The following is a 113,434-nucleotide window of genomic DNA, read 5'->3' as shown; positions in this document are numbered from 1 at the left end:
CTGGGGCCGGAGGCCGCGGTCATCCGGATCCGGCGCATCCGTTCGCTCGGGGGCCGCCCGTCGGTCCTCGAAACCGTGAGCCTGCCGGCACAGCGTTTCCCGGGACTGGCCGACGGGCCGGTGCCGAACAATCTCTACAGCCTGTTCGCGACCCGCTACGGCGTCACCATCGCCCATGCGCGCGAGCGGCTGAAGGCGGTCGCGCTCTCGGCCGAGGAGGCGCGCCATCTCGGCGCCGCCGCGGGAACGCCGGCCCTCGCGATCGACCGGATCGCGCTGTCGCTCGAGGGCTCGCCCGTCGAGCGCCGGTTCAGCCTGTGTCTGACGGAGGAGGCTCACTACCTGTCAGATCTGCGCTGAAGCGTTCGCGGTCCCTGAACTTCCCCCCCAAGCCGCCACAGAGCGGCCGTTCATCACGACCCATGGAGGATACGCATGAGCATGACCAAGAGGGCGGCCCTGGCCGCATTGCTGTCACTGGGGCTGGCTGCGCCGGCGCTGGCGCAGAGTTTTCCGACGAAGCCGATCACGGTGATCGTCTCCTTCGCCGCGGGCGGACCGAGCGACGTCATCGCCCGGCTGCTGGGCGAGCAGATGAGCAAGACGCTGGGCCAGTCGGTCGTGGTCGAAAACGTCGCCGGCGCCGGCGGGACGGCGGGCGCCAAGCGCGTGGCTGCGGCCGAGCCGGACGGGCACACCATCCTGATCCACCATCTCGCGCTGGCTGCGGCGCCGTCGCTCTACAACAATCTCGGCTATGAAACGAAGACGGCCTTCGCGCCGATCGGGCTGGTCAACACCGGGCCGATGGTGATCGCGAGCAAGCTCGCCCTGCCGCCGACGGATGCGAAGTCGTTCTTCCCCTACATCAAGGCGAATGCCGATAAGCTGACGGTGGCGCATGCCGGCGTCGGCTCCAACTCGCATCTCTGCGCCGTCCTGATGTCCCAGCAACTCGGCGCCAAGTTCAACCAGGTCGCCTATCGCGGCACGGGCCCCGCGATGAACGACCTCGTCGGCGGCCAGATCGACATCCTCTGCGACCAGTCAACCTCGGCGATCCCGCAGATCACCGGCAAGAGCATCCGCGCCTATGCGGTGACCTCGGCCCAGCGGCTCGACGTGCTGCCCGACGTCCCGACCATGGCGGAAGCGGGCGCGAAGCTCGACATGACGATCTGGCACGGTCTCTACGCGCCCAAGGGCACCCCCGTCCCGGTGCTGGACAGGCTCAACGCCGCACTGCGGACGGCGCTGAAGGAGCCGTCCGTGCTCGAGAAGTTCAAGGCTTTCGGCACCAGCACCTTCCCCGAGAGCGAGATGACCCGCGAGGCCCATGCCAAGCTGTTCGCGGCCGAGGTCGACAAATGGGCGACCTCGCTGGCGGCCGCCGGCGTCAAGCCGCAGGGCTGAGGCCATCGCTCCCGCGCCGGCCCCGCCTGCCTGCGCCGCTCGCCTCGCGCGGCGGCGCATGCTAGGGGCCGGCCATGTCCAGCAATGTCGTGCCGATCGAGACCTTCGCCGCCCTGCCCGATCATGCGCGGCTGCTCGGCCTCGATATCGGCACCAAGACCATCGGGCTGGCGCTCTCCGACGTGGAGCGCCGGATCGCGACGCCGCTGGAAACAATCAGGCGGATCAAGTTCACGCAGGACGCCGCCGCGCTGCTGCAGATCGCGGCGAAACATGGCGTCGCCGGGCTGGTCGTCGGCCTGCCGCTCAACATGGATGGCACGGAGGGGCCGCGCGTCCAGTCGACGCGGGCCTTCGTGCGCCATCTCGTGCCGCTGACGCCGCTGCCGATCCTGTTCTGGGACGAGCGCATGTCGACGCTGGCGGTCACCCGTACCCTGCTCGACGCCGACGCCTCGCGGGCCAAGCGGGCCAGCGTCGTCGACAAGATGGCGGCCGCCTACATTCTCCAGGGCGCGCTCGACCGGCTCACCCGGATGGAAGCCGCGGCCGCGGACGCGGCCGATCCCGACCAGCCCTGACGGGCCGCCTCTCCGGACAAGGAAAAGCCCGCGCGTTCGCACGCGCGGGCTTCCGAAGTGCTCGTCCTCGACGCTCAGCGATGGTCGCGGAAGTCGTAGGGCTGGTGGTAGTAGCGGCGGTAGACCGGCGCCGGCGCATAGACCGGCGCAGGCGCATAATAGCCGTCGTCGTAATAGGGATCGGCATAGGCGTTGCGGCTCGCCGCGATGGCGGCCGCGCCGAGGATGCCCAGCCCGACGCCGGCTGCGACGGCGGCGCCGCGGTTGCTGCGATGCCAGCCGCCGCGATAGCCGCGGTAGCGGTACTGGCTGTACTCGGCCTGGGCCTTGTCCAGCCGGGCCGGATCAAAGCCCGCTGGCGCCCCCGCGGCGAAGGCCGGCGCAGCGAAGCCGGCGGATACGACGCTCAGCGAGGCGAGCGCGACGATGGCGGTCTTCCTCAGCGACATCATGGTGGATCTCCTGTCTGCGGGGACGCCCCCGACGTGCGGGCAATGTCGTCCCCGGCGGTTGAATGCGGCGTGAACCGATCGCGGCCGGATTGCGGCAGACGCAACGCCGCCCTGGGGCTGCGTCCTTGCTCGACGCCGGCGGCCATGAAATGGGAAGCGGGTCGTCCGCTCCGGATGCCATGGCCGCCTGCTTCCACAACGGCCGACGGGCGCGCCGGTTCCCCATGGGCATCGATCCCCACCGGCTCCCCGCAGGCGCCCCCGCCCCTCCTCTCCCCCCTGAGACCATGCTGACCAGCCTGATCGCCGTCTTTCTCGTCATTGCCACCGGCTGGTTCCTGAAGGCACGCGGCATCGTTGCGCCGAACCATTGGCTCGGCGTCGAGCGGCTGACCTATCAGGTGCTGTTTCCGGCGGTCGTGATCCACACCCTCGCCGTGGCCGATCTCAGCCGCCTGCCCGTTCTGGCGATGGGGCTGAGCCTGGTCCTGGCCATCCTGATCGTCGCCGCCCTTCTGCTGCTGGCGCGCCCGCTGCTGGCGCGCGCGGGCGTCGACGGGCCGGCCTTCACCTCGATCTTCCAGGGCTCCGTGCGCTGGAACACCTTCGTCGCGCTCGCGCTGGCGGCAGGCCTGCAGGGGCGCGACGGGACGACGCTGATGGCGATCGCGGTCGCCGCGATGATCCCGCTGCTCAACGTGATGTGCGTGCTGGTGCTGTCGCGCTTCGCCCATGGCCGTCCGATGAGCCCGCTGGCGACGATCCGATCGATCGCCTTCAACCCGTTCATCTGGTCGTCCGCCGTCGGCCTGCTGCTCAACCAGCTGCAATGGATGCTGCCGGCCGCGATCGTGAGCTATCTCGACGTGATGGGACGCGCGGCTCTGGGGGTCGGGCTGCTGGCGGTCGGCGCCGGGCTTGACCTGCGCAGCCTGGCGCGGCCCCGCATCGCCCATGTCGTCGCGGTCGTGACCAAGCTCGTGGTGATGCCGCTGCTGGCCTGGACGATCGCGCGCCATCTCGGCCTTTCGGGCCCTGCCCTGACCATGACCGTCGTCGCGGCGTCCGTTCCCACGGCGACGGCGGCCTATTTCCTCGCCCGCGATCTCGGCGGCGATGCGCCCCTGATGGCCGAGATCACGACGCTGCAGACCCTGCTCGCCCTGGCGACGCTGCCGCTGGCCGTTCTTTTCCTCGTGTAGACCCATACATTCGCTTGAGATTTTATCTGGATACACGTTAAAATTGCAGTCGCCCCTCTCGGTTCGGAGGGACGCCATGGCTGGGATTGGGCCCAGACTGCTCGGGGATACGTCAGAGATGACGGCGCATGGACGAAACCCGCCGGTTCCGGCGGACGACACCGACAGGGACGGACAGGTCGCGACACCGGCGCCTAGGCAGCCGCATGCGGCGACGAGGGTGCCGCGAAGTCCCCCTGCGCATGCGGCCCCGTGGGAAGTGGCGGGCTATATCGAGGTTCTCGTCGCCGAGATGCGATGGATGGCGCATTCGGCCGCCCTCGACAGCCTGGCCTATTTCCTCGAAATGGCGCGGCTGGAAGCCGCGATCCAGGCACAGCGCCCGACCCGGCGCTGCCCCGATCACAGTCGCTGACGTCGCGGCGACGCCCTGCCCTTGACTACCTCCGGTTGTAACGGGCCCCGAGGGGGCGTCACCCCTCGACGCGGGACAGGGCGCCGCCGGGGTGGCGCCGGATTGCGCCCTCCAACTCGAGATCGAGAACGGTGCGGCTGACCTCGCGGGCGCTGCAGCCGCTGGCGCGCACGAGGTCGTCGAGCGACACCGCCGCACCGCCGAGCAGGGCCAGCACGCGCCGCCGGATCGAACCGGCGTCGTCGGCGGCATCGACGGAGCCCTCCGTCACGGGCGACGGCTCCGGCCAGCGCGCCATCGGGGCGGGCTCGATGCCGGGGAGGTCGAGTTCGTCCCAGAGCGGCTGCGTCGGCGTTTCTCCCGCCCCCTCCCGCATCGTCGTCGCCGGGGGCATCAGCGCCGCGACATCGCCGACCAGCGGCGCCAGCGCCTCGACGACATGGGCCGCCTCGGCACAGAGCGTCGCGCCCTCGCGGATCAGGTGGTTGCCGCCCTCGGCGCGCGGATCGAGCGGCGAGCCCGGCACCGCGAAGACGAGCCGGCCCTGCTCGTTGGCGAAGCGGGCCGTGATCAGCGAACCGGATTTGCGGGCCGCCTCGACCACGACCGTGCCGAGCGAGAGCCCCGAGACCAGGCGGTTGCGGCGCGGAAAGTCCCGCCCCCGGGGCGCGAGACCGAGCGGCATCTCGCTGATCGCGGCGCCTTCGGCCACAAGGCGCTGCAGCAGCGGCAGGTTCTGCGGCGGGTAGACCTCGTCGAGACCACCGGCGAGGACCGCCACGGTGCCCGTCCCGAGGCTCGCGTCATGAGCCGCGGTGTCGATGCCACGCGCCAGGCCCGAGACCACGACGAATCCCGCCTCGCCGAGATCGCGCGCGAGCCTTGCGGTGAATTTCAGCCCGGCGGCGGAGGCGTTGCGCGAGCCGACGATGGCAACGCAGGGCCGCAGCAGCACATCGACCCGGCCGAGAACGGCGATCAGCGGCGGGGCGGTGTCGATCGCCTGAAGCGCGGGCGGATAAGCGCCCTCGCCGAGGGCGAGCAGACGCCCGCCGAGCCGGTCCAGCGCCGCAATCTCGCGCTCGGCCTCGGCCTGCGGACAGATCCGAATGGTCCTGCCGGCCTGGCGCGCGAGATCCGGCAAGGCCTCCAGCGCCGCCGCGGCGCCGCCATAGCGGTTCATCAGCGAGCGGAAGGTGCGCGGGCCGACGCTTTCGCTGCGGATCAACCGCAGCCAGTCGAGACGCTGGCGATCGTTGAGGACGATCCCAGCCATGGGCGCCTCAGCCCTTCTGTCCGATCTTGCCCTCGCTGCCGGCGAGCAGGCGGGCGATGTTGGCGCGGTGCATGAACCAGAGCAGCGCAGCGAGCACCGCCATCAGAGCGGCCGCCTTGGCGTCCCGCACCCAGAACAGCAGGAGCAGCGGCGTCAGCAGGCTCGCAATCAGGGCCGACAGCGACGAATAGCGCGTGAGATAGGCGATGCTGAGCCAGAGCGCCGCGAAGACGAGCGCGATCGAGCCCTTCAGCGCGATCAGGATCCCGAGGAAGGTGGCGACGCCCTTGCCACCCTTGAAGCGCAGCCAGACCGGGAAGAGATGGCCGAGGAAGGCGCCGAGCCCCGCGACGAGCCCCGCCTCGCGCCCGCCCAGGAGCGCCGCCGCCAGCAGGACCGCCGCCGTGCCCTTGAGCATGTCGCCGAGCAGGGTCAGCGCCGCCAGCTTCTTGTTGCCGGTGCGCAGCACATTGGTCGCGCCGATATTGCCCGAGCCGATGCTGCGCAGGTCGGGCCCGCCGCTCAGGCGCGTGAGGATGATGCCGAAGGGAATCGAGCCGAGCAGATAGCCGAGCGCAAGCGCCGAGGCCGCGACCGCCCAGGACAGCCCCCAGTTCAAGATCTCCGGCATGTGCCATCCCTGCTTCGCTTCGGCGCCTAGATGTAGAGCAGGAGCCGCGTCGAGGGAAACGCCTGTTTGTGACGCCGGCGACAACGCCCGACCGGCCTCCCGCGAAGCCTGGGGAAAACCGCCGACGCCACCGCCGCGATCTCGACATAGCCCCCTCCGACATGCCAACCGAAGCACGAAGAAACCGAGGCAAAGGCATCTAAACTATGAGACTTTTTCTGACTGTTGCTGTCGCGCTCAGCGTGAGCGCCTGCGGGACCGTGACGCGCGGATCGAACGAGGACGTGACCTTCAACTCGGAGCCGGCCGGCGCCAAGGTGACGACCTCGACGGGTCTCGTCTGCCCGGCGACGCCCTGCACCTTCCCGATCAGCCGCAAGCAGGAATTCATCGCGACCTTCGAGATGCCGGGCCACCATCCCCAGCAGATCGAGGTCAAGACCGAGGTCAGCGGCGGCGGCGCGGCCGGCATGGCCGGCAACGTGGTGGCCGGCGGCCTCATCGGAGTCGCGGTCGACGCCAGCACGGGCGCCTCCTACGACCATACGCCCAACCCGGTCTTCGCACGGATGGTGCCGATCCGGCCCGAGCGGCAGCCGGTCGTCCCGAGCCGCCAGCGCCGCAGCGGCACGCCGGGCGTCTGAGCGCAGTATCCCGACACGCCGCCGGCCGGGTGCTCTGCGCTCAGCCGGCGGCGTTCTCGTAGACCACGCGGCCGCCGACGACGGTCGCCTGGACGATGCCTTCGAGGCGCGCCTCGTCGAAGGGCGAATTCTTGGCGCGCGACTTGAGCTTGCGCTTGTCGACGACATAGGGCGCGTCAAGGTCGAGCCACATCAGATCGGCGGGCGCGCCGGGCGCGAGCCGGCCGCAGCGCAGGCCGAGAAGATCGGCCGGCTTGGTCGAGAGTGCCGCCAGCAGGTCCGGCAAGGCGATCTGGCCGGCCTGGACCAGGCGCAGTGAGGCCGAGAGCAGCGTCTCGATGCCGAGAGCGCCGTCGGCGGCCTCGGCGAAGGGCTGGCGCTTGGTCTCAACATCCTGTGGATCGTGATCGGAGACGACGACGTCGATGACGCCCTCGGCCAGCGCAGCGGCCAGGGCCAAGCGCTCGGGCTCGTCACGCAAGGGCGGCGAGACCTTGCAGAAGGTGCGGTAGTCGCCGACGTCGTTCTCGTTCAGCGTCAAATTGTTGATCGAGGCCCCGCAGGTCACGCGAAGCCCGTCGGCCTTGGCCCGGCGGATGAGCTCGACCGAATCCGAGCAGGAGATCATCGCGGCGTGGTAGCGCCCGCCGGTGGCGCGGGCGAGGCGCAGATCGCGCTCCAGCATCACGGTCTCGGCCTCGCGCGGAATGCCCGGCAGGCCCTTGCGGCTGGCGAACTCGCCCTCGGCCATCACGCCTGAGCCGCGCAGATCGGGATCCTCGACATGGTTCATGATCAGCGCGTCGAAGTCGCGGGCATAGATCAGGGCGCGGCGCATGATCTGCGGGTTGCGCAGGGCCTTCGCTCCATCCCCGAAGGCGACCGCGCCGGCCTCGAGCAGCAAACCGAACTCGGTGATCTCCTTGCCGAGCAGCCCCTTGGTCAGGGCCGCGCAGGGCAGGACGTTGACGATCGCCTTGTCGCGGGCGCGGCGCTTGATGAAGTCGATGATCGCGGGGTCGTCGATCGGCGGGTCGGTGTCGGGCCGGCAGACGACAGTGGTGACGCCACCGGCCGCGGCGGCCTGCGATCCCGTGCCGAGCGTCTCGCGGAATTCGGCGCCGGGCTCGCCGAGGAAGGCGCGCAGATCGACCAGGCCGGGCGCGACGACGAGGCCACGCGCGTCGATGCGGCGCGCTCCCTCGGGCGAGGCTGGCTCCGAGCCCCAGGCGACGTCGGCGATCCTGCCGTCCCGGAGCAGGAGTGCACCCCTGCCCTGCCGGCGTGCCGCCGGATCGACCAGCTCGGCATTGGCGATGACGGTGGTCGGCGAGTCAGCCATTGCGGTCTCCCAGACCCTTGAAGATCGCCAGCCAGAACCAGAGGATGCCGACGAAGAGAACGATGATGAAGCCGCCGCCGAGAATGAGGGCCCAGGTCCAGCCCGAGCCCGCATCGTCATGAAGCAGCATCGCCGCCAGAGCGACATAGGCGAACAGCAGGAGCCAGAGCGCGCCCTTCGCCCTGGCCGCCAGAACGCCCGTCGCGAGCCTCAGCATCGCGTCACAGATTGGGCAGGTGCTGCGCCAGCGCGTCGAGCACCGCCATCCGGACCGCGACGCCCATCTCGACCTGCTCGCGGATCAGCGACTGGGCGCCGTCGGCGACCTCGGAGGAGATCTCGACCCCGCGGTTCATCGGACCTGGATGCATGACCAGCGCATCGGGCTGGGCCCGCTGCAGCTTCTCACGATCGAGACCGAAATAGCGGAAATACTCCTTCGAGGAGGGCACGAAGGCGCCATGCATGCGCTCGAGCTGGAGGCGCAGCATCATCACGATGTCAGCGCCTTCCAGGCCCTTGTTCATGTCGGTGAAGACCTCGACGCCCATGCGCTCGATGCCGGCGGGCAAAAGCGTCGAGGGGGCGATCAGGCGGACCTTGGCGCCGAGCGCATTGAGCAGGATGATGTTCGAGCGGGCGACGCGCGAATGCAGGATATCGCCGCAGATCGCGACCGTCAGCCCCATGATCCGCCCCTTGTTGCGGCGGATGGTCAGGGCGTCGAGCAGGGCCTGGGTCGGGTGCTCATGGGCGCCGTCGCCGGCATTCACCACCGAGCAGCCGACCTTGCGGGCCAGCAGATGGACCGCGCCGGCCGCATGATGGCGCACGACAATGATGTCGGGCCGCATCGCGTTCAGCGTCGCGGCGGTGTCGATCAGCGTCTCGCCCTTCTTCACCGAGGAGGACGCGACCGACATGTTCATGACGTCGGCGCCCAGCCGCTTGCCGGCCAGCTCGAAGGAGGCTTGCGTCCGGGTCGAGGGCTCGAAGAACAGGTTGATCTGGGTGCGGCCGCGCAGGGTGGCCGTCTTCTTCTCGACCTGGCGGGAGAGCGCGACATAGGCGTCGGCCCGGTCCAGCAGCGCCTCGATGTCCAAATGGTTCAACCCCTCGATCCCGAGGAGATGCCGGTGCGGATAGAGCGGGGCTGGCGATGTCATTTGAAGAGGGGTGTTTAGGCGCGAGTCGGCTTTGGCGCAAGCCGCCTGCCGCTGTTGTCACCATGCGGTTGACCCGATGGCGGCGCCGGCAAAACGCCGCTACGCCTTGGGTTCGGCGACCATGCCGCCCCCTGCCCGCCGTGAGGAGCCCGCCCATGTCCCCCGCCGCCGTTCCCGCCGCCCATGGCGCGACCTGGAGCACGATCGCGCCGGCCGAGGCCGGGTTCGACGAGGCCCGGCTGGCGGAGGCGGTCGCCTTCGCGCAGGCCCATGAGAGCCCCTGGCCGAAGAGCCTGTTCTACCCCGATGGAAGTTATGTCGGGAATCGAGAATGGAACGAGAGCGGACCGTGGACCGAGATCGTCGGGCCCGTGCGCGGGCGCGGCGGCCCGGCCGGTCTGGTGCTGAAGGGCGGGCGGATCGTCGCCGAATGGGGCGACACAGGCCGCGCCGACATGACCTTCTCGATCGCCAAGAGCTATCTGTCCGTGCTGGCGGGGCTCGCCGTCGCGGACGGGCTGATCGGCGATCTCGACGAGCCGGTGGCCAAGAGCGTGCCCGGACCCGTCTTCGAGAGCGCCCACAACGCGAAGGTCACCTGGCGGCATCTGCTGCAGCAGTCCAGCGAATGGCAGGGCGAGATCTTCGGCAAGTCGGACCAGGTCGACCACAACCGCCAGATCGGGCCGGGCGCCGACAACAGCCGCAAGGGCCAGAAGCGGGAGTTCCACGCGCCGGGCAGCTTCTACGAATACAACGACGTGCGGGTGAACGTGCTGGGTTATGCGCTGCTGCAGCGCTTCCGCCGGCCTCTGCCCGACGTGCTGTGCGAGCGCATCATGGACCCGATCGGTGCCTCCCCCGACTGGGAATGGCAGGGCTATGAGAATTCCTTCGTCGAGATCGACGGGCAGCGCATGCAGTCGGTGCCGGGCGGCGGCCACTGGGGCGGCGGCCTGTTCATCGGCGCGCGCGACCATGCCCGCTTTGGCCTGCTGATGGCGCGGGGCGGCGATTGGGGCGGGCGCAGCCTGGTCCCGGCCGACTGGATCAAGCAGATGGTGGCGCCCTCCCCGACGCTTTCGAATTACGGCTTCCTGTGGTGGCTGAACCGCGGCCCCACGGCCCGCCCGGCACTGCCTGCCAGCGCCTATTGGGCGCTGGGCGCGGGCACCAACGTCATCCTGGTCGATCCGGAGAACGACCTCGTCGCGGTGCTGCGCTGGATCGACGGGGCGGCCTATGACGGCTTCCTGGGCCAGCTCTACGGCGCGATGGCCTGAAGCCGGCCCCGGTCGGGAGCGACCAGCGAGTTCGATCGCCGAGGATGCATGCCCCCTGACCGGCCAGCGCCGGGCATTGTGGCCAAAACGACGCCGAACGTCACAATCGGCATTCGGCGTTTGACACGGCCTGCTCGCTGAACCACTTTCGCGCGCAATTCCAAACGCCCTCGTCCGTCACCGGTCGCGAGATCGCCCCAGGGCCATTTCGCGCTCCGATGAGGCTGTTACCGAGACACGCCATCATGAAGCTCCTCGTCGTCGAGTCGCCGGCCAAGGCCAAGACGATCAACAAATATCTCGGTTCGGACTACGAGGTGATCGCCTCCTTCGGGCATATCCGCGACCTGCCGGCCAAGGACGGCTCGGTCGATCCCGAGCACGACTTCGCGATGAAGTGGGAGATCGAGGGGCGCGGGGCCAAGCAGGTCGCCGAGATCGTCAAGGCGCTCAAGGGCGCCGACAAGCTGATCCTCGCGACCGACCCCGACCGCGAGGGCGAGGCGATCTCCTGGCACGTGCTGGAGGCGCTCAATGCCAAGAAGGCGCTGAAGGGCATTCCCGTCGAGCGCGTGACCTTCAACGCGGTGACCAAGGATGCCGTGCAGACCGCGCTCGCCAATCCGCGCCAGGTCGACCAGGCGCTGGTGGATGCCTATCTGGCGCGGCGCGCGCTCGACTATCTCGTCGGCTTCACCCTCTCTCCAGTGCTCTGGCGCAAGCTGCCGGGCGCCCGCTCCGCGGGGCGCGTGCAGTCGGTGGCGCTGCGCATCGTCTGCGACCGCGAGCGCGAGATCGAAGCCTTCCGGGCCCGCGAGTACTGGTCGCTGGTGGCGACGCTGGCGACCGCGGCCGGCGGCGTCTTCGACGCCCGCCTCGTCGGCGCCGACGGCAAGAAGATCACCCGGCTCGACATCGGCACCGGCGACGAGGCCCGCGCCTTCAAGGAGGCGCTGGAGAGCGCCGCCTTCAACGTCGCCAATGTCGAGGCCAAGCCGGTCAAGCGCCACCCCTACCCGCCCTTTCAGACCTCGACCCTTCAGCAGGAAGCCTCCCGCAAGCTCGGGCTGGCTCCGGCGCGGACGATGCAGCTGGCCCAGCGGCTTTATGAGGGCGTCGACATCGGCGGCGAGACGGTCGGTCTCATCACCTATATGCGAACCGACGGCGTCGACATGGACGGCTCGGCCATCGCCGCGGCGCGCCGCGTCATCGGCAAGGAGTTCGGCGACGCCTATGTGCCGGACGTGCCGCGCAAGTACACCGTCAAGGCGAAGAACGCGCAGGAGGCCCACGAGGCGATCCGCCCGACCGATCTCGGCCGGCTGCCGGCCATGGTCGCGCGCCATCTCGAGCCCGAACAGGCCAGGCTCTACGAGCTGATCTGGAAGCGCACCATCGCCAGCCAGATGGAATCGGCCTCGCTCGAGCGCACCACGGTCGACATCGCGGCGACCGTCGCCGGTCGCGACCTCGAGCTGCGGGCCACCGGCCAGGTCACGCTCTTCGACGGCTTCCTGACGCTCTACCAGGAGAGCCGCGACGACGAGGAGGACGAGGACTCCAAGAAGCTTCCGGTGATGAAGACGGGCGAGTCCCTCGAGAAGCGCGCCATCGCGGCCGACCAGCACTTCACCGAGCCGCCGCCGCGCTACTCGGAGGCCAGCCTCGTCAAGCGCATGGAAGAGCTCGGCATCGGCCGGCCTTCCACCTATGCCGCGACGCTGTCGACGCTGCGCGACCGCGAATATGTCCGCATCGAGAAGAAGCGCCTCGTGCCCGAGGACAAGGGCATGCTGGTGACGGCGTTCCTCGAGAGCTTCTTCAACCGCTATGTCGCCTTCGACTTCACCGCCCTGCTCGAGGAGAAGCTCGACCGCGTCTCGAATGCCGAGATCGACTGGAAGGTACTGCTGCGCGAATTCTGGGAGGAATTCACCAAGTCGATCGGCGACACCAAGGATCTGCGCGTCACCGAGGTGCTGGAGGCGCTGAACGGCGTGCTCGGTCCCCATGTCTTCCCGCAGCGGGAGGATGGCGGCGATCCGCGCTCCTGCCAGGTCTGCGGCACCGGCACGCTGTCGCTGAAGCTCGGCAAGTTCGGCGCCTTCGTCGGCTGCTCGAACTACCCCGAATGCCGCTACACCCGCCCTCTGACCGTCTCCGCCGCCGATGGCGAGGCCACCGCCGAGGGCGGCACCGGCGCGCCGGGCGTGCGAATTCTCGGCAAGGACCCGGTGACAGAGGCCGAGGTCACGGTCCGCGACGGGCGCTTCGGCCCCTATATCCAGCTCGGCGAGGGCGAGAAGCCCAAGCGCTCCAGCCTGCCCAAGGGCATGAGCCCGGGCAGCGTCGACCTTGCGACGGCGCTCGCTTTGCTCTCGCTGCCGAAGGAGGTCGCGAGGCATCCCGAGAGCGGCGAGCCGATTCTGGCCGGCATCGGCCGCTACGGGCCTTACGTCCAGCACGGCAAGACCTACGCCAATATCGACAAGGACGACGACATCCTGCAGATCGGCGGCAACCGCGCCATCGACCTCATCGTCGCCAAGGAGACAGGGGGGCCGGGCGCTCGCTTCGGGCGTGGCGCCGCGGTTCCCGGCCGCGATCTGGGCGAGCACCCCACCGGCGGCAAGCTCGTGGTGCGGGCGGGCAAGTACGGGCCTTACGTCAACTGGGGCAAGGTCAACGCGACGCTGCCGAAGTCGTTGACGCAGGAGGCGATCACGCTCGAGCAGGCGGTGGAGCTGGTCAACGCCAAGGCCGAGTCGAGCGGCGTCAAGGGGCCCGGCAAGGCGAAGGCCGCCAAGGCGCCGGCGAAGAAGCCCGCGGCCAAGTCTGCAGCCAAACCCGCAGCGGCGAAAGCAGGCGCCAAGGCCGGGGCGAAGACTGCCACCGCCAAGCCGAAGGCCGCCGCGACCAAGACCAAGGCCGCCGCCAAGGGCTGAGGCCTCCGGGGCCGGCGGCCGCTTCAGAGAAAGCCGATCCAGCGTCCCGCCAGCAGCACGCTGAGCCAGAGCGTGACCGAAGCGGTTGCGCGCCAGCGCACCGCCGCGGTGATGTCACCCGCGAGCGCGCGGACATAGGCCGCGCTGCGGTGCTGCAGGGCAATGTTGGCGAGCGCCAGGGCGAGCAGGCCGAGCTTCCAGAGGAAGGCGGCATTGCGGGCATATTCGACCGGGCGCACCGTGAAGAGCCAGGCGCCGGTGACGAGCGCGAGGCCAAGCCCGATTCCCGCCATGCGCGACAGCACGGGCGCGAGGGCGGCGACCGGGACGCTGCGGAAGACGCCAAGCAGCCGGAGGTCGAGCGGCAGGATCGCGCCGATCAGCAGGGCGAGGCCGAGGATGTGGCTGGCGTTGACGAGGAGATAGGCCGTGCCGCTCTGCTTGAGCAGCACGGCTCCGGGCCATGTCCCGAGACCGGCGAGAAGCTCCATGCGGCCTCAGTTGGTGCGGATACGCTCCGGATACATGTCGTAGTTCTGCCCGGCGATGACGATGCGCACGGCCTTCATGTGGGCCTTGCTCTTGTCGAGATGGCGGTTGCCGAGCGCGGTGATGGCGTCGCCGGGCTTGGCCGTCTCGCCGGTGAAGCCGGAGCGCGCGGTCTGGTTGGGATTGCCGAGGTCGACCTGCCACTCCCTGCCGTCGGCGGCGGTCACCATCAGCATCGGATGCGGCGGGGCCATCGAGATCGTGCGGATCGTGCCCTTGAGCTCCATCTGCTCGCCCTCAGCCCAGGCCCAGCCGTGATGGGCCAGAGCAGGCAGGGCCATCGTGGCGGCGAGAAAGGTGGCGCCTGCCAGGAGGCGGCGCGCGGCGGGGGTGAAGGTCGCGGATCGGGTCATCGGCTGGCTCCCTGTGGGTCGACGGAGCCGAACGCCCCGGCTCGGCCCATCGTTTCCCAACCGATGATCACGCGCCGCTCACCTGCGCGTCAACGCGAGGCGATCAGCGAGGTCGGCGCATCACGCATGCTGGCGACGACGACGATGCGCTTCACCTCGCCGCGCAGATAGGCCTGCAGGAAGCGGTCATAGTCCTTGAAGGAGATGCAGCCATTGGACTGGCCGTTGGGTCCGAGCAGATAGGGGTGGGTCAGAAGGCCGGCGCGGCCATAGATCGCGCTGCTGCCTCCGACCGGATGCATCCGCAGGGCGCGGTGGCCATGGAAGAGCGCTTCACGCTCGACGAGATTGTAGGTGTGGGGCGGCGTCGCGCCATGCATCCGGACATGGACGTAGCGGGGATCGTCCATTTTGTCGCCAAAACCGGAATGGGCCTCCAGCTTTTCGCCGTTGGGCATGTGCACGGTCTTGGCGCTGATGTCGTAGATCGCCGTGGCCTGTGCGGCTCCGGGCGCGGGCCCGAAGGACGGGCTGAGGCGGCGGCCGCGCGAGCGATCGACCGCGTCGTCCTCCGGCGCGGCATAGGCCATGGCCGGCCCCTTGGGCTGGGGCGCCGCGCCGAAGAGCTTCTCGAGGAAGGAGCGGTTGTCCTCGGCCGGCGGGGCCGGCGTCGCGGCGGCGACGCTGGCGGCGCGGCGGGTCGGCTGGCGCAGCGCGATGGCGGGCGGTTCGGCCGACTGCGGCCCCTTGAGGTCGGCCGGGCGCGGCGCCGGCAGCGGCGCGTCCTTGACGATGCGGGTGATGGCCTGCGGCTCGACCGATGGCGCCGCGACGGACGCGACCGCGGCAGGGGCCGGCTGGACGGCAGGCGCCGATGGGGCCGCCGCAGATGAAGGCGGCAGGGCGGCGACGGCGGAAGGCTCGGCTGAGAGCGGGAGGCGAGCGGGCGGGACCGACGCCTCGCTGCGCTGGAGCCCGGCCTGCAGCGGAGCATGCACGCCGAAGGCCGACGGCGTGGTCCCGAGCGCGAAGCCGGGCTTCAGCAGATCGCGATAGCCCGTCGACGAGGAGGCGAGCGAGCCCGTGACCATGACGTCGCGCTGGGCAGCCACTGGGGTGGGACGCTGCACCTCATGACCGGGATCGAGCGCGACATAGCCGATGCCGCAGGCGACGACGATGGCGGCGATCTGGACGAAGACGTTATGGCCGACCCGATAGCGGGTTCGCGGCGCCTTGCGCAGCCTGTAGCCTTGACCCGACATCCCGAACGCTCTCGACCCGACGCAACACACCGACGCCGTCGCAACGGGACGGCGCGAGCCGGCAAAGCGGCCTGCTTCGAGTAGAAGCGGTCTTGGTTAAGGCGGGGTGAAGGCCACCCGGCGATTGCGACAAAAACCAGCGGGGCGGACCGGCTGCCCGGTCCGCCCCGCGATGCTGTCGAGCTCCGCGGCCGAGGCCGCCGGTCACAGCGGCTTGAGGCCGGCCTCGATCGCGGCGCGGCGGCCTTCGAGGAAGGGCGGCAGCGACAGCGCCTCGCCCATCGTCTCGGCCGGCTCGTCGGTGGCGAAGCCCGGCTGGTCGGTCGCGATCTCGATCAGGATTCCATTGGGCTCGCGCAGATAGAGCGAGCGGAAATAGAAGCGATCGACCGGCCCGCTGTTGGGATAGCCGGCCGCGCGCAGGCGCTCGGCCCAGGCGTCGTAATCGGCGAAGGTCGGCGTGCGTAAAGCGAGATGGTGGACACCGCCCGCGCCTTCGCGCGCCTGCTGCAGATCCGGCTCGACCGCGACATGCAGTTCCGCGTCCGGGCCGCCCTCCCCAATCCTGAAGACGTGAATCTCGCCAGTGGCATGGGCGGCGTCGCGATAGCGGCCGATGCGCTCCAGCCCCAGCAACTGCGTCAGCACGACCTCGGTACGCTCCAGCTTCGGCACGGAGATGGTGACCGGGCCGAGCCCGCGGATCTGGTGCTCCGGCGGGACCGGGCTGTTCTCCCACACGACGAAGGGAATCGCGCCGCCATCGGCGAGCAGCGTCAAACGCTGGCCCTCCGGGTCCTCGAAATCGACAGCCGAGCGGCCGTTGATGGTGCGGATCGGCGAGACTGTGACGCCGGCGGCCGTCAGGCGCTGGCGCCACCAATCGAGCGAGGCCTCGTCGGCGACGCGCAGCGAGGTGCGGACGATCGAATGGGTGCCGCGGCGGGCGGGCGGGGCCGGCCAGTCGAAGAAGGTCAGGTCGGTGCCCGGCGAGCCGGCGCCATCGGCATAGAACAGGTGATAGGCCGAGGTGTCGTCCTGGTTCACCGTCTTCTTGACCAGGCGCATGCCCAGCGTCTCGACATAGAAGCGGCGATTGCCCGGCGCGTCGGCCGAGATCGCGGTGACGTGGTGGATTCCGGTGAGCTTCATCTGATGGCCCCTTCACCAATCTCACCGAGCCTGAACAGGCTCGGCTGTTGGGCCAGAGATAGCGCGCGCGGCGGGCAATGGAATGGATGCGCCGGCAATGAGGAGGTTGCAGCCACGCAATCGGGAGCGGCCGCTCAGGGCTTCGACGTCTGCGGCGCGGCGGAGGTGTCGGGCAGGTCGGCCTTGTCACCCGGGTTGACGGGCGTCGTGCAGTCCTGCGGCCTTTTCGTGCAGTCGTAGACCATGGTCGGAGCCGCCGATTCGCCTGAACGCCCGGCATTCGGCAAAATCATGTTCTGGCCCTTGTCGATCTCCGTCGTATTCGTGGTCCTGGGACCGAGGCCGCCACTGGCCTTGGCCTCGGCCGGCGACGAGGGGGCCGTCGTGGTCTGGCCCTGCGGCTGGGCCAGGGCGGCGGAGGTCAGGGCCGCGAGAGCGGTGGCGAGCGCGAGGCCCGGAAGCGAGCGGAGCATCGGATAACCCTTTCCTGGCCCGCGCAGCGTGCGGGCATCGGATCAGGCAACCCTGCGGCAGGCAGGATGTTCCGGAGGCGGCGGCGGCAGCCCCCGTGGCATCACGGGCTCAGCGCATGCCGGCTCGGCTTGGCCTTGAGCTTGAGCGCCTCCAGGTCCTGCCGCTCGCGCGGGGTGTTGCGCAGGAGCTGGTCCTTGCCCGGCCCATATTGAACCGGCTGCATCAGATCGACGCCGTACCAGGCGGCCGAACGCAGCACGAAGGACGGGTCCGACAGATGCGGGCGCCCGAGCGCGACGAGATCGGCCCGGCCGGAGGCCACGATGGTGTTGGCCTGGTCGGCGGTCGTGATGTTGCCGACGCACATGGTGGCGACCCGGGCCTCGTTGCGGATCTGGTCCGAGAACGGGGTCTGGAACATGCGGCCATAGACCGGCCGCGATTCGCGCACGGTCTGGCCGGTCGAGACGTCGACGAGATCGCAGCCCTCGGCGGCGAAGGCCTCGGCGATGGCCACCGAATCCTCCGCCGAGAGGCCACCTTGCGCCCAGTCGGTCGCGGAGATGCGCACCGACATCGGCCTCTCGCGCGGCCAGATCTCGCGCAGCGCCCGGAATACCTCGAGCGGATAGCGCAGGCGGTTCTCGACCGAGCCGCCGTAGTCGTCGCCGCGGCGGTTGGTCAGCGGCGAGAGGAAGCTCGCCAGCAGATAGCCATGGGCGCAGTGGAGCTCGAGCATGTCGAAGCCGGCGCGCGCGCCGCGTTCGGCCGCCGCCACGAACTCCGCCTTCACGCGGTCCATGTCGGCGCGCGTCATCTCGCGGGGCACCTGGCTCTCCGGGTAATAGGGCAAGGGCGAGGCCGAGATGATCGGCCAGGCGCCCTCCGCCAGCGGGCGGTCCATGCCCTCCCACATCAGTCTGGTGGCGCCCTTTCGCCCGGCATGGCCGAGCTGGAGGCAGAGCTTGGCGGCGGAATTGGCGTGGACGAAAGCGACGATGCGGGCCCAGGCGGCCTCCTGCGCATCGGTGTAGAGACCGGCGCAGCCGGGCGTGATCCGCGCATCGGCGGCGACGCAGGTCATCTCGGTGAAGATCAGGCCGGGCCCGCCGATCGCGCGCGAGCCGTAATGCATCAGGTGCCAGTCGCCGGGCACGCCCTCTTCAGCCGAATACTGGCACATCGGCGCCAGAACGAGGCGGTTTTCCAGCGTGAGATCGCGCAGCTTCAGCGGCTGGAAGGCCGGCGGCACGGCGCTGCCGTCCTTGCGGCGGCGGGCGAGCGGGCCGAGTTCGCCCGCGACCATCTCGTCGACGGCGGCGACCATGTCGGGCGCGCGCAGCGCGAGATTGTCATAGGTGATCGCCTTGGAGCGGGTCATCAGGCCGAAGGCGAAGCGCAGCGGATCGAAATCCCAGAAGCGGCCGAGCTGCTCGAACCAGACCAGCGAGACATCCGCCGCATGCTGGGTCTTCTCGACCTCCTCGCGGCGGGTGCGCTCGAACAGGGCGAGTGCGTCGGCGACCTGGAGGCCGGCCTTGTGGAAGGCCTTGTGCAGGCCGATCGCATCCTCCATCGCGAGCTTGGTGCCCGAGCCGATCGAGAAATGCGCGGTGGCCTTGGCGTCACCCAGCAGAACGACGTTCTCGACCACCCAGTTGCGGCAGCGGATCATCGGGAAGTTGCGCCAGAGCGAGCGGTTGGTGATCAGCCGGTGGCCCTGCAGTTCCTCGGCGAAGACGCCTTCGAGGAAGACGGCCGACGCCGCCTCGTCCATCGCGCCGAGGCCGGCCTTCCGGAAGGTGTCGGGGTCGGTCTCCAGCACCCAGGTCGAGCGGCCGGCCTCATACTGGTAGCAATGGGCGATGAAGACGCCATGCTGCGTCTCCTTGAAGAAGAAGGTGAAGGCGTCGAAGGGCCGCGTCGAGCCCATCCAGGTGAAGTGGTTCGGCCGCAGATCGACCTCCGGCTGGAAGCGATCGCGCCAGCCCTCGCGGATGCGGCTGTTGATGCCGTCGCAGCCGACGACGAGGTCGTACTGCGTCTTGAGCGTCTCGATGTCGGCCGCCTCCTCGCCGAAGCGCAGGGAGACGCCGAGTTCCCGGGCCCGCGCCTGGACGAGCAGCAGGAGCGAGCGGCGCGAGCAGCCGCAGAAGCCGTTGCCGGAGACGCGGTGGACGCTGTCCTTGAAGTGGACCTCGATGTCGTCCCAATATGCGAAATTGTCGCGGATCGCGGCGTAGCTCGCCTCGTCGGCGGCCTTGAAGATGTCGAGCGTCTGGTCGGAGAAGACGACACCGAATCCGAAGGTGTCGTCGGGCTGGTTGCGCTCGAAGACCGTGATGTCGAGATCCGGCCAGTCCCGCTTCATCAGGAGCGCGAAATAGAGCCCCGCAGGCCCGCCGCCGACCACCGCGATACGCATCTGAAGCCCCTCTCCCCGAACCGACTGCAAAATTATTTTAGGCCTAAAATAATTTTCACTCAAGCGACGCCCTCATCGCCTTGACCGAGATCAAACGACGCAGGCCCCGCACCAGTAACATGCATTGTGCTGGTGGCTTTCGGCCTTTTTGGAGAACCTTTGCCCCGGCCGTCGCAGCCGCTTGCAAAATGCTTTAGACCTAAAATAGATTTGTGCATCGGGAGGCGGATCGGATGCTCCTTTCAGGGCGGCACGCGGTGGTGACGGGTGGAGGGCGCGGGATCGGCCGCGCCGTCGCCGCGCGCTTGCGCCGCGAGGGGGCACACGTCTCCATCATCGGCCGCGATGCGGCGGCGCTGTCCGCGGCCTGTGCTGCCGGCGACGCCGACGCCCAGGCCGCCTGCGACGTCACCGATGCGGCCGCGATGGCGCAGGTGCTGGCGCGGCTGTCCGCCGATCAGCCGATCGACATCGCCGTCGCCAATGCCGGCGCCGTCGAGACCGGCCCTTTCCTGCGCAGCCCGGCCGAGCGCTTCCGCCGGATGACCGAGATCAACCTGATCGGCACCGTGAACCTGTTCCACGGCACCCTGCCCGGCATGGTCGAGCGCGGGCACGGGCGCCTCATCGCGATCGGCTCGACCGCCGGCCATCGCGGCTATGCTTATGTCTCGGCCTATGTCGCGGCCAAGCATGCGGTGATCGGGCTGGTGAAGTCGCTGGCGCTGGAGACGGCGCGCAGCGGCGTGACCGTCAACGCGGTCAGCCCGGGCTATGCCGACACGGACATGGTGGCGAGCGGGCTCGACGCCATCGTCGCCAAGACCGGTGTCAGCCGCGAGCAGGCGCTGACGGACATGGTCAAGGCCAATCCGCAAGGGCGGCTGATTGCGCCCGACGAGATCTCGCAGGCGGTGCTCTATCTCTGCGGACCGGCCAGCGGCTCGGTCACCGGCCAATCCCTGACGATCAATGGCGGGGAGTTCTAGGCGATGGAGAGCATCCTGCCGGGCCTGATGCTCGACCGCGAGACCAAGGCGAGCGAGCGCCCCGGCGACCACAAGGACGAGTTGCGGCTCTGGCTGCGGCTGTTGACCTGCTCGACGCTGATCGAGACGGAGATCCGCAACCGGCTGCGCGAGGAGTTCAAGACGACGCTGCCGCGCTTCGACCTGATGGCGCAGCTCGACAAGTCGAGCACCGGCATGACCGTCGGCGAGGTGTCGCAGCGGCTGATGGTCTCGAACGGCAACGTCACCGCGGTCGTCGCCGGGCTTCTGGCCGACGGGCTCGTCGACAAGCGCGCCGCCACGCAGGACCGGCGCGTGCAGGTGCTGACGCTGACGGCGCAGGGCCGCAAGGCCTTCAAGGCGATGGCCGAACGCCATGAGGGCTGGATCGCAGAGCTCTTCGCGGGGCTCGACCAGCCGGAGCGGGCGCAGCTCTTCCGCCTGCTCGGGCAGACCAAGACCTCGCTGCACCGCGCGATCGCGGCCCGCGCGCAGGACGCCAGCAAGCCGGACGACGCCGGCAAGGGAGATGCCTCGTGACCATGCCGGCCAACGCCACGACCCTGCCGCTCGCGGCCTTCCAGCCGCAGCATTTCGCGCTGACCGTCGCCGGCAAGGTCGCGACGGTGACGCTGAACCGGCCTGAGAAAAAGAATCCGCTGACCTTCGCAAGCTACCGCGAACTCACCGATTTCTTCCTCGCCGCGCAGAAGGAAGAGGACGTCAAGGCGATCGTGGTGACGGGCGCTGGCGGCAATTTCTCCTCTGGCGGTGACGTCTTCGAGATCATCGGCCCGCTGGTCGCGATGGAGACCAAGGAGCTGCTGAAGTTCACCCGGATGACGGGCGATCTGGTCAAGGCGATCCGCGCCTGCCCGCAGCCGGTGATCGCCGCCATCGACGGCGTCTGCGCCGGGGCGGGCGCGATCATCGCCATGGCGTCCGACCTGCGGCTCGGCACCACCGAGAGCAAGATCGCCTTCCTGTTCAACCGCGTCGGGCTCGCCGGCTGCGACATGGGCGCCTGCGCGATGCTGCCCCGGATCATCGGCCAGGGCCGCGCGGCGGAACTGCTCTACACCGGCCGGACCCTGCGCGGTGAAGAGGCCGAGCGCTGGGGCTTCCTCAACCGGCTCGTCGCGAAGGAGCAGGTTCTCGCCGAGGCGCAGGCGCTGGCCGCGGAACTGGCGGACGGACCGACCTTCGCCAACGCCATGACCAAGCGCATGCTCGAGATGGAATGGGCGATGTCGGTCGAGAGCGCGATCGAGGCGGAAGCCGTGGCGCAGGCGCTGTGCATGCAGACCGAGGACTTCGCCCGCGCCTACCACGCCTTCGCCAACAAGCAGAAGCCGGTCTTCGAGGGCAACTGAGATGGCTGCGACCAAGCTCGACGGACCTCATCTCCCGGGCATTCTCGGCGACACGCTCGACTGGCCGTTCTTCGAGGACCGGCACCGTCGCTTCGCCGCCGAGCTGTCGGCCTGGGCCGACGCCACCCTGCCGGGCCTGCCGCATGACGACGTCGACGCCGCCTGCCGGGCGCGAGTCACGGCTCTCGGCGAAGGCGGATTTCTGCGGGCGGTGGTGCCGGAGGCCTATGGCGGGCTGAACCCGACGCTCGACGTGCGCACGCTCTGCCTCGCCCGCGAAATCCTGGCGGCGCGTGACGGGCTGGCGGATTTTTCCTTCGCGATGCAGGGGCTCGGCACCGGCGCGATCACGGTCGCGGGCTCGGACGCGCTGAAGCAGCGCATCCTGCCCGGCGTCTGCGAGGGGGCGCGGATCGCGGCCTTCGCGCTGTCGGAGAAGGAGGCCGGCTCCGATGTCGCCGCGATGGCGACCACCGCCACGCCCGACGGCAACGGCCATGTCCGGATCGACGGCGAGAAGAGCTGGATCTCTAATGGCGGCATCGCCGACCATTACGTCGTCTTCGCCCGCACCGGCGAGGCGCCGGGCGCACGCGGGCTGTCGGCCTTTTTGGTCGAGGCGGACACACCGGGCCTGAGCGTCACCGAGCGCATCGAGGTGATCGCGCCGCATCCGCTGGCGACGCTGCGTTTCGAGGCCTGCCGCGTGCCGGTCGAGAACCGGATCGGCGGCCCCGGCGACGGCTTCAAGGTCGCGATGGCGACGCTCGACATCTTCCGCTCGACGGTGGGCGCCGCGGCGTTGGGCTTCGCGCGGCGGGCGCTGCACGAGACGATCTCCCATGCGAACGCGCGCAAGCTCTTCGGCGGCACGCTGGGCGATCTGCAGCTCTCCCAGGCCGCCATCGCCGACAGCGCGGCCGAGGTCGACGCCGCCGCCCTGCTCGTCTACCGCGCCGCCTGGACCAAGGATCGCGGGGCGGCGCGCGTCACCCGCGAGGCCGCGCTCGCCAAACTCGTCGCGACGGAGAACGCCCAGAGGGTGATCGACCGGGCCGTCCAGATCCATGGGGGCTTAGGCGTCACCAAGGGCGTCAAGGTGGAGGAACTGTACCGGGAAATCCGGGCGCTGCGGATCTACGAAGGCGCCTCGGAAGTCCAGAAGGTCGTGATCGCGCGCGACCTCCTCAAGGCCAAGAGCTGATACGACGAGGGTGACGGCCATGACATTCCTGCGCTCCGGCCATATCGACAGTTTCGCCCGCGACAACCTGCCACCGCCCGAGCAATGGCCGGCGATCGACCTCTCCGGGGCCGGGCTGAGCTATCCGGAGCGGTTGAACACGGTCAGCGTTCTGGTCGACGAGCATGTCGCGCAGGGGCGCGGCGACCGGCCGGCGATCATCGGCGACCATGTCACCTGGAGCTATCGCGACCTCGCGGAGCGGATCGACCGCATCGCCCATGTGCTGACGCGCGATCTGGGCCTCGTGCCGGGCCATCGCGTGCTGCTGCGCGCGGCCAACACGCCGATGATGGTCGCGGCCTATCTCGCCGTGATCAAGGCCGGTGGCGTCGTGGTCGCGACGATGCCGATGCTGCGGGCGGGCGAGCTGGTCTATCCGCTGCGCAAGGCGAGGATCGCGCTGGCGCTGTGCGACCACCGCCTGATGGCCGAGCTGGAAGGCGCCCAGCGCCAGGTGCCGGAGCTCGCGCGCATCGTCGCCTTCGGCGCGGAGGGCTGCGAGCTCGAAACGCTGATGGCGCAGCCCGGATACGACCGCTTCGAGGCGGTCGACACCGCCAGCGACGATGTCTGCCTGATCGGCTTCACCTCGGGTACCACCGGCGAGCCGAAAGGCACGATGCATTTCCAGCGCGACCTGCTGGTGATCTGCGACACCTATGCCGCGAAGGTGCTGAAGGCCTCGCCGGAGGACCGCTTCATCGGCTCGGCACCGCTCGCCTTCACCTTCGGGCTCGGCGGCATCGTGCTGTTCCCCTTCCGGATCGGCGCGGCGGCCGTGCTGCCCGACAGGACGGCGCCGGCGGATCTGCTCGACGCCATCGAGCGGCACAGGGCGAGCGTCATCTTTACCGCGCCGACGGCCTATCGGGCCGTGCTCGACAAGCTCGACGGGCGCGACATCTCATCTCTGCGCATCTGCGTCTCGGCCGGCGAGACCCTGCCCAAGCCCGTCTTCGACGCCTGGCAGGCCAAGACCGGCCTGATGCTGATGGATGGCATCGGCGCCACCGAGATGCTGCACATCTTCATCGCGGCGCCGCTGGAGGCCATCCGCCCGGGTTCGACCGGGCTTCCGGTGCCGGGCTACGAGGCGAAGATCATCGATCCCGACGGCCGCGACGTGCCCGACGGCACGCCGGGCCGGCTCGCCGTGCGCGGGCCGATCGGCTGCCGCTATCTCGCCGATGCGCGCCAGAAGGCCTACGTCCAGGACGGCTGGAACGTCACCGGCGACACCTATATCCGCGATGCGGACGGCTATTTCTGGTACCAGGCGCGTTCCGACGACATGATCGTCTCGTCGGGCTACAACATCGCCGGGCCGGAGGTGGAGGCCTGTCTGCTCGCCCATCCCGACGTGATGGAGTGCGGTGTGGTCGGCGCGCCCTGCCCCGAGCGCGGCCACATCGTGAAGGCTTATGTCGTGCTGCGCGAGGGCGTCACCGGCGATGCGGCGATGCTCAAGACCTTGCAGGACCATGTGAAGGCCGCTATCGCGCCCTACAAATATCCCCGCGCCATCGACTTCGTCACGGCCCTGCCCAAGACTGCCAGCGGCAAGCTGCAGCGCTTCGCGCTGCGCCAGATGGCACAGGGCGAGGCCTGAACCACCCCCACAGACGAGCCGGAACGGCCCCGAACCGAGGCGACGCCCATGTCGAGTGAAACCCTGTCCCGCGCCATCCTGCCGGAGGGCTGGCCGCTGCCGCGCGGCTATGCCAACGGCATGGTCGCGGAAGGCCGCGTCCTGGTGACCGGCGGGCTCGTCGGCTGGGACGAGAACGGCGTCTTCGCGAGGGGATTCCTGCCGCAGCTCGAACGCACCTTCCTCAACATCAAGGCCGTGGTCGAGGCCGGCGGCGGGCGGATCGAGGACATCGTGCGGATGACCTGGTACGTCACCGACATCGAGGCCTATCGCGCCAGCCTGAAAGAGCTCGGGCCGGTCTATCGCGGCGTGCTGGGCCGTCATTTTCCGGCGATGGCGGTGGTGCAGGTGGTCTCGCTCGTCGAGCCCGAGGCGCTGGTCGAGATCGAGGCCACCGCCGTCATCGCCTGAGCGCCTCCCGGCGCGATTGTGTTTCGCTCTGTTGCCGCATGATCCAAGCGAAACACCGGCTTACCAATTGCCGTGCGGAGGGCCCCTTCCCCTTAGGCTTCCGCAATGGGCTCGCGCCGGACAATCGCAGGCGCCGCCATCCGGCGGTGACGCGATGGAGTCCAGTCATGTCCAGCATCAGTGGCGTCAGCGGCGGATTTCGCCCGCCTCCGCCCAAGCCTCCGAGCTTCGAGTCGGTCGATACCGACAGCAGCGGCGGGTTGAGCATCGAGGAGTTCAAGGCCGGGGCCCCGAAGGGCGCCGACAGCAGCAAGAGCGAAGAGCTCTTCAAGGCGATCGACAGCGACAGCAACGGGTCGGTCACCAAGGAGGAGCAGGACGCCTTCAAGACCAAGGCCGAGCAGGCCCAGCAGCAGCTCCAGTCCTTCCTGTTCGGGCTCCAGTCCGGCGGGCAGAGCCAGAGCAGCACCGGCGAGAGCGAGGAGGAGACAGACATCTTCGCCCAGCTCGACGCCAACTCCGATGGCAGCGTCGCCAAGGACGAGTTCCTCTCGGCCTTTTCCTCCGGCACGAGTTCGTCGAGCGACCTGCTGAGCAAGCTGTTCGACGCGATCGACACGAGTGCGGACGGATCGGTCTCGAAGGACGAGCAGAGTTCCTTCCAGGCGGCGCTCGAACAGCGCGGCCGGCCGTCGGGTCCGCCGCCCGGACCGCCGCCGAGCAGCGCCTCGCAGGCCTATGGCAGCACCTACCAGCTCGGCGCGGCGAACGCGTCCGGCTCCACCTATTCGCAGGCGGCCTGAGCCAGCCCGCGACGATGACGCCGGCCGCCAGAAGGCAGGCCGGCGCCTCGTGTTCCGTTGACCCTCAGATGCTGCGCGTGGCGCCGCCGTCGATGCGGATCTTGGCGCCGGTGACATAGCTCGCCCGCTCGCTGGCGAGGAAGGTCACGACATCGGCGAACTCCTGCGGCGTGCCGTAGCGGCCGGCGGGAATCGTCGCACGCGAAGCCTTGGCCGCCTGCTCGGGCGTGGTGCCGGTGCGGTCGGCGGCGGCCTGGTCGAGCTGGTCGACACGCTCGGTGTGGATGCGGCCGGGCAGCACGACATTCACCGTCACGCCCTGCGAGGCGACCTCCGCGGCCAGCGTCTTCGACCAGCCGACGACTGCCGAGCGGATGCCGTTCGACAGCGCCAGCCGCGGGATCGGCTGCTCGACGCCCGAGGAGGCGATGGTGATGATGCGGCCGTAGCCGCGCTCGACCATGCCCGGCAGCATACCCTGCGCCAGATGGAAGAGATTGGCGGCCATCGCCTCGAAATGCTTGAGCCAGTCGTCGCGGCCGGCCTCGCGCGCCTCGGCCGGGGGCGGACCGCCGGAGTTGCCGATCAGGATGTCGATGCCACCGGCATCGCGCAGCACGGTCATCAGCGATTCGACCGAGGCGAGATCCGAGAGGTCGAGGCTGGCGGCGAAGATGCGGCTGCGCACCTCCTCGGGGCATTCGCTGACCCAGGCGTCGGTCGCGGCGACATTGCGGGCGGCGGCGATGACCGAGGCGCCTTCGCTGGCGAGCGTGCGGGCGATGGCGGCGCCCAGCCCCGGCTCGCACCCAGCACCAGCGCGCGCTTGTCGTGAAGGCCGAGATCCATGGCAGGCTCCGTCAGTTTGGCGCGGCAGGGTCGCGGCGCGTCATCGCCTGCTGATAGCGGGTCGAGGCTTGCGAGGAAATGGCCGGCGCGGAATGGGCGGCGTGCTCATGCCGCCGCGGTCATTGCCTGTTCCGCCAGGATGCAGCGCACCACCCGGCCCTCGCCGAGCTGGACGACGGGCGGCAGCGCCGCGCGGCAGCGATCCTGCGCGTGCTTGCAGCGCGGTGCGAAGGAGCAGGCCGAGGGCGGCTCGGTCAGTGCCGGCGGCGCGCCGGGAATGGCCTCGAGCCGCTCGCCCTTCTTGGCGCCGTGCAGGTTCGCGGCGAGGAGCCCCCGCGTATAGGGGTGCTGGGGATCGCGCAGCAGCTCGCGCACGGTGCCGGTCTCGACGATCTGGCCGGCATACATCACCGCCAGCCGGTCCGAGACCTCGACCGCGACGCCGATGTCATGGGTGACGAAGAGCATGCCCATGCCGAGGTCGCGCTGGAGCTGCCGCAGCAGCAGCAGGATCTGGATCTGCACGGTGGCGTCGAGCGCGGTCGTCGGCTCGTCGGCGAGCAGGAGCTTCGGACGGGCTGCGAGCGCGAGCGCGATCATGGCGCGCTGGCGCATGCCGCCCGACATCTCATGCGGATAGGCCTTGAGCCGGCGCTCCGGCGACGGGATGCGGACCAGTTCGAGCAGTTCGAGCGCGCGCGCCATCGCCGCCTTCGCCGAGATGCTCTCGTGCCGGATGATCGCCTCGGCGATCTGCTGGCCGACGGTGTAGACCGGATCGAGCGCGAGCGCGGGATCCTGGAAGATCATCGAGGTGACGGCGCCGCGGTAGTCCGCCAGATCCTGCGGGTTCAGCGCCAGCACGTCGCGCCCGTCGACGCGGACGCCGCCGCCGATATCGGTGCGGCTCTCGGGCAGCAGGCGCAGCAGCGTCTTCAGCGTCACGCTCTTGCCGGAGCCGGATTCGCCGAGGATGCCGAGCACCTGGCCCGGCTCCAGGGTCAGCGAGACACCGTTGACGGCGTGGACCGTCTGGGCGCCGCGGAAGCGCACCGTCAGGTTCTCGATCTCGACGAGAGGCGTGCTCATTCCCGTATTTTTGCCCGTGTTCATGCCCGTGCTCATGCCGCGACCTCCAGGGCGGGTGCGTGGCTGTGGCCGGAGCCGGGCACCTGCATGTGGCAGGCGACCTGACGGGCGCCCTCGCCCACCGTGGCCAGGACCGGCTTCACCTTGGCGCAGACGGTCTGCGCATGCGGGCAGCGCGGATGGAAGCGGCAGCCCTCGGGCGGGTTGATCGGGTTCGGCGGATCGCCGGCGAGCGGGGCTTCCATCGTCCGATTGTCGGGATCCATCGAGGGCATCGCCGAGAGCAGCGCGCGGGTATAGGGGTGGCGCGGATCGCCATAGAGCTCCTCGACCGGGCCGATCTCCACGACCTCGCCGAGATACATCACCATGACGCGGTCGCTGATGAAGCGGACGACGTTGAGGTCATGGCTGATGAAGATGTAAGTCAGGCCGAACTCCTCGCGCAGATCGGCGAGCAGGTTGAGCACCTGCGCCTCGACCGATTTGTCGAGCGCCGAGACCGCCTCGTCGAGGATCACCAGTCGCGGGCCGAGCGCGAGCGCACGGGCGATGTTGACGCGCTGGCGCTGGCCGCCGGAGAGCTCATGCGGATAGCGCGCGGCGAAGCGGGCCGGATCGAGCCCAACGCGCTCCAGCAGGTCGCGCGCCTTGAGGATGGCGTTGGCCTTGGAGACGCCGTGCACCGTCGGCCCGAAGGCGATCGAATCCTCGATGGTCAGGCGCGGGTTGAGCGAGGCGTAACTGTCCTGGAAGACCATCTGGGCCTGGCGGCGGTACTCCTTGAGCGTCAGCGCCTGGCCGCCGACGATCTCGCCGTCGAACAGCATCTCGCCCTTGTCCTGCGGGATGAGCTGCATGACGACGCGCGCCGTCGTCGACTTGCCGCAGCCGGATTCGCCGACGACACCGAGCGTCTCGCCCTTCATCACGGCGAAATCGACGCCGTCGACGGCGCGGACGACAGCGCCGCCGCCGAGCGGGAAATGCTTGGTCAGCGTCTTCGCCTGCAGCAGCGGGGTGCCGGCGCCGCCGCGGTCGGGGTGGGTCTGGTGATGGGTCGCGTCGACCTTGTCATGCGCCATGGTCAGCCCTTCACGTCCATCGCCGAGCGCAGACCGTCGGAAAGCAGGTTGAACGAGATCGAGGTGATGAAGATCGCCGCGCCGGGGAGCGCCGCCACCCAGGGCTGCACATAGATCGCCGTGCGCAGCGTGTTCAGCATCAGCCCCCATTCCGGCGTCGGCGGCTTGGTGCCGAGCCCGAGGAAGGACAGGCCCGACGCCAGGATCATCGAGACCGAGATCAGGCTCGTCGCATAGACGAAGATCGGACCGAGCACATTGCCGAGCACATGGACGCGGATGATCGTGATCGCGTTGGCGCCGCTGGCACGCGCCGCCTCGACATAGTCCATCGACCGGACCTGGGTCGTCACGCTCTCGGCGATGCGCGCGATCGGCGGGATGAAGACGATGGTCAGCGACAGAAGCGAATTGGTGATGCCGGCGCCGAGCGCCCCCGAGAGCGCGATCGCCAGCAGCACGGAGGGGAAGGCATAGAACACATCGACGGTGCGCATCACGACGGTGTTGAACTTGCCACCGAAGAAACCGGCGGCGACGCCGATCACCGAGCCGATGATGAAGGCGATGAAGACCGGCACCACGCCCATGAAGAGCGAGAGCCGCGCGCCGAAGATCAGCCGCGAGAGCATGTCGCGGCCGAGCTCGTCGGCGCCAAGCGGATAGCCCGGCGTCCCGATCGGCCGCAGGCGCCGCAGCATCGACGAGCGGGTCGGGTCGGCCGGGGCGAGGTAATCGGCGAAGATCGCCATCAGGATGATCGCGAGCACGACGAGGCCGGCGCAGACCGCGACCTTGTCCTTCTTGAAGCGGCGCCAGACGCCCGACCAGTAGCCGGGCGACTTCGCCAGGGGCGGCACGATGACGGCGGCCTTGCCTTGCGCGATGGCGGACATCTCAGCGCCTCCGGACGCGCGGGTCGAGCAGACCCTGCAGGATATCGACGAGGACGTTGAGCCCGACGAAGAACATGGCGAGCACGAGGATGGTGCCCTGGAGCAGCGGCAGGTCGCGCTGGAAGATGGCGTTACCGAGCAGGAAGCCGGTGCCCGGCCAAGAGAAGACCGTCTCGATCAGGATCGATCCGCCCAGAAGATAGCCGAGCTGCAGGCCCATCACGGCCAGCGCGGTGGGCGCCGCGTTCTTCACGACATGGCGGAAGACACCGAAGTCGAGCAGGCCCTTGGCCCGCAGCGCCGGCACGAATTCCTGGTTGAGGATGTCGGCGACCAGCGCACGCACGGTGCGCGCGATGATGCCCATCGGGATGACCGACATCGTGATGGCGGGCAGGATCATGTAGCTGACATGCTCCCAGTCCCATTTCCACGCCGCCGAGCCGCCCGGCCCCGCCCCGCCCGGCGGCAGCCAGCCGAGCTGCACCGAGAACACGATGACCATCACCATGCCCAGCCAGTAATGCGGCACGGAGACGCCGAGCACCGCCAGCATGGAGGCGAACTTGTCGAGGAAGGAGCCGCGGAAATAGCCGGCGACGAAGCCGAAGAAGCAGCCGAAGACGAAGCCGATGACGGTCGCGAGACCGGCGATCAGCAGCGTGTTGCCCACCGCGCGCCAGACCTCGGCCGCGACGGGACGGCCCGTCGCGATCGAGGTTCCGAGATCGCCCTGCAGGGCCTTCAGCAGCCAGAGGCCGAACTGCACCGGCAGCGGCCGGTCGAAGCCGTAGATCTTGCGCAGCTCGTCCTGCATCGCCTGGGAGGCGTCGGGCGGCAGCACCGAGGTCAGCGGGTCGCCCGGCGCGATATGCACCAGCAGGAAGCAGAACAGGCTGACGCCGAAGGCGACAGGCAGCACGTAGAGGATGCGCTTGGCGAGGTATTTCAGCATGGGGCCGCCATCTCAGCAGTCGTCTCGACCTCGACCGTCATCCTGGCCGGAGCGAAGCGGAGCGCCGGGATCCATCGGAGAGCGTTGCACCCTCCGATGGATCCCGGGACGACCTTCGGTCGCCCGGGATGACGCGCAGAGGTTGGGACGGACTGCCGAGCCAAGAACAACCTCACTTCGCCATGGTGATCGGCGAGAAGTCCTGGAACCAGTTCTGCGCCTGGACGAAGCCCTTGACCTTGGGGCTCATGGCGCGCGGGTTGACGTCGTGCGTCACCATCAGGAACAGGGCCTCGTCGACATATTTTTCGTGGATCTTCTGGAGAACGGCGGTCTGCGCCGTCGCGTCGAAGGTGTTGCGGACCTGGTCGAAGAGCTTGTCCATCTCCGGATCACAGTACATACCCCAGTTCGTGCCGGCCGGCGGCTGCAGGTTGCACTGCAGGTGACGGATCAGGCCCGTGAAGGGGTCCTGGATGAAGTAGGTGTAGTTCATCCCCGTCGCCTTGCGCGAGGATTCATGGTTGGCGCCGGCGCGCCAGATGTTGATCAGCGTGTTCCACTCGACGACCTCGAAGTCGATCTTGATGCCGACCTCGGCGAGGTTCTGCTGCACGAACTCGTTCATCGGCAGCGGCTGCATCTGGCCCGAGCCCGAGGGCGCGATCAGGATCTTGGTCTGGACCGGCTTGGCCGGCGAGAAACCGGCCTCGGCGAGGAGCTTCTTGGCCTCAGCCTGGTCGAGCTTGAGCTTGAACTTCGGGTTGCCGAACCACTGGTGGCCGGGCGGGTAGAAGCCCTCGGCCGGGATCATCAGGCCGCCGAGCAGTTCCTTCAGCCCCTGCCGGTCGACGGCGAGATTGGCGGCCTTGCGGACGCGGATGTCGTTCCAGGGCGAGCCCTCGGCGCGCGAGAGATGCCAGGTCCAGTTGTGCGGGTAGGCGTTGGTGATGATCTGGAAGCCGGCCGTCTTGAGCGAGGGGATCAGGTCCGGGGACGGCGCCTCGATCCAGTCCACCTGCCCGGCCCGCAGCGCCGCGGCGCGCGCATTGGCCTCCGGCAGCGGCAGCAGAACGAGTTTGTCGAGCTTGGGCACGCGGGCCTTGTCCCAATAGCCGGGGAAGGGCGAGAGTTCGGCGCGCTCGCGCGGCTGGAAGGCGGTGAGCTGCCACGGGCCGGTGCCGGACGGGGTCTTGGCGAAGGCCTCCCAGCTCTTGCCGAGCTTCTCCCACTGCGCCGGCGAGGACATCATCACCCAGGCGATCTGGTAGGGCAGCGTGGCGTCGGGCGCCTTGGTGGTGATCTCGACCTTGTATTTGTCGATCAACTTGTAGGAGGCGACGGCGGGAATGCGCGAGCGGCCCTGCGCCGCCTGGCGCTGATCGAACTGCGGCGAGTCGTTCTTCAGGAGCTTGTCGAGGTTCCAGACCACGGCGTCGGCGGTGAACTCCGAGCCGTCGTGGAACTTGACGCCTTCGCGCAGGACGAAGGTCCACTTGGTCTTGTCGGTCGCATCGACCGACCAACTCGAGGCCAGGCCCGGCGTCAAGTCGGAGGCCTTGTCGGCCTTGCTGAGGTCCCAGTTGATGAGCGCGTCATAGAGCGTGTAGCCCATGAAGCGCATGCCCTCGCCGCCCTGGTCGGTCTGGCCGGTCGTCAGCGGGATGTCGGAGGCGGTCATGCCGATCCGCAGCGTGCCCTGGGCTTGAGCCGATGCGGCGAAGAGGGAGACGCCAGCGGCGAGGGTCAGGGCTAGGGCACTGCGGATCATGGGTGGCTCCGGTTTGGATGGGTTCCAGGCTGGCTTCGCAAGGGCTGTGCCAGCCGCACGCGGCACCCTCCCCAACGTCATGCTCGCCCAGGTGGCGAGCATCCACGTCTCGCCCATCGTCACCGACGACGAAGCCGTGGATGGTCGGGACGAGCCCGACCATGACGACAGAGGCAGGCTGCCGCGGGGCGGAAGCGATCAGTCCATCGACATCGGAGCGAGATCGATGAACCAGCTCTTCGGCTGGACGACGCCCTTGACCTTGGCGCTCATCGCGCGCGGGCCGACGTCATGGGCCACCCAGACGAAGGGCGCTTCCTCAACGATGCGGGCATGGAGCTTGGCGAGCGCCGCATCGCGCGCCGTCCCGTCGAAGCTGGTGCGGGCGTCGGCGATGAGCTTGTCGAACTCGTCATTGCCGAAATAGCCCCAGTTGTTGGAGACCGGCGGGAAGGTCTTGGTCGAGGTGAAGCGCACCATGGCGAAGAACGGGTCCATCGCCGCGAAGGTGACGTTGGTGGCGTTGGCGCCGCGGGCGTTGGCGTGCTTGGCGCCCTCGCGCCAGTTGGTGAAGACGGCGTTCCATTCGCCGACCTCGAGCGCGACGTCGAAGAAGCACTCCTTCAGCGCCTGCTGCATGAACTCGTTCATCGGCAGCGGCTGCATCTGGCCGGAGCCCGAGGCCGAGGTCAGGACCTTCACCTTCGCCGGCTTCGAGGCCGAATAGCCGGCTTCCGTCATCAGCTTCTTGGCCGCCGCGAGATCGTACTTGATGTCGAAGCTGGGGTTGCCCCACCAGGGATGGCCCGGGGGAACGGTGCCCTTCGGGATCTCCATCAGCCCGCCGAGCAGCGTCTTCAGCTCCTCGCGGTTGATGCAGAGATTGGCGGCGTGGCGGACGCGCTTGTCGACCCAGGGCGAGCCCTCGACGAAGGAGAGCTGCCAGGGCCAGACATGCGGCTGGGCGTTGGTGTAGACGGTGAAACCGCGCTGCTTGATCTGCGGCACGGCATCCGGCGAGGGCGACTCGATCCAGTCGACCTGGCCCGAGAGCAGGGCCGCGGTGCGGGCATTGGCCTCCGGCAGCGGCAGCAGCACGACGCGGTCGATCTTCGGCACGCGCTTGGGGTCCCAATAGGCCTTGTTGGCGACCATCTCGAAACGCTCGCGCGGCGACAGCCTGACGCCCTTGAACGGGCCGGTGCCGGACGGATCGGCCGAGAAGGCCGCCCAGGCCTGCTTGGCGCGCTCGGCCGGATCGGTGACCGAGGCCGGGACGGCGGCAAGCTTGGCAGCCCAGTGCGCCGGCGACGCCATGAACAGATTGGTCAGGTTGATCGGCAGGAAGGCGTCGGGCTCGCTCGTGGTCAGTTCGACGGTGAGCGGGTCGATCGCGCGGGCGCTCCGCAGCGTCGGCATGCGCGAGACGGTGACGCCGATCTGGTCCGGCGCGAAATGCGCGGCTTCCTTGTTGAGGACCTTGTCGACGTTCCAGACGACGGCGGCGGCGGTGAAATCGGAGCCGTCCTGGAACTTGACGCCCGGACGCAGCTTGAAGGTCCATTTCGTCTTATCGGTGGCGTCGACCGCCCATTCGGTGGCCAGGCCGGGGATGACGACGCTCGCCTTCTCGGCGGAGGAGAGATCCCAATGGGTCAGCGCGTCATACATCGGGATGCCGGTGAAGCGGTTGCCCTCGAAGCCCTGGTCGGGCTGGCCGTGGGTCCGCGGAATGTCCGCTGCCGTCATGCCGATGCGCAGGACCTTCTCCTGGGCGAGCGCTCCGGTGACGAGCGCCGTCGAAAGGCCGAGGCCGAGAAGGGCCGAGCGGGTGAAGCTGGATACGGACACGTTTTTCTCCCCTGTGGTTGGCCGCTCGCTCCTGCGAGCGGCGGCACGAGGTTAGCAACGGGCATGCCAGAGGGCCGCCCCCGGTTTGGCCGGCGCCGGCCCCTCGTCCCTGCGTTAGGATTGGACAGAAGGCGGGGGCGCGCATACGCAGCGTCCTATTTTGCTCATGAAACAGGCGAATTGACTACCATTGCGGCAGTCAGTGGAAATCCCGGGATTTCGGCAGGATCCGGACGTCGCGGGGGTGACGGCCACGCGGAGCCTGGGGATGCTTGAACTCGTCGGCGCGCGTCAGCGTGATCGTGGCGCTGTGGCTCTCCGACAGGCTCGACAGATCGGCCGTGCGGTCGACGACGCGCTGGGCCATGAGATGGACCACGCCCTCGGGGCTCTTCTGCACCCGGCCCTCGATCTGCAGCAGGCGCCCGCTCATCACCTCGCGCCGGAAGCGCTCGAACAGGCGCGCCCAGAGCAGGATGTTGGCGATGCCGGTCTCGTCCTCCAGCGTGATGAAGATCGCCTTGCCGTTGCCGGGGCGCTGGCGCACCAGCACGACGCCGGCCGTCGTCGTCCAACTGCCGTCGGGCCGGCCTTCGAGCTCGGCGCAGCTCAGCACGCGGTCGCGCCGGAACAGCGGCCGCAGCATGCCCATCGGGTGCCCCTTCAGCGAGAGCCTGACCGTCTGGTAGTCGGCGACGATCTGCTGCGGCAGCGGCATGAGGGGCAGAGGGACGGCCGGCTCCTCGCCCAGTTCGCGGGCCTGGGCAGCGGCGAAGAGCGGCAGGGCCTCGTCATCCGGCAGGCGGCGCACGGCCCAGAGCGCCTCGCGGCGGTCGAGCCCGAGCGAGCGGAAGGCGTCGGCATCGGCGAGCAGCCGCATCGCACGGCCCGGCAGATCGGCCCGGCGCATCAGCTCCTCGACATCGGAAAAGCCCCCGCCCCGCCGCGCCGCGATGCGCAGGCCCCATTCCTCGCGGAAGCCGTCGATCTGGCGGAAGCCGAGGCGCAGGGCGAAACGAGGATGGACAGTCGGCTCCAACCCATTGTCCCAGAAGCTGGAATTCACATCGATCGCGCGTGGCTCGACGCCGCCGACCTCCTGCGCCTCGCGCACGATCTGGGCGGGTGCGTAGAAGCCCATGGGCTGCGCGTTCAAAAGCGCGCAGGCGAAGGCAGCCGGGTGATGGCATTTCAGCCAGGAGGAGATGTAGACCAGCTTGGCGAAGGAGGCGGCGTGGCTTTCCGGGAAGCCGTAGCTGCCGAAGCCCTTGATCTGGTCGAAGCAGCGCTGGGCGAAATCGCGCTCATAGCCGCGCGCCACCATCCGCTCCACCATCATGTCCTGATAGTTGCCGATGCTGCCGTCGCTGCGGAAGGTCGCCATCGCCTTGCGCAGGCCGTTGGCCTCGCTGTCTGAGAATTTCGCGGCGACCATGGCGAGCTTCATCGCCTGCTCCTGGAAGAGCGGCACGCCCTTGGTCTTGTTCAGCACCTGGAAGAGCTCGTCAGCCGGCCCGTGCTCCGGGGCCGGCGCGGGATAATGTACTGGCTCAAGCCCCGCCCGCCGCCGCAGATAGGGGTGGACCATGTCGCCCTGAATCGGCCCGGGCCGGACGATCGCGACCTGGATGACGAGGTCGTAGAGGATGCGCGGCTTCAGGCGCGGCAGCATGTTCATCTGCGCCCGGCTCTCGACCTGGAAGACGCCGAGCGACTGGCCCCGGCAGAGCATGTCATAGGTCGGCCCGTCGTCCTTGGGCACGTCGGCCAGGCCCATCTCGAGGCCCTGATGCTCCCGCAGCAGGTCGAAGGCCTTGCGGATGCAGGTCAGCATGCCCAGTGCGAGCACATCGACCTTCATCAGGCGGAGTTCATCGATGTCGTCCTTGTCCCATTCGATGAAGGTGCGGTCCGCCATCGCGGCATTGCCGACCGGCACCATCTCGTCGAGGTGCCCGCGCGCCAGCACGAAGCCGCCGACATGCTGCGAGAGATGGCGCGGAAAGCCGAGCAGGCGGATGGCGAAGTCGACGGCGCGGCGGATCGTGGGGTTGGCGGGGTCGAGCCCGGCCTGGCGGACGCGGTCGTCGCCGATCTCGGTGCCCCAGCTGCCCCATTGCGTGCTGGCGATGCGCGCGGTGACGTCCTCGGTCAGCCCCAGCGCCTTGCCGACATCGCGGATGGCGCTGCGCGGGCGGTAGCGGATCACGGTCGCGACGATGCCGGCGCGGTGGCGGCCATAGCGCTCATAGATCCACTGGATCACCTCCTCGCGCCGCTCATGCTCGAAATCGACATCGATATCGGGCGGCTCGCGGCGCTGCGTCGAGATGAAGCGCTCGAACAGCACGTCGCTCTCGGCGGGGTCGACGGCGGTGATGCCCAGCACATAGCAGACGGCGGAATTGGCGGCCGAGCCGCGGCCCTGGCAGAGGATGCCGCGGCTGACGGCGAATTCGACGATCTGGTGGATGGTGAGGAAATAGCGGGCGTAGTTCAGCCCCGCGATCAGATCGAGCTCCTTGCGCAGCAGGGCCTCGACCTTCGCCGGTACCCCGTCGGGATAGCGGATGTCGCTGCAGCGGCGCACCAGTTCCACGAGCCAGGCCTGGTCGCTCCAGCCGGGCGGGACGGGCTCGTCGGGATATTCGTATTCGAGCTGGCCGAGATCGAAGTCGATGCGGGCGAGGAGATGGCGCGTCTCGGCGATCGCCTCGGGGGCATCGCGGAAGAGCCGGATCATCTCCTGGGGCGTCTTGAGATGGCGCTCGGCATTGGCCTCGAGCAGGCGCCCCGCCCGCTCGATCGAGACGCCCTCGCGGATGCAGGTCAGCACGTCCTGCAGGTCGCGCTGCTCGGGGGCATCGTAGAGCACGTCGTTGGTCGCCAGCAGCGGGGTGCGGGTCGCGGCGGCGATCGCCTTCAGCCGCGCCAGCCGGCGGCGGTCGTCGCCGCGCCGGTGCATGCTGGCGCCGAGCCAGAGCGAGCCGGGCGCGGCCTCGTCCAGCCGGGCGAGCAGCGCAGGCAGACCGGCGAGATCGCGCGGCGGCATCAGGATCAGCAGGAGATCGCGGGTATCGCTGAGGAGGTCGTCGAGGTTCAGGATGCACTCGCCCTTGCCGGCGCGCCGGTTGCCCTCGCTGAGCAGGCGGCAGAGCCTGCCCCAGCCGCTGCGGTTGGCGGGATAGACGACGATGTCGGGCGTGCCGTCGGCAAAGACGAGCCGGCTGCCGAGGACAAGCCGGAAATCCTGCGCCATCGCCCGCAGCTGCGCCGCGGTGAAGGGCAGGTCGGCGAAGGCGGGGTTTTCGATCCAGACATGCTCGCCGGGGCTATCGCCCTCCTTCAGCTTCTCGGCCGGGGGCAGCCCGTCCTCGCGCAGCTGCCGCAGCGCGCTCCAGGCCCGCACCACGCCCGCCACCGTGTTGCGATCGGCGAGGCCGAGCCCCGCATGGCCGAGCAGCAGCGCGGTGAGCACCAGATTGGGCCCCGGCGAGGCGCCGCGCAGGAAGGAAAAATTCGTCGCGGCAACGAGTTCGGCGAAGGGGCTGAGGACCTGATTCATGCAAACAGCCCATGCAGGAACCAGCGCGGCGGCGCCTGCTCCGGCTCGTGGAAGCCGACGCGGAAGAGCCAGAAGCGGCGGCCTGCCGAGTCCTCGACGCGGTAATAATCGCGCATCGGCTCGCTGGAGCCGTCGCGCCACCATTCCGGCGCGATGCGTTCGGGACCCTCGGCACGGGCGACGTCATGGATAAGCCGGCGCCAGCGGAAGCGGATCGGCGGGCCGTCGGGCACCTCGGCGATGGCCTCCACCGGCTGGGGCGGCTCGAAGAGCTGGAGCGGGCGTGTCGGCGGTTCATGCGGAATGGGGGCCGGCCAGGCGATGCCGGCCGGCGGCAGCGCGGCCGAGCGGGCCTTCGCCGCTCGCACGGGATGGTGGCTGTCCTGCGCCACGAAGCGCAGCACCCGGTCGCGGCCGAAGCGCACGACCAGCCGGTCGACGAGATCGGCCACGGCCTCGTCCTCGACGGCGCGGCGGTCGAGGCTCGGCTGGGTTTCGCTCAGCGGCTCGCAGACCGGCACGGCAAGGCGCACCGCATCGAAACCGAAACCGGGATCGAGCGGGTCGGCCAGGCTCTCGACGCGCTCGCGCCAGAGCCGCAGGATGGCCTTGCCGTCGCGCGTCGGGCGCCCGGTCTCGATCACCAGCCGCCGCACCGCCCCGTCGCTGCGATGGAAGCCGAGTTCGAAGACGCGCCCGCCCTCGCCGCGCTGTTCCAGCACCCGCGCGGCCTCCGCGATCAGCCGGGCGACCACCTCCTGCAGCCCGTCGAGATCGAGCATGGGTTCGGCGAAATGGCGCTCGACCAGGCAGGCCGGCGGCGGGCGCAGCGGCGTAAGCCGGGCATCCTCATGGCCGAGCGTGCGCCGCAACCGCGTCACCAGATCCTCACCGAAGCGGGCCGACAGCCCCTTGGAGGGGCGCTCGGCGAGATCGGCCAGCGTCCTCAGGCCCGCCCGGGTCAAGGCGAGCGCGGTCTCAGGAGGAAGCTCGAGTGCCGCGACCGGCAGCGGACGCAGCCAGGCCTCGTCCTGCCCGGGCGGCACGATCCCGCCCCGGCCGAAGCGCGCCAGCGCATGGGCGGCTTCCGGCGTGCCCGCGACGGCCGAGCGGAGCGCGAGGCCGCCGCGCTGCATCCAGCGGCCGAGCGTCGCCAGCAGCGCGCCCTCCCCGCCGAAGAGATGGGCGCAGCCGGTGATGTCGAGCAGCAGGCCCTGGGGGCGATCGAGCGCGACCAGCGGGGTGAAGCGGTCGCAGAAGGCGGCGAGCCGCATCAGCAGGGCCTCGTCGGCCTCAGGCTCGGCCTCGATCGCGATCAGACCGGGAATGCGGGCCCTGGCGTCGGCCAGGGTGAGGTCCCGCGCCAGCCCCAGCGCCAGAGCCCGGTCGTCCCCCGCGACGAGGCGAAGCGCATTGCCACGATGGGCATAGACGACCAGCGGGGCGTCAGCCGGTACGCCGGATGTCGGGACCCGGCCCTCCCGCCGCAGCCGGTCGGTCGGCAGGAAAGGGAACCACAAAGCGAGATAGCGGCGCGGCATCGGGGCTGGCTCTGGGCTGCAGGATGGTCTCGTCGCGGCCGGCAGCGGCCTGACGGTTTCGGACGTCGCTCTGGACAGGGCTCTCCTGGAAAGATTGTCGGTCACGGCTCCACTCCACACGCCACTCAGTCTCACCCAGCCCCCCGCGATGCCGCAGCAATCGGAGGCTGAAGGCAGGCGCTCCCGGTGCATTCGCCTCCAGCGTCCGCGACGGCAGGGACGCGACCTGCCAGCGGGTCGAGGCCGCGCTCGGCTGCGGCGCCACGGCGGCGCGCAGCAGAAGCGTCGTCGCGCCCGAGCCTTCCGCCGCCAGGGCCAGGCGCCGGCTGGCGGTCAGATCGAGGCGGCGCGGCGCGCCCCAGGGCTCGATCAGCACCGCCCCCAGCGCCGGGCAGCGGGCGGCCTCGGCGCCGGCGCGCAGCACGCCCTCGGCATCGCGCGCCCGCACCAGCAGCACGCGAGCGGGATCGAGCCCGAGTTCGGTCAGCCCCGGCGGATGCAGCCGGCCGGTCTCGGCATCGACGACATCCTGCCGCACCCAGAGGATCGGGCGCTCCTGCGCGGCCCGGATGGCGAGGCCGACGGCGAATCCCGTTGCCGCCGCGAGATCGGCCGTGGCGGGCGCATAGACCTCGTGCAGGGCCGCGCGGGCGATGCCGCCGCCCAGCGCCGCATCGAGGGCGGGCGCGCCGAAACTCACCTGCCCCACTGCCGCAGGCGCGCCGCGCAGCGCCATCTCGGCGAGATGGCGGCGCAGATCGGTCAGGGAAGCGGGGTCCGGGCGGGGCTGCATGAGGGCTCATGTTCTATCTTTGTTCTTTTATAGAACGAGCCCTGGCGGAAAGGCGAGTCGGAGTTGCCTCAAAGGGAAGCCAGGCAGCCGGCTGTACCCCGTGCCTAAAGTCGCACCCAGTCCAGGTGTCGCGCGCCATGCAGGATGCGCTCGATGACGAGAGCGTCGTCACGGATCGCATGGAAAATCAGATAGCGGCCGTCGACGGTGATCCGGACGCCCACGCCGTACTCCTCGCGCAGCGGATAGGCTTCCGGCTGATCGGCGATGCGGGCGCAATGGGCCCGCAATTCCCAGACGAAGGACAGGGCGCGCCGGGGGCTGTCCGAGGCGATGAACAGCGCGATCTCTTCGAGATCCTTCTCCGCGGACAGCGCGAAGCGGCAGGTCCGGGACACCTACTCGACCATCGCCTTCAGCCGGGCTTCGAGCCGGTCAAACACCGCATCGGCGGAGCTGGTCGCTGCGCTCTCCCGGCTTTCGGCAATGGACCGACGAATATCCTCGACTGAAAGCCGGCGCGCCTGCTCCTGGTCATGGCGGATGAGGTCGCGCACGTAATCGCTCGCGCTGGCGTAGTGACCGTCGTCGATGCGACGCTGGACCCAGTCCCGCATCGGGTCGGGCAGAGAGATATTCATCGATGCCATCATCTGTCCTCCGCGGAAGAGAATGGCATCAAATGGCATCAAATGGCATCAACTGCCATCCTCGAAGAGGACACCGGATCGGCAGGGCAACCCGGTGTCCTGTCCGTGCGATCAATTCGCCGTATAGACCAGCTCGCGCTCGGCCTTGGGCGGCAGGAAGGCGCGGGAGAAGATCTCCTCGGGCTTGGGCGTGCGGGCGAGCTGATAGCCCTCGGCGATGATGCCGATGGCGCTGGCCATGCGGGCGTCCTTGGTGTCGCCGACGCCGATCTCCTTCATCTCCGGCGAGACGATGAGCTCGCTGAAGGAGTATTGCAGGCGCTTCTTCTCGATCGCCTCGTTGACGAGGGCGTCATAGGCCATCACCGCCTTCATGCCGACGGCCTGGTCCTTGGCAATCTCGAGCATCGCCTTGTTGGTGGCGCGCACGAGGCCGGCGACGGCCTTGGGATTCTCCTTGATCAGCTTCTGCGAGACCATCAGCCCGTTGGAATAGAGATCGAGCCCGAAATCGCCGAAGGTGAGCCAGTTGAAGTCCTTCTCCGGGTCCTGGCGGTTGAGCAGCAGGTTGAAATAGCTGGTGATGTTGAACACCAGCGCGCCGTCGATGTCGCCCTTGATCAGCAGCGGCTCCTGCAGGTTGGGCGCCATGCTGGTGAGCTTGATCTTGCCCATGTCGAGCCCGTTCTTGCGGGCGAAGACCTCGAGCAGGCGGGTCGTCGGCGTGCCCGGCGCCCCGCCCAGCGTCCTGCCCTCGAGATCCTTCGGCTTGGTGATGCCGGTCGCCTTCTTGCTGGAGATCGCGAAGGGCGGGCGGTTCCAGATCATATAGACCATGACCGGGTTCTCGCCCGGCTTGGTCGCGGCGTTCTGGATGATGGCGTTGACGTCGCCGAAGCCGGCATCATAGGCGCCGCCCATGATGCGGGTGACGGTCGCGCCCGAGCCCTCGCCCTGGTCGATGACGACATTCAGCCCCTCGGCCTTGTAGTAGCCCTTGTCGCGGGCGACGAAGAAAGCGGCGTCCGAGCCCTGCGTCTTCCAGCCCAGGGTGAACTTGATCGTGGTCTCCTGCGCCCGGGCGGCGCCGGTGAAGGCCAGCCCGGCCATGGCGAGGCCTGCTGCGGCACCGAAGCAGAGTCTTTTCAGCATCTTGTTCCCCTTTTCTGAGACGATGATTCAAGCATTTCGGCGCCGGCCGCCCACTGGCTCCCCTCGCCGACGATGACGGCGACCCGCGACGGCGCGATCGCGGGCACCGGCGCAGCCCGGGCGGCCAAGGGCGTCGCAGCCGAGGGAGCGCCCCTACGACTGCATGCCTGTCTTCTGAAAAGTGCATGCAATAGCGATGCCATGCCTATCTCACCGTCGCCGCCCATCCCTTGCCTCCTTTCGCGCGGCGCCAACCGGCGATTGCAGCCGCGGATTGCGGCCACCCCAGCCTCGGGGCTAAGACGGAGGCTCACGCATTCGGATTTCGGTGATGACGCGCGAGGACAACCGCAGCCGCCCTGCGACGGACCGGGTCGGAACGATCTGCCGCGCATTGCGCCGCGCCATCATCGAGCAGGCGCTGGAACCCGGAGCCAAGCTGCCGGAGGACGCGCTCGGCGAGCGTTTCGGCGTCAGCCGCACGATCGCGCGTCATGCGCTGGGTCAGCTCGCCGCCGAGGGGCTGGTCGAGCTGCGCCGCAACCGCATCGCCGTGGTGGCAACGCCGAGCTGGCAGGAGGCGCGGGACGCCTTCGACATCCGCATCGAGCTCGAGCGGCTGGTCGTGCGGCAACTGGCGGGACGACTGACCAAGACGCAGATCGCCGAGCTCCATGCCCATGTCGATGCCGAGGACGAGGCGCGCAACGGCCCCGACGCGATCTCGATCCGGCTCGCGACCGAGTTCCACATCCTGCTCGCCAGCATGACGGAGAGCCCGATCCTGATCCGCTATGTCAGCGAGATCGCCTATCGCTGTTGCCTGACGCTGTCGCTGTTCAGCCGCCCGCATTCCTCCGAATGCGCCATCAACGAGCACCGTCTGCTGATCGACGCGCTCGCCAAGGGCGATGCGGACGCCGTGATGTCGCTGATGCACCACCATCTCGATTCGGTGGCGAGCCGTGCGCTGGTCGCCCAGACGCGGCCGCGCGGGCGCGATATCATGGACATCCTGGCGCCCTATGCCGAGCCGCCGCGAGCGGCGCGCGCGAAAGCCGCCGGCTGACGACCTCCCCGCCCGGGCTCCTGCGCGCGATCGCCGCCTTCACAGGCGGCAACCGGCATGTAAAGTGCATACAGTTTAGCCTCCGTTGAATCCCCGCCCCGACAGCTCCGTGCCGATGCCCGACGACAGCGCCTTCGACCTCATCTTCCGGCAGGCGACTCTTCCCGGCGGGACGAGGCCCGTCGATATCGGCGTCCGGCGGGGGCGCTTCGCCGCCATCGCGCCGGTCATCGTGGCGGATGCCCCCGAGGTGGTGCTGGGCGGGCGCGCCGTGCTGCCGGGTTTCGTCGACAGCCATGTCCATCTCGACAAGGCCTGCCTGCTCGGGCGCTGCGGCCATCTGCAGGGCGGGCTGAAGGCGGCAATCGCTGCCGTCTCAGCGATGAAGCGCGATTTCACCGTGGCGGATGTCCATGAGCGCGGCGCGCAGGTTCTGGAGCGGGCGATCGCCAAGGGCACGACGCGCATGCGCAGCCATGTCGAGGTCGATCCACGCGTGGGCCTGCGCAGCTTCGAGGCGCTGAAGGCGATGAAGCGCGACTTTGCCTGGGCGATCGACCTGTCGCTGTGCGTCTTTCCGCAGGAGGGGCTGACCAACGATCCCGGCACCGAGGAACTGCTGGTCCGGGCCCTGCAGGACGGGGCGGATGCGCTCGGCGGCTGCCCCTATACCGATACTGACCCGCACGCGCAGATCGCCCGGCTGTTTGCGCTAGCGACACGCTTCGACGTCGATCTCGACTTCCATCTCGATTTCGATCTCGATGCGAGCTGGATGCATCTCGACGAGGTCTGCCGCCAGACAACGGTCCATGGCTATGGCGGGCGCGTCGCGATCGGTCATGTCACGAAGCTGTCCTCGCTGCCGCCTGAGGCCTTCGCGCGAGCCGCCGAGCGGCTGGCGCAGGCCGGTGTCGCGGTGACGGTTCTGCCTGCGACCGACGTCTATCTGCTCGGCCGGGAGGCGACCCATGACGTGCCGCGCGGCCTGACGCCGGCGCACCGGCTGCTGGCGCAGGGGGTCACCTGCTCGGTGGCGACCAACAATGTCCTCAACCCGTTCACGCCCTTCGGCGATGCCTCGCTGCTGCGAATGGCAAATTTCTATGCCAATGTCGCGCAGGTCGGCCCGGAGGGCTTCGATGCCTGCATCGACCTCGTGACGGCGCTGCCGGCGCGGCTGATGAACCTGAGGGATTACGGCATCGCCATCGGCAACCCGGCCGATCTCGTCGTGCTCGATGCGCCGACGCAGGCCGAGGCGCTGGCGGGCCTGGCCGAGCCGATCATGGGCTTCAAGAACGGGCGGCAGAGCTTTTCGCGGCCGGCGGCGCAGCTGCACGCCCCGAGCCAGCCGCGCGCCGCGTTGCGGGCCGTCGCGGGCTGAGGCGGCGCTCGGCTAGCGGACGACCACGCCCCGACCCCGGCCGCGGCAGGAACAGGGCTGGCCGAGCAGGGCCGTGCGCCCGAGCCGGCAGGTCGTGCGCGGGGTTTCGCAGAACCGCCCGACGGCCTGCAGCCGGGTGCGAACGCCGAGGCTGGAACCGCTCGCGCCCGAGGATGGAGGCCTTCCATAATCGATCGGCGGGCCGGCGCCGGGGATTCCGCTGCCACTCGATCGAAGGCGGAGATCCGGCACCGAATCCGACAGCGAGGGTGGGCCCAGCCCCTGGCGCGGACCGCCGGGCACGAGCGGCCCGGTGCCGGGCGTACCCACGCCCTGCGCCAGACCGAGGGTCGGACCGAACAGCAGGGTCAACAGCGCCAGGGCGGCGGTTCCGGCACGCGGCATGTCGATGGTCTCCCGAGCCTGGCTGGCCATCTCGGCCGCTCCGTCCTGGCTCAACCCCACCTTGCCAGACAGGTTCCGTGCGTCAGCGCCGATGACGACCATCGCGACGATGGCCGTTGCCTACTCGGCCGCCGTTCCCATCGCCTGCCGCAGCGGCGCGACCTGCGCCTCGTGCAGCGCCCGGTAGGGACCGTCGGCCCGCAGCAGCTCGTCATGGCGGCCCTGCTCGGCGATGCCGGCCTGCGTCACGACGACGATGCGGTCGGCATGGCGGATCGTGGCGAGGCGATGGGCGATGACCAGCGTGGTGCGCCCCTCGGAGAGTTCGGTCAGGGATTGCTGGATCGCGGCTTCCGTCTCGGTATCGAGCGCCGAGGTCGCCTCGTCGAGGATCAGGATCGGCGGGTTCTTCAGGAAGATGCGGGCGATGGCGAGGCGCTGCTTCTGGCCGCCGGAGAGCTTGACGCCGCGCTCGCCGATCACCGTGTCGAGCCCGGCCGGCAGGTCCGCGATCATCGTCTCGAGCCGCGCGCGGCGGGCAGCCTCTGTAATCTCCTCCTCGCTCGCATCGAGGCGGCCATAGGCGATGTTCTCGCGGATGGTGCCGGCGAAGAGAAAGACATCCTGCTGGACGATGCCGATCTGGCGGCGCAGCGAGGCGAGCGTCAGCGCGCGGATGTCGTGGCCGTCGACGGTGATGCGACCGGCATCGACCTCGTAGAAGCGCGGCAGCAGCGAGAGCAGCGTGGTCTTGCCGGCGCCGGAGGGGCCGACGAAGGCGACCGTCTCGCCGGCCGCGACCGACAGCGCGATGCCCGAGAGGACCGGGCGCTCGCTGGCATAGCCGAAGCCGACGCCCTCGAAGCGGATGTCGCCCCTCAGCGCCGGGGCCTCGATCGCGTCGGGCGCATCGGCGATGTCGGGCTCGGTCGCGAGCAGTTCCTGGTAGCGCTGGAAACCGGCGATGCCCTTGGGATATGTCTCGATGACGTTGGCGATCTTGTCGAGCGGGCGATAGAACACGCCCACCAGCAGCAGGAAGCCGACGAAGCCGCCGACACTGAGGCTGCCCTGCACGACGTAATAGGTGCCGGCCAGCATCACCGCGAGCTGGACCAGGCGCATGCCCAAATAATTGATCGCCTGGCTCGCGGCCATGATGCGGTAGGCCTCGAGCTTGGTGGTGCGGTAGCGCTGGTTGTCACCGGCGAAGAGCGCGCGCTCATGGGCCTCGTTGGCGAAGGCCTGGACGACGCGCATGCCGCCGATGTTCTCCTCCAGCCGCGCATTGAAGGCGCCGACGCGGCCGAATTGCCGGCGCCAGTTCTGCGCCATCAGCGCGCCGTAGCGCGCCACGACGAAGCCGGCGAGCGGGACGATCAGCGCCGTGATCAGCGCGAGCTGCGGATGCACATAGAGCATCAGCAGGAAGGCGCCGATGAAGGTCATGATCGCAATGAAGAGGTCTTCCGGCCCGTGATGGGCGACCTCGCCGATCTCCTCGAGATCCTTGGTGACGCGCGCGACGAGGTGGCCGGTCTTCTGCTCGTCATAGAAGCGGAAGGAGAGCTTCTGGAGATGGTCGAAGGCGCGCCGGCGCATCTCCGTCTCGATGTTGATGCCGAGCCTGTGGCCCCAATAGGTGACGATCGCCATGAGGCCGGAGTTGACCGCGTAGATCACCAGCAGCGCAGCGCCGGCCAGCATGATCAGCGGCCAGTCGCCGCGTGGCAGCAGCAGGTCGACGAAGGCCTTCACCGCCATGGGGAAGCCGAGTTCCAGCAGGCCCGACAGCACGGCGCAGCCGAAATCGACCAGGAACAGCGCCCGGTGCGGCCGGTAATAGGCGAAGAACTCCTTCAGCATGGCGCGCTCATAGCAGATCGGGCGCGGGGCGCCTCCGTCGCCCGACGCGAGGCGGTCATGCCGCGGGCGGGAGCCCGGCGGTCACCTCACCGCCAGCGCGCCGATCGCCATCGTCACGGCGGCCTGGGTCGGGTCGATCACGGGGATGCCGAGTTCCTCCTCGAGCGGGCGGCGGTGGCGGGCCATGCCGGCGCAGCCCATGACGATCGCGCCGGCGCCGTCGATCTCCTTCAGCTCGCGGCCGATCGCGATCATGCGCTCCAGCGTGCGGTCGCCCGAGGCGGTCTCGGCGACCGACATCTCCAGCGGGCGCTCGCCGGCGAGGCGGTCCATCAGCCCCATCTGGCGGAGATAGCGGATATGGCGCGGGATCGAGCGCGACTTGATCGCGATCACGCCGAAGCGATCGGCCCGGGCGAGCGCGGTCAGCACGCCGCTCTCGGCGATGCCGAAGACCGGGCTGGTCGTGCCCTCGCGGGCGACATGCAGGCCGGGGTCGGAATAGCAGGCGATGACGAAGGCATCGACGTCGTTTGCGGCCTCAACCTTGCGGCGCAGCGGGATCGTCACGCTCTCGGCGTGCTCCTGCGTCTCGACGCCGAAGGGGCCCTCCGTCAGCGTCTCGCAAAGGATTTCGGGGCCTTCGGCATAGCTCAGCGGCAGCACCGCCTGGCGCAGCCCCTCCGTCACGGCCTCGTTCGAGTTGGGGTTGATCACGAGGATGCGGGCGCGGCGGGTCATGGGGCTGGATCCGGGAGGGAGTCTGCGGCCGGGCGGCCAGCGGTCACCGTATCGCCGTCGGCGCGCGCCGGCTACCCGCGCCGCCGACGCCCCCTCCATGCCGGATCGCCGCGACGAGCAGCCCATACAGCACCAGCGCGTTCAGCAGATGCCAGAGCCAGTGCGTTCCGAGCGGGAGGTTGTCGCAGAGCGGGCCGTCGAGAGTCCGGAAGGTCAGGGAAAGGGCGAAGACGAGACCCGCGAGCGCGATGATCCGGGCCGTCTCCCGGCTGCCGTCGCGACGCCACAGGACGCCGGCCATGCCGCCCAGCCCGAGCAGGAAGGCCGCGTAGCCGGCGGAGCCCCACAGCCCCGGCGGAAGGAATGAGGCCGCTCCCCAGCCCAGGGACAGTGCGAAAACGAAGAAGGCCCCGGTCCCGAGCGCGGTCGCGGCCGGCCCGAGACCGACGAAGCGGACCAGCGCCAGGGCGAAATAGGAGAAGGCGAAGAGCTGGATCGGCACGACGTCGGCGGCCAGCGTCCAGGGCTGCGGCGCGGTGTGGAACAGGAAGGAGCCGATCCCGATCGCGCCGACGAGCAGGATCAGCATGAGCAGCGGACGGTCGTGTCCGCCGGCCCGCCGCCAGAGGCGGTAGGCCGCGAAGGCGGCGAGCAGGAAGGCCCCGTTGGTGACGGCGTTCCAGGGCTCGTCCCAGACCTGGCCGCCGATCCGTTCGCAGTACCCATAGGCCCGCATGGCTTCGTCCTTCCCGGAGCAGGCTATCGCCCTCCGACGACGCTCGCGCGACGCGCCGGGGCGTCGGGCGAACCGGGCCGACGGCTTGCCGCTCACCGCCGCCTCGCCCAGACTGCCAGCGGGGTCGCTGGGGCCTGGGAGGATCGAGCATGCGCGCGCTGACGATGGGACTGGCGGTGCTCGGGCCGCTGCTTGTGATGACGGCCATGCCGCTCCCCGCCCGGGCCGAGAGCTGCGACGACCTCTGGTATGCGCGCAACGAGATCTACAAGGCGCAGGGCTACTGCTTCCGCACGCGCCGCGGCATCGAGGCTTTCGGCAATGCGGGCTGCCGCTACGACAATGCCGACGAGGTGCCGCTCTCGGCCGCGCAGCGCCGCACCATCGCCGACATCCAGCGCGAGGAACGGGCGCGGCGCTGCCCGCGCTGATGCGCGCCGGCGGGACCTAGAGCCCGATGCGTCGCTTGACGCCTGCCGTGGCCCGCCGCAGCCACAACGCGCTCAGGTCTCGAAACGGCAGGCCCTCGGCACCGGCGCCATAAGCGACGAGAAACCCCGGAGCCATCCTCACGGCATCGTCCTGCTGCACGTCGCTCAGTCCCGGATCGACCGAGAGCGAGGTGCTGATCTCCATCGGCACCTTGAACACCTCGGGGCTGGAGCGACGCAGGATGGCCTCGATACCGATGTCGGTCACGGTGTCATCCGGGTAGCCCATGCTCCGGACATCGGCCGGGACGGGCTTTTCGGCGCCTTTCGTGATCTCCTGCAGAAGGATCTCGTAGCTGTTGGCCTTGACGATCTCGCGGAAGAACAGCGGGTCATAGCGGAACAGCGCATGGTCGAAGTAACCGGCGAACGGCAGGTCGTGGTAGACGACGCCACCGGGCTTGGTCAGCTCGTGGATGCTCTGGAAGGCGCGAAGCTGGCTGAAGACATGCTCGGTCGTCCCCAGATTCATGACGAGATCGAACTTGCCATAAAGACGCGGACCCGGCGCATGGACGTTCAGATCGAACAGGATCGTGTTGCGGGCGTGAAAGATGTCGAGCGCGGTATATTCAAACCCGGCCGCGCCCAGGAGATCGCCCAGAAATCCGCCATGCCCGATCTTCGCGAGGAAACCCTCATCGAGCTCGGACGGGTTCTTGGCCTTCGGCGTCAGCGACGCGTAGAACGTCAGGAAATCGCGCGCACCGTCCGACGACAGATCACCACCGAACAACTGGGTCGCGCCGATGTCGCAGATCGCGCCGCCGGGAGGCAGATTGCCCGCGCGGGTCAGATTCATCAATCGCTGCAGCGTCTTCAGACTCGAACCCATAATGCGCCCCCGACACGCGTCGACAAAGTTAACAATTGATTGCTGCGTGTTTCCGTTCCGTAACTGGCGCGCAGCGGCACTGCAAGCCTCACCCGACGGCGATCGCGCCGCAGCGCACATCCGCACCCTGCCGGGACTGCGAACGTTGCTGTGGAAGGGTCAAGGAAGATCGGCACCCCGTCCCGGCGCGTGCTAGACAGACGCCCCGATTTCCCGGAGCGGCGCAATCACGGCATGACGACGGCTATCGACATGGGGCTGGCACAGGGCGGCCAACCCGCCCTGCTGGACCTTGCCGAGCTGCTGGCGACGCGGCTTCTGGTCCAGGGCAATTCCGGCTCGGGCAAATCGCATCTGCTGCGGCGCCTGCTCGAACAGAGCGCGCCTTTGGTGCAGCAGGCGGTGATCGACCCGGAGGGCGACTTCGTCTCGCTCGCCGACCAGTTCGGCCATGTCGTCGTCGATGCCGAATGTGGCGAGGCCGAGCTGCAGCGCGTCGCGCTGCGGGTGCGCCAGCACCGCGTCTCGGTCGTGCTCAATCTGGAGAACCTGGAGGCCGACGAGCAGCTGCGCGCCACGGCCGCCTTCCTCGGCGGGCTCTTCGACGTCGACCGCTCGCTCTGGTTCCCGATGCTGATCGTGGTCGACGAGGCCCAGCTCTTCGCCCCGGTGATGGCGGGCGAGGCATCCGACGAGGCGCGACGGCTCTCGCTCGGCGCCATGACCAACCTGATGTGCCGCGGCCGCAAGCGCGGGCTCGCCGGCGTCATCGCGACGCAGCGCCTCGCCAAGCTTGCCAAGAACGTCGCGGCGGAGGCGTCGAACTTCCTGATGGGGCGCACCTTCCTCGACATCGACATGGCGCGTGCCGCCGATCTGCTCGGCATGGACCGCCGCCAGGCCGAGATGTTCCGCGATCTTGAGCGCGGCCAGTTCGTCGCGCTCGGCCCTGCTTTGTCGAAGCGGCCGCTGCCGCTGCGGATCGGCTCCGTCACCTCGGTCGACCGCGGCGGCGCGCCGGGGCTGATGCCGCTGCCCGAGCAGGCGCCCGAGGAGGCCGGCAAGCTGATCTTCACCGCCGGCGCCGACGAGCCCGCCCCAATGAGCCGCCTGCCGCGTCCGACCCCGCGCCCACGCCCGGCCGTCCACGACACGCTGCGCCAGATCGAGAGCTACCGCCCGACGCCCGCCCCCGATCCGGAGCCTGAGGTCGAGATCGAGCCGGCCGAGCGCGAGGCGATCATGGCCGAAATCCTGCGCGAGCTGATGGCCGATCCCGAGGCGCGCTCGCGCCAGGTCGCCGTCCTCTACCAGGATTTCACCGTGCGCTGCCGGATGCGCCGCCTCGGCCGCACCCAGCTCAGCCTCGACGAGTTCCGCAGGCGGCTCGCCGTCGCCAAGGCGGGAGCCGGCGAGGAGATCACCGGCTCGACGGCCTGGCAGGCGGCGGTGGAGGCGTCCCTCTCCCTGCCGGACGATCTGCACGGGCTGTTCCTGTTCATCGCGCGCGCCGCGATGGAGGGCGCGCCCTGCCCCAGCGACGCCGAGCTGGCGCAGGTCTACGGCACGCATTCGCCGAGCCGCGCACGCCGGCTGATCGCCTATATCGAGGAGCGCGGGCTCATCGTCTGCCATGTCGATTTCCGCGGGCAGCGGACGCTCGCCCTGCCGACGCTCGGCATCGAGACGGCGCCCGGCCAGGGCTCGGTCCGCACCGCCGGAATGCCGCGAGGAGCGCGCGTCTGAGGGTCGCAACCTTGACCAGCCCGCCCCGGAGCGTGCATGACCGGAGCCCGAAATCCGTGGCTCGAACCGATGCGCATCCTGCTGATCGACAATTACGACAGCTTCACCTGGAACCTGGTCCACCTGATCGGCGGGCTGGGAGCCGAGGTCGAGGTGCGCCGCAACGATGCGCTCACCGTCGATGAGGCGCTCGCCGGCAACCATGACGCGATCGTGCTCTCGCCCGGCCCCTGCACGCCCAATGAGGCGGGCATCTGCCTCGATCTCGTCCGCGAGGGCGCCGCGCGCAAGCCGATCTTCGGCGTCTGCCTCGGGCTGCAGACGATCGGGCAGGTCTTCGGCGGCGACGTGGTCAGGGCCCCTCTGCCGATGCACGGCAAGATCTCGGCCGTGCAGCACCGGGCGCGGGGCCTGTTCCGCGGCATCAACGGCCCGCTGCAGGCGACACGTTATCATTCGCTGGTCGTCGCCCGCGAGACCTGCCCGGCCGATCTGACGATCGAGGCGGAGACGCAGGATGGGCTGGTCATGGCGCTGTCGCATCGCAGCCTGCCGGTCCATGGCGTGCAGTTCCACCCCGAAAGCATCGCCTCCGAGCACGGCGCCACGATCCTGCGCAATTTCCTCGACCTCGCGGAGCGATGGCAGCGCGAGCACGCCCCCGCCGCGCTGGTCGAGGCCGACTGAGCGCCGGCCCGCACCAGCCGCCTTTCCCGATCGCCCGTTTTTCCGCAGAGTAGCCATGGACGATTTCAAGCCCTTCATCGCCAAGGTCGCGACCGGCGCCTCGCTGTCGCGGGACGAGGCGCGCGATGCCTTCGACACCATCCTCTCCGGCGGCGTCACCAATGCGCAGGCGGCCGCCTTCCTGATGGCACTGCGGGTGCGAGGCGAGACCACCGAGGAGATCACCGGCGCCGTCGGCGCGATGCGCGGCAAGATGCTGACGGTCGACGCGCCGGCCGACGCCATCGACATCGTCGGCACGGGCGGGGATTCCTCGGGCTCCTACAATGTCTCGACGCTGGCCTCGATCATCACGGCGGCCTGCGGCGTGCCGGTCGCCAAGCATGGCAACCGCGCGGCCTCCTCCAAGACCGGCACGGCCGACGTGCTGATGGCGCTCGGCGTCAAGGTCGGCCTCGACCCGGCGGCGACGGCACGCTGCATCGCACAGGCCGGCGTCGGCTTCATGTTCGCGCCGACGCATCACGCCTCGATGCGCCATGTCGCGCCGGTGCGCGTCGAACTCGGCACGCGCACGATCTTCAACCTGCTCGGCCCGCTCTCGAACCCGGCCGGCGTCAAGAAGCAGCTGATCGGCGCCTTCTCGGAAACCTGGCTGGAGCCGATGGTGAAGGTGCTGGCGAGCCTCGGCTCGACGCGGGTCTGGGCGGTCCATGGGTCCGACGGGCTCGACGAGATCACCACGACGGGCCCGACGCGCGTGGTCTCGCTGAACAACGGCACGATCGAGAGCTTCCAGATCTCGCCCGAGGATGTCGGCCTGGCCCGCGCCAGGCCGGAGGATCTGCGCGGTGGCGAGCCGGCGCAGAACGCCGAGGCGCTGCGTGCGGTGCTCGACGGGCAGAAGACCGCCTTCCGCGACATCGCCGCCTTCAACGCCGCCGCGGGGCTGCTCGTCGCCGGACGCGCGGGCGATCTGCGCGACGGCTTCGCGCAGGCGAATGCGGCGCTCGACAGCGGCAAGGCGAAGGCGACGCTCGCTGCCCTCGTCGCCAGTTCGAACGCGTGAGGCGGCGATGAGCGACATTCTCGCGAAGATCGAGGCCTATAAGCGCCAGGAGATCGCGGCCGCCAAGCAGGCGATCCCGCAGGACCGGATCGAAATGCTGGCGCGCGACGCCGGGCCGACGCGCGGATTCGCCGATGCGCTGGCCGGTAAGCATGACGCCGGGCGCCCGGCGCTGATCGCCGAGATCAAGAAGGCCTCGCCCTCCAAGGGGCTGATCCGCGCCGATTTCGACCCGCCCGCGTTGGCGCGCGCCTATGCCGCCGGCGGGGCGGCCTGCCTCTCCGTCCTGACCGATGGCCCCTCCTTCCAGGGCCGCCCGGAGTTCCTGCTGCAGGCACGCGCGGCCTCGGGCCTGCCCGTGCTGCGCAAGGATTTCCTCTACGACCCTTATCAGGTCTACGAGGCGCGGGCCTGGGGTGCGGACTGCATCCTGATCATCATGGCCGGCGTCGACGACGCCACGGCCCGCGCGTTGGAGACTACGGCCTTCGATCTCGGCATGGATGTGCTGATCGAGGTCCATGACGACGCCGAACTCGACCGGGCGCTGGCGCTGAAGAGCCGCCTGCTCGGCATCAACAACCGCGACCTGCGCGATTTCACAGTCGATCTCGCGGTGACCGAACGACTGGCGCCGCGCGTGCCGGCCGACCGCATCGTCATCAGCGAGAGCGGCATCTTCAGCCATGACGACATCGGCCGGCTGAAGCGCGCCGGAGTTGGCACCTTCCTCGTCGGCGAGAGCCTGATGCGGCAGGCCGATGTGACGGCCGCGACGCGCGAACTCCTCACGGGCCACGCCCAGGAGACCGCCGCGTGAGCGCGCTCAGCCATCTCGACGCCCGGGGCCAGGCGCATATGGTCGATGTCGGCGACAAGGCCGAGACCTCGCGCGTGGCCATCGCCGAGGGCTGCGTCGTGATGCAGCCGCAGACGCTGGCGATCGTGCGCGCCGGCGACGCCAAGAAGGGCGACGTGCTCGGGACGGCGCGCCTTGCCGGCATCATGGCCGCCAAGCGCAGCCACGAACTGATCCCGCTCTGCCACCCGCTGCTGATCACCAAGATCGCGGTCGATCTGGAGATTGACGAGGCCCTGCCCGGCATCCGGGTGCGCGCCGAGGTCAAGGTCAAGGGCCAGACCGGCGTCGAGATGGAGGCGCTCACCGCCGTCAGCGTCGCCTGCCTGACGGTCTACGACATGGTCAAGGCGGCCGACCGGGGCATGCGGATCGAGGGCATCCGGCTGACCCATAAATCCGGCGGCAAGTCGGGCGTGTTCGAGGCCGACGCCTCCCCTGGGGCACAAGGCTGATGGCCCTGACGCCGGTCCCCGTCGCGCTGCGCGCCCTGCTCGACAGCGTTCCGGGTCCGACGCCCGTGGAGACGTTGCCGCTGGCGCGGTGCGCCTGGCGCGTGCTCGGAGCCGACATTGCCGCGCTGCGGACGCAGCCGCCCTTCGCCAACTCGGCCATGGACGGCTATGCGGTGCGGGCGGATGACCTCGTGCCCGGCACCGAATTGCGGGTCATCGGCGAGTCGGCCGCAGGGCGTTCATTTGCCGGCACATTATCTACCGGCGAAGCGGTCCGAATCTTCACTGGCGCCCCGATCCCCGAGGGCGCCGACACCATCCTGATCCAGGAGAACGCCGACGGCGTCGGCTCGGCCGCGATCACCGTCCGCGAGGGCGCGCCCAAGGGCAAGTTCATCCGCAAGGCCGGGCTCGACTTCAGCCTCAATGACAGCCTGCTCGCCACCGGAACCCGCCTCGACAGCGCCGCGCTCGGGCTCGCCGCCGCCGCCGCTCACCCGGCCCTGCCGGTGCGCCGCAAGCCGCTGGTCGCGATCCTCGCCACCGGCGACGAACTCGTGCTGCCGGGCGAGCCGGTCGGACCGGACCAGATCGTTGCGTCCAACTCGTTTGCGCTTGCCGCGCTGGTCGAGCAGGCGGGCGGCAGCGTGCTCGACCTCGGCATCGCGCGCGACGACCATGCGGACCTCGCCGCGCGGATCGGGCAGGCGCGGGAGGCCGGCGCCGATGTGCTGGTGACGCTGGGCGGCGCCTCGGTCGGCGCGCATGACCTCGTCCAGGAGGCGCTGAAGCGCGCCGGAATGGATCTCGGCTTCTGGAAGATCGCGATGCGGCCGGGCAAGCCGATGATGACCGGCCGGCTCGGCCCGATGGTCGCGATCGGCCTGCCGGGTAACCCCGTCTCCTCGATCGTCTGCGGCCATCTCTTCGTCGTCCCGGTCATCGAGGCCCTGCTCGGGGTGCCCTCGCCTGAGCGCGACCGCAGCGAGCCCGGCCTGCTCGGGCGCGACATGCCCGCGAACGATGAGCGCGAGGACTATCTGCGCTCCAGCCTCGTCCTGACCGAGGCCGGCTGGGAGGCGACGCCGTTCGAGCGGCAGGATTCCTCCATGCTCGGTCTGCTCGCCCAGGCCCAGGCGCTGACGATCCGCCCTGTCTTCGCGCCGGCCGCCCGCAAGGGCGATCCCTGCCGCTTCATCCGGTTGCGCTAGGCTCAGACCGGCGCATCCGCTTGCGGAACACAACGCGAACGGGTATGGTGTTCGTGATTTGTTTCGAATCTGCGACAACCGGCAGATTCCAGAGCGCCGGCGGGGATCATGCTGACACGCAAACAGTTCGAACTGCTTCGTTTCATCCAGGAGCGCCTGCGCGAAAGCGGCGTCCCCCCCTCCTTCGACGAGATGAAGGACGCGCTCGACCTCAAGTCCAAATCCGGCATTCACCGGCTGATCATGGCGCTCGAGGAGCGCGGCTTTATCCGCCGCCTGCCGAACCGGGCGCGGGCGCTCGAGGTGATCAAGCTGCCCGACGGTGCCGGCGGCGGTCTGCAGCCCGGCGCGCGCCGCTTCAACCCGTCGGTCGTCCAGGGTGGGCTCGGCAAGGATGCGCCGCCGGCCAAGGACGGGCTGCCCGGCCGGGCGCGCCCGGTGGAAGCCGCGCCGGAGGATGCCCGCAACACGATCGCGATCCCCGTCATGGGCCGCATCGCGGCGGGCACGCCGATCTCGGCGATCCAGAGCCGCAGCCACAGCGTCGCCCTGCCCGCCGACATGCTCGGTTCCGGCGAGCATTTCGCACTCGAGGTCCGCGGCGACTCGATGGTCGAGGCCGGCATTCTCGACGGCGACACGGTGGTGATCCGCCGCCAGGACACGGCCAACACCGGCGACATCATCGTCGCGCTGATTGACGACGAAGAGGCGACGCTGAAGCGGCTGCGCAAGCGCGGCTCCTCGATCGCGCTGGAAGCGGCCAATCCCGCCTATGAGACGCGGGTGCTCGGCCCCGACCGGGTCAAGATCCAGGGCCGACTGGTCAATCTGATGCGGCGCTACTGAAGGCGCTCGGTGTCGGGAGCGCTCTCGGCGACGGATGGCGCGGGGGCTGTCGCAGGGGCTGTTCTGGCCGCGGGCTGGATCGGCGGCTGACGACTCCAGGGTCGTGAGCGTCCGGCCTGCTCGGCGGCATGGCGGCGCCAGCCCGTAAGGCCATGCACGAGTGCGGTCGCCCCGTCGCGTTGCAGCGCGGTCCGGTCGATCAGCAGCGCCGCGCAGGGGGCCGTCCAGGGAATCGGCGTCACCACCACATCCGCGCGCCGGCAATCCTCGATGATGGCCAGCCGCTCCTGCGCATAGGCGATGGAACGCCCCTCCCTCGTGGTCAGGACACAACCTGCGGGATCGCAGGAGGCACCCTGGCGCAGCGACGGGTCGTCCGCCTTGCGGCCATCGCCATCGGCGCTCAGCCATTGCTCCAGCACGAAGCGGCTGGGCCTACCGGCGATGACGAGGCGGTCGTCGGGCCCGCGCACGGCCAGCCCGGCCCCATCGCGCTCGACCAGGATCGCGGGACGCTCGGGCTTGGCCGCCACTGCGACGCCGGCCGCGAGCGGCAGCACGGCCAGCAGGCGCAGCTTCGTGCTCCACAGCGTCGCCCAGAGCAGCGACAGCACGAAGCAGAGCAGCGCCGCCGTGCCGAAGGCCGGGATCACCAGGGTGGAGTGATCGATGGTTGCGACCCAGTGCGCCAGTTTCAGCACCACCTGCGAGGCCTGCCCCATCAGCCACCAGGCCGGCGCATCCAGCCCGAAGGGGTAGGCCAGCACGCCGAAGACCGCGGCCGGCATCACGCAGAGCGAGACGAAGGGCAGCGCCAGCGCGTTGCCGAGCAGCCCGAACGGGTTGAAGGTCTGGAAGTGGAAGGCGCCGAACGGGGCGGTCGCGGCGGTCGCCAGCAGCGTGGTCACGACGATGCCACAGGCCGCGATCCAAAGCGGGCGCAGTGGCCAGGGCAGCGCCGGGGGTGGCTGCGACCGGCCGCGGTTCTCCCAGCGCTCGGCGAAGGCGATCAGCGCCGCCACCGCGCCGAAGGACATCTGGAAGCTCGGCCCCAGCAGCGCCTCGGGTTCGCGCAGCAGAACGATCATCGCCGCCAGCGCGAGATTGCGCATGCTCAGCGCCGGGCGGTCGACGAGGATCGCGCCCAGCATCACCAGCGTCATGATCAGCGAGCGCACGGTCGCGACCTCGGCGCCCGAGAATACGCAGTAGGCGACAGAGCCCGCCATCGCCGCGAGGGCAGCGATCTTCTTGACCGGCAGGCGCAGCGCCAGCGTCTGCGAGAGGGCGAGCAGCGCCCGCACCAGCCAGAAGATCGTCCCGGCGGCGAGCACCATGTGCAGGCCGGAGATCGAGACGATGTGGTAGATGCCCGCCGCGCGCAGATCGGCATTGGTCGTGTCGGTGATCAGGCCGCGCTTGCCGGTAACCAGCGCCGCCGCCATCGCCCCCGCCTGCCCACCGCCGATGGAGGCGATGCGCTGCGTCAGGGCGTTGCGGGCGCGGTCGAGCGCAGCGGCGACCTGCAGCGCCGCCGGCGGCGCCTGCGGCGGCGGCGTCAGCGTGATCTTGCCGGAGATGCTGCCGACGGCGCCGAGCCCGCGAAAGAAGGCGTCGCGGCCAAAATCATAGCCGCCTGGCCGGGCCGGGCCCGGTGGCGGCAGCAGCCGCGCCACCGCCGCGATGTGATCGCCCGGCGCGACCTCGCCGGCGCGGATGTTGACCCGGACACGCCTCGGGCGCTCGGCCGCCTCGACGCCGGCCAGACCCGTCACCAGAATCACGAGGCGGGCGCCGGCGTCGCGGCTCTCGACCGATTCGACGAAGCCCGTGAGCTGACCGATCCGTGGCCGGTCCAGCAGCGGCGAGGCGACCGAGGCCGTGCGCCAGGTCGCAGCCGCAAACCCGGCGAACACGGCCGCCAGCGCGATCAGCGCCCTCGCCGCGCCCGGACGGCGGCGCAGGCCGACCGCGCCGGCTGCAGCGAGTACGAAGCCGACCAGCGGCGCCCAGAGCGCCGGCTCGCGATCGGCGGCGAAGTAGAGGAGGATGCCGATCCCCATCGGCACCGGCAGCCAGATGAACAGGCGGCGGCGCTCGGCCTCGAGCGCCAGGGCGCGCTTCAGGCGCTCGCGAGCAGAAGCCAGCGCGAGAGACAGGCCCGGTCCGCCACGGGCGCGACCGGTCCGGGTCCAGGGCAGCGCCAGGGTTCGCGCGCCACGGCTGCGCGTCGCGTCCCCCTGCCCTGGCGGCGGTGCCGGCTGCATCGGCTCCCCATCCCTGACCGCATCGGCGGCGCGTGCATCTTGCGCTTAACGCCGGCCGCCAGGGCATGTTACAGGGGCCGCGCCGGATGTCATGCCCCGCTTCGGCGCGCGCCGTCCCGCGGCGTGCCGATTCGCCTCTTCCCCCTCGGCCCCTTTCGACAGCCAGCCGGAGCCAAGCTTTCATGAGCGATGCCGTCGTCACACGTTTTGCGCCCTCGCCCACGGGCTTCCTGCACATCGGCGGGGCGCGGACCGCGTTGTTCAACTGGCTCTATGCGCGGCGGCACGGCGGCAAGATGCTGCTGCGCATCGAGGACACGGACCGCGAACGCTCGACCGAGCCGGCGATCGCGGCGATCCTCGACGGGCTGAAATGGCTCGGTCTCGATTGGGACGGCGAGACGGTCTACCAGTTCTCGCGGGCCGAGCGGCACCGTGAGGTGGCCCATCAGATGCTCGCCAGCGGCAACGCCTATCGCTGCTATGCGACGCCCGCCGAGCTGGACGAGATGCGCGAGCAGGCCAAGGCCGCCGGCAAGCCGATGCGCTATGACGGGCGCTGGCGCGACCGCGACCCCGCCACCGCGCCCGAGGGCGTCAAGCCGGTGATCCGCCTGCGCGCGCCGCAGACCGGAGAGACAGTGGTCGAGGACGAGGTCCAGGGCCGTGTCGTCTGGCAGAACGAGAATCTCGACGATCTCGTGCTGCTGCGCTCCGACGGCAACCCGACCTACATGCTCGCGGTGGTGGTCGACGACCATGACATGGGCGTGACCCATGTCATCCGCGGCGACGACCACCTGACCAACGCGGCGCGCCAGACGCAGATCTACCAGGCGATGGGCTGGACGGTCCCCAGCATGTCGCACATCCCGCTGATCCACGGGCCCGACGGCGCCAAGCTCTCCAAGCGCCATGGCGCGCTCGGCGTCGATGCCTACCGGGCGATGGGCTATCTGCCGGTGGCGCTGCGCAACTATCTCCTGCGCCTCGGCTGGAGCCATGGCGACCAGGAGATCTTCTCGACGCAGGAAATGATCGATCTGTTCGATCTCGGCTCGATCGGCCGCTCGGCCGCGCGCTTCGATTTCGCCAAGCTCGAGAGCCTGAACGGGCTCTACATGCGCCAGTCCACCGACAGCGACCTGATCGCGGCGCTGAAGGTGATCCTGCCGGAGATCGGGCCGCCGCGCGGGCTGGGCCCGACGCTGTCGCCCGAGCTGGAAACGCGTTTCCTGGCGGCGATGCCGGGGCTGAAGGAGCGCGCCAAGACGCTCATCGAGCTACTCGACAGCGCCTACTATCTCTATGCCGCGCGCCCGCTGCAGCTCGACGCCAAGGCGGCGGCGCTGCTGGACGACGCCGGGCGGCAGCGCCTGCCCGGGCTGGCGCAGACGCTCGCCGCGGTGAACGACTGGTCCGTCGAGGCTCTCGAGGCTGCCGTGCGCGGCTTTGCGGAGACGCATGGGCTGAAACTGGGGCAGGCCGCGCAGCCGCTGCGGGCCGCGCTGACGGGGCGCGCGATGTCGCCGGGCCTGTTCGACGTGATGGCGGTTCTCGGCCGCGAGGAAACGCTTGCTCGGCTCGCTGACCAGAGCTGAGCAAAACGCTGTCCCGACCGTCTTTCGGCTCGGTTGAACCGGGTCTGCAAATGGTCTAGTGACGCCTGATGTGGCCACGTCGGCGCCTGCCGGGGCGGGCACGAATATTGCTTGAAAATCAGTCGGATGAACCGCTCTTCGACCCTCGGCCGCCCCTGCACCGACACGACCCCGTCATGTCGGTTCGCTCTGACGACGGAAAGGTCTCATGGACAACCGTGAAAAGACCGAGCGCAACCACGACTGACCAGCAGCGAGCCTGAAAGGACCGGTATCGATGAGCGGAACCACCAGCCAGCTTCAGGTCGACGGCAAGACCGTCGATATGGCGATCAAGACGGGTTCGATCGGCCCGTCCGTCATCGACATCGGTAAGCTTTACGCCCAGACGGGCATGTTCACCTATGACCCCGGCTTCACCTCGACGGCCGCTTGCGAGTCGCAGATCACCTATATCGACGGCGACGAGGGCGTGCTGCTCTATCGCGGCTACCCGATCGAGCAGCTCGCCGAGCATGGCGACTTCCTCGAGACCTGCTACCTGCTGCTGGAAGGCGAACTGCCGACCGCCGCGCAGAAGGCCGATTTCGACTATCGCGTGACGCGCCATACCATGGTGCACGAGCAGATGGCCCGCTTCTTCCAGGGCTTCCGCCGCGACGCGCATCCGATGGCGGTCATGGTCGGCTCGATCGGCGCGATGTCGGCCTTCTACCACGACTCGACCGACATCTCGGACCCGCATCAGCGCATGGTCGCCTCGATGCGGATGATCGCGAAGATGCCGACGCTGGCGGCGATGGCCTACAAGTACACGGTCGGCCAGCCCTTCGTGTATCCGCTGAACTCGCTCGACTATGCCTCGAACTTCCTGCGCATGTGCTTTGCGGTCCCGGCCGAGGAGTACAAGGTCAATCCGGTGATGGCGCGCGCGCTCGACCGGATCTTCATCCTGCACGCCGACCACGAGCAGAACGCCTCGACCTCGACGGTGCGCCTCGCAGGCTCGTCGGGCGCCAACCCCTTCGCCTGCATCGCGGCCGGCACGGCCTGCCTCTGGGGCCCTGCCCATGGCGGCGCCAACGAGGCGGCGCTGAAGATGCTCGAGGAGATCGGCTCGGTCGAGAACATCCCGAAATTCATCGCCAAGGCGAAGGACAAGAACGATCCGTTCCGCCTGATGGGCTTCGGCCACCGCGTCTACAAGAACTACGATCCGCGCGCGAAGATCATGCAGAAGACGACGCATGAGGTCCTCAACGAGCTCGGCGTCAAGGACGACCCGCTGCTCGACGTGGCCATCGAGCTCGAGCGCATCGCGCTGTCGGACAGCTACTTCATCGAGAAGAAGCTCTATCCGAACATCGACTTCTATTCGGGCATCACCCTGAAGGCGATGGGCTTCCCGACCTCGATGTTCACGGCGCTGTTTGCGCTGGCGCGCACCGTCGGCTGGATCGCGCAGTGGAAGGAAATGATCGAGGATCCGTCCCAGCGCATCGGCCGTCCGCGCCAGCTCTACACCGGCTCGCCGCCGCGCGAATACATGCCGATCGGCCGCCGCTGAGGCGCAGCCACCCGGCCGGCCTACAAACAGGGGCACGACGGTTTGCCGTCGTGCCCCTCATTGTTTCCGATGATTGATGCCGCTCCCGGCGATGACGGACTTCGCCGTCGCGCTACACTCGACCGCAACATCCCGGAGGAACCAGCATTGTCCCACACGCATGATCTGTCCCGGCGCGGCTTCCTGGCCGGCGCTTCCGCCCTCACCCTGGCCGGCGGGCAGGCCCAGGCCCAGGCCGCCTTTCCCGTCCGCCCGGTCAACCTGATCGTGCCCTTCGCCGCCGGTGGCTCGACCGACATCGTCGCGCGCCTCGTCGGCCAGAAGATGGGCGAGCTGCTCGGCCAGTCGGTCGTGATCGAGAACCGCGCCGGCGCCGGCGGCAATGTCGGCTCCACCGCGGTCGCTCGCGCGACGCCGGACGGCTACACCATCCTGATGGGCACGATCTCGACCCATGCGCTCAACCCGGCGATCCTGAAGACGGTGACCTTCGACCCGGTGAAGGACTTCACGCCGATCTCGCTGCTGGCGGTGGTGCCCAACGTCATGGTCGTGCATCCGAGCTTCCCGGCCAAGACGGTCCAGGAGGTCATCGCGGTGCTCAAGGCCGATCCCGGCAAGTACTCCTATGCCTCCTCCGGCGTCGGCACGCCGCTGCATCTCTCGGGCGAGCTGTTCAAGTCGCTCGGTGGCGTGCAGATGAACCATGTGCCCTATCGCGGCGCGGGCCCTGCCCTGAACGACGTCGTCGCCGGCGCGGTCCCGATCATGTTCGACAACCTGCCCTCGTCGGCCCAGTTCATCCGCAGCGGCCAGCTGCGCGCCATCGGCGTGACCACCAAGGAGCGGGTCTCGTCCTTCCCCGACCTGCCGACGATCGCCGAAGGCGGGCTGGCCGGCTACGAGACCTACACCTGGAATGCGCTGTTTGGACCGGCGAAGCTGCCCGCCGACATCGTCGCGAAGCTCAACAAGGCGGCCAACGACGCGCTCAAGGACGCCAACGTCAAGAAGCGCCTCGAGGACGTCAGCGCGGAGATCGTCGGATCGACGCCCGAGGCGCTGGGCGAGCACGTCAAGGTCGAGGTCGCCAAGTGGTTCCCGATCGCCAAGGCCTCGGGCGCCGCGCTCGAGTGAGGCTCTAGCCGCTCCGCGATCCGGACGGCTCGTCCGGCCGGATCGCGACCAGCGCCAGCGCGGCCTCGACCGCGTTGGCGGCCGGGCTTTCGCCGGCCGAGCGCATGATCGTCTCGACCTCGGCGAAGCCCGCAAGCTGCAGGTCCCGGCGAGGCCCTTCGGCGAGGAGGCCTATGAGCTGGTCGGCCAGGGCCGGCGCCGTTGCGTCGGCCTGGAGGAATTCCGGCACGACGTTGCGGCCGAGGATGAGATTGGGAAGAATCACGCTGGACAGCTTGATCAGGCGCCGCGCGATCGCGGCCTCCCAGCCGGCGCCGCGATAGGCCGCGACGGTCGGCACCTGCGCCAGGGCGAGTTCGAGCGTGACGGTGCCCGACGCCGCCAGCGCCGCCCGCGCGCCCCGGAAGGCCGCGAGCTTCTCCGCCTCTCCCAGCACGATCTCGGGCTGTTGAACCCATCCGGCGACCGCCTGCGCGATCTCGTCCTTCAGATGCGGGACAGCCGGCAGGACGAAGCGCGCCTCCGGCCGGCCCGCAGCCACGCGGGCGACCGCCTCGCCGAAAACCGGCATCAGGTGGCGGATCTCCGAACGGCGGCTGCCGGGCAGCACGAGGACCAGAGGAGCCGCGGCGTCCGCCCGCATCGCGACCTCGGCGGGGCCGGGCCGAAGCTCGGCCAGCCGCTCGATCAGCGGGTGGCCGACATACACCGTCGGCGGCCCCTGCAGCCGCTCCAGCGCCGCCGGCTCGAAGGGCAACAAGGCCAGGATCCGGTCGACATGCGGGGTCATCCGCCGGGCGCGCCCCGAGCGCCAGGCCCAGACACTGGGGCAGACCCAATGGACGATCGGGATGTCGGGCGTCCGCGCCCGGACCTTCCTGGCCACACGCAGGTTGAAATCGGGCGCGTCGATCGTCAGCAGGAGATCGGGCGCGAAGGTCGCGATGCCGCGCGCGGCGTCCTCCATCCGGCGCAGTAGCAACGGCAGACGCGCGACGACGGGTGCGAATCCCATGACGGCGATGTCGGCCTGCGGAAACAGCGGCACCAGCCCCGCCGCCATCAGCGCCTCGCCGCCGACGCCCGTGATCAGCAGGGGCCGATCGCCAAGGCGTTGGCGCAGGCTCTCGAGGAAACGCAGCGCAAGCGCGTCGCCGGAGGCCTCGCCGGCCACGATCGCGAGACGGAAGGGCTCGCTCATGCCCCGTCCCTGGCGACGCCCTCGACGAAGAGGCCGGACTGGTCGGCGAGCCGGCCCAGCCCCGCCGCATCGCCGACCAAGACGCGGCCCGCGCGAAGCCCAATTCCCGCCAGGCCCGCAGCCACCACGTTGCGCAGCGTCTGCGGGCCGATGGCCGGCATGTCGACGCGCAGGTCCTGCCCGTCCTTGGGAGCCTTGACCAGGACGCCGTCGCCCTTGGCGATCCGCAGACGCCCGGACGCGACCATGTCGGCGACGCGGCGGATCATGGCGTCGGTGCCCTCGGCCGCCTCGATCGCGATAACGCGATGGTCGGCCAGGATCGCGGCCTGCCCGACGTCGAAGGGCGAGAGCGCCGCCAGCAGCTCGAAGCCGCGCGCGATCAGCGCCTTCTGCTCCGGCGAGGCCACCCTGCGGCCGAGCGCGCCGATCGGTGCGGTCATGTCGGGGGCGATGTCGGCCGGGCCATGCACCGCGAAGCCCTGCCCCTCGAAGAAGCTGACGACGCCGCGCAGGAGATGATCGTCGCCGCCGCGGAAGGCGCGGGCGAAATGCGGCAGGTATTTCAGCGTCGAGGCCTCGGGGCGCAGGGCCGCGAAGCTCGGGCGCGGCAGGCTGCCGATCAGCACCAGCTCGGTGATGGACCGCCGCCGCAGCTCGTCGAGGAGGCGGCCGAGTTGGCCGAGGCGGTAGCTCTGCAGATCGGCGGCGCCGAAGCCCGCCGGATCCGCCGCGCCCTCGAGCGCCGCCACGAAGAGAGGCCGCCCGCTGCCTGTGACGATCTCGGCCAGCCGCGGCGGGAAATCCCCCCCTCCGGCGATGATGGCGAGGGGACTGCGCGTCGCGGACGTGATTGCCGGATCAGCGCTCACCGATCGGGCGCGTTGACGTCGTGCGGGACGCAGATGGCGCGCTCGCCGCCGACCCGGATGAAATCCAGGATCTCGTGGATGAGCGGATGGGCCGCAAACTCGCTGGCGACGTCCTCGACGCGCTCCGACAACGTGCCCTCATCGGCGAAGAGCAGCCGGTAGGCACGGCGCAACTCGTGGATCTGCTCGCGCGTGAAACCGCGCCGCCGAAGGCCCACGAGGTTGAGACCGGCGAGATGGGCCGGGTTGTCGCGCACCATGCCGAAGGGAATCACGTCATGCATCACGCCTGCGCCGCCGCCGATGAAGGCATGGTCACCAACACGGATGAACTGGTGCAGCCCGGTGCCGCCACCGACGATGACGAAATTGCCGACCTTCACATGGCCGGCACACATCACATTGTTGGAGAAGATAACGTTGTCACCGATCGAGGTGTCATGGGCGACATGGGAGTTCGCGAGGAAGAAGCAGCGGTCACCGACCGTCGTCTTCATCCCGCCCCCCTCGGTGCCGGGGTTCATCGTGACGCCTTCGCGGATCAGGCAATCGACGCCGATGGTCAGCGTCGAGGGCTCGCCCTTGTACTTCACGTCCTGCGGCGGGTGACCGATCGAGGCGAAGGGATAGATCCTGGTGCGGGCGCCGATGGTGGTGCGGCCGGCGACGGCGACGTGGCTGACGAGCTCGACGCCCTCATCGAGCACGACATCGGGACCGACGCTGCAGAAGGGGCCGATGGTGACGCCCGCGCCCAGGCGGGCGGCCGGGTCGACGACCGACATGGGGTGGATCTTCGCGTTCATGACCGGATCCTCGCGGCGGGCGCCGTCCTGTTCTTGGCGGATGTCATCGGATCAGACGACCATCGCGGAGAGATCGGCCTCGGCGACGAGCACGCCGTCGACGCGCGCCTCGCCCCTGTAGAAGTAGATGTTGCGCTTGCGGGCGATCTTGGTGAGGTGGAAGCGCAGCGTGTCGCCTGGGCCGACGGGCTTGCGGAACTTCGCCTTGTCGATCGTCGTGAAGAGCACGCTGCGGACGGCCGTATCGTCGCTGCCGCGGGCATTGACGACGAGGACACCCGCCGTCTGCGCCATGGCCTCGATCATCAGCACGCCGGGGAACACCGGCCTGTCGGGGAAATGGCCGGTGAACTGCGGCTCGTTGATCGTGACGTTCTTGATGCCGACGCCCGATTCGTCGCCGTTGATCTCGACGACGCGGTCGACCAGCAGAAAGGGGTAGCGGTGGGGAATGCAGGCCATGATCTTCTGGATGTCGGCCACACCCAGCGTCGTCGTCGCCTCGGTCATCGTCTCGTCTCTCCCGCGCGGGCGTCCCGCCGCTTCATCGATTGCTTCTAGCCGCCGGAAGCCGGGAGGCCAACACCTGGCGGGTCTCGTCGGGAGGCACGCCCCCGCGACAGTCGGTGCGCCGGCGGGTGGCTAGCCTTCTGGCCGCCCCTTGCCGCGCTTGGCCAGCATCGACTTCAGCATCGCGCTCTCGCGCGCCCAGTTCAGCGCAGGCTGCGCCGGAGAACCACCGTATTTCGCCCCGCGCGGGACATCGCCCGCGACACCGCTCTGGGCCGCGACCTGCGCACCCATGCCGACGGTCAGATGGCCGGCGAGGCCAACCTGGCCGCCGAGCACGACGAAATCCTCAAGCGTGGTCGAACCGGCAATGCCGACCTGCGAGACGATGATACAGTGGCGGCCGACGACGACGTTGTGGCCGATCTGAACGAGGTTATCGATCTTGGTGCCCTCGCCGATCACCGTGTCGCGGCTGGCGCCGCGGTCGATGCAGGTGTTGGCGCCGATCTCGACATCGTCCTGGATGATGACGCGGCCGATCTGCGGCACCTTCATGTGCCCTCTCGGGCTCATCGCGAAGCCGAACCCGTCCTGCCCGATGCGGACACCGGGATGGATGATGACGCGGTTGCCGATCAGTGTGGCCTGTAGGGTGCAGCCCGCGCCGATCGCACAGTCGCGGCCGATGCGGACCTGGGGGCCGATGACGGCATGCGAGGCGACGACCGTCCCGGAGCCGATCTCCGCACCCGGACCGATGACGGCGCCCGGATCGACGGTCACGCCAGCTTCGAGAACCGCCGTCGCATGCACGAAGGCGCCGGGCGCGACGCCCTGCGAGGCGAAAACGGTGCCCGGCTTCAGCGCAGCCGGAAAGAAGCGGGCCAGAATCCGGGCAAACGCATGATAGGGCGTCGGCGTCACCAGCGCGATGGTCCCGGCCGGCACGCGCTCGGCGAAGCGCGGCGAGACCAGGCACAGCCCGGCGGCGGTCGTCGCCAGCGCTTCGGTGTATTTCGGGTTGTCCATATAGGCAATGTCGGCGGGTCCGGCCTGCTCGAGCGCCGCCGCACCGGTGAAACGCCGCGCCGGATCGACGCCGTCGGGCAAGGAGCCGCCCGAAATGACGGCGACCTCGCCGCAGTCGAGCGAGGTCGCAGCCGGAAAGAAATGGGGTTCTGACATCAGGGCTGTGTCCGGAGCGGGGCGCGAGCGCCCCGCCGCGTCAGAAGCGGGTGCCGCCGGAGAAGCGGAAGGCCTGGGTGCGGTCGCCGCCGTACTTGGCGGTGACGGCCTGGCCGTTGATGATCGCCGTGCCGAACTGGCCGTCATCCTTCGACAGCGCATAGGCGTAGTCGAACCGGATCGGGCCGAGCGGCGACTGCCAGAGCAGGCTGACGCCGACCGAGGAGCGCAGCACGTTCTTGTCGCGCACGCAGGCCACGTTGGTCTGGAAGGCCGAGGTGGTGACGACGTTGAACTGACGACCCGTCGAGCCAGCCGGGCAGGCGCTCGCGACCGACTTGCCGCCGTCATAGTTGAACAGCGTACCGGCATCCGCGAAGATCGCGCCGCGCAGGCCGAGATCACGCGGCAGGCCCCAGATCGGGAACTGCACCTCGACCGTGCCACCGAAATACGTGGTGCCACCGAGCGCGTTGGCCGTCGGATCGTTCAGCACGTCGCGCGGGCCGATGCCGGAGGGCGCGAAACCACGCACCAGGGTCGGTCCGAGGAAGTAGTGGTCGATCATGCGGAGATTGCCGCTCGTCGCCTGGACGTGACCACCCTGGACGCGGACGAAGCCGACGACGTCGTCGAAGATTTCCTTGTAGTAGCGCGCATCGGCCGACACGCGCAGGAACTTCGAGTCGCCACCGACGCCCGCGAACTCAGGCTTGATCTCGGCGATGAAGCCGTTGCGCGGGTTCTGGTTGCTGTCGAGCGAGTTGTAGTTGAAGCCGAGGCCGACCATCGAGGTCAGCGTCGTGCCGGCGGCTTCCTTCACCGCAATCGTCGCCTCACCGTTGGTCAGGCAGTTGATCGCCGTGCTGGCGGCGAGCGCGCCCGCGGTGCCCGGGGTGATGCCGGTCAGCGGAACCGTACAATCGTTGTACGGCCGATCGGCGTTGTTCGGGATCTCGATCTCGGTGGTGTAGAGCGAGTAGCGCGGTGTGATCGAGAACTCTTCCGTGATCGGGAAGGTCATGCGGACGGTGCCGCCGGTGACGCGGCTCTCGAAGCGGCCGGTGTTGTAGTTGTCGCTGAACTTCGAGAACAGGTCGAAGCCCGCCGCGATGCGGCGACCGAGGAAATAGGGCTCGGTGAAGGAGAAGTCGACGCCCTGCGTGCGCTGGCCGAGCGTGCCGGCGATGCGGACGAACTGGCCACGGCCGAGGAAGTTCGACTCCGACAGCGCGACCTCGCCGATCACGCCGTCCGAGGTCGAATAGCCGCCCGAGATCGAGAACGAGCCCGTGGCCTTGTCCTCGACGTCGATGTTGACGACCACGCGATCGGGCGCGGAGCCCGGCTCGTTGGTGATACGAACCTTGTTGAAGAAGCCGAGATTGTTCAGGCGACGCTCGGCGCGATCGACCATGACCTTGTTGTAGGCATCGCCCTCGCCGAGATCGAGCTCGCGGCGGACGACATAATCGCGCGTGCGGGTGTTGCCACGCACATTGATGCGCTCGACATAGACCCGCGGGCCGTCGTCGACGACATAGGTGATGCCGATCAGGCGACCGGCGGCGTCGCGGTCACCGCGCGGGCGGACCTGGGCGAAGGGATAGCCGCGGCGCGAGACCTCGGTCGTCAGGCTGACGAGCGTCTTCTCGACGGCTTCGGCGTTGTAGGTGTCACCCGCCGAGGTCACGACATAGTTGTTGAGCGTGGTGGAATCGATCTCGCGCACCGAGGAATTGACCGAGACGCTGCCGACTTTGTACTGCGGACCTTCCGCCACCGTGACATCGATGACCCAGCCGCCGGCCGCGTCGTCGAAGCGGGCGGCGCTGTTCAGGATCTGGAAGTCGGCATAGCCGTTCTTCAGGTAGAAGCGACGGACCAGCTCGAGGTCCGAGTTGATGCGGTCGGGATCATAGACGTCGGAGGTCTTGATCCAGCTGAGGAAGTTCGATTCGGTCGAGGTCATCAGGCCGCGCAGGCGGCCATCGGAATAGACCTGATTGCCTTCGAAGTTGATCGACTTGATGCCGGTCTTGCCGCTCTCGTTGATCGTGAAGACGACGTCCGAGCGGCCGTTCGGCAGCGGGGCGATGCGGCCGCTGACCGAGGACAGGCCGTAGCCGGCGCGGCGATAGACTTCCTTGAGCCGGGCGACGTCGGCATCGATAAGCTGCTGGCTCATCGGCCCGCCGGCCTTCGACTGGACCTGCTGGACCAGGACTTCGCTCTTCAGGCGGCGGTTGCCCTCGAAGGCGACGCGGTTGATCGTGTCGCTCTCCTGGACGGAGATGACCGTCTGCGCGCCCCGGCGGCTGACCTGGACATTGGTGAAGAGGCCCGTGGCGAGCAGGTTCTCGCGAATCTGCTGCGGCGCGCTCTGGCCTGCCGCGTAAGAGCGGATCGTCTCCGCATCCACGCGCCTGTTGCCCTGGACAATCACGGCCTGCGCGAACACCACGCCACCGCTTACGGCCAACATGAAGGCCGAAAGTCCGACTGATCGAGAGAGCCGCGTTCTGATGGACCGGCTCTTTTGGGTCGACGTCATCGGGTCGCCTATTCCATTTATCAGGTCACCACCCCGGTCGCGGGGGCGACCGCCTACGAGCGGCCGCATGGGGACATTGCAGTCCATTCGCTTCTACAAAGTTTCCCGCGGGGTGCAAACGGGCATTGTCGTTAACGAAATATTTTCAGGGCGCTCGTTGCTCGGAGGCCACGCGGATTGCCCCGATTCTGCCGCAAAGCGGCCCGCCAGCGGCTGCCAAGAGCGATGCTGCGACGCACCAAAAATCACGCGGCGCCGGCGCCGGCCCGGCCGGAACGTTCAAATCCTCCGCAAGCCGTTAACGGGCCGCCCGGCCGCGGGCCCCGCGGGGCCCGCGATTCCGGGCTTCGCCCGAAGGACTAGAGCAGGGATCGCACGTGGACGAGATCGTTCCAGGTGACGAAGAGCATCAGCATCAACACCAGCCCGAGGCCGAAGCGGAAGCCGAGTTCCTGGGCCCGGTCGCTGAGGGGGCGGCCACGCACCGCCTCGATCGCATAGAACATCAGATGCCCGCCATCGAGCATCGGCACGGGGAAGAGGTTCATCAGGCCGATCGAGACCGAGAGGATCGCGGCGAGGTTGAGCAGCCCCATCAGGCCCGAACTGCTGGCGACGATGCCCGAGACCTGCGCGATCCGAATCGGGCCGGAGAGCTGATCGACCGATTCACGCCCGCGCACGAGCTTGGCGAGGTAGTCATAGGTGCGCTCGACGACGTACCAGGTCTCGCCGACGCCGACCTTGGCCGATTCGAGCAGGCCGAAGTGCTGCGTCTGCCAGTCGCTGGCCTGACGCGAGGCCTGGACCCCGAGCACGCCGATGCGCTGCTTGCCGACCGGCGTGCTCTGTTCGACGAGCGCCGGCGTGACGGGCAGCGTCACCAGCGCTCCGGCGCGATCCACCACGACGGTCAGCGTCTCCTCGGGGCGGACCGAGATCGCGCGCTGCATGTCGGAGAAGCTGGAGATCGCGCGGCCGTCGATCGAAACAACGAGATCGCCCGCGCGCAGGCCGCCGCGCTCGGCAGCGCTGCCGGCGACGACCTGGTCGACGCGCGGCGCGAGCACCGGCTTGCCGAAGACATAGACGGAGGCGCCGAAGATCAGGATGGCGAGCAGGAAGTTGGCGATCGGGCCGGCGGCGACGATGGCCGCGCGCTCGCCGATCGACTGGGCCGGGAAGGAGCGTTCCCGCTGCTGCTGCGTCATCGTGCCCAGTTCGGCGGAATCGGCCCCGGCCGAAGCCGCATCCGCATCGCCCGAGAACTTGACGTAGCCCCCGAGCGGGATCAGCGCGAAGCGCCAGCGCGTGCCGTGGCGGTCGTTGAAGCCGAACAGCTCGCGGCCGAAGCCAATTGAGAAGACCTTGACGTCGACGCCGCACCAGCGGGCCACGAGGAAATGGCCGAGCTCATGGACGAAGACGACGATGGTCAGCACGAAGAGGAAGGGCAGGATATAGGCCGGCAGGAACGCGCCCGCGTTCCAGAGTGTCGCCAAGAAATCCATCACCGTCTCCCGTTCTGCGCCTTAGGTGACAGCGAAGGGCGCCCGCGACAAGAGTTCGCGCGCGCGGTTTCTCGCCTCATGGTCAATGGCCAGCGCAGCCGCCACATCGGTCGCGGCCGGGAGCCCCGCGCCGGGGCCTGCGCAGACGGCCTCGACCAGGCCCGCGATCCCGGGAAAACCGATCCGCCCCTCCAGGAAGGCGGCGACGGCTACCTCATTGGCGGCATTGAGGATGGCCGGCATGGCCCCGCCGGCCGCCAGGGCGGCGATGGCCAGCCCGAGCGCCGGGAAGCGGACGAGGTCCGGCCGTTCGAAGCTCAGCGGCGCGCTCATCGCGAGATCGAGGAAACGGGCGGGCGGCGCGTCGAGGCGGCCGTCGATGCCGAGGCAATGGGCGGCGGCCACCCGCATGTCCGGCAGCGCCATGCCGGCGCTGACCGACCCGTCGCGGAAGGTGACGAGGCCATGGACGATCTGCTGGGGATGGACCAGCACCTCGAGCTGCCCCGGCACCAGCCCGAACAGGAAGCAGGCCTCGATCAGCTCGAGCCCCTTGTTCATCATGCTGGCGGAGTCGATCGTGATCTTGGCGCCCATCGCATAATTGGGGTGGGCCAGCGCCTGCTCGGGCCGGGCGGCCGCGATCCGCTCGGCGCTCCAGGTCCGGAACGGCCCGCCCGAGGCAGTCAGCGTCATGCTGCGGATCGCCTCGATCGGCTCGGCGCCCAGCACCTGATGCAGGGCGTTGTGCTCGGAATCGAGCGGCAGGATGCGGGCGCCGACAGCTCTGGCGCGCGCCATCACGGCCGCCCCGGCACAGACGAGGCTCTCCTTGTTGGCGAGCGCGACAACGCGGCCCGGCGTCAGCGCCGCAAACGTCGCCTCCAGCCCGGCAGCCCCCGAGATGGCGCTGACGACAATGTCGCTCTCCCGACTGACCGCCTCGAGCACGGCGCTGCGCCCCGCCCCGCAGGCGATGCCGCTGCCGGCCAGCGCCTCGGCCAGAGCGGGCCCGGCCTGTTCGTCGGCGAGCGCGGCGAAGCTGGCGCCGGTCTCGATCGCGATGCGGGCCAGCGCCACGGCGTCGCGCCCAGCCACCACCGCTGCGATCCTCAGCCGGTCGGGATTCTCCGCCACGACCTCGCGGGTCGATCGGCCGATGGACCCGGTCGCTCCGAGAAGCGTGACGGTGCGAAGCATGCGCTGATCCGCGTCAGAGATGGGACAGGAAGAGGACGAAGCCGGCGAAGACGAGCACCGCCCAGTAGCCATCGAGCCGGTCGAGGAAGCCGCCATGGCCGGGGATCAGCCGACTCGAATCCTTGGCGCCGAAGCGGCGCTTCAGCGCCGACTCGAAGAGATCGCCCATCTGGCTGAAGATCGACCCCGCCAGGGACCCGGCGATGACGAGCCCTGCCCCCACGATCTGCTGGGCAGCGGGCGTGAACGCCCAGACGGCATAGCCGCAGAGCGTGCCCACCAGCGCCCCGCCGATCGCACCCGACCAGGTCTTGCCGGGGCTGACGCTTGGCATCAGCTTCGGCCCGCCGAGCCTGCGGCCGGTGAAATAGGCGGCGATGTCGGTGAACCAGACGACAGCGAAGCTCCAGATCACCAGCGAAAGCCCGATCTCCGGCTGCGAACGCAGCGCCGGCGCGACGAGGGCGAAGGCCAGCGCATAGGCGATGCCGCAGAGCTCCAGCGGCAGCCGCCCGCGCATGCGCGGGGTCAGGACGGCGCCCACGAGAGCCGCCAGTGCTGCGACACCCGCCAGCGCCGGCTGGCTCACCGGTGCGAAACCCAGCAGCAGGCCGGCCAGCACGACGCCGATCGCGGCGGCGACGGCATGGTCGCGGGTGGCGGCGATCGACAGCCATTCATAGGCGACGAGACCGGCGACCAGCGTCCAGATGATCCGGAACGGCCAGCCGCCCCAGGCGGTCGCGAGCAGGACGACGGCGGCCAGGACCAGGGCCGAGATGATCCGCAGCCGCAATTCGCCCTGGCCGGATCGAGGTTGTCCGGCGGCGGGACTGGTCATGCCGCGCCCACGGACCGGTCGACGCCTTCGGAGACGCCGCCGAAGCGGCGCTCGCGCCGGCCGTACTCGGCGAGGGCCTCCTCGAAGGCGGCGCGGTCGAAATCGGGCCAGAGCACCGGCAGGAAGACGAACTCGGCATAGGCCGCCTGCCAAAGCAGGAAGTTCGAGATTCGCGTCTCGCCGGAGGTGCGGATAACCAGCTCGGGATCGGGCAGATCGGCGGTGTCGAGACGCGAGCCGAGCATGGCCTCGTCGATGGCGGCCGGCTCGATCCGGCCCGCCGCGGCATCGGCCGCCAGCCGGCGCGTCGCCCGGACGATCTCGTCGCGCGCGCCGTAGTTGAAGGCGACGACGAGCGTCATCGCGGTGTTGTCGCGCGTCAGCGTCTCCGCATGCTCGACCAGGCGGCGCAGATCGGGGCTGAGATCGTCGCGGCCGCCGATGATGCGGACCCGCACGCCGGCGGCATGGAGTTCGCCCAAATCCTTCTCGACGAAACGCTTGAGCAGGCCGAGCAGGAACGAGACCTCGGTCGCCGGGCGGCGCCAGTTCTCGGTGGAGAAGCTGTAGAGCGTCAGGATCCTGACGCCGAGATCGCCGGCATTGCGGACCGTGGCGCGCAGCGCCTCGAGGCCGCGGCGATGCCCCTCCTGCCGGGGCAGGCCACGCATCTGCGCCCAGCGCCCATTGCCGTCCATGATGATCGCGACATGGGCGGGCTGGGGGAAGTGTCCCGGGCGCTGGCCTGCTGACATTCTGGATATGCCTCGTTCGGCCTGCGCCGGGGAACCGGGCGCCTTCGCGCCGCGAGCGTCAGACGCTCAGGATTTCCTTCTCCTTGGCCGCCAGCGCCTGGTCGATCTCGGCGATGTGCTGGTCGGTGACCTTCTGAACCTGGTCGGACTGGCGCGTCACATCGTCCTTGGTGAAGGCGCCCTCCTTCTCGACCTTCTTGATCGTGTCGATGGCGTCGCGGCGGACATGGCGCACCGCGATCTTCGACTCCTCGGCGTATTTATGCGCGACCTTGACCATCTCCTTGCGGCGCTGCTCGTTCAGCTCGGGGATGCGGATGCGCAGGACCTGGCCTTCCGTCTGCGGGTTGAGGCCGAGATCGGATTCGCGAATCGCTTTCTCGACCGGGCCGACCATGCTGCGGTCCCAGACCTGGACGCTGAGCAGGCGGGCCTCCGGCACGCTGACCGTGGCGAGCTGGGAGAGAGGCTGGCGGGCGCCATAGGCCTCGACCTGGATCGGATCCAGCATGTTGGCCGAGGCGCGGCCCGAGCGCAGGGAGGCGAGATCGCCCTTGAAGGACTGCAGCGCGCCCTGCATGCGGCGCTTCACGTCGGCGAGATCGAACGTCGTCTGGGGCATCGTCTTCTAGACCTTGAACTTGTGCACCGCGTCGAAGCGACGGCCGGCTTGCCGCCGGCTGCGATGCGAGATCGGTTGTGCGTTGCCGGGTGTTTCCACGGACCCGGCGCGACCATGGCGGCGGGGCCGGCCACGGTCAAGAACATCGTGACGCGAAGGAATTACGGCGTCACATAGGTCGCCCGGCCCTCCCCGCGCAGCACGGCCGCCAGCATGCCGGCCTCGGCGATCGAGAACACGACGATGGTCAGCCCGGCATCGCGCGCCAGGGCGAAGGCGGCGGTGTCCATCACCTTCAGGTCGCGGGAGATCGCCTCGGCATGGGTGAGCGTCTCGAAGCGGGTCGCAGCCGGGTCCTTCTTCGGGTCGGCCGAATAGACACCGTCGACCTGCGTCGCCTTGAGCAGATGGCTGCAGCCGAGCTCCGCGGCGCGCAGGGCGGCGCCGGTGTCGGTGGTGAAATAGGGATTGCCGGTGCCGCCGCCGAGCACCACGACCTTGCCGTTGGTGAGATGGTCGAGCGCGCGCTTGCGGGCATAGCTCTCGCAGAGCGAGGGCATCGGAACGGCCGACATCGCACGCGCCGGGGCACCGGCGCTCTCGATCGCGTGTTCGAGGGCGAGCGCGTTCATCACCGTGCCGAGCATGCCGATCGAATCGGCGCTGGTGCGGTCGAGGCCCTTGGTCAGCCCCTGGACGCCGCGGAAGAAATTGCCGCCGCCGACGACGATGGCGATCTCGACGCCCTCGCGCGAGGCATGGGCGATGTCGGCGGCGAGCGCCGTCAGCGTCGCGCCGTCGAGGCCCGATCCGGCCTGTCCGGCCAGGGCTTCGCCGGAGAGCTTCACGAGAACGCGCTGGGGCCGCATCGGATCGTCTCCGTCCTGCATCTGATGATCGCATGATCCGGCCGCAGACCGACAGGTCGTCCGCGCCGGGTCGCGGAGGGCCACGCCGCCATCGGCGTTGGGAGCCTCCTCCTACAAAAAAGGCCGCGCTGGAGCGCGGCCCTGGTTTCGTCGGTTCCGAGCCCGCTCAGCCCGTCGTGCCGCCGGCGGCGGCGACCTCGGCGGCGAAATCGGTCTCTTCCTTCTCGATGCCCTCGCCCAGCGCGTAACGGGCGAAGCCGGTCAGCTTCACCGGCGCGCCGACCTTGCCCTCGATCTCCTTGAGGACCTGGCCGACCGACTTGGCGCCGTCATGGATATAGGTCTGCTCGAGCAGGCAGTATTCCTTGGCGTAGCTCTTCAGCCCGCTCTCGGTGATCTTCTCGAGCACATGGGCCGGCTTGCCGGCGTTCTTCTCGGCCAGGATCGCCTTTTCGCGCTCCAGAACCTCGGGGGCGACCGAGGCGAGATCGAGAGCGACGGGGTTCGTCGCCGCGACATGCATGGCGAGCTGGCGGCCGAGAAGCGCGAGTTCATCAGCCTTGCCGGTCGACTCCAGCGCGACGATCACGCCGATCTTGCCGAGGCCATCGGCGACCGCGCCGTGGACATAGGTGCCGATCACGCCGGCCGAGACCTTGAGCTGCGCGACGCGGCGCAGGTTCATGTTCTCGCCAATGGTGGCGATCGCGTTGGCGATGGCATCCTTGACCGTGCCGCCGCCCGGATAGTGATGGGCCAGCACCGCCTCGGCGTCGCCGCCACGCTCGAGCGCGACATTGGCGATGCCATGCGCGAGCCCCTGGAATTCCAGGTTGCGGGCCACGAAATCGGTTTCGGAATTCAGCTCGATCACGACGCCGCTGTGACCAGAAACCGCCACGGCGACCAGACCTTCGGCAGCGACGCGGTCAGCCTTCTTGGCGGCCTTGGCGAGGCCCTTGGTGCGCAGCCAGTCGATCGCGGCCTCGATGTCACCGTCGACGGCCGAGAGCGCGGTCTTGCAGTCCATCATGCCCGCGCCGGTCTTGTCGCGGAGTTCCTTCACCAGTGCGGCGGTGATTGCAGCCATCTTCGTCATCCTCGTCTGTCGTGCGGCACCGCATGGCGGGCTGCCGCGGATCCCAGCCGGACCGGCTCCTATGGAGCAACGCCGACGCTCCGTTTCCGGCGTCGGCGCTGGTCGGCGTTCATCGTTGTCTCATCAGCAGCCGGATTGCGACGCGCCGATGACGCGCCGCATCCCGCCTGGTGGGCTCAGGCGTCGGCGAGTTCGCGCGCCTGGGCGACCCAGCCTTCGCGCTCGATGCGGCCACCGAGCTTCAGGTCCTGGTCGATCTTGGTCAGATCGGCCGGCGACATCGCGGCGAACTGCCAGAAGTGGAACAGGCCGCCGTCGTTGAGCTTCTGAACCAGCTCGGGACCCATGCCCGAGAGCTTCATCAGGTCGTCGGGCGCGCCGCGCGGGGCGGTCAGCAGCTCGAACGGCACACCCGCATCGGCGGCAGCCGGCTCGGCGAGAGCCTCCTCGATGATCATCGGGGCCTCGGCGGCGCCGATGTCGACGCCATGGTCGCCCGAGGCGCGCGAGATCCCGTCGATCGCCGAGCGGGCGACGAGGTCGCAATAGAGCTGGATGGCGCGGCCGGCGTCGTCATTGGCCGGGACCGGGAAGGTGATGCCGTCCGGATCCGAGTTCGAATCGATGATGGCGGCGACCGGGATGCCGAGGCGCTGGGCCTCCTTGATCGCGAGCGCTTCCTTGTTGGTGTCGATCACGAAGATCATGTCGGGCGTGCCGCCCATGTCCTTGATGCCGCCGAGCGCCTTCTCGAGCTTGTCGCGCTCGCGGGCGAGCATCAGGCGCTCCTTCTTGGTCAGGCCGCTGCCGCCGCCGGCGAGCAGCTCGTCGACCTTGCGCAGACGCTGGATCGAGGCCGAGATGGTCTTCCAGTTGGTCAGCATGCCGCCGAGCCAGCGGGAGTTGACGTAGTACTGGGCCGAACGCTTGGCGGCGTCGGCGATGGCGTCCTGCGCCTGGCGCTTGGTGCCGACGAAGAGCACGCGACCGCCACGGGCGACCGTGTCCGACACCGCCTGCAGGGCGCGCGACAGCATCGGCACCGACTGCGACAGGTCGAGAATGTGGATGTTGTTGCGCGTGCCGAAGATATAGGGCGACATCTTCGGGTTCCAGCGGTGAGCCTGGTGGCCGAAATGGGCCCCGGCTTCGAGGAGCTGGCGCATGGAGAAATCAGGCAGAGCCATGGTCTGTAACGTCCTTCCGGTTGAGCCTCTGGGGTGCGAATGAACGAGGCATGAGCTGCCAAGTCACCGGATCGCCTCGAAGCCGAGGCGGTGCTCCCCATGTGGGATGGGCTGCGCCATACAGGGGAAGCGCCGCGAATGCAAGGCGGCGGCGCGGGCAAATGGCGCCTGCGCCACCGGACCGGCGCGCCCGTTAATGATGCAAGACCGCTCCGATCCGTTGCGCTAGAGAAGTCGGAGCCCGACCGGACACCCGCCCGTGCCTCTCGACCTGCGAACGATCTATGCGGTGGCCGCCGCGACGTCGATCATCCTCGGCCTGCTTCAGCTCAGTGCCTTCGCAACGGGGCGCTTCGGGCGCTGGCCGCTGTGGTGGGGCCTGAGCAGCCTGCTGATCGGCGCCGGCATCGTCCTCGTCGTGCTGCGCGGAACGCTGCCCGACCTGATCGCGATGGGACTGGCGAACACGCTGGCCTGGGCCGGCTACCTCCTCGTCCTCGTCAGCGTCCGCAGCTTCGCCGGGCTTCGCACGAGCCCGTCACATTATCTGGTAGCGGTCGTCGCGCCGATGATCCTGCTGGTGCTGTGGATCGAGCCCGGCGGCTTTCCCCGGCGCGCCGCGCTTGTGGCTCTGTTGTGGGCCTGCTGCGACGCCGCCGTGACACGGGAGGGCTTCCGCCTCGCGACGCGGGGCAGGCTGCGCTCGGCCTGGATCCTCGTGGCGCTGTTCCTGCCGACGAGCATTCTGTTTTTCATCCGCGCCATCCTGGCGTGGAACGGGCACTTCGGCGACGAGCTGTTTCCGCCCCAGCCGGTCCCGATGCACTGGACCGCCGTGGGCGCCGCGGCGCTCGTCCTCGCCCGTGGCAACGCCCTGCTGCTGCTGGCGGCGGAGCGCAGCAGCAGCCAGCTCGCCGCGCTCGCCGAGAGCGATCCCCTGACGGGAGCCATGAACCGCAGCGGTCTCGACCGCGCGGTGGCCGCCCTGTCCAGCCCTGCCGGCCGGTCGCAGCGCGCCGCGCTGCTGCTGATCGACATCGACCACTTCAAGACGCTCAACGACACCCATGGCCATGCAGCCGGCGACGAGATCCTGCGGCTCTTCGCCGACATGGCCCGAAGCCAGCTGCGCCAGGGCGACATCGTCGCACGCCATGGCGGCGACGAATTCGTGGTGATGCTGCCCGGCCTCGGCTTGCAGGAGGGAATCCGCGTCGCCGAGCGGCTGCGGCGGGCCTTCGCCAGTGCGCTCGCGGCGCGTCCGGGGCTGCCGAGTGCGCCGACTTTGAGCATCGGCGTCGCCGCCGGTGACACCGCCTCGCAGCCGTTCGACCAGTTGCTGCAGGACGCCGACGGCGCGCTCTACCGCTCGAAGCGCCTAGGCCGAGACCGCGTGCAGGCGCGGCAGGAAGAAGCCCCCGTGAGCTGAGCCGAGGCGCGTTTGCCGCGGGCGTTCCCCCGCATCAGCGGCCGGCAGCGCGCGTCAGGCGTGTCATGCCCCTGCGGGTCGCGAACATCCGGCCATAGACGTCGCCGGCGAGATCCGGCCTGTAGCAGCGCTGTTCGAGCAGGGGATCCCAGATGTGCTCGACCGTGTCGATCAGGTCGAAATCGGCACGCAGCCGGGCTTCGAGCTGGAGGCGGTTCTTGCGGTTCTGGTACTCGAGCAGGACGAGCGAGGTCTTCGACAGGTCGAGGCTGTCGAGGACATCGCCCTCCCCGCCCTCGATATCGATCTTGACGATGTCCGCCGAGGGCAGGCTGGCGGGGTCGATCACCGCCACCTCGTAGCGCTCGACCATCGCCCCTTCGACGAAGGTGTCGCCGGCATAGGAGGCGAGCCCGGATTCTCCATCACCGGCGAAACGGCTGACGAAGCTCGCCGTGCTGGCGCCGCCCGGAAACAGGGCCGCGTTGACCGGCACGATGTCGCGGCGCCGAGCCGTATTGCGCTGGAGCAGTTCGAAGGTGCCCGGATGCGGCTCATAGGAGGTCACCAGGCTGCCCGGCCAGCGCGCCGTCGCCCAGAGCGCGAAGGACCCGACATTGGCGCCGATGTCGAGAATGTCGAGCCCGACACCGTCATAGCCGGTCTCATACTCGCCCTCGAGCACATCCTTGATGGCCCAGTGCATCGCCTCGGGCACGAAGAGGCTCATCGGAATCTGCGCGACGTAGTGCTTCACGGTTGCCCCCCGGCATCGGCGCCACGCACCACCGTTCTGGCAGGCTTTGGCGTCGGACCGCCAGAATGCATTGCCGGCTGGCCCGCACAAGCCCGGCCTGTGCGATTCAGCGCAGTTCGACGCTGACCACGCCCGGCGCCGCACGGACGGCGTTGGCGATCTGCTGGTTCACCGGATAGCGGCCCGGAAGCTCGATCTCGACCTCCTGGGCGCCATCGTTGAGGATCATCACCAGGGCGATCTTGCCGTCGGCCTTGAGCCCGTCGCCGCGCGGGCGGACGCGTTCGGCGATCGAGGCGAGCGCCTTGTCGTCGCGCAGATAGACCAGCAGGTCCTGCTTCTGACGCGCGGCGAGGTCGTCGAGCACCTCGACATCCTCGATGCGCGGGCGGACATCCTCGCCATCGAGCACGGCCGAGAGGCGCAAGACCAGCGCCCTGCCCGGCTCCAGCAGGTCGCGATAGCGCTGCAGCGCCTCCGAGAACAGGATCGCCTCGAACTGGCCGCTCGGGTCCGACAGGTTGACGATGCCCATCTTGGAGCCGGACTTGGTGCGCCGCTCGGAACGGTCGATCACGGAGACCGCGACCTTGGCGACGCCGGTGCCGTTGGCGCGCACGGTTTGGGCGAAATCGGCGAAGCGCTGCACCCGCAGCCGCTTCAGGACATGCTCGTAATCGTCGAGCGGATGGCCCGAAAGGAAGAAGCCGACCGCGTCGTGCTCGCGCTTGAGGCGCTCGGCCGGGGCCCAGGGCTCGACCGGCGGAATGCGGAAGACCTCCTGGACCGAGCCGCCGCCGAACAGCTCCGACTGGCCGCCCAGCGCGGCCTCGCGGGTGCGGTTCGACAGCGCCAGCATGCCGTCGATCGCCGCCATGGCGCGGGCCCGCTCGGGCTCGAGCGCGTCGAGCGCGCCGGCGGCGATCAAGGCTTCGATGGTGCGGCGGTTAACGAGCTTAGTGTCGATGCGGCGGGCGAAGTCGGCGAGGTCGCGGAAGGGACCTCCGGCCGCCCGCGCGACGACGACCGATTCCACGGCGACACGGCCGACGCCCTTGATGGCGCCGAGCGCGTAGTGGATCGCGCCCTCATGCACGTCGAACTCGACGCCGGAGCGGTTGATCGCCGGCGGCAGCACCTTGATACCGAGCCGCTCGGCGTCGCGGCGGAATTCCGAGAGCTTGTCGGTGTTGCCCATGTCGAGCGTCATCGACGCCGCCAGGAACTCGACCGGGTAATTGGCCTTGAGATAGGCGGTCTGGAAGGCGACCACGGCATAGGCCGCCGCATGGCTCTTGTTGAAGCCGTAGTCGGCGAACTTGGCCAGCAGATCGAAGATCTCTGAGGCCGTCTCCGGCTTGATGCCGTTGGCGATCGCCCCCTTCACGAAGCGGTCGCGCTGGGCGTCCATCTCCGCCTTGATCTTCTTGCCCATGGCACGGCGTAGCAGGTCGGCTTCGCCGAGCGAGTAGCCCGAGAGCGCCTGGGCGACCTGCATCACCTGCTCCTGATAGACGATGATGCCATGCGTCTCGGAGAGATAGGGCGCCATGCCCGGGTGGAGATAGCTCGGCTCCTCCTGACCCAGCTTGCGGCGGCAATAGGTCGGGATGTTGTCCATCGGGCCCGGCCGGTAGAGCGCGACCAGCGCGATCAGGTCCTCGATGCGGTCGGCCTTCATCTCGACGAGCGCCTTGCGCATGCCCGCCGATTCCACCTGGAACACGCCGACCGTCTCGCCACGCGCCAGCATCGCGTAGGTCGGCGGATCGTTGAAGGGCAGGCTCGCGAGGTCGATTTCGATGTTGCGCTGGGCGATGAGCTTCACGGCGGTGGTCAGGGTCGTCAGCGTCTTCAGGCCGAGGAAGTCGAACTTCACCAGGCCGGCCTGCTCGACCCATTTCATGTTGAACTGGGTGACGCGCATGCCCGTGCGCGGATCGACCGAGAGCGCCACGAGCTGCTCGAGCGGGCGGTCGCCGATGACGACGCCGGCGGCGTGGGTCGAGGCGTGGCGGTGCAGACCCTCGAGCTTCTGGCCGATCTCGAGCAGGCGGGCGACGATCGGCTCCTCCTGTGCCGCCTGCTGCAGCTTGGGCTCGCCTTCGATCGCGTCCTTCAGCGAGATCGGCTTGGCCGGGTTCTGCGGGACGAGCTTGGTCAGCCGGTCGACCTGGCCATAGGGCATCTCCAGCACGCGGCCGACGTCGCGCAGCACACCGCGGGCGAGCAGCGTGCCGAAGGTGATAATCTGGGCGACGCGCTCCTCGCCATAGCGATGCTTGACGTAGTCGATCACCTCTTCGCGCCGGTTCTGGCAGAAGTCGATGTCGAAGTCCGGCATCGAGACGCGGTCGGGGTTGAGGAAGCGCTCGAAGAGCAGGCCGAAGCGCAGCGGATCGACGTCGGTGATGGTCAGCGCATAGGCAACGAGCGAACCCGCGCCCGAACCACGGCCCGGACCGACGGGAATGTCGTGGTCCTTGGCCCATTTGATGAAGTCCGCGACGATCAGGAAGTAGCCCGGGAACTTCATCCGGGTGATGATCGACAGCTCGAAATCGAGCCGCTTCTCGTAATCCTCGACGCTGTAGCCCTCGGCTGGCCCGTGCTTGGCGAGGCGGGCGGCGAGGCCGGCCTTGGCCTGGAGCTGCAACTCCTCGGCCTCGTCGCGGCCCTCCTCGCCGAAGCGCGGCAGGATCGGCTTGCGCAGGCCGACGCGCCACGTGCAGCGCATCGCGATCTCGACGGTGGCCGACAGCGCCTCAGGCAGATCGGCGAAACGGCGCTTCATCTCGGCGCGGCTGGTGAAGTAGTGCTCGGGCGTGACGCGGCGGCGCTCCCCGTCCGAGACCAGGCGGCCCGCCGCCACCGCCAGCAGCGCATCATGGGCGTCGTAGTCGGCGGGCTTGGCGAAGAAGGGCTCGTTGGTGGCGACGATCGGCAGGTCCGCCTCATAGGCGAGCTGCAGCAGATGCGCCTCGACCGCCGCATCGCCGTCACTGCCGTGGCGCTGGATCTCGACATAGAGCCGGTCGCCGAAGATGGCCGACAGCGTCGCCAGCCGGGCCCGGGCCTGGGAAATCTGGTTGTTGCGCAGCGCGACGTCGAGCGGCCCGCCCCGTCCGCCGGTCAGCGCGATCAGGCCGTCGTGATGGGCAGCGAGCGCATCGAGATTGGAGACGGGCTGGCCGCTGCCGCCGCTGGCCAGCGCGGCCTGCGTGACGAGCTTCATCAGGTTGCCATAGCCGGCCTCGTTCATCGCCAGCAGAACGATGTGGGGCGGGATCTGCGGCAGCGCCCTGCCCCGGCCAGCCTCGGTCTCGTCACCGCAATCGAGCGAGAGCTGGACACCCGCGATCGGCTGCACGCCGACGCCGGTCATCTTCTCGGCGAATTCGAGCGCGCCGAACAGGTTGTTGGTGTCGGTCAGCGCCAGCGCGGGCTGGCCGTCGGCGGCTGCCATCTTGGCCAGCGTGCCGACCATCAGGGCGCCCTCGAGCAGCGAATAGCTCGAATGGACATGGAGATGGACGAAGCCGACGTCCGAGAGAACGCGGCTGTCGTCGGGTTCGCGTGCCATCATTCGCCTGCAGGGTTGTCGCGGGCGACTCGCCGGCCGCCCTCCATCCCCGTTATGCGGCGCCGTCCGGCGCCGCGCCATGGCGCCGATCGTCGCCGTTGTGGATCGTCAGATGCCCGGTGCGCAGAACAGCGCCGCCCAGACCCAGACCATGCCGAGGAACAGCCCGAGCGATGCGATCTCGGCGATTCCGGCTGCGACTTTCCGCGCGACGATCATGATCAAGCCCTCATGTTTCTGATATGTCCGTTTTAGTTCATTGTTTGTTCTCGTCAACCTCCATGCGTCATTTGCAGAACGCGCATGCTTCAGTCGGTTAATGAATCCTGAATCGCCACAGCGAAGGGCCGCGCGCCGTCAGAGCGGTACGACATGCCCGTCGCGGATCGTGACCTGCCGGTCCATCCGATGCGCCAGATCGAGATTGTGGGTCGCGATCAGCGCCGCCAGCCCCGAGGCTCGCGCCAGGGCGACCAGCGTCTGGAAGACGTGGAGCGAGGTGTGCGGGTCGAGATTGCCGGTGGGCTCGTCGGCCAAGAGCAGGCGCGGCGTGTTGGCGACGGCGCGGCCGATCGCGACCCGCTGCTGCTCGCCGCCGGAGAGTTCGCCCGGCAGATGGTCGAGCCGTTCGCCGAGCCCCATGAAGGTCAGGAGCTCGGCAGCCCGCTCCTCGGCCAGCGCCTTGTCGAGCCCGCGGATGCGCTGCGGCAGCACGACATTTTCCAGCGCCGAGAATTCGGGCAGCAGATGATGCGCCTGGTAGACGAAGCCGATCTCGGTGCGGCGCAGGCGGGTCCGGCCCTTGTCGTCGAGCTTGGTGGTCGGCAGGCCCCCGACGAAGACCTCGCCGCCATCGGGCCGCTCGAGCAGGCCGGCGACATGCAGCAGGGTCGACTTGCCGGTGCCACTGGGGGCGACCAGCGCGACGAGTTCGCCGGGCCAGAGCGCAAAATCCGCCTTGCGGAGGATCTCGAGCGGCGCGTCGGCCTGGGGGTAGTAGCGCTCGACCTGGGAGAGGAAGAGCGCCGGGGTCTCGCGGGGCGTGGTGTCGGACATGCGCCTCAGCCCATCCTCAGCGCCTGGACGGGGTCGAGCCGCGCGGCCTTCCAGGCCGGATAGAGCGTGGCCAGCAGCGACAGGACGAGCGCCATCACGACCACGCTCGTCACCTCGCCCCAATCGATCACGGAGGGAATGTCGCTCAGGAAGCGAACCGTCGGATCCCAGAGATTGGCCCCGGTGATCCAGTTCAGCGCGGCCATGATCGCCTTGATGTTCTTGGCGAAGACGACGCCGAGCGCGAGCCCGGCCAGCGTGCCGAAGACGCCGATCGCCGCCCCCGTGATCAGGAAGACGCGCATGACCGTGCCCCGCGTCGCGCCCATGGTGCGCATGATGGCGATGTCGGCGGTCTTGTCCTTCACCAGCATGATCAGGCCGGAGACGATGTTCAGCGCCGCGACCAGCACGATCAGCGTCAGGATGATGAACATCACGTTCCGCTCGACCTCGAGCGCGTTGAAGAAGCTGCGGTTGCGCTGGCGCCAGTCGGAGAGGACGAGCGGGCGTGGCGCATCGGCCTCGATCGCGTCGCGCACCCCCTGCGTCCGGTCGGGGTTGTCGACGAAGATCTCGATGACGTTTACGTCGCCATCGCGGTTGAAATAGGCCTGCGCCTCGCCGAGCGGCATGAACACGAAGGAGGCGTCGAACTCGGTCATGCCGATCTCGAAGATCGCCTGGATCGGATAGGCCTTGATGCGCGGGGCCGTTCCGAACGGCGTCGAGGCCCCCTTGGGCGAGATGATGTTGATGGAATCGCCGACCTGCAGCCCGAGCGAATCCGCCAGCCGCTTGCCGACGGCGACGCCGCCCGCCTTGTCGAACCCGTCGAGCGTGCCACGACGGACATTGCCGCCGATGAAGGGAATGGCCTTGATGTCGGCCTCGCGGATGCCGCGGACGAGCACGCCACCATTGCCCGTCTGGGACGAGGCCAGGGCCTGCCCCTCGACCAGGGGGATCGCCAGCCGGATCCCCGGAATCGACCGCAGGCGCTGCGAGACCATGTCGTAGTCGTCGAGCGGGCGGTCGATCGGCGTTGCGAAGATGTGGCCGTTCACGCCGACGATCTTCTCCAGCAGCTCCTTGCGGAAGCCGTTCATCACCGACATCACGATGATCAGCGTGGCGACGCCGAGCAGGATGCCGAGGAACGAGAAGCCGGCGATGACGGAGACGAAGCCCTCGCGCCGCCGCGTGCGCAGATAGCGCCCCGCCAGCAGCCATTCGAAGCCGGCGAAGGGCCGCGTCCCGCTCGGTGCCTCGCCCTGACGATCGCTGTCCGTGGCGACGCTCACGCCGCCTTGCCCTTGAACCGGTCGAGCGCGGCCTCGAGCGAGACCAGTTCGCGCTCGCCGCCGGCGCGGCGCTTGATCTCGACCTTGCCCTCGGCCAGCCCCTTCGGCCCGACGATGATCTGCCAGGGCACGCCGATCAGGTCGGCGGTAGCGAACTTGCCGCCGGGGCGCGCATCGGTGTCGTCGTAGAGCGCGTCATAGCCCTTGGAGAGCAGGTGCCGGTAGAGGCGCTCGCTGGCGCCATCCGTCTCGGCGTCGCCGGCCTTGAGATTGAGGACCGCCACGTCGAAGGGAGCGATCTCCTCCGGCCAGACGATGCCGGCCTCGTCATGGCCAGCCTCGATCAGCGCGGCGACGAGCCGGCTCGGACCGATGCCGTAGGAGCCGCCATGGAGCAGCACCTGCTGGCCGTCCGGCCCGGTGACGCTCGCTCCCATCGGCTCGGAATACTTCGTGCCGAAATAGAAGATGTGGCCGACCTCGATGCCGCGCGCTGAGACCTGCTTCTCCGCGGGAAGCGCGTCGAAGGCCGGTTTGTCGTGCATTTCCTCGGTCGCCGCGTAGAGGCTCGTCCATTTGTCGACGATGCCCTTCAGCCCCTCGACGCTGTCGAAATCGGTGTCGGCGGGCGGCGTCTCGAAGTCGAGATAGTCCTTGTGGCAGAAGACCTCGCTCTCGCCGGTGGAGGCGAGCACGATGAATTCATGGCTGAGATCACCGCCGATCGGCCCGGTGTCGGCCCGCATCGGGATCGCCTTCAGGCCGAGCCGCGCGAAGGTGCGCAGATAGGCCGTGAACATGCGGTTATAGGTGTGGCGGGCCGCCTCCTTGTCGAGATCGAAGGAATAGGCGTCCTTCATCAGGAACTCGCGGCCGCGCATGACGCCGAAGCGGGGGCGGACCTCGTCGCGGAACTTCCACTGGATGTGATAGAGATTGAGCGGCAAGTCCTTGTAGGACTTGACATAAGCCCGCACGATCTCGGTGACCATCTCCTCGTTGGTCGGGCCGTAGAGCATGTCGCGCTCATGCCGGTCCTTGATGCGCAGCATTTCCTTGCCATAGGCGTCGTAGCGCCCGCTCTCGCGCCAGAGATCGGCCGACTGAATGGTCGGCATCAGGATCTCGACGGCGCCCGAGCGGTTCTGCTCCTCGCGGACCACGGCGCTGATCTTGTTGAGCACGCGCAGGCCCAGCGGCAACCACGAATAGATGCCGGCCGATTGCTGGCGGATCATCCCGGCGCGCAGCATCAGCCGGTGCGAGACGATCTCGGCCTCCTTGGGCGTGTCGCGCAGGATCGGCAGGAAATAGCGGGAGAGACGCATCGGAGACACTCGATCGGGGGGCGATGGGCGCGGACGGCACACCGATTCACTTCGCCCAGACACCATCGCTCTGCACAAAATGCAAACCAAAATCTGCTGAGCCGGACAGCCGGCGCTGCGCGGCGTCAGCGCTGCGCGAAACGCTCCTTCAGCGCCGCGAGCACCGGCGCCGGGACGAAGGGCGAGACATCGCCGCCGATCGCCGCGATCTGGCGGACCAGCGTGGCCGTGATGTGGCGCACGCTGCCCGAGGCCGGCAGGAACACCGTCTGGATGTCGGGCGCCATCGTCGCGTTCATCCCGGCCATCTGCATCTCGTAGTCGAAGTCGGTGCCGTCGCGCAGGCCCCTGACGATGATCGTGGCGCCCGCGCGGCGCGCCGCATCGACGGCGAGATCGTCGAAGGTCACGACCTCCAGCGACGCCCCGGCCGCCGCGGCGAGCGGCCCGGCGACCTCGCGCAGGAGCGCGGCGCGCTGGCCGGCCTCGAGCAGTGGCGCCTTGCCGGGATGGACGCCGATCGCGAGGACGAGGCGCTCGCACAGGCGCGCCGCGCCGGCGATCACATCGGCATGGCCGTTGGTCACGGGGTCGAAGGAGCCGGTGTAGAAGGCGGTTCTGGGGATGGCGCGCGTCATGGCTCAAGGGTTAGTCGCTGCGCCCTCGCCCGACAAGCGGCCCGAGGCGCGGACGCTGCCCCTCAGGCGGCCCTGACCTGGACGATGAACCCGGCCACGCGCGACTTGAGCTGGTGGGCGAGGTCGGTCAGTTCGGCCGAGGCGCGCGACACGGCGGCGGCGGCCTCGGAGGTCTGCTGCGAGGCCGCCGACACCAGGCTGGTCGCCTCGCCGATGCGCGAGAACTCGCTGGTCGCAAGGCCGACATCCTCGACGATCGCATGCGTGACACCGTGCTGATGGCGCATCGTCTCCGCGGCGCGCCGCACCACGTCGCTCAACCCGCCGATCATGTCCTGGATGCTGCCGATCGATTCGACGGTCGCCGCCGTGGCCTGGTTCATCGTGGCGATCTGGCGCGAAATGTCGTCGATGGCGCGAGCCGTCTGGCCCGACAGGCCCTTCACCTCGGAGGCGACGACGGCAAAGCCGCGACCGGCCTCGCCGGCGCGAGCCGCTTCGATGGTGGCGTTGAGCGCGAGCAGGTTGGTCTGTGCCGCGATGTCGGAAATCAGCCCGATCACGTCGGAGACGCGCGCCGCACCGGCGGCGAGCTGTTCGACGACGCTGCCCATCGCCTCGGCATGGTCCCTCGCCGTCCGCGCCGACCGGTCGGACGACTGGACGTCGTCGTCGAGACGGTCGATCGCCTGGCGCAGTTCCTGCGCGGCGCCCTCGATCGAGCGGATGCTGGCGACGGCGCGCGAGGTCGCGCCATGGACGGTGACGGCGTTCTCCTGCGTCCGGTTGGCCCCGCCCGAGAGCTCCTGGGCCGTGACGCTGAGCTGCTCGGCCGCCGCCGACACTGACGAGGTGACCCCGAGCACCGAGCGCTCGAGATCGCTCGCCAGATCGGCGAGCAGGATCGAGCGCTGCTGGGCCGACTCGCGCTCCCGCTCCTCGCGCTCCTCCAGCCGCTGGCTCTCGTCGCGCAGCATGTTCTCGCGGATCTTGGCCACCGCCGCCGCAATGGCGCCGATCTCGTCGCGCCGCTTTTCGCCGGGAATGCGCAGATCGGTGCGGCCGGCGGCGATCCCGGCCAGCGCCTCGGCGAGGCCGGCGATCGGCCGCGTCACCGAGAGCCCCATCAGCAATGCCAGGAGCAGCAAGGGCCCGATCACGGTCAGCGCGCCGGTGATCAGGGCCCGGTCGAGCTTGTCCATCACGGCGAAGGCCTTGCGATCGGTCTTGGTCAGCCACAGCAGCCAGGTCCCACCGGCGACCTTGAGCTCGCGCCCGACGGCGACGAGCGGCTCGCCATCGCGGCTGGTCAGCCGCAGGATGCCTTCGCTCGACAGCCGGCTGCGATCCAGCGTCTCGCGCGGGCTGCGGCCCGCCAGCCGCGCCGACGGATCGGAACGCAGGAAGCCGTCGGAACCGACGACATAGGTCTTGATGTCGAGCGAGGTGCCCGCAACCGACGCCAGCGCCGCGTCGATGAAGGACGCGCCGACCGAGAGCACGACGGTCCCGACGGGTTGGTGGGAGGCCGGATTGTAGAAGCGCTGGGCGACGAAGGCCCGGGGTTCCCCGCCCACCACGTCATAGGGTGCAAAATCCACGGCCGCAGACTGGTCGACCCCGACGACGGCCGCAGCGGCTACCGCCTTCGCCAGGCCGGTGTCAGCCAGATCCGACTCGTTGAGGAGCCGCCCGAACTCGGCCCCCTTGGTGACGCTGTAGACGACGCGGCCATTGGGGGCGACGAGGTAGATGTCGGCATAATCGAACTTCCGGAGCGCCGCGAGATAGGTTCCGTGAAACTCGAGATGGCGCCTCATGTAGCCGTGGCGCTGGCCGAGACCGGCGCGACCCATGCGCTCATCGGCACCGAGCGCCCCGCCCTGCTGGAAATAGTCGATGATGGCAGCGCGCTGCTCGGGCAGTTCCATCCAGCCACGGATTTCGTCGAGGGACGACACCTGATGGGCGCTGTAGGCCTGCACCGAGAGTTCGGCGACGAAACGGTTCCAGCGGCGCTCGAGCGCCCTCGCACGCCCTTCCGCCAGCACGGTCAACCGTTCACGAACGGCCTCATCGGCCCAGATCGAGACGGCGCGATATCCGGAGAGACCGACCGCGAGCACGGCCAGGCAGGCCAGCAGGAGCATGGCCGCAGGAAGTCTGACTCTCAGGCTCGACAAAGTCCGGGGCCCCGTGTTCCGCAGCGGAAGCGCGCACCCCGGACAAGAACAGATCGCGGTTAACGTTGATTGAAGGCCGGCCCCTCAGGACATCGGCACGATCGCCAGAAGGGCCATGGCGCTGCCGATCGTGACGGACAGCAACACCAGCAGGGAGGCGGAAACCGAACTCCGGCGCCGGCCGAAACCACTCAGATCGAAATGCATGTCGGCTCCTCCACGAATCGGTCGACCGTCGCTTCCTCTTGGTGATGAGACCGCCGGGCCCGCGGATGGCGAGATCATGGCGGAAGCATGACAGCCCGTTTCCTGTCGTTTTCGTGATTGCCTTCACCGGGTCTTCGCGCCAGAACCCCGCGATGCTCACCATCAACGACATCACCTATCGTCTCGGCGAGCGACTGCTGCTCGATCATGCCAGCGCCTCGCTGCCGGACGGATCGCGCGTCGGACTCGTCGGCCGCAACGGCACCGGCAAGACCACCCTGTTCCGGATGATCACGGGCGATCTCTCGCCCGAGGGCGGCAGCATCAGCCTGCCCAAGGGACGGCGCATCGGCGGCGTCGCGCAGGAGGCGCCGGGCGGGCCGGAATCGCTGATCGAGGTGGTGCTCGCCGCCGACACGGAGCGGGCCGCCCTGCTGGCTGAATCCGAAACCGCCACCGATCCCCACCGCATCGCGGAGATCGGCACGCGCCTGGCCGATATCGATGCGCATTCGGCGCCGGCGCGGGCTGCGACCGTGCTCTACGGTCTGGGCTTCGACGAGGCGGCGCAGCAGCGCCCCTGCTCCGACTTTTCCGGCGGCTGGCGGATGCGGGTGGCGCTCGCCGCCGTGCTGTTCTCGGAGCCCGACCTGCTGCTGCTCGACGAGCCGACCAACTATCTCGACCTCGAGGGCACGCTCTGGCTCTACGACTATCTTGAGCGCTATCCGCACACCGTGCTGGTCGTCAGCCATGACCGCGAGCTGCTCGACACCTGCGTCGATCACATCCTGCATCTCGACCAGGGCAAGCTGACGATCTACCGCGGTGGGTACTCGTCCTTCGCCAAGCAGCGCGCCGAGAAGCAGATGCAGCTCGCCAAGGCGAAGGAGAAGCAGGACGCGGAGCGCAAGCATCTCCAGTCCTTCGTCGACCGCTTCAAGGCGAAGGCGACCAAGGCGCGCCAGGCCCAGTCCCGCGTCAAGCGGCTGGAGAAGATGGAGACGATCGCGACCATCGTCGACCGCGACGTCCAGCCCTTCAGCCTGCCCGGTCCCGAGCGGCCACTGGCGCCGCCGATGATCGTGCTCGACGACGCCAGCGCCGGCTATGGCGAGCGCAAGGTGCTCTCGAAGCTGAACCTGACGCTTTTGCCGGACGACCGCATCGCCCTGCTCGGCTCGAACGGCAACGGCAAGTCGACCTTCTGCAAGCTGATCGGCGGGCGGCTCGCGCCGCTGTCGGGCACGATGCGCAAGTCGTCCAAGCTGGAAACGGCCTATTTCGCCCAGCACCAGCTCGACGAACTGCGCCTGGAGGACACGCCGGTCGGGCATCTGCGCGACCTGATGCCGGAGGCGCCGGAGGCGAAGGTCCGCTCCAAGGCGGCGCAGATCGGCTTCCCCGCCTCCAAGGCCGACACGCCGGTGAAGAACCTCTCGGGTGGCGAGAAGGCGCGGCTGATGCTGGGGCTAGCGGCCTTCGCGGGGCCGCATCTGCTCATCCTCGACGAGCCGACCAACCATCTCGACATCGACAGCCGCACCGCGCTGGTCAACGCCATCAACGACTACCCCGGCGCGGTGATCCTGGTCAGCCACGACCGCTTCCTGATCGAATCCTGCGCCGACCGGCTCTGGATCGTCGGCGACGGCACCGTGAAGAACTTCGACGGCGACATGGAGGATTACCGCAGCCTCGTGCTCGGCGGCGCCAAGGCGGCGCGGCGCGAGAAGGCGGCCGAGGCGTCAGGCACCAAGCCGAAGACCGAGGAGCGCAAGGAGGCGGCGACGAAGCGCATGGCGCAAGGGCCGCTGCGCCAGAAGCTCAACCTGACCGAGGCCAAGATCGCCAAGCTCACCGGGCTGATCGAGAAGGTCGACGGCGTACTCGGCAATGGCGCCGCCTTCGCCCGCGACCCCGAGAAGGCGCTGACGCTGTCGCGCCAGCGCGCCGACCTCGCCGCGGCGCTGGACGCGGCGGAGGAGGAGTGGCTGGAACTGAGCGCGGAGCTGGAGAGCGCCTGAGCGCGCCCTAGCGCAGCTTGGCGATCCCGATGCCGTCGAGCTTGGCGCGATCCTTGATCGATTCCTCGCTGCGGGTCAGCGCCTTGGCGATCGCCTTCAGCGCCATGCCCTTCCTGGCGAGCGTCTTCAGCTTGTCGAGTTCCTCGCCCGTCCAGGGCTGGCGGTGACGTTCGAAGCGCTCGGCCATTTTGGGCTGCTCCTGCGCGATGCAACGGTGGGGCGAAGGCGCGGCCAAAGGCGCGCGCAGCATCCGACCTTGTCGCATCCTATCCCGCGGCGGCGAAGTGTTTTCAGCCCCCGCCCGACAAGCGCTGTCGGCTGCGCGAGCGGCGTCAACCTGCCTGGGCCGCTGCCATCACGGCGACGCGCCCTGCCGCGCCCGCGGCAACAGGCTCAGGCGGATCCTGACCTGATGGTAGATGATGATCGACAGCCCCACCACCAGCGGCACCGCCCAGAGGATCGGGTTGAGCGCGATCTCCGGCATGAGCCGCACGGCGCCAAAGGCGAAGAACGCCGTGTAGACCGAGATTCCCGCCCCGACGAGACCCTTGAGATGTTCCTTCAGCCAGTCTTTCGGGCCGGGGTTGGCTGTCAGCATAAAGGCGAGGTTGGTCGCCACCGTGGCAAAGCCGACCACCGACATGCCGATCATCAGAGGCTGCCCGATCAGCCACCCTTCGACGGCGCAGGCGAGCGCCGCCACGAACAGCACCGGCTGCAGGATGAGATTGGCGCCACGCCGGTTGGCGGCATGGTCGCGCTTGTTGCGGACGCATTGCAGGCCATACCAGGCGAGATTGACGGTCAGGATGGCGAGATACAGCATCATGACCCCGAAGATGCCGCGCACGAACACGGCATCCTTCAGATGCGGATGGGTGCCCAGCGGGTCCGCCAGCGTGCACAGGCTGATGGCGATCGCGAATGAGCCTGTCCATAACAGGCAGGTGGTGAAGACCCTGCCCCATTTGCGGTGCACCGGCGCGCCCTTGCGCCCCACGACCGGCGGCCAGAAACTGACCAGCCCCACCGCCCCGAAGACGATGTGACCGATGATGAAGGCGTGAAACAGCCACCACAGCATCACGGACCGACTGACATTTCGAGTGTCCAGAATTATTGACAGATTGCCGCAGGCCGCCCTACTCTTCAAGGGCTGTGACCGAGAGCCGCGCCACCCATCTGACGACGGCCTGCCCGCATCTCGAGGGCGCTTCACTGTGTCCGGCTGCCGGCGAAAGCACTGCTCCGGCGCGGCCGACCGGCGCGCCGGACTACGAGCCGCCGCGTCCGCGGCCGCTGGGCCCGTTGAGCGCGCTGCTGCGGGCCGCCTGGCGCGGCGATGGCGACCTGCTCAGCCTGCTGCCGAAGGAAGCCTATGAGGTCGATGTCAGCCCGCTCGGCTATTCGCGCCGCTCGATCCTGATCGTCAACGCGCCGGAGCTGACGCGCACGGTGCTGACCAATCCGACCGAGATCTACCCCAAGAACGATCTGATGGTGGGCGCGCTGAGGCCGCTGGTCGGCGACAGCATCTTCGTCTCCGATGGCGCGCCGTGGCGGCGGCAGCGGCGGATGATCGACCCCGCCTTCTCCCATATCCGCCTGACCCGGGCCTTTGGCGCGATGACGGCTGCGCTCGACGATTGCGAGGCGCGGCTCGCGAGCGCCGCCCGCAGCGGCGAGAGCTTCTCGATCGATCTCTCGATGAGCCAGCTCACGGCCGACATCATCTGTCGCACCGTCTTCTCGACGTCGCTGGACACGGACGTGGCGCGGGATGTCTTCACCTCCTTCGCGCATTTCGAGCGCCGGGTCGCCCATGTCGAGATCAGGCGGCTGATCTTCGACAGGGCGTTCAAGGACATCCCGCAGAAGGCCGACGTGCTGGAAAGCTGCCGGCTCATCCGCGCCCATATGGGCACGCTGCTCGACTCGCATCTCGCCGCGGGGGCCAGCTTCGACGACATCTGCTCGGCCGTGATCGCGGCGCGGGATGCGGAGACGGGCGCGGCCTTCACCCGCGAGGAACTGATCGACCAGCTCGGCGTGTTTTTTCTCGCCGGCCATGAGACGACGGCGAGTGCCCTGACCTGGGCCATGTTCATCGCCGCCGAACGCCCGGAAGTGGCGCAGCGCATCCGCGCCGAGGTCGAGGATGTGGCGGGGACGGGCGAGATCGGCTTCGAGGCGGTGAAGCGGCTCACCTACACCCGCAATGTCTTCAAGGAGTCGATGCGGCTCTATCCGCCGATCACCTTCATCCCGCGTGTCGCGGCCGAGGCCACGACGATCGGGCGCTACAAGGTCAAGCGCGGCGCGATGATCATGATCGCGCCCTGGACCATCCACCGCCATGAGAAGCTCTGGCGCGATCCGCACCGGTTCGACCCCGATCGGTTCCTGCCGGAGCGCGAACACGAAATGGTGCCGGGGGCCTATCTGCCATTTGGATTCGGGCCGCGCATCTGCGTCGGCGCGGCCTTCGCGACGCTTGAAGCGACCCTGATCCTGGCGAGGCTGTTCCGCCGGTTCGACGTCCACCCGCTCGAGCCCGGCAAGGTCGAGCCGGTCGCGCGGCTGACGACGCGCCCTAAGCACGAGATCATGGCCCAAGCCCGCCTGCGCGCGGGCTAGCCGGCCTCCAATGCCGAGCCTGCTCCTCACCATCGGACGGCTGCCCAAGGCGCTGGATTTCGCCCGTTCGTTCCATGCCGCGGGCTGGCGGGTGGTGGTCGCCGAGCCTTTCGGCCGACATCTCACCGGCGCGTCGAACAGCGTCGCCCGGAGCCTGACCACGCCCCCGCCCTCGGCCTCCAAGGCCGCCTATCTCAAGGCGCTGCTGACGATCATCCGGGAGGAGCGGATCGATCTCGTGCTGCCTCTCTCGGAAGAAACGATGCATGTCGCCCATCTGCATGGGCGGCTGCCGGCCGGCGTGCGCCTGTTCGCGCCGTCCCCCGAGATCCTGCTGCCGCTGCACGACAAGGCGCGCTTTCCCGTGCTCGCGTCGGCCCATGGCTTGCCCGTGCCCGCAACCGCCCTGCTCGGCACGCCCGAGGCGGCACGCATCGCCGCCGACGGCGCCTTCGTGCTGAAGCCGGTGCTGTCCTGTTCCGGGCGCGGGGTCTCCCTGCACGAGGCGGGCGCCGCGTTACCTGCCCCGGGCGGGAGCGCCATGGTCGTGCAGCGCCGCCTGCCGGGCGCCCATGTCAGCAGTTTCACGCTGGCCCATCAGGGCCGGGTTCAGGTGACGGTGCTCTATCGCGGCACGGTGATGGCCGGCACCGTGGCGGTGGCGTTCGAGCGTATCGAGCGGCCTGACATTGCGGCGCTGATCGAGGGCTTCGTCGCGCGCCTGGGGCACAGCGGCTTCATCTCCTTCGACTTCATCGACGATGCCGAGGGCCAGCCGCATGCCATCGAATGCAATCCACGGGTGACCAGCGGCGTCCACTTCGTCGAAACCGCCGACCTCGCGCCCGCGATTCTCGCGCCGTTCGCACAGCCGCTTTGCCTGCGCCGGCCCAGCAAGATGCAACAGCTCTATCCGACCCTGACCGAAACCCAGGGTTCGATCCTGACGCCGAGGCGCTATCTCCACAATGTCCGCCAGCTCTTCACCTCGCGCGACGTGACCTGGGACAGGACGGACCCGATGCCGCTGATCTCGATGCCCGTCACCGCGTTCGGCATCATCCGCATGGCGATGGCGCAGCGGCGCACCTTCGGCCAGGTCTCGACCGACGACATCAGTTGGTTCGAGGGAGAGCGGGTCGACGTTCAGGCCTAGCGCGGTCTCGGAGCCCATTGCATGGCATCAGGCGTCGGCTATCGGGGCCATGCCCCGCCGTTCCGGGCGCGCAGTCGCGCCCGCGCCTCCTCGACCAGCGACTGATAATCACTGTCAAAAGCTGCCGAGACGCAACGTTCGAGCGCGTTGTTCAGGGCGTTGAGAGCCCAAAGCTCGGCATCGGCGACCACAGCCGCGCGGATCGGTGCACCGCGCCCGTCCTCGAGCCAGCGCTGCAGCAGGTCGAACAGCACGAGCGTCTCGTCGGCCCCGAGCCCCAGTCCCGATCGGGCTTGCTCGCTTATCCCTGCCCCGGCTTCACGATCCGGCTGAGCCTGTTGTCGGTGAACATGTAGATCTCGCGGCCGCCGGGCTCGGAATAGAGCACCTGGACCTCGCGCTGGCCCTTGCCGCTGTCGCCGATCAGGACATCGGTCGGCCTCGTGCCCTTCAGCTTCACCAGCTCGCATTCGGTGATGCCCTCTGTGATCGCCGGCGGCAGCGGACGGGCCGAGGTCCCGGCGCTGCATTCGCCGTCGGGCGTCAGCGTCGCCTCCTGCGTCGAGGCACTCGCCGTGAGGCTGGTCGTCGTCGTGGTCGTCACCGGGCCGGACCGGCCCTCGCGGATGTCCGAGGTAAAGGCGAAGCCGCCCATATCGACGGAACAACCGCCCAGCGCGGCGGCACAGAGCAGCAATACGGACAGTCTCACGCTTTCTTCTCCCAGCGGCCGGTCTCGTCCTGCTGCCAATAGCTGGCGGCGTGGCCGGAGGACCTGGCCTTCTTCCAATCCTCGCGCGCGGCGGTCAGCGCGTCGGGATCGTCACCATCGAATATCAGGACGATCCGCTCGTAGCCCTCCAATGCGTCGGGAATGCGGACACCCTCGGCGCAGATGCGCACCTGCGCGGCGTTCGGGTTGTGCGCCTGGGTCGTCAGCACCACCGGATTGGCGGCGGCATCGGCTTCCATCGCCGTGACATGGGGCAGGAAGCTGTCGTCGGCATAGGTCCAGAGGTGGTCGTCGACGGCGCCCAGCCGCTCCTGGCTCGACACCTCCACCACCACCTTCTGGCCGCGCGACAGGGCGCGGTCGAGAATCGTCGGCAGCACCTGTTCGAGCGGGCGCGACTGGAGGTGGAAGAACAGGATCTCGGCCATCAAGAGCCTTTGCGCGACAGCGGGTTGAGCGGCGACGCTGCCAAATCGATTCAGGCCTCGTAATGCTCCGCCACCAGCCGGTCGAGCAGGCGCACGCCCCAGCCCGGCCCCCAGGAGCGGTTGATCTCGCTGTCCTTGGCACCCATGCCGGTGCCGGCGATGTCGAGATGCGCCCAGGGCGTGTCGTTGACATGGCGCTGCAGGAACTGGGCGGCGGTGATCGAGCCGCCATGGCGGCCGGCGGCATTCTTCATGTCGGCGAATTTGGAATCGATCATCTTGTCGTAGGCCTTGCCGAGCGGCATGCGCCAGACCGTCTCGCCGGTGGCCTTGCCGGCTGCCGAGAGCCGGTCCGACAGTTCGTCGCTGTTGGTGAAGAGGCCGGCATGCTCCTGCGCCAGCGCGACCAGGATCGCGCCGGTCAGCGTCGCCAGGTTGATCATGAAGCGCGGCTTGAAGCGCTCCTGCGTGTACCAGAGCACATCCGCCAGCACGAGGCGGCCTTCGGCGTCGGTGTTGATGATCTCGATGGTCTGGCCCGACAGCGAGGTGACGATGTCGCCGGGGCGCTGGGCGTTGCCGTCCGGCATGTTCTCGACGAGACCGATGATGCCGATGGCGTTGACCTTGGCCTTGCGGGCGGCGAGCGCATGCATCAGCCCGACGACGCAGGCCGCGCCCGCCATGTCGCCCTTCATGTCTTCCATCCCGGCACCGGGCTTCAGCGAGATGCCGCCGGTGTCGAAGGTGACGCCCTTGCCGACGAAGGCGACCGGCTGGACGCTCTCCTTGGCGCCGTTCCAGCGCATGATCGCGACGCGGCTCTCGCGCCGCGAGCCCTGGCCGACGCCGAGCAGCGCGCGCATGCCGATCTTCTTCAGCTGCTTCTCGTCGAGGATCTCGATCTCGACACCGAGCTTGGCGAGCTTGGCGGCGCGGTCGGCGAACTCCTCGGGGTGGAGGACGTTGGGCGGCTCGTTGACGAGGTTGCGCGCGATCTCGACACCGGCGGCGACCGCCTCGGCCGCCTTCAGCGCCTTCTTCGCCACCGCCGGATCGGGCAGGCGCAGCGTCACCGCAATCGGCTCGGCTTCCTCGGGCTTGCGGCTCTTGGTCTTGTACTGGTCGAACACATAGGCGCGCAGGCGCAGGCCGAGCGCGATGTCTGCGATCTGGCCCGCCTCCAGCGCTCCCTCAGGCAGCGCCAGGATCACGTCGGCGCTGCGGCCATGGCCGAGCTTGCCGGCGATCGCGCCGCCGAGCTTGACGAAATCGAGCTCGCCGCGTTCGCCCTCAGGTCCCACGCCGATGGCGATGAGACGCTCATAGCCGGCTCCCTCGGGGGCGAGCAGCGTCAGAGCGGAGAAGGCCTTGCCCTTGAAGCGCTCGACGGCCGCCGCCCGCGCCAGCCAATCGCCGGTGCCCCGGCCCAGCCACTCCTGGGCGAGCGCGGCGGGAGCCAGCGTGTCCGACAGCAGGATCACGAGGTCCTGCCCCCCGATCGCTTGCAGGGCTTTGATCTCGAGCTTCAGGCGTTGCGACATGGAGGGCTCACGATGTTGCGAGACGAGCGAAACGATGCGGCCGCAAACGATTCCCGTTTGCGCCATGATTGCGCCTATACCATACGGTGTTCTCCGCGAACCACCAGCGCCGGGGCTGCGCCCCATGCCGCCCCATCGGAAAAGCCAAGCGTGCTGCTTCAGCGTCTCGACCGCTATATCCTGAAGATGGCGACGATCGCGGCTATCGTGCTGCTGATCGGTCTGACCAGCGTGATCTGGGTCACCCAGGCCCTGCGCGAGGTCGATCTCATCACCGGCAAGGGCCAGACGGTCCTGATCTTCTTCACCGTCACGCTTCTGTCGCTGCCCGCGCTGATCGCCGGCATCGCGCCGGTCGCGCTGTTCATGGCGACGCTGTACACGCTGAACCGGCTCAACAGCGATTCCGAGCTCATCGTCATGAACGCGGCCGGTGTCGCGCCCCACCGCATCACCCGCCCCTTCATCGTGCTGACGATCGCGGTCTCGCTGCTCGTCGGCTGGATGACGCTCTCGGTGATGCCGACCGGGTTCCGGATGCTGCGCGACCTGATCACGCTGATCCGGGCCGATTTCGTCGCCAACGTCGTCAAGGAAGGGCAGTTCGTGGCGCTCGATTCCGGCGTCACCTTCCATTATCGCGAGCGCTCGGGCGACGCGCTGGTCGGCATCTTCATGCAGGACCGGCGCGACCCCAACCAGCCCTCGATCTACATCGCCGAGCGCGGCCGCACGGTCGATGTCGACGGCAACAGCTTCCTGATGCTGGAGAAGGGCACGATCCAGCGCGAGACCAAGAACACGGATACGAGCTCGATCATCTCCTTCGAGCGCTATGCGCTCAATCTCTCCGCCCTGTCCGGCGACACGACGGGTGGAGCCGGCGAAGGCGATGGCGACAAGGCCGTCTACAAGCCCCGCGAGCGCTCGACCTGGCAGCTCCTCAACCAGGATCCGAACGAGACCTACTACAAGTTCCAGGCCGGCCGGTTCCGCGCCGAGCTGCACAACCGCCTCTCGGCGCCGCTCTATCCGATGGCCTTCATGCTGATCGCCTTCGCCTGCATCGGCGAGGCGCGCACGACGCGACAGGGCCGTGCCTTCGCCATCCAGTCCGCCATCCTGATCGTCGCGGCCACGCGCATCGGCGCCTACATGGCCTGGACGGCGAGCGTCCGCTCGCCCCTGGCGGCTGCGATGCTCTACATCCTGCCCGTGGCGGCGATCGTCGTGTCGACCGCGGTCATCCTCTACGGCCAGACGGTGAGGCCGCTTCTTGCCCGCGCGGCGGCGCCGCTGCTGCTGCCGTTCTCGGCGCTCTCGGCCCGTTTCAGGCGCGCCTGATGCTGCTCGTCACGACCTTCGGGCGCTACCTCACCAAGCAGTTCACGCGCTCCATCCTGGGCGTGTTCGGGACGTTCTTCTTCCTGATCGGCACCCTCGACTTCGTCGAACTGATGCGGCGCGCCGGCGACTCACCCGCCGCTACGACACCGCTGATCGTCCAGCTCGCGCTGTTCCGGGTGCCGAGCGTGGCCGAGCAGATCTTTCCCTTCGCCGTGCTCTTCGGCGGCATGTTCGCCCTGCTGACCCTGAGCCGGAAGCTCGAGCTCGTCGTCGCCCGCTCGGTCGGCGTCTCGGCCTGGCAGTTCCTGCAGCCGGCGGCGGTCGTCGCCGGCACGATCGGGCTGGTGTCGATCCTGGTCTACAATCCCGTCGCCGCCGAGCTGAAGCGCAAGGCGACCGCGCTGGAGACGCGGCTCTTCGTCCGTGGCGCGCAGACGAGCAACGCGCCCGAAATCTGGCTGCGCCAGCGCAGCGTCGACGGGCAGGCCATCATCCGGGCCGCCGGTTCGCTGCCGGACGGCAACGGCCTGGCCCATGTGGCGATCTTCAGCTTCTCGCCCGGCGGCGGATTCAGCGAGCGCATCGATGCTCGCGAGGCCGTGCTGCGCGGCGGCTATTGGGAACTGTCGGACGCGCGCGTGATCTCCGCCATGGAAGAGCCACAGAGCTACAAGACCTATCTGTTCGCGACGACGCTGGAGCCCGAGCAGGTGCGGCAGAGCTTTACCCCGCCCGAGGCCGTCGGGTTCTGGGCCATGCCCGCCGTCATCGAACGGACCCAGCGCGCCGGCCTCGATACCACGCGCTATGAACTGCGCTATCAATCGCTGATGGCGCGCCCCCTGCTGCTGGTCGCGATGGTGCTGGTGGCCGCATCCGTTTCCTTAAGATTTTTCAGGTTTGGTGGGGTGACCAAACTGGTGATAGCTGGTGTCGCTGCCGGCTTCATGCTGTATGTTGCGACGCAGCTGTCGGAGGAACTGGGCTCGTCCGGAATCGTCAATCCCGTGGTCGCAGCCTGGCTGCCCGCCACGATCGGGGCGATGCTGGGCGCGCTTGCGCTCCTTCACCAGGAAGACGGGTAGAACGTACTGTGCCTATGGTTAATTTAGGATTGAGCGTATGGTTCCGGGCGTGAAACGCATGGCTCGATATGCCGCGGCGACCGCCCTCGCCACGAGCCTCGCCTTCGTCCTGGCCTCGGCCGGGAGTGCCTTCGCGCAGACGCCGACCCCCGCCAAGCCGCAGGACCGGATGGTCGTCGATGCGCGCGAACTCGTCTACGACAACGACAAGAAGACCGTTTCGGCCGTCGGCGACGTGCAGATCCTCTATCAGGGCCGCACGATCGAAGCCGACAAGGTCACCTATGACCAGGCCGGAAAGCGCGTCGTCGCGGTCGGCAACGCCCGCATCACCGAGGCCAACGGCACGGTCATCACCGGCGACCGCTTCAATCTGACCGACGATTTCCGCGACGGCTTCATCGATTCGCTGCGAGTCGTGAACCCCGACCGGACGCGCTTCACCGCGCCGCGCGCGGAACGCACCGACGGCGAGACCTTCATCTTCGAGAAGGGCATCTACACCGCCTGCGAACCCTGCAAGGAGAATCCCGAGCGGCCGCCGCTCTGGCAGGTCCGCTCGGCACGCATCATCCACAAGAAGGCCGAGCAGACGATCTATTACGAGGAGGCGCGGCTGGAATTCGCTGGCGTCCCGCTCGCCTACATCCCCTACATGTCGGGGCCGGATTCGACGGTGAAGCGGAAGTCGGGCTTCCTGTCCCCCAAATTCCTGAATACCGGGCCGCTCGGCTATGGCATCGGCCTGCCCTACTTCCTGAATCTCGCGCCCAATTACGATCTCACGATCACCCCGACCTATCTGAGCCGGCAGGGCCTGCTTGGTCAGGTCGAGTGGCGCCACCGCCTGATGAACGGATCCTACACGATCCGGGCCTCGGGCATCTTCCAGCAGGAGAAGGAAGCCTTCCTCGCCGCGCCGCTGGGCGCGGGCGACGACACCTTCCGCGGATCGGTCCAGACCAACGGCAGGTTCTTCATCAACCCGCGCTGGACCTTCGGCTGGAACGCGTCAATGTCGACGGACCGGTGGTTCTACAAGAACTACCGCATCCTGAACGAGAGCGTGAGCGCGACCACCTATCTCCAGGAAGCGATCTCGACCGCCTATCTCAACGGACAGACCGCGACCGGCTGGTTCGACATGCGCGGCTACTATTTCCAGCCGCTGACCTCGACCGACTGGCAGAAGCAGCAGCCCGTCGTCCTGCCGGTTATCGACTACAACAAGCGGGTGCACAAGCCGAGCTTCCTCGGCGGCGAGATCACCATCAACGCCAATGTCACGCATCTGACGCGCGATGCGGCGGCGTTCTCGCAGCTGCCTCGCCAGACGAACTTTCTTTACACTGGCACGACCAGCACCAATGTCGGCTATTCGCTGTACGACGGCTGCGCCGTCTACCAGAAGAACACCTGCCTCGTGCGCGGGCTGGCGGGCAACATGGCCCGCGCGACGGCGGAGGTGTCCTGGCGGCGCAACATCATCGACCCGCTGGGCCAGGTCTGGACGCCTTACGCCTCCGTGCGGGCCGACATCTTCTCGGTCAATCCTGACACGACCGGCTATCCGAATTCCAACGTCCGCACGATCGTCGACACCTCCGACGAGGTCTTTGGCCGGGCGATGCCCGCGATCGGCCTGATGTACCGCTATCCGTTCGTCGCCAAGACGTCCTGGGGCACGCATATCATCGAGCCGGTGGCGCAGATCGTCGCGCGCCCGAACGAGACCAACAGCCTGCGCGTCGCCAACGAGGACTCGCAGAGCCTGGTCTTCGACGCGAACAACCTGTTCGAGTGGAGCGGCAAGTTCTCGGGCTATGATCGCGTCGAGGGCGGGACGCGCGCCAATGTCGGTGCGCTCTATACCGGGCGCTTCGGTAAGGAGGCCTTCGCCAACCTGCTGCTCGGCCAATCCTACCATCTGGGCGGGCGCAACTCCTTCGCGACCGGTGATCTCGTCAATACGGGCCTCGATTCGGGCCTGCAGACCGACACCTCCGACATCGTCGCGCGCGCGCAGTTCTCGCCCATGGCCGGACTGTTCTTCACCGGTGCGACGCGGTTGAACTCGACCACCTTCGAGGCGCAGCGCATCGATGCGGCGGCGACCTATGCGACGAGCGTGGTCACGGCCTCCGTCGGCTATGGCCGCTACGAGCCGCAGCCTAACCTCGGCATCTTCCGGCGCCGCGAGGGTCTCTCGCTCAACGGCTCGCTCCTGGTGACGCCGAACTGGCGCCTGCGCGCGGGCGTCCTCTTCGACCTCGACAAGTACAAATACGACCGCGAAATCCGCATCGCCCAGTACACCTCCTGGCTGGCCTCGCCGACTACGATCGCGCAGCCGCGCTATGTCGATTCCCGTCTGATGCAGACCGCCGCGACCTCGTTCGGCATCAACTACACGGATGAGTGCACGGTGTTCGACGTCAGCTATTCGCAGAGCTATGCGGACCGCCAGACGGGCGCGACCAAGGACACCAGGACGGTGATGTTCCGCCTCGAACTGCGCACGCTGGGCGAACTCAGCTACTCGCAGAACCTCGACGGATCGACCGTCGGCGACGGCGTCACCTCCTCCACCCGCTGATCTCGCGATAGACAGCGGCGCGGCGGCGAGAGGGAAGCCCGATGCGCTCGCAGGCCTCCACGCCTCTGCCGCCTCTCGCCCTGACTCAGGGCGACCCGGCGGGGATCGGTCCCGAACTGGCCCTCTCGGCCTGGCTGAGGCGCGATGTCGATGCGCTGCCGGCCTTCGCCTGCATCGCTGACCTCGAACACCTCGGACGGCTGGCGCGGCGGCTTGCCCTCGACGTCCCCCTCATCGCGAGTGACTGGGACCAGGCCTCGGGCCATTTTCCCGATGCGCTGCCGGTGATCCCGCTCGATGGGGCGCTGGCGGTCGAACCGGGCCGTCCCGACCCCGCCACGGCTCCGGGAACGATCCAGTCGATCACCCGCGCCGTCGCGGCGGTGCGAGCCGGACAGGCCGCAGCCGTGGTCACAAATCCGATCGCCAAGTCGGTTCTCTACGCGGCCGGCTTTGCCCATCCCGGACATACCGAGTTCCTGGCGCATCTGGCGGCGGATGGCGGGCCTGTGCCGCTGCCGGTGATGATGCTGTGGTGCGATGAGCTCGCCGTCGTCCCCGTGACGATCCATATCCCGCTGCGGCGCGTGCCGGACCTGCTGACGACGGAGCTGATCGTCCAGACCGCGCGGATCGTGACGGACGGCCTGCGCCGTAGCTTCGGCATCGACGCGCCGCGCCTGGCGCTCAGTGGTCTCAACCCCCATGCGGGCGAAGGCGGAGCGCTCGGCCATGAGGACGACGCGGTGGTTCGACCCGCGATCGCGGCGCTGCGGGCCGAAGGCATCGACGCGTCCGGCCCCTACCCAGCCGACACGATGTTCCATGCCCGGGCGCGGGCCGGCTATGACTGCGCTCTGGCGATGTATCACGATCAGGCGCTGATCCCGATCAAGACGATCGCCTTCGACGAGGGCGTCAACGTCACGCTCGGCCTGCCCTTCATCCGCACCTCGCCCGACCACGGCACCGCCTTCGACATCGCCGGCCAGGGCATCGCGCGGCCCGACAGCCTGATAGCGGCGCTCCGGCTCGCCGCCCAGATGGCGGCGCAGCATCGACGGATACCGGCATGAGCCAGATCGACACCCTGCCGCCGCTGCGCGAGGTGGTGGAGCGCCATGGGCTGATGGCGCAGAAGTCGCTCGGCCAGAACTTTCTCTACGACCTGAACCTGACCTCGCGGATCGCGCGCTCGGCCGGACCGCTGGAGGGCGAGACCGTGGTCGAGATCGGGCCCGGGCCCGGCGGGCTGACGCGGGCGCTGCTGGCCGCCGGCGCCGGCCGCGTCATCGCCATCGAACGCGACCGGCGCTGCCTGCCGGCGCTGGAGGAGATCGCCGCGCATTACCCCGGCCGGCTGGAGGTGGTCGATGGCGACGCACTGGCGGTCGACCTGTCGACGCGGCTCGGCGGCGGGCCAGCGCGGATCGTCGCCAACCTGCCCTACAACATCGGGACGCCGCTGCTCGTCGGCTGGCTCAGCCCCGAGGCCTGGCCGCCCTGGTGGACGTCGCTGACGCTGATGTTCCAGCGCGAGGTGGCCGAGCGCATCGTCGCGACGCCCGAACAGCGCGCCGACTATGGCCGCCTCGCCGTGCTCTGCAACTGGCGCTGCGAGACGAAGATCCTGTTCGACGTGCCGCGCAGCGCCTTCGTACCACCGCCCAAGATCACCTCCGCGATCGTGCAGTTGTTGCCGCGCGCGGAGCCGGAGCCCTGCGACCGCCGCCTGCTCGAGCGGATCACGCTCGCCGCCTTCGGGCAGCGCCGCAAGATGCTGCGCCAGAGCCTGAAGGCCGTGCTGCCGGAGCCCGGAGACTGGATCGAGGAAGCCGGGCTCGTGCCGACGGTCCGCGCCGAGGAGGTGCCGGTCAGCGGTTTCGTGCGTCTGGCACAGACCCTGGCACCACGACTCTGACGCCGGGGCTCAGGGCAGCTTTTCCGAGAGCAGGCCGTTGACGAACTCCGACAGCCCGGTCGCGCGCTCGCGCTTGAGGCGTTCGGCCGTGAGGATCGCCTTCACCGATTCATAGGCCGCCTGGAGATCGTCGTTGATGATCACGTAGTCGTATTTGTTCCAGCGGGCGATCTCGTCGCGGGCATTGCCGAGGCGCTTGGCGATGACGTCCGGCGCATCCTCCGCCCGCCGCACCAGGCGCGAGCGCAGCTCGGCCATCGAGGGCGGCAGGATGAAGATGGTCACCACGTCGGCCCGCGCCTTGGCCACGATCTGCTGCGTGCCCTGCCAGTCGATGTCGAAGAGCACGTCGCGGCCGGCGGCGAGCGAGGCCTCGACCTCCTTGCGTGGCGTGCCGTAGCCGTTGCCGTGCACCTCGGCCCATTCGAGCAGATCGTTGTGCTGCTTCATCTGGTCGAAGCTCGGCCGATCGATGAAGCGGTAATGTACGCCGTCGATCTCGGAGGGGCGCTTGGCGCGGGTCGTCACCGAGACCGAGAGATCGAGGTTGTTCTCGGTCTTGAGATTGCGCGTGAGGGTCGACTTGCCCGCGCCCGACGGCGAGGACAAGATCAGCATCAGCCCGCGACGGGCCGGGCGCGCGACGTCGGCCATCAGCACTCACTCCACATTCTGGACCTGCTCGCGCATCTGGTCGACGACCGTGCGCAGTTCGAGGCCGATGCGCGACAGGCCGGCATCGCCCGCCTTGGCGCAGAGCGTCGAGGCCTCGCGGCCGAACTCCTGCGACAGGAAATCGAGCTTGCGGCCGATCGGGCCGCCCTGGTCGAGGAGCAGACGCAGCGCCGCGATATGGGCGTTAAGGCGGTCGACCTCCTCGCGGATGTCGGCCTTGACGGCGAGCAGGGCCGCCTCCTGGTGCAGGCGCTGCGGGTCGAGCGCCTGGCTCGCCTCCAGCAGCAGCCCGACCTGGGCCGCGATGCGCTCGCGGATCGCATCCACGCCGCGCGCCGGATGGGTTTCGGCGTCCGTCGTCAACCGCGCGATGGTGTCGAGATGGCCGCGCAGCACCGCCTCCAGGGCCCGCCCCTCGCTGGCGCGGGCCTCCTTCAGGCCGGACACGACCTCCTCGAGCCCGGCCAGGACCGGCTTCTCCACCACGGTGAGCGTATCCTCGCCCTCCTCGGCGAGTTCGACGACACCGCGAATGGCGAGCAGGCCGTCATAGGAGGGCGGGGTCACGATGGCCGACGCCGGCAGGCGCTCGACGGCCTGCAGCAGCGCGGCCAGAGCAGCCTCGTTGATGCGCGGGCGCGGCGGGCCGGCATCGCTGGTGACCTGCAGATTGACGTGCAGCGTGCCACGCGAGAAGGCGCCGGTCAGGCGCTTTCGGGCCGCCTCGGCGAGCACCTCGAGGCCCGGCGGCACGCGGACGCGAATGTCGAGGCCACGGCCGTTGACGCTGCGGATCTCCCAGGCGAAGGCATGGATGCCCACCGTCCCGGCCGCCCGGGCGAAGCCCGTCATGCTCTCGATCGCCACGCTGGTTCGCCTCCGCCCCTTTGACGCGGCCGGACCGTAGTGGCGGGTCGGGCGGGGGGCAAGCGCGCCGTCGCGCCGCTTTCAGGAAACTGGGGACGGATCAACCGATGGGGTCTGCGGCATCAGGGGCGCAGCGCAGGGACCTGCTTGGGCGAGTTCAGGTCGAAGGTCTTGTTCAGCAGTGGATCGCGCGGCGTCCCTTCCGACGCATCGAAGGCGCGCACGCGACCGCCGGCCAGCGCGGCACCCTGCGGCAGCTGTCCGGCCGCCGCGCGGCGATTGCCCGGAGCGGGCCAGGTCTCGATCGCCTCGCCATCGGCCGGCTGCTGCGCGGGCGCCTCGGAGCGGGTATCGGGCGACGGCGGCGGCTCGACCTTGTCGACGGAGGCCTCGGCCGGCGGCTTGCCCGGCTCGCGCCTGACCGCCTCGATCTGGCGCCAGCGCCCGACATTGCGATTGTGCTGCTCCAGCGTCTCGGCGAAGGCGTGGCCACCGCTGCCGTCGGCGACGAAATAGAGGTCCTTGGTGCGGGAGTGGTTGACCACGGCCTCCATGGCCGCACGGCCGGGATTGGCGATCGGCCCCGGCGGCAGGCCGTCGATGACATAGGTGTTGTAGGGCGTCGCCTGGGTGATCTCGCTGCGCAGGATCGAACGGCCGAGCGTGCCCTTGCCGCCGACGATGCCGTAGACGATCGTCGGGTCGGACTGCAGCTTCATGCGGCGGTTCAGGCGGTTGATGAAGACGCCGGCGACGCGGGGACGCTCATCGGCGCGGCCGGTTTCCTTCTCGACGATCGAGGCGAGGACCACGAGTTCCTGCGGCGTCTTGATCGGCAGGTCGGCCGGGCGGCGCTCCCAGATGCGGGCCAGGACCGCGCGCTGGTCGCGGGTCATGCGGTCGATGATCGCCTGGCGGCTGAAGCCGCGCGGAATCCGGTAGGTATCGGGCAGGATCGAGCCTTCGCGCGGGACCTGGATGATGTCGCCCGTGAGCAGTTCGTTCTCGCGCAGCCGCGCCACGATCTGCTCGCTCGTCAGGCCCTCGGGGATGGTGATCGAGTGCTCGACGACCTTGCCCTCGGCGATGATGTCGAGAATGTCCGCCTGGCTGGCGCGGGCCTTGAACAGGTACTCGCCGGCCTTGAGCTTGGTCCAGTTGCCGCTGGTCAGCGCCGAGACGCGGAAGACCCAGGGGTGTTCGATCATGCCCTCGCGCTGCAGCAGGTCGGCGATCTCGGCGAGGCCGCTGTCCTTGGGGATGATGAGGACCCGGTCGCTGGCGAAGGGCCCTGGTGCGCGGCTCTGGCTGGAGACCACGGCGATGCCGGCGCCGGCGAGCCCGCCGACCACCAGCAGGGCCGTGAAGAGGCCGCTCATCATCGCAATGAAGGGGCTCCGGCGGCGACGGCGGGCCTTGGGCGGCGGCGCCGGCGGGGCCACCGGCTTCAACGCCTCGCTGGGGCTCTTGGGGGCGACGCGGGGCGAATGATTCACAGCTGTCGTGCTCGCACTTGAAACTTCATCACTGCACGCCACCCCGCCCGACGGAACGACCGGTGGACCGGACGACTCCGAGGGACCGCGCACGCCATAAAACCGGATTCACGCCGGCTGCGAAAGCAAATTCACAGTCCAGCAGCTGCGGTGCACTCTACGCAAGAATATGGCGAAAGCGCGCAGCCGCGCCCCGTCAGGTGCCTTCGACGTAGCGCCGCATGACCAGCGACGCGTTGGTGCCGCCGAAACCGAAGGAGTTCGACAGGACGACGTCGATCGTCCGCTTCCGCGCGACATGCGGCACGAGGTCGAGATCGGTCTCGACGGAGGGGTTGTCGAGGTTGATCGTCGGCGGCGCGACCTGGTCGCGAATGGCGAGAATGGCGAAGATCGCCTCGACGGCCCCGGCCGCCCCCAGAAGATGTCCGGTCGCCGACTTGGTCGAGGACATCGCGGGCTTGCGCGGCGCATTGGCGAGCAGGCGTTCGGCGGCCCGCAGCTCGATCTCGTCCCCCAGCGGCGTCGAGGTGCCATGGGCGTTGATGTAGTCGAGTTCGGAGGCGGAGATGCCGGCGCGCTCGAGCGCGGCGCGCATGCAGCGATAGGCGCCGTCGCCATCCTCGGCGGGCGAGGTGATGTGATAGGCGTCGCCCGACATGCCGTAGCCGACGACCTCGGCATAGATCCGCGCGCCGCGCGTCAGCGCATGCTCGAGATCCTCCAGCACGACGATGCCGGCGCCCTCGCCCATGACGAAGCCGTCACGATCGCGATCATAGGGGCGGGACGCCTTCTCGGGCGTGTCGTTGAAATCGGTCGACAGCGCGCGGCAGGCACAGAAGCCGGCAATGCCGAGACGGTTGATCGCCGATTCGGCCCCGCCCGCGACCATGACCTTGGCATCGCCCAGCGCGATCATGCGCGCGGCGTCGCCGATCGAATGCGCGCCGGTCGAGCAGGCGGTGACGACGGAATGGTTGGGGCCCTTCAGACCATGCTCGATCGAGACATAGCCGGCGGCGAGGTTGCTGAGGCGGCCGGGAATAAAGAAAGGCGAAAGCCGGCGCGGGCCGCGCTCCTTGAGCAGGATCGACGCCTCGTAGATGCCGCCGAGGCCGCCGATGCCCGAGCCGATGGCGACACCGGTCGCGATCTGGTCCTCATAGCTCTCGGGAGCCCAGTTCGCATCCGCCAGGGCCTGCTTGGCAGCCGCCATGGCGAAGACGATGAAATCGTCGACCTTGCGCTGCTCCTTGGGCTCCATCCACTGGTCGGGATCGAAGGTGCCGTCGGAGCCGTCGCCGCGCGGAATGCTGCAGGCGATCCGCGCCGGCAGATCGCTGCAGTCGAAGGTCGTGATGGGGCCGGCGCCACTGGCGCCGGCGAGAATGCGAGTCCAGGTCTGTTCGACGCCGCAGGCGAGCGGACTCACCATGCCGAGGCCGGTCACGACAACGCGTCGCATCGGAAGACTGCGTGAAACCATGGCTCTTTCAGCGACGATCGACCGAGCGGCCGATCAGGCGGACTTCGACAGGAACTTGACGGCGTCGCCGACGGTCACGATCGTCTCGGCGGCATCGTCCGGGATCTCGACGCCGAACTCTTCCTCGAAGGCCATCACGAGTTCGACGGTGTCGAGGCTGTCCGCGCCCAGGTCCTCGATGAAGTTGGCGCCTTCCACGACCTTCTCAGGCTCGACGCCGAGATGCTCGACCACGATCTTCTTCACGCGCTCGGCGACATCGCTCATGGGTCTTTTCCTTAAAGCTTAAAACACGCCGCGCCGATCCGCGCTGCGTAGAGGGGCTGTCACTCCTGGCTCCCGCGGCACCCAGACGGTGCCGACGGGCCGGAACTCGAAGCCTGCACAAACGCAACAACCGGGTTCCCGTCAAGTCCCCCGGATCCCGCATCGCGGCCCGACGGCGCTAGTTAACACAGCCGATCTTGGCTGGCGAGTACGTCGGCGGGACTCTCGAAGTCTTCCAGAAACCGCGACAACCTCTTCAGATCATTGTCATTCCACCGTTGACATGAAGCGTTTGCCCGGTGACGTAACCGGCTTCGGTGCTGGCGAGATAGGCCACGGCCGCCGCCACGTCGTCACCCGAGCCCAGGCGCCCCATCGGCACGTCGGCGAGGATGCCCTCGCGCTGCTTTTCGTTGAGCGCCTGCGTCATCGGTGACTCGATGAAGCCCGGTGCCACGACGTTGACGGTGATGTTGCGGCTGGCGACCTCGGCGGCGAGCGCCTTCGACATGCCGATCAGGCCGGCCTTGGAGGCGGCGTAGTTGCCCTGCCCCGGATTGCCGGTGGTGCCGACGACCGAACCGATCGAGATGATGCGGCCATAGCGGCGGCGCATCATCGACTTCACGGCGGCGCGCGAGAGGCGGAAGGCGGCGGTCAGGTTGATGGCGATGACGCTGTCCCAATCCTCATCCTTGAGCCGCAGGAAGAGGTTGTCCTTGGTCACGCCGGCATTGTTCACGAGGATATCGAGACCACCGAGCTTCTCCTCGGCGGCGGGCACCAGGGCCTCCACCGACTCCTTGTCCGCCAGGTTGCAGGGCGTGACGACGGCCCGCTCGCCGAGTTCGGCGGCGAGGGCCTCGAGCGCCTCGGCCCGCGTCCCCGACAGCGCGATGGTGGCGCCCTGTGCATGCAGCCTGCGCGCGATGGCGCCGCCCAGCCCCCCGGTGGCGCCGGTGACCAGCGCCTTCTTGCCCGTCAGATCAAGCATCGTCTCTCCCTTTTCGGCTTTCTGCCGTTCTCGCGTGCCCTTTCAGGGCTTGTAGGCCGATACGTCGTCCGCCGTGCCGACCGAAAGCGGAGTAGCACCCGGCGCGATGCGCTTCACCAGCCCGGCCAGGACCTTGCCGCTGCCGAGCTCGACGAATCGGTCGACGCCAGCGGTTGCCATCGCCTCGACGCATTCGCGCCAGCGCACCGTGCCGGTGACCTGGGCCACGAGCGAGGCGCGAATGGCCTCGACATCGCTCAGCGGCGCGGCGCCGACATTCGCCATCACGGGGACGACGGGAGCGTGCATGGTCACCGTGGCGAGGGCCGCGCGCATGGCTTCGGCCGCCGGCTGCATCAGGGCACAGTGAAAGGGCGCCGAAACCGGCAGCAGCATGGCCCGGCGAACGCCCCGCTCGCCGGCCAGGACGATGGCGCGATCGATCGCGGCCTTCGCGCCGGAGAGCACGACCTGCCCGCCGCCATTGTCGTTGGCCGCCTCGCAGACGTCCCCCTGAGCGGCATCGGTGGCGATCGCGCGGGCGAGATCGAGGTCGGCCCCGAGCAGCGCCGCCATGGCGCCCTGCCCCGGCGGCACCGCCTTCTGCATGGCGTCGCCGCGGATTCGCAGCAGGCGCGCGGCATCGGCGATGCTGAAGGTGCCGGCCGCCGCTAGGGCTGAATACTCGCCCAGCGAATGGCCGGCGACGAAGGCAGCGTCCCGCTTCAGATCCAGACCCGCCTCCGCTTCCAGCACGCGCACCACAGCGAGGCTGACCGCCATCAGGGCGGGCTGGGCATTGGCGGTCAGGGTCAGCTCGTCGGCCGGACCCTCCCACATCAGCGTCGAGAGCTTCTGCGACAGCGCCGCATCGACCTCTTCGAAGACCGCACGCGCGGCAGCGAAGGAATCGGCCAGGTTCTTGCCCATGCCCACGGCCTGTGAGCCCTGGCCCGGAAAGATGAAGGCGGTCGTCATGACGGTCGGCCCCGGATTTCAAACGTTTTGAGCGATTTCACGGCGCTGTCACACTGCCTTGGATGCCAAGTCAAGCGCCGAAAGGCTTCGGAGCCCGTTCCAACCGCGCCGATGCCCCGATTTCGGTTGCATATCGCGGCGTCACACTGTAACGACCGCCTCCTGTTTGTTCGGCCGGAGGCTGAACGGATGGCAGCGCTCGCGCTGCAGGTTCCGGTGGGAACCGTCATCCCGTGTCTCCGCCTTCGATG

The 113,434-nt window shown here is 68.9% G+C and carries 102 protein-coding genes and 1 pseudogene (1 of these 103 only partly in view); 37 read left to right on the top strand and 66 right to left on the bottom strand.

What is annotated here, in order from left to right; genetic code table 11:
• The 3 genes from BSY19_RS16490 to ruvX all read left to right on the top strand — a co-directional run.
• Positions 1 to 360 carry the 3' portion of a GntR family transcriptional regulator gene (locus BSY19_RS16490; RefSeq protein ID WP_069055091.1) on the top strand. Its footprint begins 405 nt before the window's first position, so only the last 360 of its 765 coding nucleotides appear in the window; its start codon lies beyond the left edge, outside the window; it ends in the stop codon at positions 358 to 360.
• 75 nt (positions 361 to 435) lie between these two features.
• Positions 436 to 1,413 (top strand): tripartite tricarboxylate transporter substrate-binding protein, encoded by a 978-nt coding sequence (locus BSY19_RS16485; RefSeq protein WP_150129642.1) that lies wholly within the window; start codon positions 436 to 438, stop codon positions 1,411 to 1,413.
• Positions 1,414 to 1,487: 74 nt separating this feature from the next.
• Positions 1,488 to 1,994 (top strand): Holliday junction resolvase RuvX, encoded by a 507-nt coding sequence (ruvX, locus tag BSY19_RS16480; protein WP_069055090.1) that lies wholly within the window; start codon positions 1,488 to 1,490, stop codon positions 1,992 to 1,994.
• A gap of 74 nt (positions 1,995 to 2,068) precedes the next feature.
• On the opposite strand, the gene BSY19_RS16475 is transcribed toward ruvX, so the two are convergent.
• Positions 2,069 to 2,446 carry a hypothetical protein gene (locus BSY19_RS16475; protein WP_069055089.1) on the bottom strand — a complete coding sequence of 126 codons (378 nt, stop codon included), beginning with the start codon at positions 2,444 to 2,446 and terminating at the stop codon, positions 2,069 to 2,071.
• 287 nt (positions 2,447 to 2,733) lie between these two features.
• Between BSY19_RS16475 and BSY19_RS16470 the strand changes: the two genes are divergently transcribed.
• Together BSY19_RS16470 and BSY19_RS27990 are read left to right on the top strand one after the other, a co-directional pair.
• Positions 2,734 to 3,648 carry an AEC family transporter gene (locus tag BSY19_RS16470; RefSeq protein WP_069055088.1) on the top strand — a complete coding sequence of 305 codons (915 nt, stop codon included), beginning with the start codon at positions 2,734 to 2,736 and terminating at the stop codon, positions 3,646 to 3,648.
• A 259-nt stretch (positions 3,649 to 3,907) separates the two neighbouring features.
• Complete coding sequence (locus BSY19_RS27990) at positions 3,908 to 4,063, top strand: hypothetical protein (protein WP_171905160.1); 156 nt, start codon at positions 3,908 to 3,910, stop codon at positions 4,061 to 4,063.
• A gap of 58 nt (positions 4,064 to 4,121) precedes the next feature.
• Here BSY19_RS27990 and dprA read toward each other — a convergent pair whose 3' ends face one another.
• Together dprA and plsY are read right to left on the bottom strand one after the other, a co-directional pair.
• Positions 4,122 to 5,330 carry a DNA-processing protein DprA gene (gene dprA / locus BSY19_RS16465; protein WP_069057180.1) on the bottom strand — a complete coding sequence of 403 codons (1,209 nt, stop codon included), beginning with the start codon at positions 5,328 to 5,330 and terminating at the stop codon, positions 4,122 to 4,124.
• 16 nt (positions 5,331 to 5,346) lie between these two features.
• The gene (gene plsY, locus BSY19_RS16460; protein WP_069055087.1) at positions 5,347 to 5,970 is read right to left on the bottom strand and encodes a glycerol-3-phosphate 1-O-acyltransferase PlsY; all 624 of its coding nucleotides are present in this window, start codon (positions 5,968 to 5,970) and stop codon (positions 5,347 to 5,349) included.
• Between the two features lie 206 nt (positions 5,971 to 6,176).
• Here plsY and BSY19_RS16455 point away from each other — a divergent pair, with 206 nt between their 5' ends.
• Positions 6,177 to 6,614, top strand: a complete 438-nt coding sequence (locus BSY19_RS16455; protein ID WP_069055086.1) for a translation initiation factor 2 — start codon at positions 6,177 to 6,179, stop codon at positions 6,612 to 6,614.
• 40 nt (positions 6,615 to 6,654) lie between these two features.
• Here the strand turns inward: BSY19_RS16455 and pyrC are convergent, their stop codons facing one another.
• The 3 genes from pyrC to BSY19_RS16440 are packed head-to-tail and all read right to left on the bottom strand — an operon-like array spanning position 6,655 to position 9,122.
• On the bottom strand, positions 6,655 to 7,956 hold the full coding sequence (gene pyrC, locus BSY19_RS16450) for a dihydroorotase (protein ID WP_069055085.1): 1,302 nt from the start codon (positions 7,954 to 7,956) through the stop codon (positions 6,655 to 6,657).
• Positions 7,949 to 8,173, bottom strand: coding sequence for a hypothetical protein (locus BSY19_RS16445; protein WP_069055084.1), 225 nt, complete (start codon positions 8,171 to 8,173; stop codon positions 7,949 to 7,951). Before BSY19_RS16445 ends, pyrC begins: the two co-directional genes overlap by 8 nt.
• A 4-nt stretch (positions 8,174 to 8,177) precedes the next feature.
• Entirely contained in the window at positions 8,178 to 9,122 is a 945-nt protein-coding gene (locus tag BSY19_RS16440) for an aspartate carbamoyltransferase catalytic subunit (RefSeq protein WP_069055083.1), read from the bottom strand.
• Positions 9,123 to 9,277: 155 nt separating this feature from the next.
• Between BSY19_RS16440 and BSY19_RS16435 the strand changes: the two genes are divergently transcribed.
• Both BSY19_RS16435 and topA read left to right on the top strand, forming a co-directional pair.
• A complete protein-coding gene (locus BSY19_RS16435; protein WP_069055082.1) occupies positions 9,278 to 10,405 on the top strand; it encodes a serine hydrolase domain-containing protein in 1,128 nt (375 codons plus the stop codon).
• A gap of 245 nt (positions 10,406 to 10,650) precedes the next feature.
• Positions 10,651 to 13,353: a type I DNA topoisomerase gene (topA, locus tag BSY19_RS16430; RefSeq protein ID WP_069055081.1), complete on the top strand. Its 2,703-nt coding sequence runs from the start codon at positions 10,651 to 10,653 to the stop codon at positions 13,351 to 13,353.
• A gap of 23 nt (positions 13,354 to 13,376) precedes the next feature.
• On the opposite strand, the gene BSY19_RS16425 is transcribed toward topA, so the two are convergent.
• From BSY19_RS16425 to BSY19_RS16400, 6 genes are all read right to left on the bottom strand, one after another.
• Complete coding sequence (locus BSY19_RS16425; protein WP_069055080.1) at positions 13,377 to 13,844, bottom strand: DUF6644 family protein; 468 nt, start codon at positions 13,842 to 13,844, stop codon at positions 13,377 to 13,379.
• Between the two features lie 6 nt (positions 13,845 to 13,850).
• Positions 13,851 to 14,255: a DUF6152 family protein gene (locus BSY19_RS16420; protein WP_442856652.1), complete on the bottom strand. Its 405-nt coding sequence runs from the start codon at positions 14,253 to 14,255 to the stop codon at positions 13,851 to 13,853.
• A gap of 89 nt (positions 14,256 to 14,344) precedes the next feature.
• Positions 14,345 to 15,520, bottom strand: a complete 1,176-nt coding sequence (locus BSY19_RS16415) for a DUF2778 domain-containing protein (RefSeq protein ID WP_069055079.1) — start codon at positions 15,518 to 15,520, stop codon at positions 14,345 to 14,347.
• A 204-nt stretch (positions 15,521 to 15,724) separates the two neighbouring features.
• Positions 15,725 to 16,672 carry a ring-cleaving dioxygenase gene (locus BSY19_RS16410; RefSeq protein WP_069055078.1) on the bottom strand — a complete coding sequence of 316 codons (948 nt, stop codon included), beginning with the start codon at positions 16,670 to 16,672 and terminating at the stop codon, positions 15,725 to 15,727.
• A 134-nt stretch (positions 16,673 to 16,806) separates the two neighbouring features.
• On the bottom strand, positions 16,807 to 17,145 hold the full coding sequence (locus tag BSY19_RS16405; protein ID WP_069055077.1) for a hypothetical protein: 339 nt from the start codon (positions 17,143 to 17,145) through the stop codon (positions 16,807 to 16,809).
• 101 nt (positions 17,146 to 17,246) lie between these two features.
• Complete coding sequence (locus BSY19_RS16400) at positions 17,247 to 19,571, bottom strand: bifunctional salicylyl-CoA 5-hydroxylase/oxidoreductase (protein WP_069055076.1); 2,325 nt, start codon at positions 19,569 to 19,571, stop codon at positions 17,247 to 17,249.
• Positions 19,572 to 19,804: 233 nt separating this feature from the next.
• Here BSY19_RS16400 and BSY19_RS16395 point away from each other — a divergent pair, with 233 nt between their 5' ends.
• The 7 genes from BSY19_RS16395 (at position 19,805) to BSY19_RS16365 (ending at position 26,065) form a co-directional block, all read left to right on the top strand.
• Positions 19,805 to 20,560, top strand: a complete 756-nt coding sequence (locus BSY19_RS16395) for an SDR family NAD(P)-dependent oxidoreductase (RefSeq protein WP_069055075.1) — start codon at positions 19,805 to 19,807, stop codon at positions 20,558 to 20,560.
• A 3-nt stretch (positions 20,561 to 20,563) separates the two neighbouring features.
• Entirely contained in the window at positions 20,564 to 21,121 is a 558-nt protein-coding gene (locus BSY19_RS16390; protein ID WP_236840378.1) for a MarR family winged helix-turn-helix transcriptional regulator, read from the top strand.
• Positions 21,118 to 21,954: an enoyl-CoA hydratase family protein gene (locus BSY19_RS16385; protein ID WP_069055074.1), complete on the top strand. Its 837-nt coding sequence runs from the start codon at positions 21,118 to 21,120 to the stop codon at positions 21,952 to 21,954. The genes BSY19_RS16390 and BSY19_RS16385 overlap by 4 nt, the downstream gene beginning before the upstream one ends.
• A 1-nt stretch (position 21,955) precedes the next feature.
• The gene (locus BSY19_RS16380; protein WP_069055073.1) at positions 21,956 to 23,158 is read left to right on the top strand and encodes an acyl-CoA dehydrogenase family protein; all 1,203 of its coding nucleotides are present in this window, start codon (positions 21,956 to 21,958) and stop codon (positions 23,156 to 23,158) included.
• 19 nt (positions 23,159 to 23,177) lie between these two features.
• Positions 23,178 to 24,809 carry a benzoate-CoA ligase family protein gene (locus BSY19_RS16375; protein WP_069055072.1) on the top strand — a complete coding sequence of 544 codons (1,632 nt, stop codon included), beginning with the start codon at positions 23,178 to 23,180 and terminating at the stop codon, positions 24,807 to 24,809.
• A 48-nt stretch (positions 24,810 to 24,857) separates the two neighbouring features.
• Positions 24,858 to 25,262: a RidA family protein gene (locus tag BSY19_RS16370; protein WP_069055071.1), complete on the top strand. Its 405-nt coding sequence runs from the start codon at positions 24,858 to 24,860 to the stop codon at positions 25,260 to 25,262.
• Positions 25,263 to 25,429: 167 nt separating this feature from the next.
• Entirely contained in the window at positions 25,430 to 26,065 is a 636-nt protein-coding gene (locus BSY19_RS16365; protein ID WP_069055070.1) for an EF-hand domain-containing protein, read from the top strand.
• Between the two features lie 64 nt (positions 26,066 to 26,129).
• Here BSY19_RS16365 and BSY19_RS16360 read toward each other — a convergent pair.
• The 13 genes and pseudogenes from BSY19_RS16360 to BSY19_RS16300 all read right to left on the bottom strand — a co-directional run bounded on the left by BSY19_RS16360 (position 26,130) and on the right by BSY19_RS16300 (position 42,262).
• Positions 26,130 to 26,914, bottom strand: a pseudogene (locus BSY19_RS16360) (SDR family oxidoreductase).
• Positions 26,915 to 27,019: 105 nt separating this feature from the next.
• Positions 27,020 to 28,003, bottom strand: coding sequence for an ABC transporter ATP-binding protein (locus BSY19_RS16355; RefSeq protein WP_069055069.1), 984 nt, complete (start codon positions 28,001 to 28,003; stop codon positions 27,020 to 27,022).
• A gap of 32 nt (positions 28,004 to 28,035) precedes the next feature.
• Positions 28,036 to 29,088: an ABC transporter ATP-binding protein gene (locus tag BSY19_RS16350; protein WP_069055068.1), complete on the bottom strand. Its 1,053-nt coding sequence runs from the start codon at positions 29,086 to 29,088 to the stop codon at positions 28,036 to 28,038.
• 2 nt (positions 29,089 to 29,090) lie between these two features.
• Positions 29,091 to 29,984, bottom strand: a complete 894-nt coding sequence (locus BSY19_RS16345) for an ABC transporter permease (protein ID WP_069055067.1) — start codon at positions 29,982 to 29,984, stop codon at positions 29,091 to 29,093.
• Position 29,985: 1 nt separating this feature from the next.
• The gene (locus BSY19_RS16340; RefSeq protein ID WP_069055066.1) at positions 29,986 to 30,939 is read right to left on the bottom strand and encodes an ABC transporter permease; all 954 of its coding nucleotides are present in this window, start codon (positions 30,937 to 30,939) and stop codon (positions 29,986 to 29,988) included.
• A gap of 172 nt (positions 30,940 to 31,111) precedes the next feature.
• Positions 31,112 to 32,710: an ABC transporter substrate-binding protein gene (locus BSY19_RS16335; protein ID WP_069055065.1), complete on the bottom strand. Its 1,599-nt coding sequence runs from the start codon at positions 32,708 to 32,710 to the stop codon at positions 31,112 to 31,114.
• A 198-nt stretch (positions 32,711 to 32,908) separates the two neighbouring features.
• Positions 32,909 to 34,561 (bottom strand): ABC transporter substrate-binding protein, encoded by a 1,653-nt coding sequence (locus BSY19_RS16330; RefSeq protein ID WP_069055064.1) that lies wholly within the window; start codon positions 34,559 to 34,561, stop codon positions 32,909 to 32,911.
• A 199-nt stretch (positions 34,562 to 34,760) separates the two neighbouring features.
• Complete coding sequence (locus BSY19_RS16325) at positions 34,761 to 38,126, bottom strand: error-prone DNA polymerase (RefSeq protein WP_069055063.1); 3,366 nt, start codon at positions 38,124 to 38,126, stop codon at positions 34,761 to 34,763.
• Positions 38,123 to 39,667, bottom strand: coding sequence for a Y-family DNA polymerase (locus BSY19_RS16320; protein WP_150129640.1), 1,545 nt, complete (start codon positions 39,665 to 39,667; stop codon positions 38,123 to 38,125). The genes BSY19_RS16325 and BSY19_RS16320 overlap by 4 nt, the downstream gene beginning before the upstream one ends.
• Positions 39,573 to 40,460, bottom strand: a complete 888-nt coding sequence (locus tag BSY19_RS16315) for an ImuA family protein (protein ID WP_069055062.1) — start codon at positions 40,458 to 40,460, stop codon at positions 39,573 to 39,575. The genes BSY19_RS16320 and BSY19_RS16315 overlap by 95 nt, the downstream gene beginning before the upstream one ends.
• Before the next feature lie 104 nt (positions 40,461 to 40,564).
• Positions 40,565 to 40,858 carry a type II toxin-antitoxin system RelE/ParE family toxin gene (locus BSY19_RS16310; RefSeq protein ID WP_069055061.1) on the bottom strand — a complete coding sequence of 98 codons (294 nt, stop codon included), beginning with the start codon at positions 40,856 to 40,858 and terminating at the stop codon, positions 40,565 to 40,567.
• Positions 40,859 to 41,113 carry a type II toxin-antitoxin system ParD family antitoxin gene (locus tag BSY19_RS16305; protein WP_210184382.1) on the bottom strand — a complete coding sequence of 85 codons (255 nt, stop codon included), beginning with the start codon at positions 41,111 to 41,113 and terminating at the stop codon, positions 40,859 to 40,861.
• A gap of 108 nt (positions 41,114 to 41,221) precedes the next feature.
• Positions 41,222 to 42,262, bottom strand: coding sequence for an ABC transporter substrate-binding protein (locus tag BSY19_RS16300; protein ID WP_069055060.1), 1,041 nt, complete (start codon positions 42,260 to 42,262; stop codon positions 41,222 to 41,224).
• Between the two features lie 331 nt (positions 42,263 to 42,593).
• Here BSY19_RS16300 and BSY19_RS16295 point away from each other — a divergent pair, with 331 nt between their 5' ends.
• Both BSY19_RS16295 and BSY19_RS16290 read left to right on the top strand, forming a co-directional pair.
• The gene (locus tag BSY19_RS16295; RefSeq protein WP_069055059.1) at positions 42,594 to 43,331 is read left to right on the top strand and encodes a GntR family transcriptional regulator; all 738 of its coding nucleotides are present in this window, start codon (positions 42,594 to 42,596) and stop codon (positions 43,329 to 43,331) included.
• Between the two features lie 115 nt (positions 43,332 to 43,446).
• Positions 43,447 to 44,718, top strand: coding sequence for an amidohydrolase family protein (locus BSY19_RS16290; RefSeq protein ID WP_069055058.1), 1,272 nt, complete (start codon positions 43,447 to 43,449; stop codon positions 44,716 to 44,718).
• 12 nt (positions 44,719 to 44,730) lie between these two features.
• Here BSY19_RS16290 and BSY19_RS16285 read toward each other — a convergent pair whose 3' ends face one another.
• The 4 genes from BSY19_RS16285 to BSY19_RS16270 all read right to left on the bottom strand — a co-directional run bounded on the left by BSY19_RS16285 (position 44,731) and on the right by BSY19_RS16270 (position 48,466).
• Positions 44,731 to 45,153: a hypothetical protein gene (locus BSY19_RS16285; protein ID WP_150129639.1), complete on the bottom strand. Its 423-nt coding sequence runs from the start codon at positions 45,151 to 45,153 to the stop codon at positions 44,731 to 44,733.
• A gap of 90 nt (positions 45,154 to 45,243) precedes the next feature.
• The gene (locus BSY19_RS16280; protein ID WP_069055056.1) at positions 45,244 to 46,989 is read right to left on the bottom strand and encodes an ABC transporter ATP-binding protein; all 1,746 of its coding nucleotides are present in this window, start codon (positions 46,987 to 46,989) and stop codon (positions 45,244 to 45,246) included.
• An 81-nt stretch (positions 46,990 to 47,070) separates the two neighbouring features.
• Complete coding sequence (locus BSY19_RS16275) at positions 47,071 to 47,730, bottom strand: aspartate/glutamate racemase family protein (protein ID WP_171905159.1); 660 nt, start codon at positions 47,728 to 47,730, stop codon at positions 47,071 to 47,073.
• A 43-nt stretch (positions 47,731 to 47,773) separates the two neighbouring features.
• Positions 47,774 to 48,466, bottom strand: a complete 693-nt coding sequence (locus BSY19_RS16270) for a ceramidase domain-containing protein (RefSeq protein ID WP_069055055.1) — start codon at positions 48,464 to 48,466, stop codon at positions 47,774 to 47,776.
• 149 nt (positions 48,467 to 48,615) lie between these two features.
• Between BSY19_RS16270 and BSY19_RS16265 the strand changes: the two genes are divergently transcribed.
• Entirely contained in the window at positions 48,616 to 48,897 is a 282-nt protein-coding gene (locus tag BSY19_RS16265; protein WP_069055054.1) for a YARHG domain-containing protein, read from the top strand.
• Positions 48,898 to 48,913: 16 nt separating this feature from the next.
• On the opposite strand, the gene BSY19_RS16260 is transcribed toward BSY19_RS16265, so the two are convergent.
• On the bottom strand, positions 48,914 to 49,912 hold the full coding sequence (locus BSY19_RS16260; RefSeq protein ID WP_150129638.1) for a class I SAM-dependent methyltransferase: 999 nt from the start codon (positions 49,910 to 49,912) through the stop codon (positions 48,914 to 48,916).
• A 114-nt stretch (positions 49,913 to 50,026) separates the two neighbouring features.
• On the opposite strand from BSY19_RS16260, the gene BSY19_RS16255 reads away from it, so the two are divergent.
• The 7 genes from BSY19_RS16255 to lexA all read left to right on the top strand — a co-directional run bounded on the left by BSY19_RS16255 (position 50,027) and on the right by lexA (position 56,668).
• Entirely contained in the window at positions 50,027 to 51,538 is a 1,512-nt protein-coding gene (locus tag BSY19_RS16255; protein ID WP_069055052.1) for a helicase HerA domain-containing protein, read from the top strand.
• 36 nt (positions 51,539 to 51,574) lie between these two features.
• Positions 51,575 to 52,225, top strand: a complete 651-nt coding sequence (locus BSY19_RS16250; RefSeq protein WP_236840377.1) for an anthranilate synthase component II — start codon at positions 51,575 to 51,577, stop codon at positions 52,223 to 52,225.
• A 55-nt stretch (positions 52,226 to 52,280) separates the two neighbouring features.
• On the top strand, positions 52,281 to 53,294 hold the full coding sequence (trpD, locus tag BSY19_RS16245) for an anthranilate phosphoribosyltransferase (RefSeq protein WP_069055050.1): 1,014 nt from the start codon (positions 52,281 to 52,283) through the stop codon (positions 53,292 to 53,294).
• A gap of 7 nt (positions 53,295 to 53,301) precedes the next feature.
• Positions 53,302 to 54,114 carry an indole-3-glycerol phosphate synthase TrpC gene (trpC, locus tag BSY19_RS16240; RefSeq protein WP_069055049.1) on the top strand — a complete coding sequence of 271 codons (813 nt, stop codon included), beginning with the start codon at positions 53,302 to 53,304 and terminating at the stop codon, positions 54,112 to 54,114.
• Entirely contained in the window at positions 54,111 to 54,608 is a 498-nt protein-coding gene (gene moaC / locus BSY19_RS16235) for a cyclic pyranopterin monophosphate synthase MoaC (RefSeq protein ID WP_069055048.1), read from the top strand. Before trpC ends, moaC begins: the two co-directional genes overlap by 4 nt.
• Positions 54,608 to 55,819 (top strand): molybdopterin molybdotransferase MoeA, encoded by a 1,212-nt coding sequence (locus tag BSY19_RS16230; protein ID WP_069055047.1) that lies wholly within the window; start codon positions 54,608 to 54,610, stop codon positions 55,817 to 55,819. The genes moaC and BSY19_RS16230 overlap by 1 nt, the downstream gene beginning before the upstream one ends.
• 108 nt (positions 55,820 to 55,927) lie before the next feature.
• Positions 55,928 to 56,668 (top strand): transcriptional repressor LexA, encoded by a 741-nt coding sequence (gene lexA / locus BSY19_RS16225; RefSeq protein WP_069055046.1) that lies wholly within the window; start codon positions 55,928 to 55,930, stop codon positions 56,666 to 56,668.
• Here lexA and BSY19_RS16220 read toward each other — a convergent pair.
• The gene (locus BSY19_RS16220) at positions 56,662 to 58,935 is read right to left on the bottom strand and encodes a ComEC/Rec2 family competence protein (protein WP_069055045.1); all 2,274 of its coding nucleotides are present in this window, start codon (positions 58,933 to 58,935) and stop codon (positions 56,662 to 56,664) included. The genes lexA and BSY19_RS16220 overlap by 7 nt on opposite strands.
• Positions 58,936 to 59,117: 182 nt before the next feature.
• Here BSY19_RS16220 and gltX point away from each other — a divergent pair, with 182 nt between their 5' ends.
• From gltX to BSY19_RS16205, 3 genes are all read left to right on the top strand, one after another.
• The gene (gltX, locus tag BSY19_RS16215) at positions 59,118 to 60,536 is read left to right on the top strand and encodes a glutamate--tRNA ligase (RefSeq protein ID WP_069055044.1); all 1,419 of its coding nucleotides are present in this window, start codon (positions 59,118 to 59,120) and stop codon (positions 60,534 to 60,536) included.
• 277 nt (positions 60,537 to 60,813) lie between these two features.
• Positions 60,814 to 62,103 (top strand): citrate synthase, encoded by a 1,290-nt coding sequence (gene gltA / locus BSY19_RS16210; protein WP_069055043.1) that lies wholly within the window; start codon positions 60,814 to 60,816, stop codon positions 62,101 to 62,103.
• A 147-nt stretch (positions 62,104 to 62,250) separates the two neighbouring features.
• The gene (locus BSY19_RS16205; protein WP_069055042.1) at positions 62,251 to 63,240 is read left to right on the top strand and encodes a Bug family tripartite tricarboxylate transporter substrate binding protein; all 990 of its coding nucleotides are present in this window, start codon (positions 62,251 to 62,253) and stop codon (positions 63,238 to 63,240) included.
• Positions 63,241 to 63,244: 4 nt separating this feature from the next.
• Here BSY19_RS16205 and lpxB read toward each other — a convergent pair whose 3' ends face one another.
• The 14 genes from lpxB to BSY19_RS16135 all read right to left on the bottom strand — a co-directional run bounded on the left by lpxB (position 63,245) and on the right by BSY19_RS16135 (position 78,455).
• A complete protein-coding gene (gene lpxB / locus BSY19_RS16200; protein WP_069055041.1) occupies positions 63,245 to 64,441 on the bottom strand; it encodes a lipid-A-disaccharide synthase in 1,197 nt (398 codons plus the stop codon).
• Positions 64,438 to 65,313: an LpxI family protein gene (locus tag BSY19_RS16195; protein ID WP_069055040.1), complete on the bottom strand. Its 876-nt coding sequence runs from the start codon at positions 65,311 to 65,313 to the stop codon at positions 64,438 to 64,440. Before BSY19_RS16195 ends, lpxB begins: the two co-directional genes overlap by 4 nt.
• A complete protein-coding gene (lpxA, locus tag BSY19_RS16190; protein ID WP_069055039.1) occupies positions 65,310 to 66,119 on the bottom strand; it encodes an acyl-ACP--UDP-N-acetylglucosamine O-acyltransferase in 810 nt (269 codons plus the stop codon). The genes BSY19_RS16195 and lpxA overlap by 4 nt, the downstream gene beginning before the upstream one ends.
• 51 nt (positions 66,120 to 66,170) lie before the next feature.
• Positions 66,171 to 66,629, bottom strand: coding sequence for a 3-hydroxyacyl-ACP dehydratase FabZ (gene fabZ, locus BSY19_RS16185; RefSeq protein WP_069055038.1), 459 nt, complete (start codon positions 66,627 to 66,629; stop codon positions 66,171 to 66,173).
• Positions 66,630 to 66,761: 132 nt separating this feature from the next.
• Positions 66,762 to 67,817 (bottom strand): UDP-3-O-(3-hydroxymyristoyl)glucosamine N-acyltransferase, encoded by a 1,056-nt coding sequence (lpxD, locus tag BSY19_RS16180; RefSeq protein WP_069055037.1) that lies wholly within the window; start codon positions 67,815 to 67,817, stop codon positions 66,762 to 66,764.
• 40 nt (positions 67,818 to 67,857) lie between these two features.
• A complete protein-coding gene (gene bamA / locus BSY19_RS16175; RefSeq protein ID WP_069055036.1) occupies positions 67,858 to 70,371 on the bottom strand; it encodes an outer membrane protein assembly factor BamA in 2,514 nt (837 codons plus the stop codon).
• Between the two features lie 359 nt (positions 70,372 to 70,730).
• Positions 70,731 to 71,882, bottom strand: a complete 1,152-nt coding sequence (gene rseP, locus BSY19_RS16170; RefSeq protein WP_069055035.1) for an RIP metalloprotease RseP — start codon at positions 71,880 to 71,882, stop codon at positions 70,731 to 70,733.
• 21 nt (positions 71,883 to 71,903) lie between these two features.
• Positions 71,904 to 73,082, bottom strand: coding sequence for a 1-deoxy-D-xylulose-5-phosphate reductoisomerase (gene dxr, locus BSY19_RS16165; RefSeq protein WP_069055034.1), 1,179 nt, complete (start codon positions 73,080 to 73,082; stop codon positions 71,904 to 71,906).
• A 13-nt stretch (positions 73,083 to 73,095) separates the two neighbouring features.
• Complete coding sequence (locus BSY19_RS16160) at positions 73,096 to 73,923, bottom strand: phosphatidate cytidylyltransferase (protein ID WP_069055033.1); 828 nt, start codon at positions 73,921 to 73,923, stop codon at positions 73,096 to 73,098.
• Positions 73,920 to 74,678, bottom strand: coding sequence for an isoprenyl transferase (locus BSY19_RS16155; protein WP_069055032.1), 759 nt, complete (start codon positions 74,676 to 74,678; stop codon positions 73,920 to 73,922). Before BSY19_RS16155 ends, BSY19_RS16160 begins: the two co-directional genes overlap by 4 nt.
• A 58-nt stretch (positions 74,679 to 74,736) precedes the next feature.
• Positions 74,737 to 75,300, bottom strand: coding sequence for a ribosome recycling factor (frr, locus tag BSY19_RS16150; RefSeq protein ID WP_069055031.1), 564 nt, complete (start codon positions 75,298 to 75,300; stop codon positions 74,737 to 74,739).
• A 161-nt stretch (positions 75,301 to 75,461) separates the two neighbouring features.
• Positions 75,462 to 76,169, bottom strand: a complete 708-nt coding sequence (pyrH, locus tag BSY19_RS16145) for a UMP kinase (protein WP_150129636.1) — start codon at positions 76,167 to 76,169, stop codon at positions 75,462 to 75,464.
• Between the two features lie 166 nt (positions 76,170 to 76,335).
• Positions 76,336 to 77,259 carry a translation elongation factor Ts gene (gene tsf, locus BSY19_RS16140; RefSeq protein WP_069057174.1) on the bottom strand — a complete coding sequence of 308 codons (924 nt, stop codon included), beginning with the start codon at positions 77,257 to 77,259 and terminating at the stop codon, positions 76,336 to 76,338.
• A 185-nt stretch (positions 77,260 to 77,444) separates the two neighbouring features.
• Positions 77,445 to 78,455: a 30S ribosomal protein S2 gene (locus tag BSY19_RS16135; protein WP_069055029.1), complete on the bottom strand. Its 1,011-nt coding sequence runs from the start codon at positions 78,453 to 78,455 to the stop codon at positions 77,445 to 77,447.
• A 259-nt stretch (positions 78,456 to 78,714) separates the two neighbouring features.
• Here BSY19_RS16135 and BSY19_RS16130 point away from each other — a divergent pair, with 259 nt between their 5' ends.
• On the top strand, positions 78,715 to 79,884 hold the full coding sequence (locus BSY19_RS16130) for a GGDEF domain-containing protein (protein WP_069055028.1): 1,170 nt from the start codon (positions 78,715 to 78,717) through the stop codon (positions 79,882 to 79,884).
• Positions 79,885 to 79,918: 34 nt separating this feature from the next.
• Here BSY19_RS16130 and BSY19_RS16125 read toward each other — a convergent pair whose 3' ends face one another.
• From BSY19_RS16125 to BSY19_RS28520, 8 genes are all read right to left on the bottom strand, one after another.
• Positions 79,919 to 80,641 carry an FkbM family methyltransferase gene (locus BSY19_RS16125; RefSeq protein ID WP_069055027.1) on the bottom strand — a complete coding sequence of 241 codons (723 nt, stop codon included), beginning with the start codon at positions 80,639 to 80,641 and terminating at the stop codon, positions 79,919 to 79,921.
• 106 nt (positions 80,642 to 80,747) lie between these two features.
• A complete protein-coding gene (dnaE, locus tag BSY19_RS16120; protein WP_069057173.1) occupies positions 80,748 to 84,224 on the bottom strand; it encodes a DNA polymerase III subunit alpha in 3,477 nt (1,158 codons plus the stop codon).
• Between the two features lie 357 nt (positions 84,225 to 84,581).
• The gene (locus tag BSY19_RS16115) at positions 84,582 to 85,280 is read right to left on the bottom strand and encodes an ABC transporter ATP-binding protein (protein WP_069055026.1); all 699 of its coding nucleotides are present in this window, start codon (positions 85,278 to 85,280) and stop codon (positions 84,582 to 84,584) included.
• A gap of 5 nt (positions 85,281 to 85,285) precedes the next feature.
• Positions 85,286 to 86,584, bottom strand: a complete 1,299-nt coding sequence (locus BSY19_RS16110; RefSeq protein ID WP_069055025.1) for a lipoprotein-releasing ABC transporter permease subunit — start codon at positions 86,582 to 86,584, stop codon at positions 85,286 to 85,288.
• Positions 86,581 to 87,912, bottom strand: coding sequence for a proline--tRNA ligase (proS, locus tag BSY19_RS16105; RefSeq protein ID WP_069055024.1), 1,332 nt, complete (start codon positions 87,910 to 87,912; stop codon positions 86,581 to 86,583). The genes BSY19_RS16110 and proS overlap by 4 nt, the downstream gene beginning before the upstream one ends.
• A gap of 125 nt (positions 87,913 to 88,037) precedes the next feature.
• A complete protein-coding gene (coaD, locus tag BSY19_RS16100; RefSeq protein WP_069057172.1) occupies positions 88,038 to 88,538 on the bottom strand; it encodes a pantetheine-phosphate adenylyltransferase in 501 nt (166 codons plus the stop codon).
• A 74-nt stretch (positions 88,539 to 88,612) separates the two neighbouring features.
• Positions 88,613 to 90,700, bottom strand: coding sequence for a methyl-accepting chemotaxis protein (locus BSY19_RS16095; protein WP_069055023.1), 2,088 nt, complete (start codon positions 90,698 to 90,700; stop codon positions 88,613 to 88,615).
• 117 nt (positions 90,701 to 90,817) lie between these two features.
• Positions 90,818 to 90,940 carry a hypothetical protein gene (locus BSY19_RS28520; protein WP_257785727.1) on the bottom strand — a complete coding sequence of 41 codons (123 nt, stop codon included), beginning with the start codon at positions 90,938 to 90,940 and terminating at the stop codon, positions 90,818 to 90,820.
• A gap of 152 nt (positions 90,941 to 91,092) precedes the next feature.
• Here BSY19_RS28520 and BSY19_RS16090 point away from each other — a divergent pair, with 152 nt between their 5' ends.
• A complete protein-coding gene (locus BSY19_RS16090) occupies positions 91,093 to 92,967 on the top strand; it encodes an ABC-F family ATP-binding cassette domain-containing protein (protein WP_069057171.1) in 1,875 nt (624 codons plus the stop codon).
• A gap of 7 nt (positions 92,968 to 92,974) precedes the next feature.
• Here BSY19_RS16090 and BSY19_RS16085 read toward each other — a convergent pair whose 3' ends face one another.
• Positions 92,975 to 93,154, bottom strand: coding sequence for a hypothetical protein (locus BSY19_RS16085; protein WP_069055022.1), 180 nt, complete (start codon positions 93,152 to 93,154; stop codon positions 92,975 to 92,977).
• A 168-nt stretch (positions 93,155 to 93,322) separates the two neighbouring features.
• The gene (locus tag BSY19_RS16080; RefSeq protein WP_210184381.1) at positions 93,323 to 94,123 is read right to left on the bottom strand and encodes a hypothetical protein; all 801 of its coding nucleotides are present in this window, start codon (positions 94,121 to 94,123) and stop codon (positions 93,323 to 93,325) included.
• A 5-nt stretch (positions 94,124 to 94,128) separates the two neighbouring features.
• Here BSY19_RS16080 and BSY19_RS16075 point away from each other — a divergent pair, with 5 nt between their 5' ends.
• Both BSY19_RS16075 and BSY19_RS16070 read left to right on the top strand, forming a co-directional pair.
• Positions 94,129 to 95,607 (top strand): cytochrome P450, encoded by a 1,479-nt coding sequence (locus BSY19_RS16075; RefSeq protein WP_210184380.1) that lies wholly within the window; start codon positions 94,129 to 94,131, stop codon positions 95,605 to 95,607.
• Positions 95,608 to 95,617: 10 nt separating this feature from the next.
• Positions 95,618 to 96,763 carry an ATP-grasp domain-containing protein gene (locus tag BSY19_RS16070; RefSeq protein ID WP_069055020.1) on the top strand — a complete coding sequence of 382 codons (1,146 nt, stop codon included), beginning with the start codon at positions 95,618 to 95,620 and terminating at the stop codon, positions 96,761 to 96,763.
• 38 nt (positions 96,764 to 96,801) lie between these two features.
• Here the strand turns inward: BSY19_RS16070 and BSY19_RS16065 are convergent, their stop codons facing one another.
• From BSY19_RS16065 to BSY19_RS16050, 4 genes are read right to left on the bottom strand one after another with little or no spacing between them, the layout of a single operon-like run.
• Positions 96,802 to 97,017 carry a hypothetical protein gene (locus BSY19_RS16065; RefSeq protein ID WP_069055019.1) on the bottom strand — a complete coding sequence of 72 codons (216 nt, stop codon included), beginning with the start codon at positions 97,015 to 97,017 and terminating at the stop codon, positions 96,802 to 96,804.
• Positions 97,018 to 97,064: 47 nt separating this feature from the next.
• Entirely contained in the window at positions 97,065 to 97,475 is a 411-nt protein-coding gene (locus BSY19_RS28385; RefSeq protein ID WP_236840375.1) for a hypothetical protein, read from the bottom strand.
• A complete protein-coding gene (locus BSY19_RS16055) occupies positions 97,472 to 97,924 on the bottom strand; it encodes a DNA polymerase III subunit chi (protein ID WP_069055018.1) in 453 nt (150 codons plus the stop codon). Before BSY19_RS16055 ends, BSY19_RS28385 begins: the two co-directional genes overlap by 4 nt.
• Before the next feature lie 50 nt (positions 97,925 to 97,974).
• On the bottom strand, positions 97,975 to 99,468 hold the full coding sequence (locus tag BSY19_RS16050; protein WP_069055017.1) for a leucyl aminopeptidase: 1,494 nt from the start codon (positions 99,466 to 99,468) through the stop codon (positions 97,975 to 97,977).
• Positions 99,469 to 99,618: 150 nt separating this feature from the next.
• Between BSY19_RS16050 and lptF the strand changes: the two genes are divergently transcribed.
• Genes lptF through rsmA form a run of 5 tightly spaced genes read left to right on the top strand, consistent with a single transcriptional unit; the run spans position 99,619 to position 106,417 of the window.
• Positions 99,619 to 100,812, top strand: a complete 1,194-nt coding sequence (gene lptF, locus BSY19_RS16045; RefSeq protein ID WP_236840374.1) for an LPS export ABC transporter permease LptF — start codon at positions 99,619 to 99,621, stop codon at positions 100,810 to 100,812.
• Entirely contained in the window at positions 100,812 to 101,900 is a 1,089-nt protein-coding gene (gene lptG / locus BSY19_RS16040) for an LPS export ABC transporter permease LptG (protein WP_069055016.1), read from the top strand. The genes lptF and lptG overlap by 1 nt, the downstream gene beginning before the upstream one ends.
• 58 nt (positions 101,901 to 101,958) lie before the next feature.
• Positions 101,959 to 104,496, top strand: coding sequence for an LPS-assembly protein LptD (locus tag BSY19_RS16035; RefSeq protein WP_083247929.1), 2,538 nt, complete (start codon positions 101,959 to 101,961; stop codon positions 104,494 to 104,496).
• A 41-nt stretch (positions 104,497 to 104,537) separates the two neighbouring features.
• Positions 104,538 to 105,572: a 4-hydroxythreonine-4-phosphate dehydrogenase PdxA gene (gene pdxA / locus BSY19_RS16030; protein WP_069055014.1), complete on the top strand. Its 1,035-nt coding sequence runs from the start codon at positions 104,538 to 104,540 to the stop codon at positions 105,570 to 105,572.
• Positions 105,569 to 106,417 carry a 16S rRNA (adenine(1518)-N(6)/adenine(1519)-N(6))-dimethyltransferase RsmA gene (gene rsmA / locus BSY19_RS16025; protein ID WP_069055013.1) on the top strand — a complete coding sequence of 283 codons (849 nt, stop codon included), beginning with the start codon at positions 105,569 to 105,571 and terminating at the stop codon, positions 106,415 to 106,417. The genes pdxA and rsmA overlap by 4 nt, the downstream gene beginning before the upstream one ends.
• 9 nt (positions 106,418 to 106,426) lie before the next feature.
• Here the strand turns inward: rsmA and gmk are convergent, their stop codons facing one another.
• The 7 genes from gmk to fabD form a co-directional block, all read right to left on the bottom strand.
• Positions 106,427 to 107,071: a guanylate kinase gene (gmk, locus tag BSY19_RS16020; protein WP_069055012.1), complete on the bottom strand. Its 645-nt coding sequence runs from the start codon at positions 107,069 to 107,071 to the stop codon at positions 106,427 to 106,429.
• A gap of 6 nt (positions 107,072 to 107,077) precedes the next feature.
• Positions 107,078 to 107,959 (bottom strand): YicC/YloC family endoribonuclease, encoded by an 882-nt coding sequence (locus BSY19_RS16015; RefSeq protein WP_069055011.1) that lies wholly within the window; start codon positions 107,957 to 107,959, stop codon positions 107,078 to 107,080.
• 122 nt (positions 107,960 to 108,081) lie between these two features.
• Entirely contained in the window at positions 108,082 to 109,455 is a 1,374-nt protein-coding gene (gene mltG / locus BSY19_RS16010; protein WP_069055010.1) for an endolytic transglycosylase MltG, read from the bottom strand.
• Positions 109,456 to 109,651: 196 nt separating this feature from the next.
• Entirely contained in the window at positions 109,652 to 110,923 is a 1,272-nt protein-coding gene (fabF, locus tag BSY19_RS16005) for a beta-ketoacyl-ACP synthase II (RefSeq protein ID WP_069055009.1), read from the bottom strand.
• 54 nt (positions 110,924 to 110,977) lie between these two features.
• Entirely contained in the window at positions 110,978 to 111,211 is a 234-nt protein-coding gene (locus tag BSY19_RS16000; RefSeq protein ID WP_056797969.1) for an acyl carrier protein, read from the bottom strand.
• 256 nt (positions 111,212 to 111,467) lie between these two features.
• A complete protein-coding gene (gene fabG, locus BSY19_RS15995; RefSeq protein ID WP_069055008.1) occupies positions 111,468 to 112,205 on the bottom strand; it encodes a 3-oxoacyl-[acyl-carrier-protein] reductase in 738 nt (245 codons plus the stop codon).
• A gap of 42 nt (positions 112,206 to 112,247) precedes the next feature.
• On the bottom strand, positions 112,248 to 113,183 hold the full coding sequence (gene fabD, locus BSY19_RS15990; protein WP_069055007.1) for an ACP S-malonyltransferase: 936 nt from the start codon (positions 113,181 to 113,183) through the stop codon (positions 112,248 to 112,250).
• Between the last annotated feature and the right edge of the window lie 251 nt (positions 113,184 to 113,434).

Origin of the sequence: Bosea sp. RAC05, assembly GCF_001713455.1 — a bacterium.
Classification (GTDB): Bacteria; Pseudomonadota; Alphaproteobacteria; order Rhizobiales; family Beijerinckiaceae; genus Allobosea.
Note: the sequence above shows the minus strand (reverse complement) of the source record. Positions and strands in the feature narration are given on the sequence as shown.

Bases quoted from the DNA above. Each gene is read 5' to 3' on its own strand.
- BSY19_RS16485 (WP_150129642.1), top strand. From the start codon at position 436: ATGAGCATGACCAAGAGGGCGGCCCTGGCCGCATTGCTGTCACTGGGG.
- ruvX (WP_069055090.1), top strand. From the start codon at position 1,488: ATGTCCAGCAATGTCGTGCCGATCGAGACCTTCGCCGCCCTGCCCGAT.
- BSY19_RS16475 (WP_069055089.1), bottom strand. From the start codon at position 2,446: ATGATGTCGCTGAGGAAGACCGCCATCGTCGCGCTCGCCTCGCTGAGC.
- BSY19_RS16470 (WP_069055088.1), top strand. From the start codon at position 2,734: ATGCTGACCAGCCTGATCGCCGTCTTTCTCGTCATTGCCACCGGCTGG.
- plsY (WP_069055087.1), bottom strand. From the start codon at position 5,970: ATGCCGGAGATCTTGAACTGGGGGCTGTCCTGGGCGGTCGCGGCCTCG.
- BSY19_RS16455 (WP_069055086.1), top strand. From the start codon at position 6,177: ATGAGACTTTTTCTGACTGTTGCTGTCGCGCTCAGCGTGAGCGCCTGC.
- pyrC (WP_069055085.1), bottom strand. From the start codon at position 7,956: ATGGCTGACTCGCCGACCACCGTCATCGCCAATGCCGAGCTGGTCGAT.
- BSY19_RS16445 (WP_069055084.1), bottom strand. From the start codon at position 8,173: ATGCTGAGGCTCGCGACGGGCGTTCTGGCGGCCAGGGCGAAGGGCGCG.
- BSY19_RS16440 (WP_069055083.1), bottom strand. From the start codon at position 9,122: ATGACATCGCCAGCCCCGCTCTATCCGCACCGGCATCTCCTCGGGATC.
- BSY19_RS16435 (WP_069055082.1), top strand. From the start codon at position 9,278: ATGTCCCCCGCCGCCGTTCCCGCCGCCCATGGCGCGACCTGGAGCACG.
- topA (WP_069055081.1), top strand. From the start codon at position 10,651: ATGAAGCTCCTCGTCGTCGAGTCGCCGGCCAAGGCCAAGACGATCAAC.
- BSY19_RS16425 (WP_069055080.1), bottom strand. From the start codon at position 13,844: ATGGAGCTTCTCGCCGGTCTCGGGACATGGCCCGGAGCCGTGCTGCTC.
- BSY19_RS16420 (WP_442856652.1), bottom strand. From the start codon at position 14,255: ATGACCCGATCCGCGACCTTCACCCCCGCCGCGCGCCGCCTCCTGGCA.
- BSY19_RS16415 (WP_069055079.1), bottom strand. From the start codon at position 15,520: ATGTCGGGTCAAGGCTACAGGCTGCGCAAGGCGCCGCGAACCCGCTAT.
- BSY19_RS16410 (WP_069055078.1), bottom strand. From the start codon at position 16,672: ATGAAGCTCACCGGAATCCACCACGTCACCGCGATCTCGGCCGACGCG.
- BSY19_RS16405 (WP_069055077.1), bottom strand. From the start codon at position 17,145: ATGCTCCGCTCGCTTCCGGGCCTCGCGCTCGCCACCGCTCTCGCGGCC.
- BSY19_RS16400 (WP_069055076.1), bottom strand. From the start codon at position 19,571: ATGCGTATCGCGGTGGTCGGCGGCGGGCCTGCGGGGCTCTATTTCGCG.
- BSY19_RS16395 (WP_069055075.1), top strand. From the start codon at position 19,805: ATGCTCCTTTCAGGGCGGCACGCGGTGGTGACGGGTGGAGGGCGCGGG.
- BSY19_RS16390 (WP_236840378.1), top strand. From the start codon at position 20,564: ATGGAGAGCATCCTGCCGGGCCTGATGCTCGACCGCGAGACCAAGGCG.
- BSY19_RS16380 (WP_069055073.1), top strand. From the start codon at position 21,956: ATGGCTGCGACCAAGCTCGACGGACCTCATCTCCCGGGCATTCTCGGC.
- BSY19_RS16375 (WP_069055072.1), top strand. From the start codon at position 23,178: ATGACATTCCTGCGCTCCGGCCATATCGACAGTTTCGCCCGCGACAAC.
- BSY19_RS16370 (WP_069055071.1), top strand. From the start codon at position 24,858: ATGTCGAGTGAAACCCTGTCCCGCGCCATCCTGCCGGAGGGCTGGCCG.
- BSY19_RS16365 (WP_069055070.1), top strand. From the start codon at position 25,430: ATGTCCAGCATCAGTGGCGTCAGCGGCGGATTTCGCCCGCCTCCGCCC.
- BSY19_RS16355 (WP_069055069.1), bottom strand. From the start codon at position 28,003: ATGAGCACGCCTCTCGTCGAGATCGAGAACCTGACGGTGCGCTTCCGC.
- BSY19_RS16350 (WP_069055068.1), bottom strand. From the start codon at position 29,088: ATGGCGCATGACAAGGTCGACGCGACCCATCACCAGACCCACCCCGAC.
- BSY19_RS16345 (WP_069055067.1), bottom strand. From the start codon at position 29,984: ATGTCCGCCATCGCGCAAGGCAAGGCCGCCGTCATCGTGCCGCCCCTG.
- BSY19_RS16340 (WP_069055066.1), bottom strand. From the start codon at position 30,939: ATGCTGAAATACCTCGCCAAGCGCATCCTCTACGTGCTGCCTGTCGCC.
- BSY19_RS16335 (WP_069055065.1), bottom strand. From the start codon at position 32,710: ATGATCCGCAGTGCCCTAGCCCTGACCCTCGCCGCTGGCGTCTCCCTC.
- BSY19_RS16325 (WP_069055063.1), bottom strand. From the start codon at position 38,126: ATGAATCAGGTCCTCAGCCCCTTCGCCGAACTCGTTGCCGCGACGAAT.
- BSY19_RS16320 (WP_150129640.1), bottom strand. From the start codon at position 39,667: ATGCCGCGCCGCTATCTCGCTTTGTGGTTCCCTTTCCTGCCGACCGAC.
- BSY19_RS16315 (WP_069055062.1), bottom strand. From the start codon at position 40,460: ATGCAGCCCCGCCCGGACCCCGCTTCCCTGACCGATCTGCGCCGCCAT.
- BSY19_RS16305 (WP_210184382.1), bottom strand. From the start codon at position 41,113: ATGATGGCATCGATGAATATCTCTCTGCCCGACCCGATGCGGGACTGG.
- BSY19_RS16300 (WP_069055060.1), bottom strand. From the start codon at position 42,262: ATGCTGAAAAGACTCTGCTTCGGTGCCGCAGCAGGCCTCGCCATGGCC.
- BSY19_RS16295 (WP_069055059.1), top strand. From the start codon at position 42,594: ATGACGCGCGAGGACAACCGCAGCCGCCCTGCGACGGACCGGGTCGGA.
- BSY19_RS16290 (WP_069055058.1), top strand. From the start codon at position 43,447: ATGCCCGACGACAGCGCCTTCGACCTCATCTTCCGGCAGGCGACTCTT.
- BSY19_RS16285 (WP_150129639.1), bottom strand. From the start codon at position 45,153: ATGGCCAGCCAGGCTCGGGAGACCATCGACATGCCGCGTGCCGGAACC.
- BSY19_RS16280 (WP_069055056.1), bottom strand. From the start codon at position 46,989: ATGCTGAAGGAGTTCTTCGCCTATTACCGGCCGCACCGGGCGCTGTTC.
- BSY19_RS16275 (WP_171905159.1), bottom strand. From the start codon at position 47,730: ATGACCCGCCGCGCCCGCATCCTCGTGATCAACCCCAACTCGAACGAG.
- BSY19_RS16270 (WP_069055055.1), bottom strand. From the start codon at position 48,466: ATGCGGGCCTATGGGTACTGCGAACGGATCGGCGGCCAGGTCTGGGAC.
- BSY19_RS16265 (WP_069055054.1), top strand. From the start codon at position 48,616: ATGCGCGCGCTGACGATGGGACTGGCGGTGCTCGGGCCGCTGCTTGTG.
- BSY19_RS16260 (WP_150129638.1), bottom strand. From the start codon at position 49,912: ATGTGCGCTGCGGCGCGATCGCCGTCGGGTGAGGCTTGCAGTGCCGCT.
- BSY19_RS16255 (WP_069055052.1), top strand. From the start codon at position 50,027: ATGACGACGGCTATCGACATGGGGCTGGCACAGGGCGGCCAACCCGCC.
- BSY19_RS16250 (WP_236840377.1), top strand. From the start codon at position 51,575: ATGACCGGAGCCCGAAATCCGTGGCTCGAACCGATGCGCATCCTGCTG.
- trpD (WP_069055050.1), top strand. From the start codon at position 52,281: ATGGACGATTTCAAGCCCTTCATCGCCAAGGTCGCGACCGGCGCCTCG.
- trpC (WP_069055049.1), top strand. From the start codon at position 53,302: ATGAGCGACATTCTCGCGAAGATCGAGGCCTATAAGCGCCAGGAGATC.
- BSY19_RS16230 (WP_069055047.1), top strand. From the start codon at position 54,608: ATGGCCCTGACGCCGGTCCCCGTCGCGCTGCGCGCCCTGCTCGACAGC.
- lexA (WP_069055046.1), top strand. From the start codon at position 55,928: ATGCTGACACGCAAACAGTTCGAACTGCTTCGTTTCATCCAGGAGCGC.
- BSY19_RS16220 (WP_069055045.1), bottom strand. From the start codon at position 58,935: ATGCAGCCGGCACCGCCGCCAGGGCAGGGGGACGCGACGCGCAGCCGT.
- gltX (WP_069055044.1), top strand. From the start codon at position 59,118: ATGAGCGATGCCGTCGTCACACGTTTTGCGCCCTCGCCCACGGGCTTC.
- gltA (WP_069055043.1), top strand. From the start codon at position 60,814: ATGAGCGGAACCACCAGCCAGCTTCAGGTCGACGGCAAGACCGTCGAT.
- lpxB (WP_069055041.1), bottom strand. From the start codon at position 64,441: ATGAGCGAGCCCTTCCGTCTCGCGATCGTGGCCGGCGAGGCCTCCGGC.
- lpxA (WP_069055039.1), bottom strand. From the start codon at position 66,119: ATGAACGCGAAGATCCACCCCATGTCGGTCGTCGACCCGGCCGCCCGC.
- fabZ (WP_069055038.1), bottom strand. From the start codon at position 66,629: ATGACCGAGGCGACGACGACGCTGGGTGTGGCCGACATCCAGAAGATC.
- lpxD (WP_069055037.1), bottom strand. From the start codon at position 67,817: ATGTCAGAACCCCATTTCTTTCCGGCTGCGACCTCGCTCGACTGCGGC.
- bamA (WP_069055036.1), bottom strand. From the start codon at position 70,371: ATGACGTCGACCCAAAAGAGCCGGTCCATCAGAACGCGGCTCTCTCGA.
- rseP (WP_069055035.1), bottom strand. From the start codon at position 71,882: ATGGATTTCTTGGCGACACTCTGGAACGCGGGCGCGTTCCTGCCGGCC.
- dxr (WP_069055034.1), bottom strand. From the start codon at position 73,082: ATGCTTCGCACCGTCACGCTTCTCGGAGCGACCGGGTCCATCGGCCGA.
- BSY19_RS16160 (WP_069055033.1), bottom strand. From the start codon at position 73,923: ATGACCAGTCCCGCCGCCGGACAACCTCGATCCGGCCAGGGCGAATTG.
- BSY19_RS16155 (WP_069055032.1), bottom strand. From the start codon at position 74,678: ATGTCAGCAGGCCAGCGCCCGGGACACTTCCCCCAGCCCGCCCATGTC.
- frr (WP_069055031.1), bottom strand. From the start codon at position 75,300: ATGCCCCAGACGACGTTCGATCTCGCCGACGTGAAGCGCCGCATGCAG.
- pyrH (WP_150129636.1), bottom strand. From the start codon at position 76,169: ATGCGGCCCCAGCGCGTTCTCGTGAAGCTCTCCGGCGAAGCCCTGGCC.
- tsf (WP_069057174.1), bottom strand. From the start codon at position 77,259: ATGGCTGCAATCACCGCCGCACTGGTGAAGGAACTCCGCGACAAGACC.
- BSY19_RS16135 (WP_069055029.1), bottom strand. From the start codon at position 78,455: ATGGCTCTGCCTGATTTCTCCATGCGCCAGCTCCTCGAAGCCGGGGCC.
- dnaE (WP_069057173.1), bottom strand. From the start codon at position 84,224: ATGGCACGCGAACCCGACGACAGCCGCGTTCTCTCGGACGTCGGCTTC.
- BSY19_RS16115 (WP_069055026.1), bottom strand. From the start codon at position 85,280: ATGTCCGACACCACGCCCCGCGAGACCCCGGCGCTCTTCCTCTCCCAG.
- proS (WP_069055024.1), bottom strand. From the start codon at position 87,912: ATGCGTCTCTCCCGCTATTTCCTGCCGATCCTGCGCGACACGCCCAAG.
- BSY19_RS16095 (WP_069055023.1), bottom strand. From the start codon at position 90,700: ATGCTCCTGCTGGCCTGCCTGGCCGTGCTCGCGGTCGGTCTCTCCGGA.
- BSY19_RS28520 (WP_257785727.1), bottom strand. From the start codon at position 90,940: ATGCATTTCGATCTGAGTGGTTTCGGCCGGCGCCGGAGTTCGGTTTCC.
- BSY19_RS16090 (WP_069057171.1), top strand. From the start codon at position 91,093: ATGCTCACCATCAACGACATCACCTATCGTCTCGGCGAGCGACTGCTG.
- BSY19_RS16085 (WP_069055022.1), bottom strand. From the start codon at position 93,154: ATGGCCGAGCGCTTCGAACGTCACCGCCAGCCCTGGACGGGCGAGGAA.
- BSY19_RS16070 (WP_069055020.1), top strand. From the start codon at position 95,618: ATGCCGAGCCTGCTCCTCACCATCGGACGGCTGCCCAAGGCGCTGGAT.
- BSY19_RS16055 (WP_069055018.1), bottom strand. From the start codon at position 97,924: ATGGCCGAGATCCTGTTCTTCCACCTCCAGTCGCGCCCGCTCGAACAG.
- BSY19_RS16050 (WP_069055017.1), bottom strand. From the start codon at position 99,468: ATGTCGCAACGCCTGAAGCTCGAGATCAAAGCCCTGCAAGCGATCGGG.
- lptG (WP_069055016.1), top strand. From the start codon at position 100,812: ATGCTGCTCGTCACGACCTTCGGGCGCTACCTCACCAAGCAGTTCACG.
- BSY19_RS16035 (WP_083247929.1), top strand. From the start codon at position 101,959: ATGGCTCGATATGCCGCGGCGACCGCCCTCGCCACGAGCCTCGCCTTC.
- pdxA (WP_069055014.1), top strand. From the start codon at position 104,538: ATGCGCTCGCAGGCCTCCACGCCTCTGCCGCCTCTCGCCCTGACTCAG.
- rsmA (WP_069055013.1), top strand. From the start codon at position 105,569: ATGAGCCAGATCGACACCCTGCCGCCGCTGCGCGAGGTGGTGGAGCGC.
- gmk (WP_069055012.1), bottom strand. From the start codon at position 107,071: ATGGCCGACGTCGCGCGCCCGGCCCGTCGCGGGCTGATGCTGATCTTG.
- fabF (WP_069055009.1), bottom strand. From the start codon at position 110,923: ATGCGACGCGTTGTCGTGACCGGCCTCGGCATGGTGAGTCCGCTCGCC.
- BSY19_RS16000 (WP_056797969.1), bottom strand. From the start codon at position 111,211: ATGAGCGATGTCGCCGAGCGCGTGAAGAAGATCGTGGTCGAGCATCTC.
- fabG (WP_069055008.1), bottom strand. From the start codon at position 112,205: ATGCTTGATCTGACGGGCAAGAAGGCGCTGGTCACCGGCGCCACCGGG.
- fabD (WP_069055007.1), bottom strand. From the start codon at position 113,183: ATGACGACCGCCTTCATCTTTCCGGGCCAGGGCTCACAGGCCGTGGGC.